The organism is Actinacidiphila acididurans, assembly GCF_016918855.1.
Taxonomy (GTDB): Bacteria; Actinomycetota; Actinomycetes; order Streptomycetales; family Streptomycetaceae; genus Actinacidiphila; species Actinacidiphila acididurans.
In genome coordinates this window covers 1-115,343 of the sequence record NZ_JADKYB010000016.1, presented here as the reverse complement: position 1 = coordinate 115,343, position 115,343 = coordinate 1, and the positions used below count along the sequence as shown (strand labels likewise).

Genomic DNA, 115,343 nt, shown 5'->3' with positions numbered 1-115,343 from the left:
GAGCCGTCGTTGTACTGCACGGTCGTGGAGGTGCCCTTGACCCGGTTCTGCAGCGCGGTCAGCGGCGAGACCGTGCCCGAACTGGTCGCGGTGGCACTGCCGCCGCCCACGCTGCGCACCCCGGCGCCGCCGTCCGGCCCGAGCAGCGCGATCGAGTGCGTGCTCGCCGTGGACAGCGGCAGGATCCCGCTGTTCTTCAGCAGCACACTGCCCTGCTCGGCGACCTGACGGGCCGTCGTCTGGTGCGCCGCGGAGGTCACCACGGCCCCCGTGCTGCCCGTCTTCTGCTTGTCGAACAGGCCGAAGGCGAACATCTGGGTGAGCACCCGGCTGACCATCGTGTTCAGCGTGGCCTGGCTGACCGTGCCGTTGGCCAGCGCCTGCTGGAGGAAGTCGGCGTAGAAGTAGCCGCCCGGCATCTCGATCGTCATGCCGTTGTTGGCCGAGTCCACCGTGGAGTGCGCCCCGCCCCAGTCACTGGTGACGAAGCCGCCGAAGCCCGCCTGCTGGTAGAGCGCGTTGTTCAGCAGATACGCGTTCTGGCACGCGTACACCCCGTTGACGGTGCTGTAGGCACACATCACCGACGCCGAGGCGCCCTTGCTCACCGACGCCTGGAACGCCGGCAGGTAGATCTCCTGGAGCGTGCGGTTGTCGACGATCGCGTTGTCCGCAGGGCCGTTGCGGTTGGTCTCCTGGTTGTAGACCGCCACATGCTTGGCCTGCGCCATCACGCCCTGGCTCTGGATGCCCTTGATGTCGGCGGTGGCCATCTGCGCGGACAGGTACGGGTCCTCGCTGTAGGTCTCGAAGGCCCGGCCCCACCGCGGGTCGCGCACGATGTTCATCGTCGGGCCCAGCGCCACGTCGGCGCCCTTCCCGGCGAACTCCGCGCCCGCGACCGCCCCGTACTGCTGCTGCAGCCCGGTGTCCCAGGTGGCCGCCGACGACACCGCCGACGGGACCTGCGTGACCCCGCCGAGGCCGTCGCCGACCCCGCTCGGACCGTCCTGGAAGCCCATGGCCGGGATGCACAGCGACGGGATCGCCGACATGTCGCCGATGTACGGCGAGGACGCGCCGTTGCCGTGCAGCATCTGGATCTTCTGCGCCTGCGTCATCTGCGCCATGAGCTGCGCGACCCGGTCGGAGATCGGCGCCGTCGAACCCACCCACGGGCAGTTGCCGTTGCCGCCGCCCGGCGGGGTGGTGGTGCCGCCCGGGGTGAGCACCGTGAACTCCCACAGCGAATAGCCGTAGGCCGTGGCGCGCGCGGTGCCGTACATCCGCACGTAGCGGCCGGTCGCCGTGAAGTTGTGGGTCTCCTCGCCGCCGGCGCCGGTGGTGGTGGAGTACACGGTGGTCCAGTTGGTGCCGTCCGGCGAGACCTGGATCTGGTACGCCGTGGCGTACGCCGCCTCCCAGTCCAGCGTCACCCCGCAGACCGACTGCGAGGAGCCGAGGTCGACCTGGACCCACTGCGGGTCGCTGAAGGCGCTGGACCAGCGGGTGCCCAGGTTGCCGTCGAAGGCAGCCGACGCCGGGGTGCCCGCGTTCTCCGTCGAGGAGGCGGTGGCCGGCTTGTTCAGCGCCGCCGTCGTGGTGCCGCAGGGCACCGCGCCGCCGGATCCGCCGAACACCTGGAACTCCCAGAGCGAGTAGCCCCATTGGGTGGCGCGGGCGGTGCCGTACATCCGCACGTACCGGCCGGTGCCGGTGACGTTCAGGTTCTGTGTGCCGCCGGTGCCGGTCGTGGTCGAGTAGACCGTGGTCCAGGTGGCGGCGTTGTCGGAGACCTGGATCTGGAAGGCGCTGGCGTAGGCCGTCTCCCAGTTCAGCGTCACCGAGCTGATGCTCTGCGAGGAGCCGAGGTCGACCTGGAGCCACTGCGGGTCGGCTGCCGCGGACGACCAGCGGGTGCCGGTGTTGCCGTCCACCGCCGCGGAGGCGGGAGTGCCGGCGTTCTCGGTGGACGACGCGGTGGCCGGCTTGCCCTGGGAGAGCAGGACCGGGTCGGCGTGCGCGGTGTGCGGCACCGCGAGCGCGAGCGCCGCGACCAGCAGGAAGCCGATCGCGGCCGGCAGACCGCGGCGCAGCATGCTGCGCCGGGGACTGCGGAGCGTAGCGGACATGGGCTACTGCCTCTCTGATGTGTGGGGGAGAGAGGAACACGGGGCCCGGGCCGCTTCGATCGCGGCCCGGGCCCCGGGGTTTTCACTGCAGCACGTGCACGTAGTCGATCACCATGCGCTGCGGGAAGACGGTGGAGGCGTCCGGCGCTCCGGGCCAGTCACCGCCCACCGCGTTGTTGAGGATCATGTAGAACGGGTGGTCGTACACCCACGGGCCGCGGGTCTGCTCCACCGTCGAACGGTCGGCGGTGAAGAAGTTGTGGCCGTCCACCGAGAACGTCATGTGGCTGGAGTCCCAGTCCACCGCGTAGGTGTGGAAGTCCGAGGCGAAGTCCGACCCGGCGACGGTGTACGGCTGCCCGTAGCCGTTCCCGCCGTTGTACGCGGGGGCGTGCAGGGTGGAGTACACCGAGTCCGGCACCTTGCCGACGTGCTCCATGATGTCGATCTCACCGCAATTGGGCCACGGCGTCCCGGACTTGAAGTTCGCGCCCAGCAGCCAGAACGCCGGCCACAGGCCCTGCGTGCCGCTGACCTTGATGCGCGCCTCCACATGCCCGTAGGTGAACGTGAAGTGGTCGGAGGTGTTGATCCGGCCCGAGGTGTAGCTGCCGTCCGCCTCCTTGCGCGCCTCGATCACCAGGTTGCCGTTGCCGTCCAGATGCGTGTTGTCGCCGTTGGTGTACGTCTCCAGCTCGCCGTTCTGGCCCCGGCCCGGGTCCTGCGACCACTTGGTGGGGTCCGGCTCGGCGCCGGCCGCGCCGTTGAAGTCGTCGCTCCACACCAGGTGTTCGGGATTGCCCGGGTTCGGCGGCAGGGCGGGCGGCGGGGTCGGGTTGCCGCCGGTGCCGTACACGTCGAAGGTCCACAGCGAGTAGCCGTAGCCGTTGCTGCGCGCGGTGCCGTACATCCGCACGTACCGGCCCGTGCCGTCCACCGTCAGCGTCTCCTTGAAGCCCTTGCCGGTGGTGGTGGAGTAGATCGGGGTCCAGTTGGTGCCGTCGGCGGAGGTCTGGATCTGGTACGCGGTCGCGTACGCCGGGTCCCACTGCAGCACGACCTTGGTGATGTGCGCGGTCGCGCCCAGATCCACCGCGATCCAGCCCGGGTCCACCCAGCCGTTGACGTCACTGGTCGCCCAGCGGCTCGCCGGGTCCTCGTCGAACGCCTTGGCCGGGGTGCAGGCCGGGCAGTTGCCGTCGTCCTGGTACGTCGAGGCGGTCGCGGGCTTGTTGTACGACAGCAGGACCGCGCCGTCGGTCGGCGGCGGGGTGGTGCCGCCCGTGGTGCCGCCGGTGGTCCCGGTGCCGCCGCCGCTGGTGAAGACCTGGAACTCCCACAGCGAGTAGCCGTACTGCGTGGCGCGCTGCGTGCCGTACATCCGGATGTAGCGGCCGGTGCCGCTCAGCGTGATCAGCTCGGTCGCGCCGGGGCCGTTGGCGGTGGAGTAGACCGTCGACCAGTTGGTGCCGTCGGCCGAGGTCTGGATCTGGTACGCCTTGGCGTAGGCGGTCTCCCAGGACAGCTGCACCCCGCAGACGTTCTGCGAGGAGCCGAGGTCGACCTGGAGCCACTGCGGGTCGGCTGCGGCGGACGACCAGCGGGTGGTGGTGCTGCCGTCGACCGCGGCCGACGCGGGGGTGCCGGCGTTCTCCGTCGAGGACGCGGTCGCCGTCTTGTTCAGGGCCGCGTTGGTGGTCGAGCAGCCGGCGCCGCCGGTGCCCGCGGTGCCGTACACCTGGAACTCGTAGAGCGACACGCCCCATTGGGTGGCCCGGGCGGTGGCGTAGATCCGGACATAGCGCCCGGAACCGTTTACGGTCAGGTTCTCGGTGCCGCCGGCGCCGGTGGTGGTGGAGTAGACCGTGGACCAGGTGGTGCCGTCGGCCGAGGTCTGGATCTGGTACGCCTTCGCGTACGCCGACTCCCAGTTGATGGTGACGGAGCTGATGGTGGCCGTCGCGCCGAGGTCGACCGACAGCCACTGCGGGTCGCTGAAGGCGCTGGACCAGCGGGTGGTGGTGTCGCCGTCCACGGCCGCCGAGGCGGGGGTGCCGGCGTTCTCCGTCGAGGACGCGGTCGCGGTCTTGCCCTGCGAGAGCAGGGAACCCGCGGCCCGGGCGGAGTTCTGGGTGATCGCGAGGGCGAAGGTGGCCACGAGTGCGGCCACGAACGCGAAGACGATGGAGCGGGGAAATCTGCTGAGGGCGAATCGTGGGGGGCTGCCAGTCACAGCGTCTCCTGAGGGTCGCTGAGCGTGAGAGCGCTCTCTGGTTGCTGTGATGATTACGGCGTTGTTGCCGACACGTCAATGTAGTGAACGAGATTCGCACCACTGATTCACCGGCCGCCCGCCGCGCTGTCGGCACTCGAAGGCGAACCGAAGTCCTTGTCCCGGTATGCCGGTTGTGCGAATTCCTGTTGTGTGCAAGAGCTTGACGCGGGGTGCGGGCAGTAAAGGCGACGGGGGTGGGAGAGCGCTCTCCCGCGCTCTCCCACCCCCGTCCTCCGACGTCGGGTCAGCAGGCGAGCACCGGGCCCGCCCAGTCCGCGTGGTCGTAGGTGTTGCCGTCCCCGCCGTCGGTCACCACCAGCGTCAGCTCCATGGCGCCGGTCAGATCCGCCGTCAGGTGCCGGGCGGAGTCGTTGTTCGTGACCACCCCGCTGTCGGCGGCCAGGGTGCTGTCCCGGTAGACCTGGAAGTCCACCGAACCGCCGGCCGTGGACTCGTCGTCCACCCCCACGTCCGTGGTCAGCGTCCGGCAGTTGCCGGCCAGGTAGTAGGTGATCCGGCTGACCGCGTGCACGCCCAGGCCCTTGGCGTAGGTGACGCCGCCGATGGTGAGGGTGTGTCCGTTGCCCGCGGCCTGCTCGCCGTTGCTGCGGTCGTGCTCGACCGGGCCCCAGCCGCTGACCGCCGACTCCCAGGCGACGTCGCTCAGCGCGTGCGTGCCGGCCGTCGGACCGCTGCCGCAGGCCACCGTGGCACCGGCCCAGTCGGCGTGGTCGTAGTTGATGCCGTCGCCCGCGTCGGTGACCACCAGCCGCAGGGTGCCGCCGCCGGTGAGGCCCGCGGTCAGCCGGGCGGGCGGGTCGTTGCCGGTCCGGGTGCCGCTGTCGGCCACCAGCGTGCCGTCCCGGTAGACCTGGAAGTCCACCGAGCCGTTCGCGCCGACCTCGTCGTCCACCCCGACGTCCGCCGAGAATCGGGTGCACAGCCCGCCGGTGTGGAAGGAGATGTCGCTGGCCGCGTGCACGCCCAGGCCCTTGGCGTAGGTGACGCCGCCGATGGTGAGGGTGTGTCCGTCGCCGGCGGCCTGCTCGCCGTTGCTGTGGTCCCGCTCGACCGGGCCCCAGCCGCTGACCGCCGAGGTCCACGGCAGGTCGCTCAGGGCGTTCACCCCGGTCGGCGGCGGCACCGGCGTGCCCGGGGTGACCCGCAGCATGACCGTGCCGTGCGCCGGGACCGAAGCACTGATCGAGCCGGTGGTGGTCGAGGTCGCCTTGGACCACAGGTCCTTGACCGCGTACGAGGACGCGCCGCCGATGCCGAGGGCCGACACGGTGGTGGAGACGGTCTGGGCGCCGGTGTTCTCGTTGGTGAGGGTGACCGCCCGGCCGCCGTCGGCCAGCGGCTTGGACATCACCACCAGGCCGCCGGAGTTCGACACCACGGTGCCCTGCTTGCCCAGCGCGTCCTGGTCGACCGCGATCACGTCGGTGTTGCCCAGGATCGCCAGCGTGGCGGCCGAGGCGGTGCGCACGTCGGTGCCGATCAGCAGCGGCGCGGCCATCTCCGACCAGAGGCTGAAGTGGGTGCGGTACTCGGTGTCGGTCATGCCGCCGTTGCCGACCTCCAGCATGTCCGGGTCGTTCCAGGCGCCCGGTCCGGCGTACGCCGCCAGTGGCTGGTTCTGGTGGGCGATGCCGATCATGCTCGACCAGGAGTCGCCGATGTCACCGGTGGTCCGCCAGGAGTTCCCGACCCCGCCGGCCCACTCCCACGGGCTCTGCTGGCCCCACTCGCACAGGGAGTAGAGGATGGGCCGGCCGGTGGCCTTCAGCGCGTTGCCCATGGCGGTGTAGCGGTTGACGAAATCCTGCCGGCTGCCGTCGCTGTTGTTGTTGCAGTTGTCGTACTTGAGGTAGTCCACGCCCCAGTCGGCGAAGGTCTGGGCGTCGGTGGTCTCGTGGCCGAGGCTGCCCGGGTAGCCGGCGCAGGTGGCGGTGCCGGCGTCCTCGTAGATGCCCAGTTTCAGGCCGCGGGCGTGCACGTAGTCGGCGGTGCCCTTGATGCCGTCGGGGAACTTCGCCGGGTCGGGGACCAGCCGGCCGGACGCGTCGCGCGAGTGCGTCATCCAGCAGTCGTCGATGTTGACGTAGGTGTACCCGGCCGCCTTCAGGCCGGAGCTGACGAAGGCGTCGGCGGTCTGCTCGATGAGCTGTTCGCTGACGTTGCAGCCGAAGGCGTTCCAGTCGTTGAAGCCCATCTGCGGGGCGAGGGCCAGTCCGTTGTCGACGGCCGCGGCGGCCGGGGCGGCGGCGAACTGGGCGAGGGTGGCGCCGGCGGTGAGCACGGCGGCCCCGGCCAGGCCCGCGGCGACCGTGGCCAGCGCGGCGCCGCCGGCGGCCAGGCGTTGTGCGAGGGTGTGGGATCGGTTTCGGGGTCTGTGCGGCTTCAGCAGCATGTGCGGCTCCGGAGGGGGGATGTGGCGCACAATCCAACGGGGTCGAACGAAAGTCCCCGTATCACACCGCCCATGCGTGGACATGTCAATGCCGTCTGTGGTGTGAACCGGTCATCCCGAAAGGCGCGCCGCACCCGGTTCCGGCGGAGATCCACTTCTACCCTGAGCGGTGAGAACGCCGAGAACGGGAAAGGGCAGGGGATGCCCGACGTACCAGAGCCCGTCGTCAAGCTGGTCCGGTGGAGCACCGAGCCGGCCGCCGTCCAGATCCTCCGGTCCACCGCCGCCGCGGTGCTCGCCTACGCCGCTGCCCGCGGGCTGCTGCCGCAGCCGGCCCCGCTCACCGCCCCGCTGACGGCGCTGCTCGTGGTCCAGGTCACCCTCTACGCCACACTCACCACCGGCATTCAACGGGTGAACGCGGTCGTCATCGGCGTGGTCATCGCCACCGTCTTCAGTTCCCTGGTGGGCCTGCGCTGGTGGAGCCTCGGGATGATCATCCTCACCGGTCTGCTGGTGGGGCGGTTGGTGCGGGTCGGCGAGTTCGTGATCGAGGTGGCCATTTCGGCCATGCTGGTGCTCGGCGTGACCCGGGTGGCCAGCACCGCCTGGGATCGGATCTGGGAGACGCTGATCGGGGCGGCGGTCGGGCTGCTGTTCAACCTGCTGTTCGCCCCGCCGGTGTGGGTGCAGTCGGCCGGCGGGTCCATCGAGCATCTGGCCCGCCGGATGGGCGGGCTGGTCCGGGACATCGGCGGCGAGCTGGGCGGGCACCTGCCGGTCGAGCGGGCCGCCGCCCGGCTGCACGAGGCCCGCCGGATGGACCACGCGATCGTGGAGGTCGACGCCTCGCTGCGGCAGGCCGAGGACAGCCTGCGGTGGAACCCCCGGGTCCGCGAGGGAGCGCTTTCCCGGATCGTGCTGCGCACCGGCCTGGACACCCTGGAGATCTGCGCGGTGGTGGTCCGGGTGCTCTTCCGCACCCTGACCGACCTGGCCAAGCAGCGCACCGAGGAGGAGCTCTTCCCGGAGGAGCTGTTCCCCGCCGACGTGGCCGCCGAGCTGGAGGAACTGTTCGGGCACGTGGCCCACGCGATCGAGAACTTCGCGGTGCTGATCACCACACAGGTGGCCGCCAACGCGGAGAGCGCCGAGGAACGGCTCGGGAAAGCGCTCACCGAAAGCCGCCGCTGCCGGGACCGGGCGGCGGATCTGCTGCTGGCCGGCGTCCAGCGGCACCCCCGCCAGTGGCAGCTGCACGGCTCCCTGCTCGCCGAGGTGGACCGGATCCTGGACGAGCTGGCCGTCGAGAAGCGCTCCGAGCGCCTGGTGGAGGAGCTGGACCGCTACTCCAGCGAGATGAGCGAGCGCTACCCGCGGCTCGAACTGCTCCGCCGCCGGCTGTCCGCCCGCGGCGTGTACCGGCGCGGCGGCGAGGCCCCGGTCCGCGACGCCTTCCGCTGAGCCCCGGCGCCGGACCCTCCCGCCGGTCCTTTCCGCCGGGCCCGTCCGCCGGGCCCCGCGGACCGTCACACCTTTCGTCACAGGCATAGACGGCGCTGTAGCGCGTCTGTAACACTCTGCCAACACGTACGCAAATTATGAGCAGAAGAACGATGGAACCGCGTGGCAAGGCTGCAACTTAGCGGTTCCATCCCTGCATGTTTCGGATTATCGAGTAGCTCGTCTCCTGAACCTCAGACCCCACGACACAGAGGGACGCCAATGAGACCGAAGCGCTCCATCCCGCGCCTGGTAGCGGGGGTGACCGCGGCCGGGCTGCTGCTCCTGGGCGGCCAGGCCCTGCCCGCCGCGGCCGCGGGGGGATCGAAGCCGGCGGCCGGCCCGTCGGCGGCCAGCGCCAGCAGCACCGACGGCAGCAACAGCGCCACCCGCCTGGGCGACGGCGACCGCAACACGTACTGGCAGAGCAGGACCGGGTCGCTGCCCCAGTGGGCGCAGCTCGACCTCGGCCGCACCGACCGGATCGACCAGGTGCAGTTGAAGGTGCCGGCCTCCTGGAAGGCCCGCACCGAGACCCTGGCGATCCAGGCCAGTTCCGACGGCACCGGCTTCAGCACGGTGGTGAGCTCGAAGGCGTACACCTTCAAGCCCGACGCCGGCAACACCGTGACGATCTCCTTCCCGGCGACCCTGGCCCGCTTCGTGCGCGCCGAGGTGACGGGGAACACCGCCACCAAGGCCGCCCAGCTCTCCGAGATGACGGTGCGCCAGGCCGCCGCCTCCACCGTCAACCTCGCCGCGGGCAAGCCCACCGCCGAGTCCGGCCACGCCGACGTCTACGGCTCGGGCAACGCGGTCGACGGCAACGCCAGCACGTACTGGGAGAGCACCAACAACGCCTTCCCGCAGTGGCTGCGGGTCGACCTCGGCAGCGCCGTCGCGGTCAACCAGGTGGTGCTCAAGCTGCCGCCGTCCACCGCGTGGGCCGCCCGCACCGAGACCCTGTCCGTGCAGGGCAGCAGCGACGGGAGCACCTTCAGCGACCTGGTCGCCTCGGCCGGCTACAACTTCGACCCGGCCACCGGCAACACGGTGACCATCAACTTCAACCAGGCCACCACCCGCTACGTGCGGCTGAACTTCACCGGCAACACCGGCTGGCCGGCCGGCCAGATCTCGGAGTTCGAGGTGTACGGGCCGACCAGCGGTGACACCACCGCGCCCAGCGCGCCCAGCAGCCTGGCGTACACCCAGCCGGCCTCCGGCCAGATCAAGCTGACCTGGAACGCCGCCACCGACAACGTGGGCGTCACCGGTTACGACATCTACGCCAACGGCACCCTGCGCACCTCGGTGGCCGGCAACGTGCTGACCTACACCGACAGCCAGCCGGACACCGCGACCGTGACGTACTACGTCAAGGCCAAGGACGCGGCCGGCAACCAGTCCCCGGCCAGCAACAGCGTCACCCGTACCGGCTCCTCCGGCGACACGCAGCCGCCGTCCGCGCCGAGCGGACTGGCGTACACCCAGCCGGCCTCCGGCCAGATCAAGCTGACCTGGAACGCTGCCAGCGACAACGTGGGCGTCACCGGCTACGAGGTGTTCGCCAACAACAACCTGGTCACCACCACCGCGGGCAACGTGCTGACGTACACCGACAGCCAGCCCGACAGCGCCACGGTGAGCTACTTCGTCCGCGCCAAGGACGCGGCCGGCAACGAGTCGGGCAACAGCAACACCGTGACCCGCAACGGCACCACCCCGACCGGCACCAACCAGGCGCTGGGCAAGCCGATCTCGGCCACCTCCACGGTGCAGAACTTCGTGGCCGCCAACGCCGACGACGGCGACGTGACCACGTACTGGGAGGGCTCCGGCACCAGCTCGCTGACCGTCCAGCTCGGCTCCAACGTGGACACCAGCGCGGTCGTGGTCAAGCTCAACCCGGACCCGATCTGGAGCGCGCGCACCCAGACCATCGAGGTCCAGGGCCGCGAGCAGAGCGCCAGCGGCTTCACCCAGCTCGTCGCGCCCAAGAGCTACTCCTTCGACCCGAACACCGGCAACAGCGTGTCCATCCCGGTGAGCGCGCGGGTCGCCGACGTGCGGCTGGTCTTCTCCGCCAACTCCGGCGCCGGCGGCGGCCAGGCCGCCGAGCTCCAGGTGATCGGCGTGCCCGGCCCGAACCCGGACCTGACGGTCAGTGCCCTGACCGCGACGCCCGCCGCTCCCGTCGAGACCGACGCGATCACGCTCAACGCCACGGTGAAGAACATCGGCACCAACGCCTCCGGCGCCACCGACGTCAACTTCTACCTGGGCAACACCAAGGTCGGCACCGGCTCGGTCGGCGCGCTGGCGGCAGGTGCCAGCACCACCGTGTCGGCGAACATCGGCACCCGCAGCGCGGGCAGCTACCAGCTCACCGCCAAGGTCGACGAGTCCAACGCGGTGGTCGAGCAGAACGAGACCAACAACTCCTACACCAGCCCGAGCGCGCTGGTGGTCAAGCCGGTCGACAGCTCCGACCTGGTCGCCTCGCCGGTCGCCTGGACGCCGGGCAACCCGTCGGCGAACCAGAACGTCAACTTCTCGGTCGCGATCAAGAACCAGGGCACCATCGCCTCGGCGAGCGGCTCCCACGGCGTGACCCTGACCATCGCCGACGCCACCTCCGGCGCCGTGGTCAAGACGCTCACCGGCACCTACAGCGGCACCATCGCCGCCGGGGCCACCACCGCCCCGGTCAGCCTGGGCAGCTGGACCGCCGTCAACGGCAAGTACACCGTGAAGACCGTGATCGCGGTGGACAGCAACGAACTGTCGATCAAGCAGGGCAACAACACCACCACCCAGTCGCTGTTCGTCGGCCGCGGCGCCAACATGCCGTACGACACCTACGAGGCCGAGGACGGGGTGCTCGGCGGCGGTGCGACGGTGCTCGGGCCCAACCGCACCATCGGCGACCCCGCCGGTGAGGCCTCCGGCCGCAAGGCCGTGCACCTGGCCAACAACGGCGACAAGGTCACCTTCACCACCCGGGCCAGCACCAACACCCTGGTGACCCGGTTCAACATCCCGGACGGACCGGACACGACGCTCGACGTGTACGTGGACGGCACCTTCCTCAAGGCGATCCCGCTCACGGCCAAGTACGCCTGGCTGTACGGGGACGAGGCCAGCCCGGGCAACTCGGCGGGTTCCGGCAGCCCGCGGCACATCTACGACGAGGCCAACCTGCTGCTCGGGACCACCGTCCCGGCCGGCCACACCATCACCCTGCAGAAGGACGCGGCCAACTCCGCGGCCTACTACAACATCGACTTCATCAACCTGGAGCAGGCCACCGCGGTGGCCAACCCCGACCCGACCAAGTACGTCGTGCCGGCCGGCTTCACCCAGCAGGACGTGCAGAACGCGCTGGACACCGCGCGGCAGGACACCACCAAGCTCGGCGTCTACCTGCCGGCCGGTGACTACCAGACGTCCAACAAGTTCACCGTCTACCTGCGGCCGATCAAGGTGATCGGCGCCGGCCCGTGGTTCACCCGGTTCTTCACCCCGCAGGGCCAGGAGAACACCGACGGCGGCTTCAGCGTGCAGAGCACCGCCAGCGGCTCGACCTTCACCGGGTTCGGCTTCTTCGGCAACTACACCAGCCGCATCGACGGCCCGGGCAAGGTCTTCGACCTCAACGGCGTGACCAACCTGACCGTCGACAACCTGTGGATCGAGCACACCATCTGCGGTGTGTGGGCCACCAACGTCGACAACTCCAGCTTCACCAACCTGCGGATCCGGGACACCTTCGCCGACGGCATCAACCTGACCAACGGCAGCGTCGGCAACCAGATCAGCAACGACGAGACCCGGACCACCGGCGACGACAGCTTCGCGCTGTTCCCGGCGACCGACAACCACAACGAGCAGGAGACCGGCAACACCTTCCAGAACCTGACCTCGCTGCTGACCTGGCGCGCGGCGGGCCTGGCGGTCTACGGCGGTGGCGGCAACACCTTCAGCAACCTGTACATCGCCGACACCCTGACGTACCCGGGCATCACTGTGGGCAGCCTTCAGTTCGGCTCGATCCCGGCGCTCGGCTTCGAGTCCAGCCCGGGGACCACGTTCGACAACATCTCGCTGGCCCGGGACGGCGGCCACTTCTGGGGCGGGCAGACCTTCCCGGCCCTGTGGCTGTACTCGGCCGAGTACAAGTTCCAGGGCATCCGGATCAGCAACCTGGACATCACCGACCCGACCTACTCCGGAATCATGTTCCAGACCAAGTGGAACGGCAGCACCTCGCTGAACCCGATCACGGACACGATCCTGACCAACGTCAGCGTCAGCGGCGCCCAGAAGAGCGGTGACACCTACGACGCCAAGTCCGGGTTCGGCCTGTGGGCCAATCCGCAGCCCGAGTCGGGCCAGGGCCCGGCGGTGGGCTCGGTGACCTTCAACGGCCTGCACGAGAGCAACAACGCGGTGGACATCCAGAACACCACGACCACCTTCACCATCACCGTCAACAACTAGCCGGGCAACGTCACAAGGGTGTGCCCGCGTTCGGGTTCCGAACGCGGGCACACCCTGCTGTCCCTGCGGCCCCCGATCGGGCGGCTTTGTATTCAGTTGGTGAACGCGGGGGATTGACGGGGCATTGGTCTAGTCCTACTGTCGCGGGGCGCCCCCACGTCATGCCGGTGTCCCTCGTTCACTCATCTGAACGGCGGTTCCGGCTGTCCGCTACGGAAGGCCAACAACCCCCATGAAAAGACCGCGTCTTCGCCTCAAGGCGCTCGGCGCCCTGGCCGCCACCCCCGCTATGGCCGCCGGCCTGCTGCTGGCGACCGGCGGCCAGGCCCACGCGGCCGCCAACGCCGGCCCGGGTTTCCCCGCCCAGTACTCGGCCCCCTACGCCGAGACCTGGAACTCGCCCTCCACCCTGGCCAGCGCCCGCAGCGCCACCGGCCAGAAGTACTTCACCCTCGCCTTCGTCATCGACGGCGGCGGCTGCAACGCGACGTTCAACGGCGACACCTCCGTCACCGACGCCGGCTGGACCTCGGCGATCAACAGCCTGCGGGCCGCGGGCGGCGACGTCATCGCCTCCTTCGGCGGCGCGTCCGGCACCGAGGTGGGCATCTCCTGCTCGTCGGTGTCGGCGCTGGAGACGCAGTACAAGAAGGTCATCGACGGGCTGAACCTGACCCGGCTGGACTTCGACATCGAGGGCAGCGCGCTCGACAACACCGCGGCCAACGACCGCCGCAACCAGGCGCTGGCCGACCTTCAGCAGCAGTACGCGGCGGCGGGCAAGCGGCTCGACGTGGACTACACCCTGCCGGTCGACACCACCGGCCTGCTGTCCAACTCGCTCAACCTGCTGAACAACGCCAAGAGCCACGGCGTGAACGTCAACCTCGTCAACATCATGACGATGGACTACGGGCCGTCGATGGACATGGGCCAGGCCGCCATCAGCGCCGCCAACGCCCTGCACAGTCAGCTCGGCCAGATCTGGAACACCAAGTCCTCCGCCCAGCTGTGGGCCATGGAGGGCAACACGCCGATGATCGGCGTCAACGACTCCAGCAACGAGGTGTTCTCCACCTCCAACGCCCAGACGCTGGAGAGCTTCGCCAAGTCCAACGGCATCCAGGAACTGGCCTTCTGGGCCCTGGGCCGGGACAAGGCCTGCGCCACCAACGGCGGTTCGGCGCAGAGCGGGTGCAGCGGCGTGTCCCAGTCGCCGTACCAGTTCAGCAGCATCTTCAACCAGATCACCGGCGGCGGCAGCACGCCGCCTCCGCCGAGTGGCGCCACCGGCCCGATCCACTCCGGTTACGCCAACAAGTGCGTGGACGTGGCCGCCGCGAGCAGCGCCAACGGCACCGCGGTCCAGCTCTACGACTGCAACGGCACCAACGCGCAGAACTGGACGGTGGCTTCCAACGGCACCCTCCAGGCGCTGGGCAAGTGCATGGACGTCACGGCCGCCGGCACCGCCAACGGCACCCAGGTGCAGCTCTACGACTGCAACGGCACCGCCGCCCAGGTCTGGCAGAAGGGCAGCGGCAACACCCTGGTGAACCCCGCCTCCGGCCGGTGCCTGGACGCCACCGGGCCGAGTTCGGCCAACGGCACCCGGCTGCAGATCTGGGACTGCTTCGGCGGCACCAACCAGCAGTGGACGCTGCCGTCCTGACCGGATGACATCGCCCTGACGGCGTACCGACCCTGTTCTGCCGGTCCCGGGCGGAGGAGATGGCTCCCGCCCGGGACCGGCCCCGCTCCGGGGCCGCGGCTCGGCTCGCGTACCCCTCGAAGCTCAGGCGACGGGCGCGGGAGTGTGGGTTCCGGCGGCGCCCCGGGCGAGCGCCTGTTGGGCCCGGGCGAGCCTGCGGACGGCCTCGGTGAGCCGGCCCGGCGGGAGGGTGTAGGGCAGCCGGATGTGGCGTTCGAAGGCTCCGCCGATCCCGAAGCGTGGCCCGGCCGCGACGGCCACTCCGTAATCCGGCGCGATCGCCGCCAGCCGGGAGCTGACGGGCTCGGGGAACATCGCCCAGAGCGCCACGCCGCCGGCCGGCCGCGGTGCCCGGACGTCGGGCAGGTACTCGGTGAGCGCCTGCCCCAGTGCGTGACGTTGCGACCGCAACTGCTCGAGCGTGTCGGGCCCTGGTGACCGGCGCTCGTTCAGGAGGACGGCTGCGGCGAGCTGTTCGACGACGGGGGTGCCGAGGTCCGTCGCGGGCCGGGCCTGGGCGAGGCGCTCCAGGAGCGCGGGCACGGCACGGATCCACCCGATGCGCAGGCCGCCCCAGATGCTCTTGGAGACCGAGCCGACGCTGACGGCGGTCGGCATGTGTACGGCGAAGGGTTCCGGCGCCGCACCGTCCAGCGCCAGATCGGCCATGGTCTCGTCGACGATCGTGGGACACGCCGGCCTGAGCCGCCGGCGCACGTCCGTGGACATGCACAACCCGGTCGGGTTGTGGAAGTCGGGTATCAGGTAGGCCAGTTGTGCGGCCCGCCCCGCCGTGTGGAGTTGCCCGACGTCCCAGCCGGACGCCCCGACGGCGACGGGGAGCAGCCGCGCGCGGGCCTGCGTGAAGGTCCTGATCGCGTGCGGGTAGGTGGGATGGTCGATCACGACCTTGTCGCCCGGTGACAGGAGTGTTCGGGCCAGAAGGCCGAGCGCGTGCTGTGCGCCGTTGGTGATCATGACGTGGTCGGCCGCGGTGGGCAGCCCCCTGCGGCCGTACCGGTCGGCGACCGCTTCGCGCAGTTCGGAGATGCCGTACCGGTCGTATCCGTGCCGTTCGAAGTGGCGCGGCAACTGTTCGAGAGCGGCCGCGAAAGCGGCGTGCAGGATTTCGACGGGTGCCGGGGGCGCGGCGAACGACAGGTCGATCGTCGCCGGGTCCGTACCGGCGGGGCGCTCGGCCGGCGTGTCCCGGGGGAGCCGCACGGTCGCCCTGGCCCGCTCCCTCGTGGCGAGGTACCCGTGCTCGACCAGAGTGCGGTACGCGGCGCCGACGGTGGTTCTGCTGGTGCCGAGCGCGGTGGCCAGGTCTCGTTCGCTCGGCAGCGTCGCCCCGAGGGACAGCCGCCCGTCCAGGACCAGCAGCCGCAGCCGGTCGGACAGGCGCTGATGCGCCGGCCCGGGCCCCTCCTGCCAGGTCCCCAGCATGCGGGCCACCGTGGGCGAACTGATCTTCACCCGACCAGCTTAAGCGATCTGGCCATGGAATCGGGGTCCAGAGGGCCCGGAGGCTTGCGCCATGACTCCTCCGGCTTCCACGGCCCGCCGGTCCGCCCCGGCCCGTCGCGACCGCCCTGTGACGGTGCGGACCAACGCCCTCGCCCAGCTGCGGGCGGGCCGCACCGCGCGTCGCGTCCCCCAGCTCCTGGTCGGCCTGGCGGGGTACGGCGCCGCCGTCATGGTGCTCGTCCGGTCCGGTCTCGGCACGGCCAGTTGGAGCGTGCTCACCGACGGCACGGCGAAGACCCTCGGCATCTCGTTCGGCTGGGCCACCGACCTGATCTCGGTCCTGGTGCTGCTGGCCTGGATACCCCTGCGTGAACCGCCGGGGCTAGGCACGCTCCTCAACGTCGCGATCATCGGCTTCGCCGCGGACGCCACCGGGTCCGTACTCCCCGACCCCCGTGGCGCATTCGCCGAGACCGGTTACCTCCTCGTCGGCCTCCTCGCGCTGGCCTTCTTCGACGCGCTCTACCTCGGCGCACAGTTCGGATCGGGTCCGCGCGACGGCATCATGACCGGGCTCGTCCGGCTCACCCGCCTGCCCCTGGCGGCAGTGCGGACCGGATTGGACGTCACCGTCGCCGGCGTCGGCTGGATGCTCGGCGGAAGCCTCGGAGTGGGGACCGTGCTCGTCGCGCTGTGCATGGGGCCTCTGGTCGGCTTCCTGCTGCCGCTCCTGACCGTTCGTCTCCCGTCTTACAACGTTGGACAAAACCGCGCCACGGGCTTGACGTAGACCCTGTGTGAGTGGCGAAATCTGTTGGTTACATCGTTGTAGATCTCACCAGCGGAGGATCCGTTGTGACCATACGCAGAGCCGGCAGAGCGGTCGCGATCGTCGCCGCGTTCGTCGCCGTGGCCGGTACGGCCGGGACGACGGCCGCGGCCGGAGCGAGCGAGCCGGCCACACAGGCCGGGCAGTCCCCCGGGGCCGCGGCCGCCGCCGTCGACCCGTGGACGCTGACCAGCACCGCCTACACGGCCCAGGACATCACCAGGACGCCCTTCGTCGGCAACGGCTACCTCGCCCAGCGGTTGCCCGCCGTCGGCCAGGGCTATCAGGGCGATCTGGGCCCGGCCGGCTACCAGTTGGACCAGCGGCCCAAGCAGCGGCTGACCACGTCGATGGTCGCGGGCGTCTACAACAGGGGCCTGACCCCGTCCGTACCGGGCATGGAGTACATGGTCTCGCTGCCCACGTGGACCACGATGGCCCTCGGCGTGGACGGCCACACCCTGGACTCGGCCGTGCCCCAGACCCGGATCGGCGGCTACCAGCAGCGGTTGGACCTCGCACACGGCTCCGTCACCACGTCGATGACCTGGACGCCCGAGGACGGCAGGGCCACCGACGTCCGCGTCGAGGTGCTCGCCAACCGCGCGCAGGAGCACCTCGCGCAGGTCCGGCTCACCGTCACTCCGCGGTGGACGGGCGATCTGGCGCTGTCCGCGCTGCTCGACGGCCGCAGCGCCCAGGGCGTGGACGCCACCGCTCGCAGCGTCACCACCCCCACTGACACCGCCACCGTCCAGCTGAGCACGCCGGGCGACGACACCCGCGTGGTGGAGACGCAGCACCTCGTGGCCGGCCCGGGAACCACGGTGTCGGCCCGCACCGCGGCGCAGCCCTCCGACAACTCCGCCACCACCGGCGAGAACTGGACGATGCCCGTCACCGCGGGCACCACGTACACAGTGACCAAGTACGTCGGCATCGCGACCTCGAACGACCCGGACGACCCGGTCCGCACCGCGGCCCGCACCGTCGAGGACGCCGCCGGCCAGGGCTGGCCGAAGCTGACCGCCCGGCACGAGGCGGCGTGGGCCGACCTGTGGCAGCCGAACATCGAGGCCGGCGGTGACGCCGAGTTGCAGGCCGACGTCAACATGTCGTACTACACGCTGTACTCCAGCCTGCGCGCCGGCACGTCGTGGAGCATCCCGCCCGCCGGCCTGACCAGCCTGGACTACAACGGCGACATCTTCTGGGACGCCGACACCTGGATGTTCCCCTCGCTGCTCGCCTTCCACCCCGAACTCGCCCGGTCCGTCGTGATGTTCCGCTCGCTCACCCGCGACCGGGCCGAGGCGAACGCGAAGGCCAACGGCTACGACGGCGGGATCTGGGCCTGGGACAACGGGCCCGGGGGCGTCTGCGGCGACCTCGGCCACCCCATGTGCGTCACCTTCGAGGACCACCTGGAGAGCGACATCGCGCTCGCCCAGTGGCAGTACTACCAGGCCACCGGGGACACCAAGTGGCTGAAGGACTACGGCTATCCGGTCCTGAAGGACGTCGCCGCGTTCTGGGCCGGCCGTGTGACGCAGGGGCCCGACGGCCAGTACCACATCGACGGCGTCACCGGCCCCGACGAGTACCACGAGCACGTCAACGACAACGCCACCACCAACGCCGGCGCCGTTCTCGCCCTGAAGAACGCCGCCGCCGCGGCCGCCGTGGTGCACGAGAGCCCGGACCCGGCCTGGACGCGGATCGCAAGCCGCATCGCCGTGCCCACCGACGCCGACGGCAGCCACCCCGAGTACGCCGGCTACACCGACCAGACCGCCAAGCAGGCCGACACGGTCATGCTCAGTTACCCGCTGGGCTATGTCACCGACCCGTCGTCGGCCGCCGCCGACCTCGACCGCTACATGCCCGTCACCGACGTCAACGGACCGGCCATGACCAACTCGGTCGAGTCGGTGGTCGCCGCGCGGGTCCAGCAGCCCGGCTGCCTGGACGACACGCTGTTCGAGAACTCCTACCGGCCCTACCTGAAGGGCCCCTTCCGCCAGTTCGCGGAGACCCAGGGCGACGTGCCGCTCCAAGGCGGCGGCTACGGCCCCGCGTTCACCTTCGCCACCGGAGCGGGCGGGTTCCTGCAGACCTTCCTCTACGGGTTCGGCGGTCTGCGGTGGGACACCGCCGGCCTGACGCTGGCGCCCACGCTGCCGCCGCAGCTCGCCTCGGGCCTCACCCTGGCCGGGGTCCAGTACCACGGCAGCAGGCTGAGCGTGCACATCGGTGAGCGGACCACCACGGTGACCCTCGACTCCGGCGGGCCGGTCGACCTCAGCACGCCGGACGGGGCCAGGACGCTCACCCGCGCCCGCCCGGTGACGCTCACCACGGCCCGCCCCGACCTGGACCCCACCGACGACCTCGCCCGCTGCGGGACGGCCTCCGCCGACTCCGCGCAACCCGCCACGTACGCCGCGGGCGCCGTGGACGGCAACGACACCACCACCTGGACCGCCGCCGGCACCTCCTCGTCCCTCCAGGTGGCGCTGGCCGGCCCCGGCGCGATCGACCACCTGCACGTGCGGTGGGGCACCACCCGCCCCGACGCGTACACCGTCGCTGTCCAGGACGGCTCCGGCGAATGGCGCCAGGTGGCCCAGGGCGCCGTCCCGCCGCTGGGCGATCTCGTGGCGCGCTGGACCCGTACCGACGCCACCGGGGTGCGCCTTTCGTTCAGTGGCGTCGTCCCCGCGTCGGTCGCCTCGCTCTCGGTGCCCCGCGCGCAGGCCGCCGACCTCAGCGGCGCGCTGACGGCCGAGGGGACCTCGCCCGGCACACCGGCCACGGTGCACCTGGCCCTCACGTCCGTCGGCGGCGCCGACGCGCAGCACGTGGTGAGCAGTCTGCGGGCGCCCGCCGGCTGGCAGGTCAGCGCCGACCCGGCGCCCGTCACGATCGCCCAGGACGGCCACGCCGACCTGCAATGGACGGTCACCCCGCCGGCGGACCAGGCGACCACGGCCGCCCGGCTCACCGCCACCGTCGGCTGGGACGGCACCACCGGACGCGACACGGCGACGGCCACCGCCGTCCTCCCGGTCGTCACGCCGGCGCCGCTCGGCTCGACGATCGAGGCGGAAGCCGGCGCACTCAGCGGCGGCGCCCAAGTGGCGAGCGACCACGGCGGTTATACCGGCAGTGGTTTCGTCGCCGGCCTGTACACCGGGGCCTGCGACACGGTCGCGGTGCACGTCCCGAGCGCAGGCGGCCGCACCGTCACCATCCGCTACGCCAACTCCCTGGGCGGACAGCGCCCGCCGCTGCAGAACGTCACCCGCACGATCACCCTCGCCGCCGGGGGCGTCCCACAGCAGGTGCCACTGCCCGTCACGGGCAGTTGGGACACCTGGTCGACCGTCACCGTCCCGGTGAACCTGCCGGCCGGGGACGACCCGATCAGCCTGACGGTGGGCCCGGCCGACTCCGGCAGCGTCAACATCGACAGCCTGACCGTCACCTGACCGACCGCGCACCGGGGCACCCCGCCGAGGCGACCGGCTGACGGCCGTCCGGCAGGGTGCCCCGGTGGTGTCGGGCCCTACGGGCAGAATGCGGAGGGTCAGGCCGCCGTCGGGCAGCGGGCCCGCGCGCGGCACCCGTATCCCTCGTAAGGGGACTGGATGAACCACGTGGATCTGCTCACCGACGCCCTCGGCCGGGTCAAGGAGAACGTGCACGAAGTCGTCGAGGGGCTCACCCCGGACGAACTCGGCGAGCGGCTCGACCCGGGCGGCAACTCGATCGCCTGGCTGATCTGGCACCTGACCCGGGTCCAGGACGACCACGTCGCCGACGTGGCCGACCGCGAACAGGTCTGGACGTCCGACGGCTGGTACGAGCGGTTCGGCCTGCCCTTCCGGCCGGCCGCCCTGGGCTTCGGCGACAGCCCCGAGCGGGTGGCCAAGGTGCGGGTCGAGGACCCGGCCCTGCTCACCGGCTACTACGACGCCGTGCACGCGGCCAGTCTCGACTACTTCGCCGGCCTGTCCGCCGCGGACCTGGACCGGATCGTCGACAAGCGCTGGGACCCGCCGGTCACCCTCGGCGTGCGGCTGATCAGCGTGATCGACGACGACGCCCAGCACGTCGGGCAGGCCGCCTTCGTGCGCGGCGTGCTGCTGCGCCGTCGCTGATGATAGAGTTACTTAACCTAAGTTAATTAACTCTGCGCGTGGGGTGTGAGCGGCCTGATGGCGACCGAAGACGATGTGACGACACGAATACAGCGGCGACCCCCACGGATCGCCGCCGACCACCCGAACTACAAATGGGTGGCGCTGTCCAACACCACGCTCGGCATGCTCATCGCCACGATCAACTCCTCGATCGTGCTGATCTCGCTCCCCGCGATCTTCAACGGCATCCACCTCGACCCGCTCCAGCCGGGCAACGTCAGCTACCTGCTGTGGATGCTGATGGGCTACATGCTGGTCACCGCGGTCCTGGTGGTCACGCTCGGCCGGCTCGGCGACATCTTCGGCCGGGTCAGGATCTACAACGCGGGCTTCCTGATCTTCACCGTCACCTCGGTGATCCTCTCCGTCGACCCGATGCACGGCGGGGGCGGCGCGCTCTGGCTGATCGGCTGGCGCGTCGCCCAGGCCGTGGGCGGCTCCATGCTCATGGCCAACTCCGCGGCGATCATCACCGACGCCTTCCCGGCCAAGCAGCGCGGCATGGCGCTCGGCGTGAACATGGTCGCCGGCATCGCCGGCTCCTTCATCGGCCTGGTGCTCGGCGGCCTGCTCGCCGAGTGGAACTGGCGCTCCATCTTCTGGGTCAACGTGCCCATCGGCCTGATCGGCACCGTGTGGGCGTACCGCTCGCTGCACGACACCGGCGTGCGCCGCCCGGCCGCCATGGACTGGTGGGGCAACATCACCTTCGCCGTCGGCCTGACCGCCCTGCTGGCCGGCATCACCTACGGCATCCAGCCCTACGGCGGCCACACCATGGGCTGGACCAACCCCTGGGTGCTGGCCGGCCTGATCGGCGGCACCGCCATGCTGGTGACCTTCTGCGTGGTGGAGTCCAAGGTCGCCGAGCCCATGTTCCCGCTCAAGCTGTTCCGCAACGCGGCCTTCGCCGGCGGCAACGCGGCCACCCTGCTCGGCTCGGTCGCCCGCGGCGGCCTGCAGTTCATGCTGATCATCTGGCTGCAGGGCATCTGGCTGCCGCTGCACGGCTACGACTACGCCAACACCCCGCTGTGGGCCGGCATCTACCTGCTGCCGCTGACCATCGGCTTCCTGGCCGCCGGACCCATCGCCGGCTACCTGTCCGACCGGTACGGCGCCCGGCTGTTCGCCGCCGCCGGCTTTGTCGTGATGGCCGCCTCCTTCGGCGGCCTGCTGCTGCTCCCCACGAACTTCAGCTACTGGGTCTTCGCCCTGGTGGTCTTCCTCAACGGGCTCGGCGGCGGCCTGTTCGCCGCCCCCAACACCTCGATCATCATGGCGAGCGTGCCCGCCGAGTCCCGCGGCGCCGCCTCCGGCATGCGCGCCACCTTCCAGAACGCCGGCATGGTGCTGTCCATCGGCATCTTCTTCTCCCTGATGGTGGCCGGGCTGGCCGGCTCGCTGCCGCACACCCTCAGCTCCGGCCTGACCGCGCAGGGCGTGCCCGCGGCCAACGCCCACCAGGTGGCGAGCCTGCCGCCGGTCGGCACCCTGTTCGCCGCCTTCCTCGGCTACAACCCGATCCAGCAGCTCCTCGGCCCCGACCTGCTGCACAAGCTCTCCCCGGCGCACGTGCACACCCTCACCGGCCGGGAGTTCTTCCCGCACCTGATCTCCGGGCCGTTCCACGACGGGCTGGTCGTGGTGTTCTCCCTGGCGATCGTGATGTCCTTGGTCGCGGCGGCCGCGTCCTTGATCCGCAGCCGCCGCGACAGCCGTGTCGACAGCATCGAGAGCTGAGCACCGAGGACCTGGAGGCGCCCCCGCCATGACCGAACTCGACGGGCGCGGGGCGCCCCCGGCCGCCGCTCCCGCCCCCGGGCGGGACACCACCGCGGACCCGGGCCACTCCGCCGGCGCACCCTCGCCGGCCGCCGTGAGCCGGCTGCGGCTGATCGTCGCCCGCCTGTACCGCCAGCTCGCCCAGGCCTCCGGCAGCGACCTGGACCTCACCTACGCGCAGCTGTCCGCGCTGGCCAGGACCCAGGAGCACGGGCCGCTGCGGATCGGCGAACTCGCCGCGTACGAGCAGGTCGCCGCGCCCTCGCTGACCCGTACGGTGACGCCGCTGGCCGCCGCCGGCCTCATCCGCAAGCAGCCCGACCCCTCCGACGGCCGGTCCTCGCTGGTCAGCGTCACCGAAGAGGGCACGCGGCTGCTGGAGCGGATCCGCCGCCAGCGCAGCGAACTCCTGGCCCGCCGGATGTCCCGGCTGACCCCCGAACAGAGCGACACCCTGCTCGCGGCGCTGCCCGTACTCGAACTCCTGCTCACCGAGCAGGGGCCGGAGCCGGACGCGGGCGCGGGCGCGGAGCCGGACACGCGTACGGAGCCGGGCCCCGATCCGGCCGCCGGGTCGTAGCAGCCGCCGGACCGTCTGCCCGGCCCCCGCAGGCCGCGGCGCCGGGAGCGCGGACGCCGGACCCGGGTTTCGGGTCCGGTCCCGAACCCGCATTTCAAGCCCGGGCCTCGGGCCCGGATTCGACCGGAGCCGGAGCCGGAGCCGGAGCCGGAGCCGGAGCCGGGGCCCGATCCGGACTCGGGCGCCGGACCGGGGCCGTGCCCGGAACTCAGGCCCGCGCCTCGCCCGCCCCTGCCTCGTCCGCCGCGGCCTTGTCGTGGTCGGCGCCCGGCTCCAGCGGCGGGGCGTTGAAGCCGCAGTGGGAGTGGCACTGCGGCTGCGGGGCCGGCGCCTTGCCCTCCTCCTCGCGCAGCGCCTGCGGCGGCACCAGCGCGAAGGCAAGGACCGAGGCCAGGGCGCACAGCCCCGCGCAGATGTACATCGACTTGCCGAACGCGCTGTTCACCGCGTGCGGCGAGCGGTACGCCTGGTTCGACAGGCCGACGGCCAGCGGCAGCGCGGCCACGATCAGGAGCTGGGCCACCCGGGCCGCCGCGTTGTTCACGCCGCTCGCGATCCCCGCGTGGTCCACGTCCACCGAGGCCAGCACGGTCGCGGTCAGCGGCGCCACGAACAGGGCCATGCCCAGGCCCTGCACCGTCACCGCGGGCAGCACGTCCTGCAGATAGGACGAGGAGCCCGGGCCGAGCCGGGTCAGCAGCAGCAACCCGGTCGCGGTCAGCAACGGCCCCACCGTCAGCGGCAGCCGCGGCCCGATCCGCTGCGCCAGCGCCCCGGCGGGCGCCGACAGCAGCAGCATCAGCACCGTCACCGGCAGCGTGGCCAGCCCCGAGCGCAGGGCGCTGTAGCCGGCCGCGATCTGCAGCTGCACCGGCAGGACGAAGAAGACCCCGCCGATCGCCGCGTACAGGCATACGGTCACCACGTTCATCGACGTGAACAGCCGGGAGGAGAAGATCGTCAGCGGCAGCATCGGATGCGGCCGGCTGCGTTCGGTGCGCAGGAAGGCCGCCCCGCACGCCAATCCGGCCACCGCGGTCGCGATCACCGTCACCCAGTTCGGATGCCCTGACGCGGCGATCAGCGCGTAGGTGATTCCGGCCAGGCACAGCGCGGCCAGTGCCGCTCCCCGTACGTCGAAACTCCCGGTGGCGGTGCGGTCCCGGCTCTCCGGCACCCGCCGCACCGCGATGGCCACCACGATCGCGGCGACGGGCAGGTTGACCAGGAAGATCCACCGCCAGCCTGGGCCGTCCACCAGAAAGCCGCCCAGGAACGGGCCGACCGCGCCGGCCACTCCGCCCAGGCCCGACCAGGCGCCCACCGCCTTGGCCCGGTCCTCGGGCCGATAGGTGGACTGCACCAGCGCCAGCGAGCCCGGGGTCAGCAGCGCACCGCCCACTCCCTGCAGCGCGCGGGAGGCGATCAGCATCGCGCCGTTCTGGGCGATCCCGCACAGCGCGGAGGCCGCGGCGAACCAGATCACGCCGATGACGAACACCTTGCGCCGCCCGTAGCGGTCGCCGAGCCCGCCGCCGAGCAGGATCAGTCCGGCCAGCGTCAGCAGGTAGCCGTTGACCGTCCACTGGAGAGCGGCCAGCGATACTCCGAGGTCCGTGCCGATCCGCGGCAGCGCGATGTTGACCACCGTGCCGTCCAGCAGCGCCATGCCCGAGCCCAGCACCGAGCAGGCCAGCACCCACCGGCCGGTGCGCGACGACAGTCGCACTCCTTCGGACGCGGGCGACCCGGCCGTCATCGTCATCGCACGACGCCTCTCCGGTGGCGGCGGTCACCGCCGTCCGGTGCCCGCCGAGCGTCTCCCACCCTAGCGGCACTTTCCGGCCCGATGCGCAGTCAACGGCCAGGCCGGACCGTCATTCGGGCCGGTGACCCGGCCGCGGCGCACCGATCGCGCCACGGCGGGTGCCGGTGCGCGCGGCCGCGACCCGGCACGTGACAATGGGCGGCGTACGCGTGGATCACCGGCCCCCGGGCAGATGCCCCACGGGCCCGCCCGCAGGCCCCGCCGCAGGGGCCGCACCGCAGGACGCAGCGAAGGAGACGCGGATGCCGCACGAGCGCGCCGGAACCCCCGCCCGGCCCGAGGACCTGGTGGACGTCCCCCGCCTGGTCACCGCCTATTACGCGCTCCACCCCGACCCCGGCCTGCCGGACCAGCAGGTCGCCTTCGGCACCTCCGGTCACCGCGGCTCCTCGCTGGCCACCGCCTTCAACGAGGACCACATCGCCGCCACCAGCCAGGCCATCTGCGACTACCGGGCCCGGGAAGGCACCGACGGCCCGCTCTTCCTCGGCGCCGACACCCACGCCCTGTCCGAGCCGGCCCGGGTCACCGCGCTGGAGGTGTTCGCCGCCAACGGCGTCACCGTCCTCATCGACCAGGGCGACGGCTGGACCCCCACCCCGGCCGTCTCGCACGCGATCCTCACCCACAACCGCGGCCGCGCCGGCGCCCTGGCCGACGGCGTGGTCGTCACCCCGTCGCACAACCCGCCCACCGACGGCGGGTTCAAGTACAACCCGCCCAGCGGCGGCCCGGCCGGCTCCGAGGCCACCAGCTGGATCCAGGACCGGGCCAATACGATCATCCGGGACGGCCTGAAGGACGTGCGCCGCATCCCGTACACCAAGGCGCTGGCCGCCGGGACCACCGGGCGCTACGACTTCCTCGGCACCTACGTGGACGACCTGCCCGCCGTGCTGGACCTGGACGCGATCCGCTCCGCGGGCGTGCGCATCGGCGCGGACCCGCTGGGCGGCGCCTCCCTGGCGTACTGGGGCCGGATCGCCGAGACCCACCGGCTGGACCTGACCGTGGTCAACCCGCAGGCCGACCCCACCTGGCGGTTCATGACGCTGGACTGGGACGGGAAGATCCGGATGGACTGCTCCTCGCCCTACGCGATGGCCTCGCTGATCGCGCGCAAGGACGAGTACACGATCGCCACCGGCAACGACGCCGACTCCGACCGGCACGGCATCGTCACCCCCGACGGCGGCCTGATGAACCCCAACCACTACCTGGCGGTGGCGATCTCGTACCTGATCGAGCACCGCGAGCAGTGGGGGCCGCAGCTCGCGGTGGGCAAGACCCTGGTGTCCTCCTCGATGATCGACAAGGTGGTCGCCGGGCTCGGCCGGCCGCTGACCGAAGTGCCGGTCGGCTTCAAGTGGTTCGTCGACGGGCTGATCGGCGGCACCCTCGCGTTCGGCGGCGAGGAGTCGGCCGGCGCGTCCTTCCTGCGCCGCGACGGCAGCGTGTGGACCACCGACAAGGACGGCATCCTGCTCGCGCTGCTCGCCTCCGAGATCACCGCCGTGACCGGCCGCACCCCCTCCGAGCACTACGCGGACCTGACAGCGGCGCACGGCGCGCCGGCGTACGCCCGGATCGACGCGCCCGCCGACCGTGAGCAGAAGGCCGTACTCGCCCGACTCTCGCCCGCGCAGGTGCCGGCCGAGGAACTGGCCGGGGAGCAGGTCACCGAAGTGCTCACCCAGGCGCCGGGCAACGGCGCCTCGATCGGCGGGATCAAGGTGAGCACCGAGAACGCCTGGTTCGCCGCCCGCCCCTCCGGCACCGAGGACGTCTACAAGATCTACGCCGAGTCCTTCCTCGGCGCGGAGCATCTCACCCGGGTCCAGGAGGAGGCCAAGGCGATTGTGGGGGAGGCGCTCAAGGGGTGACCCGGGCGGACTCGGTGCGAGCCGGGTTCGGTGCGGCCTTCGGGCCGGTGAACCTCGCGGTACGGTTCACCGGCCCGAAGGGGTTGTTGCTGTCGTGTCCGGACCACCGGCCGGTTTCTCGCCCCCACGCGGCGCCGGCCGCATGTCAGCCGCGGCCCCGCGCCCCATTTGGGCACCCGGGCGAACTCTGCGGGGATGACCGCCTACGCCAACTGGGCCGATTGGAGGCCCGCGTAGGCGCCGCCGTGGCGGAGCAACTCCGCGTGGGAGCCGATTTCCGCGATCCGGCCGTCGTCCAGTACGACGATGCGGTCGGCGCCGCGGATGGTGGACAGCCGGTGGGCGACGACGAACACGGTGCGGCCCCGGACCAGGCGGGTCAGGGCCTGCTGCACCAGTGCCTCGGAGCGGGAGTCCAGTGCCGAGGTGGCCTCGTCCAGGATCAGCACCCGCGGGTCGCGGATCAGGGCGCGGGCGATGGCCAGGCGCTGCTTCTGGCCGCCGGACAGCCGGGCGCCGCGCTCGCCGACCACGGTGTCCAGGCCGGCGGGCAGCCGGTCGATGAATTCGAGTGCGTTGGCGTCGCGCAGGGCGGCCCGGACCCGCTCCTCGGGGACGTCCGTCATGCCGTAGGTGACGTTCTCCCGGATGCTGCCCTCGAACAGGATCGACTCCTGCGGCACCACCGACAGCCAACTGCGGTAGTCGCGCAGGTCGAGTGTCTCCATGTCGACACCGTCCAGCAGGATGCGCCCCCGGGTCGGCCGCAGGAAGCCGATCACCAGGTTCAGCACCGTGGACTTGCCGGCGCCCGAGCCGCCGACCAGGGCGATGGTCTCGCCCGGCCGTACGTCCAGGGTGAAGTCGGTCAGCGACGGCCGGTCGGCCTCGGGGTAGGTGTGGCCGACGCCGACGAACTGGAACCGGCCGGTGACGCCCTCGACCCGCGCCTTGCCGTCGTTCTCCTCCAGGTCGGGTGCCTGGAGCACCTCGCCGATGGAGCGGACCGACTCAAGTCCCTTGCCGATCTGCGGGGTGAGGGTGAGCAGGGTGGTGACCGAGGTGGTCAGGCTGGAGAAGTAAGCGCTGAGCATCACCACGGAGCCCGGGGTGACGTTCAGCCAGCCGTAGTACGCCACCAGCGCCGAGCCGGCCAGGCAGGCCACGCCGATCGCGTTGAGCAGGATCCAGGCGATCGAACCGAACCAGCCGTTGAGCCGGTCCAGCCGCAGCCCGGCGTGCAGCACCTCGCCCAGGGTGCGGTCCACCCGGTGCAGCGCGGTGTTCTCCAGGCCGTGGGCCCGGGTGATCGGGATCAGCGCGGTCATCTCGGTGACCCGCGAGGACAGTTGCTCAACCTGCTGGCGGAACAACTCGTTGCGGTCCCGCAGTCGCTTGCGCAGCCGGACCACCAGTACGGCGGAGGCGGGCACGATGACCAGGAAAACCGGCAGGAACGCCGGTGCCTGGATGCCGATGACCACCAGGCCGCCGGTGAGGGTGGCGACCGCGGCCAGGCCGTTGTCCGCGGTCTGCTGGGCGGCGGTCTCGATGCTCTCGACGTCCCGGATCACCTTGGCCTGCAGGACGCCCGCGCTGACCCGGGAGTGGTAGCCGATCGACAACTGCTGCATCCGGTGGCACAGCGCGCTGCGCAGCCGGGTCCCGGTGCGGCGGATCGAGCCCTGCATGTTGCGGACGTACGCCAGGTGCAGCGGCAGGTTGAGCAGCAGGATCACCAGGAGCACCGCGGAGTTCCACCACAGCACCGATATCGGCTTGTGCTGGACGACGACGTCCACGATGTTCGCCGTGATCAGAGGGAGCAGCCACACCGGGGTGTGTTTGCCGAAGAACGCGAGCACTGCCAGTGCCACGCGTCCGCGGTCGGGATGGAAGAGGTAGCGGAGGGTACGGACGGGATGCTCGCCACGGTAGCGGTGGCTGAGCGTGCCTTGCGGCAGCGCCATTGCGAGGCTCCTCGAAAGGTTGTGTGCGCACGTCAACTTTAGAGCCGGGCGCAACCCCGCAGGCAGGACTACCGGTCGGTCCCGGGTTGGCCGACCGGTGTCGGCCGGTCCGTCCCGGCCGGTCAGCGGCCGTCCGGCGAGCCCTCCCGCATGGCCGGTACGGCAGGTCCCCGGCGGCCGACCCGGCGCAGCAGCACCGCACCGCCCAGCAGCAGGGCCGCGCTGCCGGCGACGGCCCAGCCCAGGCCCTCGGCGCCGGTCTGCGCCAGGATGGGGTCGTCCGTCCGGTCCCCGGTCTGCGGCCCGTTGGACGGCACGGCGGGCGGCTCGTTCGGCGGGGCCGGAACGGGACGGTGCGCGGGCGGTTGCACGACCGGGGCCGGGCCCGGGTTGCCGACGCCGGTGTTCGACGAGGTGTTGCCGACGGCCGGATTGCCGATGCCCACCACGTCGACCGAGTTGCCCGAGATGTTGACCGGCAGGTCGATCGGGAGCTGCACCTCGTTGCCGGAGACGGCGCCCGGGGAGCCGCTGGTGTGTCCGTCCGCCCGGGCGCCGCTGCCCTGCCGGCCGCCCGCAGCCGAACCGGCGGCGTGCGCCGAGGAGTTGGTGCACGCGTTGCCCGCGGCGGGGTTGAGCAGACCGACCACGTCGACGGTGTTCCCGCACAGATTGATCGGCAGATGCACCGGCACCTGCACCGAGTTGCCCGACACCACCCCGGGGGAGTCCGCGGTGTCACCGCCCGCCGACGCGTCCGCCGAGGCGAATCCCGCCGGGGCCAGCACGCCGCCGGCGACCAGCGCGGTCACCAGCCCCCTGCGGGCCGCTCTGTTCACACCTCTGGTCATACGATCCTGCCTTCCAGGGCCGGCCGACTTCACGGACACCGTGTCCGCACCGAGCACAACGCCCCGGAGCCCCCTTCCGAGCAGCCCCACCCGCGGATTCATCCCATAGGGTGAGCGTCCGCCGCCCCCCGCTGTACCACCCCCGGCCGCCCGCAACCGTCCCCTCGGGCGGGCCCCGGTGAACCATGTGCACAGGTGGGGCCGGACATGCGGCGGCGGCGACGTCCCCGTGCCGGACGTCGCCGCCGTCGTCTTTCGTTCGCCGGTCAGGCCGCGGTGCCTGCCGGTGTGCCGGCCTCGCCGAAGGCGAAGCGTGCGATGTGCTCCCGCGCGGCGGCCAGGGCGGGGCCGATCTCCCTGGTGCCGGTGGAAACACACAGCGTGTACACCGTGTCCTGCAACTGCTGCCGGAGCTGCGAATCCACTCCGTTGCCGCTGTCGGGACCCGACGTGGGCCGTTCGTCGACCCGGGTGCGGAGCGCCTCGTAGCGCTCCACCAGGTTCCGCAGCACGGTCGGGTGGGCCATCAGCATCGCGCACTCCTCGGGGTTGGCGAAGTCGAGCGGCGTGTGCCCGCTTCAAGCCAACTCATGCCCGGTACACGAAGGATGACGCTGTGGCGCTCGTCACGCCGGTCAGCCGGGGATCACATCACAGTGCTTGACCAGGGAAATCGCGGTGTGCGCGGTGCTCGCGTCATTGCCGTACAGCACCCCGTCGTCGGCCCCGGTGGCGCTGAAGGTGACCACCGAGTCGCCCCACGAGTGCAGCGTCTCGGTGATCTGCGGCGTGCTGCTCGCCGAGATCGAGAAGCCGATGTCGTCGGCCCGCGTGGCGGCGAAGTCGGAGCGGTCGCTGAACTCCATCGGCACGTGGTCGGCGGCGAATCGCGGCGGGACCAGGGTGAGCACGCCGCCCACCAGCCTGATCGTCTGCGGGTAGTACGTGACGCTGTACGCCTGAGCGTATCCGGCGACGCCGGCGCCGCCGTCCACCCCGTTGAGCCAGGTGACCGCCAGGCTCAGCCGCGGCTGGGTGCCGGCCGCGCACGTGGTGGTGCCCGACGCCAGGAACGCCATCCGGTCGTTGAGATAACCGGCGGCCGTGGTGATCGACGCGGTGCCCGCCGTACCCGTGCCGCCGGCCGGTCCCGCGTGCGAGGCGGCCTGCGCGCTCGCCGCGACCACCGCGGTGAGCACGGCCGCCCCCGCCAGCGCCCCGCCCCGCAGCGCCGCCGACCGTCCGGCCCGGGACACACCGGGCCGCGATGTACGAAGTCTCATGAGCTCCTCCTTCGGCGTCGGACCCGTCGGCACCGGCCGTCCGGTGCCGCACCCGACCCGGATCCGACCCGAGCAGCGTGGCCGCCGGGTCTGGACGGGCTCTGGAGGGTGTCTGTACGGCCCCGTGGCGCCTTGCCGCGTCCGCCTTCGTGCCGCGCGCCGGCACCGGCGTGAAAGCCCCGAAGCCCCGCCGGGAAGCCCCACTGGAAAGCCCCGCCGCCGGTCCCGAAACGCCTCAGATCCCGGCCAGCCGGCGGCGGATGTCGGCCGCCGTGGGCGCGTCGAGGTCCTCGGCGATGGCCAGGGCCCGGCGCCAGCAGTCGGCGGCGGCGTCGCGGCGGCCGGCCCGCAGGTGGACCGAGCCGAGGCAGTCGAGGGTCTCGGCCTCGCCGGAACGGTCGCCGCAGCCGCGGCGGCACTCCAGCGCCTCCCCGCCGTGCGCCAGGGCCTGGTCGAGTGCGCCCATGGCGAGGTGGGCGCGGGCCAGGCCGTCCAGCACGCTGCCTTCGAGCCGCCGCTCGCCCCACTTGCGGAACATCGCCAGCGCCTGCTCCTGCGCGGCCACGCTCTGCTGGAGCAGCCCCGCGTCCCGGTACAGCTCGCCCAGGTTGGCCAGCACGATGCCCTCGCCGGCCTGGTCACCGGCCGCCCGGGAGATCTCCAGCGCCTGCTCCTGGCACTCGATGCACTCCGCCAGCCGCCCCATCCGGCGGAAGGTGTTGCCGAGGTTGGTCAGCACGCCCGCCTCGCCGCTGCGGAACCCGGTCTCCCGCATCAGCGCCAGCGCGGACCGGTAGTGGCCGACCGCCTCGTCGTACCGGCGCAGGAAGTGCTCCGCGACGCCGAGGCCGACCAGCAGCCGTGCCTCGGCCAGCTTGTCGCCGAGCAACCGGGCGCTGGGCAGCCCCAGTTCGTGGGTGGTGATCCATTCCGCCCAGTGCCCGCGCGACTCGAAGAACCCCCACAGGCAGCGCGCGAGCTGCCAGGCGTGCCGGTGCCGGCCGGCCCGCGCCGCCGCGGCGATCAGCGGGGCGAAGGCACCGCGCTCCTCGTCCAGCCAGGCCAGTGCCGCCGCCCGGTCGGCGAACCGTTCGCGCGGCGCGTCCGCCGGCACCTGCGCCCGGTCCAGCCGCTGCGGCCGCAGCACCTCCTCGGCGCCGTCCACCGTGGCCAGGTAGAAGTCCAGCAGCCGGGCCAGTGCCGCCTGCCGCCCCTGCTCGTCCTCGGTCCGGGCGCACTCGCGTGCCGCGTACACCGCCAGCAGGTCGTGCAGCCGGTACCGGCCCGGGCGCGGCTCCTCCAGCAACTGCACGTCCACCAGGTCCTGGAGCAGCGTGTCGGCCCGCCGCTGGTCGACCCCGGCCAGCGCCGCGGCGGCCGGCAGCCCGATCCGCGGCCCCGGGAACAGGCCGAGCAGCCGGAACATCTGCCGCCGCGGCCCGTCCAGTGACCGGTACGACAGCGAGAACGCCACCGCGACGCTGCGGTCCTGCGCGGTCAGCTCGTCCAGCCGGCGGTCCTCACCGGCCAGCCGGTCCCGCAGATGCGCCACGCTCCAGGCCCGGCGGTGCCGCAGCCGCGCCGCCGCGATCTGCACCGCCAGCGGCAGCAGCCCGCAGGCCCGGACCACCTCGCCGGCCGCGTCCCGCTCCGCCGCCACCCGACCGTCCCCGGCGACCGCCGCCAGCAGCGCGACCGCGTCCCCGTACGGCAGCACGTCCAGGCTCAGCGACTCGCCCGCGTCCAGGCCGGACAGCCGCCGCCGGGAGGTGATCAGCACCAGGGAGGACGGCGAGCCGGGCAGCAACGGCCGTACCTGGCCCGCGTCCACCGCGTCGTCCAGCACCAGCAGGGCCCGGCGGCCGGCCAGTTGGGCCCGCCACAGCCCCGCCCGGTCGTCGGCCGCGGCCGGGATGCGATCGCCGGGCACGCCCACCGCGAGCAGCAGCTTCTCCAGCGCGGCGGCGGCCGGCACCGGCGCCCGGCCCTGGGCGTGCCCGTGCAGATCGAGATGCAGGCGTACGTCGGGGTAGCGGGGCGCCAGCAGCCCGGCGGCGTGCACCGCGAGCGTGGTCTTGCCCACCCCCGCCATGCCGTCGATCGCGCACACCCCGCTGCCGGCCGCGGCCAGCACCCGCGCCACCTCGCGCCCGCGGCCCACGAAGTGGTCGGTGTCCCGCGGCAGGTTGACCCGGGCGGCTGCCGCGTCCGGCTGCCGCGGCCGGTCCGCCAGCAGCGCCGGGTCGGCCACCACGATCCGCTGCCGCAGCCCGGCCAGCAGCGGCCCCGGGTCCAGACCCAGCGCCTCCACCGCGGCGGCGCGCGCCCGGTCGTACGCCGCCAGCGCCTCGGACTGCCGGCCGTCCCGGTACAGCGCGGTCATCAACTGCGCCCAGGGGCGCTCGCGCAGCGGCTGCCCATCGGTCAGCGGCCGGGCCGCCGCGATGGCGTCGCCGTACCGGCCGCGGGCCAGCAGCACGTCGATCCGGTCCTCGGCCACCGCGATCCGCTGCTCGCCGAGCCAGGACCGCTGCGACTGCGCGAAGGGGCCGGGCACCCCGCCCAGCGCGGTGCCGTCGAAGAGCGCCAGCGCCCGGTCCAGCAACTGTTCGGCCGCCTCGGCGCGGCCGGCCCGCCACGCCCGCCGGCCCTCGTCCCGCAGTTTCTCGAAGCGGGCCAGGTCGCTGGCCTCGGCGGGCAGCGTCAGCCGGTAGCCCGACGGGTGGGAGAGCAGATGGCGGCCGGGGGAGCGGCGGGTGCGGCCCGGCTCCAGCGCCCGCCGCAGCCCGGCCACGTACGTGTGCACCCCGCCTTCGGGGTTGCCGGGCAGGTCCTCGCCCCAGACGGCGTCGATGAGTTCGGTGGTGCCGACGACCTGGTCGTGGCGAACCGCTAGCACCGTGAACAACGCCCGTTGCAGCGGCGGCCCGAGCGGCACCTCGCGCAGGTCCAGTTGCGCCCGTACCGGCCCGAGCAGCCGTACGGCAAGGCCCGGTCTTCCGTCGTCCCCCTGCTCCGTGCCGTGCGTCACGGAACCACCCCCGTCCTCCCGCCCGCGCCCCCCAGCGCCGGCCGTGCCTGTTCCGACGCGCCCCTTTCGCGACCGGTGCGCGACCGGCGCGGCCCCCGCTCGGCGGTGCGGGTCGCCGGTGCCGCGGCTGCGACCGGGGTCGCCGGACCGCATCCAGACGCCGTCCAGAGCGCGTTGCCAGAATGCCCGCGACATGCGGCTTCTGGGAAGTCTGGAGTGATCAGGGTGGGAAATCTTAGGTTTCGGTGGCGCCGGACGGGGCGGCGCGCGCCGGGCACGGGCCGTGGCGCCGGGCGGGCCGCCGCGGTCGTCGCCGCCGTCGCGCTCGCGGCGGTCTCGCTGGGCACCGGCCCGGCCGGGCACGCGGCCTCGGGTCCGGCCGGCCCGTACGTGTACTACGTCGGCGACGACGGCGGCCTGTGGAGCTACTGGCAGCAGACGGACGGCAGTTGGACCACAGCGGCGGTCCAGGGCGGGTCCGGCGTCGCCCCGGCCGACGCGCCGCTGGCCGCGTCGGGCTATCCCGCCGGTCCGCCGACCGCGTGGACGGTCGGCTCGGACGGCGCGCTGCTGGAGGACTGCCCGGCGACCGGCAAGCCCGTCGCGGTCACCAAGCCGGGCTTCGCGCAGCCCGGTTCGTACCTGACGGCGACCGTGGTGGCAGGGCAGCCGTTCGTGACGCTCCCTCAACTGCCGCTCCCGGCACCGGCGTCGGGCACCTCCCCGACCACCCCGCTGTCCGTGCAGCAGGTCCTGGAGATCCCGCACCCCTGCGGGCCGCCCAACGTGAAGGTCGCCGACGTCTTCGCCTCCTACGCCGGCGGTCACCTCGCCTCCACCGGTCTCGCGGACGGCGGCGAGGCGCTGTTCTCCGTCGACACCAGCGGTTCGGTACGGGTCCGGTGGCGCGCCCCGCAGACCGGCCAGGTCACCGAGAAGCAGCTCACCGCGGCGGGCACCGCCACTCCCGGCGGCGGCATCGCGGTGCTCGACACGGAGAACGCCGGCACGCCGGCCGGGGTGGTCACCCTCTTCTTCACCGGCCATGACGGCAAGGCGTACGTGGCGCACCCGGCCGAGGGCGGCGGGCTCGCCGACACCCCGCAGCCGAACAAGACCGGGCCGGCCACCGTGCCGGACGGCGCCGAACTCGCCGCGGCGCCCGCCAAGTCCGCGCTCCGGCTGAGCTGGGTGGCCGCCGACGGCTCGGTGACGGTGGCCACGCTGTCCGCCGCCGGGGTGTGGCAGCGCACCGACGCCGTCAGCGACCCTGGGGTGACCGCCCCCGGATCCCTGGCGGGCATCACCCACCTGACCACCGGTGACGACGTCGACATCTGCCCCAGCTACCCGAAGTTCCCGATCCGCCGGGTCGGCCCGAACCCGCCGGACCCGGCTCCTTTGTCGTGGCAGGACGCGGGCCCCGCCCTGGCCTCACCCGGCACGGAAATGTCCTTCGCTCTCTGAGGACCGTGCTTCTCGGGACACCGTGCCCACGGGGGAGGGCCCGCCCGGACCGCTTCGGCCCGGGCGGGCCCTGTGGCGCTCAGCCTTGAGCCACGGGCGCGGACGCCGCCCGGGCGAGGGTGTCCGCCACGGTCCGGCAGGCGAGCCGGACCGTGGACCGCAGTTCGGCGTCCGAGGCGCCGGCCCGGCTCGGTACGGCCGGCGACTGGTTGACGGCGACGACGAAGACGGCGAGTCCGTCCAGGGTTCGGGCGTCGGCGCGGGAGTCCGCCAGCGCCGCGCGCACCCGTCGGCGCTGCGCGTCGAGCAGGCCGCGCACCCGCGCGCCGTTCTCCTCGTTCAGTGTCGGCGACTGCGCCGCGGACTGGGCGATGAGGCACCCCGCGGGGACCGACGGGTCGGCGATACGGCCCGGGATGACGTCGCGGGTCGCCGTCAGCGGCGAAGGGCCGTGAGGAAGGCTCCGAGAGCGGTCGCGACGGCCTCGGGGGCCTCCACGGGCAGCAGGTGGCCGGCGCCGGGGACGGTCGTCAGGGTCGCTTGCGGGATGTACGGCAGGAGGTGGTCGCGCAGGACGTGCGGCGGCTCCACCCTGTCGTGCTCCGCGGCCAGCACCGCCACCGGGACCTCGATGTCCCGTACGGCGGGTGTGATGTCCTGGGCGATCCCGTGCAGGGGCCACTCGTGCCGGGCTCCGGCGTCGGCGGCGAGGCTGTCGCGCACCGCGGTGGCCCGTACCGCCTCCGGCAGCGGTGTCGCGGTCAGGACATGGTCGAGGGCGTGCCGCACCGACTCGGGCGAGTCGTAGGCGTGCGACAGGCCCTGCCGGTATGCGGCGGTCACCGTGGCGGGCGGCCGCGGCGGCGCCGGCGCGACCAGCACCAGGCCGGCCAGTCCGGCCGGCCGGCGGGCCGCGAGGAGCTGGCTCGCCTTGCCGCCCATGGAGTGGCCGACCAGGACGAACGGCCCCGGCGCGCACGCCTCGGCCACGCGGCTGAGATCGTCGGCGAGCCGGTCGAGGTGATACGGCCCGGGCAGCGCCCGCGAGGTGCCCCAGCCGCGCTGGTCGAAGCGGACCGTGGCCTGCCCGGGCGGCAGGTGGCCGAGCACGCCGTTCCAGGTGTCGGCGGAGCCGCCCCAGTAGTGGGCGAACACCAGCGCCGGTCCGGTGCCGCCCGCTGTCCGAACGTCCAGGGACCCGCCCGCCACGGGTACCGCCGTTGTGATTTCCGTCATCGTCGCGCCTTTCTGCCGGCCGCGGAAAGCGGCTCCCGCCGCCCGGTCGCAGCCCGGAACCGGTAATCTGGCCTGCCAGCCAGGCCCGGCTCCGACGCTAGGCACGGGGGCGCCCGCCCCTTGCCGGAAAGGAACACGCTTCTTGTGGAAAACGGACACAGCGCCGTACGACAGCTGCGCTACCTGCCCGCCGTCGGATCGGCGTACGGCGTGGAGGTCCTCAGCTTCGCCGCGCTGCGTTCGATGGACCCCCAGCGCCGCCGCGTACAGCCGCAACGCCCCGACTTCCACGTGTTCGCGCTGGTCGGCTCCGGAACCGGCAGCCACGAGGCGGACTTCCACCACTACCGGCTGGCGGAAGGCAGCGCGGTGTGGATCCGGCCCGGCACGGTGCACCGCTGGAGCGACATCGACGCCTGCGACGGCCCGCTGATCCTCTTCCGCCCCGAATTCCGGCCCGGCTTCCTGAGCGGCTTCACCGCGGCAGAGGCCGGCACACCGGCGGGCTGGCAACTGGACCCGCAGCGCCTGTCCCTCGCCCTGCTCGCGGCCGATCATCTCGGCCGCGAGCACAGTGCGGCGGCGCACACCCCGCGCCTGGCGTCGCCCGCGCTGCTCTCCCACCTGCTGGCGGCACTGATCCTGCGCGCACTCCCCGACACCCCGGCCGCCACCGGCGCGACACCATCCGCCGGCGCGCACACCGATGTGTTCCGCGCCTATCGCGCGACCGTCGAGGAGCACTTCACCGACTGGCACCACGTGGCCGACTACGCGGGGGCACTGGGCTACGACGTGCGCACCCTCACCAGGGCCACCCGTGCCGCCACCGGCACCGGCGCCAAGGAATTCCTCGACCAGCGCATCCTGCTGGAGGCCAGGCGACTGCTCGCCCACACCGACCTGCCGGTCGGCACCTGCGCCCGGCGCCTCGGCTTCCGGGACGCCGGCAACTTCACCACGTTCTTCCGCCGCCAGGCCGGGATGCCCCCCGCCACCTGGCGCGCCTCGTACGGACCGGCCGGCCCGGGCGCCGGCTGACCGCCTCGGGGACCTGCGTACAGCTGTACGCGCGCAGCGCGGCCGTCAGGCCAGCTCGTCCCGCACGACGGAGAGCGCGACATCGCGGTGCGCCTCGTGTTCCTCCAGACGAGCGACGAGCGAGGCGCGTACGTCGTGGTAGGTGTCGGATCCGAGGGGCAGACGCAGCGGCGTCGCCCCGGTGTCGACGAGGTCGATCATCGCGTCGGCGATCCGGCCCGGATCGTTGGGCAGGACGAAGGATCCGTCGGCGATGGCGCGCCGCACCTCGCCGGCCGGAGTGCTGTCGTACTCCGGCATCGCCGGGGCCGTGTCGAGGGCGCCGCCGAATCCGGTGGGTGTCGCGCCGGGTTCGACGATGGTCAGGCCGATGCCGAACGGGGCGATCTCGCGGGCCACCGTCTCGCAGAAGCCCTCGATTCCCCACTTCGAGGCGTGGTAGTAGCCGAAGTTCGGATAGGTGGTCTGGCCGCCGGCGGTGGAGACCTGCAGGATGCGGCCGTGTCCCTGGGCGCGCAGATGCGGCAGCGCGGCGCGGATGACATCGATCGAGCCGAGCAGGTTGGTGTCGACCACGCGCCGGATCTGCTCGTCCGTGGCCTCCTCGAGGGCGGCGAAGACGCCGTAGCCGGCGTTGTTGACGATCACGTCGATCGTGCCGAGCGCGGTGAAGGCGTCGTCGACGACCTCGCGCACCTGCCGGGTGTCGGTGACGTCGAGCCGGGCGACCCGGAGGCGGTCGCCGTACTCGGCGCACAGGTCGTCCAGCGCCTCGGTCCGCCGCAGCGTCGCCGCGACGCGGTCACCGCGCGCCAGCAGACGCTCGGTGAGCAGCCGGCCGAAGCCGGAAGAGGTGCCGGTGATGAACCACGTGGTGGCCATGATGTTCCTTTCGTCTGGCTCGGTTCCCGAGGCTACGAGTTGAAGTCGACTTCAAGTCAAGCGCGTACGGTGGTGGGCATGACGGACGTGAACGCCGAGGTGGCGACCCTGAGCATCGGCGAGGTCAGCGCGCTGACCGGCCTGGCCACGCACACGCTGCGGTTCTACGAGAAGGAGGGACTGCTGCCCCCGGTGCGGCGCGACGCGGCCGGGCGGCGGGTGTTCACCGACGGGGACGTGGAGTGGCTGCGGGTGTGCGGCAAGCTGCGCAGCTCGGGCATGCCGCTGCCCGAGATCCAGCACTACGCCCAGCTCGTGCGGGAGGGCGCCGGCAACGAGGCCGAGCGCTTCGAGATCCTGCGCAAGCACGAGGAGCGAGTGCAGCGGCAGGTCGGCGATCTGCAGGAGGCCCTGGACATCATCCACAACAAGGTCGAGCTCTACGCCCGGCGGCTGGCCGCCGGCACGGCCGATGCCCTGTGGCGCAACGGCCCCGAATGCGAGAGCTGAGCGCCCCCTGATCAGGTCAACCGGTCAGGTCAACCGGTCAGGTGTGTCGGTCAGGCCGGCCGGTCAGCTCAGTCGCGCCTTGGCCGTGGACTGCGTCCGCAGGGTGCGGTCGGCCAGGGTGAGGGCGGTGAGCACGAGGCTGATGCCGATCATGATCCAGGCGATGAGGTGGACGCCGTGGTCGGTCACGTGGCTGTGGAAGACCATGCCGGTGATGGCCGAGGAGGCGATGGAGCCGACGTAGCCGAAGGTCCGCAGCAGGCCCGACGCGGTTCCGAGTTGCTCGGCGGGTGCGTGGGTGTAGAGGGCGGTCTGGTAGCCGGCGCCGGCGAAGCCCATCGAGGCGCCGAAGACGACGGTCAGGACGACCACCAGCCCGATCCAGGAACCGGAGTCGAGCAGGAGCACCCCGGCCGATCCGATCAGGCAGGCCAGCGCCGCGGCGATGACGGGGCCGCGGACCAGGTTGCGGCGCGAGACCGGGGCGATGACGATGCCGCCCACCAGCGTCATCGGAAGCAGCAGCAGACCCGAGGCCGACTCGCTGAAGCCCCGGACGGCCTCGATCCACTGGGTGATGCCGTACAGCACCACGTACTGGCAGAGCATGACCAGGCCGAATCGCACGTAGACGGCGGTCAGCGCGGGCCGGGCGGCCAGCAGGCGTACGTCGAGGAACGGGCTCGCGGCGCGCAGCTCCCACAGGATGTCGGCGACCCAGAGCACAACCGAGACCGCCAGGATCCACCAGTGCGCGGTGGGCAGTTCGAACAGGAAGATCAGCAGGGCCAGCATGGCGGCGGCGAAGCCGGCGATGCCGACCGCGTCGAGGCGGACGGCGATCTCGCGCGCACGGAGGCGCTCCAGGGGCCCGTCGGGCTCGACCCAGGCCAGTGTCGCGGCGAGCGCTATGACGGCGACGGGGAGGTTGATGAAGAACACGGCCCGCCAGCCGAGGCCGCCGACCACCAGCCCGCCGACCGGCAGGCCCAGCGAGGCGGTCGCGGTGCCGGCGATCTGCAGCCCGCCGAGTACGCCGCCGGGCGGTTGCTTCATGCCCGCCTCGCGGGCCCGCTTGCGGATGAGCAGCATCGCGGTCGGATAGGCGCAGGACGTGCCCAGCCCGATGAGCACCCGGCTGACCAGCAGCGTGAGCAGGTTCTGGGCCAGACCGCCGACCAAGCCGCCCGCGGCCACGGCGAGGATGCCGGTGACGAAGACTCTGCGCGGGCCGAAGACCTCGGCCGCTTTGCCGGCGGTGGGCTGCGCGACCGCGCTGGCCAGGTACAGGGCGGTCACCAGGGTCGCGGTCTGCCCGATGGGGATGCCGACGCCGTGGGCGATCGGGACCAGCGCGGTCGCGATCAGCGAACTGTTGATGGGGTTGAGGGCCGAGCCGAGGAACAACGGGGTCGTGAACCGCCACGAGAACGGACGGTCGATTACCGTCTCGGCCTGCGCAGGCTCCGAAACGCGGGATGACATGCGTGATCTCCTTGAGCCGGCCAATTCATTCAGGCTTACCTGAACAGTTTACATGTCCAGTTTCACTGAATCATGTGCCGGTCAAGCGGGGGACGCGGTTCGGACATGGCTGTGACCGGGAGCGCCTGAGCAACACGGCGCTCCCGGTCACGGCGACCGGATGACGGGTCCTGGTCGGTTCCTAGTCGATGCCGCGCAGGATGTGGGTCTCGGAGGGGTCGTCCTCGTAGCCGGCCAGGCGGATCGGGGCGCATCTGGACCAGACGTCCAGGGGGCGGGCCTCGTCGAGGAGGGCGATGCTGTCGATGACCACGTTGTCGTCGACGACCTCAGCGGCCGGGGCCTCATCGAGCAGGGGAACGCTCTCGATGACGGCGTCGGCGGCCGGGGTTTCGTCGATGAGGGGTTCTGATGACACCGCGCACTCCTAGGCGTCGCGTGGGCCGGGTACGCCGGCGGGGCGTCGAGCCGTACGTCGCCGGCGCCCGGCGGATGATGGGATCGGCGGGCGATACGGACGCGGTGGCGCCATGCGGTCTCCCCGCAGGTCCGTAGGGACGGGGGAGGGCCGGAAACCGGGCCGAGGTGGCGACTGGTTCCGGGACGGGCGCCACGGCACGGTACCTGCCGGAGAGCCTGGTCGTCACACACAGCGTATGCCGGACTGCCCGCAGCCACCACCCGTTATCGAAAGCGCCTGCGCCGAACGGGGCAGCGCCCCCGCCCGCACCCCCGTGGATCAGGGTTGTTACGGTTCTGCGTGCTCAACAGCGAAGAGGGACAGCGGGATCACGGGGACCGGCGCGATCGCCGGGACGAGCCGGACCGGGCGGGCCGGACGGGCCGGTCGAGCGGCGGGGACGGCATCGGCGGTACCGGGCACGGAAGCGCGCCGGCGACCGCCCGCGTACCGGCCCAGGACGCGGGCCCTCCCGTACCGGGCGTGCCCACCGCGGGTGTTGAGGCCGTCCCCGGTGCCGATGCGTCCGCCCCGGACAGCCCCGAAGACCCCGACGTCCCGCCCGCCGCCCCCGTACGGCGCCGCTCGCGCCTGCTCGCCGACATCAGCCCGCTGCGCGACCACCCCGACTTCCGGCGGCTGTGGTCCGGCAACACCGTCTCGTACGTCGGCCAGCAGATGACGGCCATGGCGGTCGCGCTACAGGTCTACGACATCACCGGGTCCAGCTTCTACGTGGGCCTGGTCGGCGTCTGCTCGCTGGTGCCGCTGATCGCCTTCGGGCTGTACGGCGGGGCGGTCGCCGACACGCACGACCGGCGCCGCCTCGGCCTGGTCACCGCGATCGGCCTGCTGCTGCTCTCCGCCGCGCTGGCCGCGGTGTCGCTGGCCCACATACGCGCGGTCGCGCCGCTGTACGCGATCGTCGCCCTGCAAGCGGTGTGCTTCGCCATCAACGAGCCCGCCCGCGCCTCGATGATCCCGCGCCTGCTCCCCTCCGACGCGCTGCCCGCCGCCAACGCGCTGGCCTCGCTGGCCAGCGGGGTCGGGCAGATGGCCGGCCCCATGCTCGGCGGTGTCGTCGTCGGCTTCTGGGGCTACCAGGCCGCCTACCTGGTGGACGTGGCCGCCTTCACCGCCTCCCTCTACGCGATGTGGCGGCTGCCCGCCATGCTCCCGGGCGACGGCGAGGAGAGCGCCGACGCGGCGGCCCCGGCCCGGCGCCGTCCCTCCGTCATGGCCGGCCTGCGCTACCTGGGCGCGCGACCCAACCTGCGGACCACCTTCGTCTCCGACATGGCAGCCATGGTGCTGGCCCAGCCGCGGGTCCTCTTCCCCGCGATCGCCGGTCTCTGGTACGGCGGCGACACCCGTACGGTCGGCCTGCTCGCCGCCGCTCCCGCCGCCGGGGCCCTGCTCGGCAGCGTCTTCTCCGGCTGGCTCGGCCGGGTGTACCGCCAGGGCCTGGCCGTGCTCATCGCCATCGCCTCCTGGGGCGCGGCGATCGCCGTCTTCGGCCTCACCCGCGACCTCTGGCTGGGCCTTGTCTTCCTCGCCCTCGCCGGCTGCGCGGACACCGTCTCCATGGTCTTCCGCAACACCATGCTCCAGGCCGCCGCCCCCGACGACATGCGCGGCCGCCTCCAGGGCGTCTTCCTCGTGGTGGTCGTCGGCGGTCCCCGCCTCGGCGACTTCCTCGCCGGCTCCGTCTCCGACGCCTTCTCCCCGGCCGTCGCCATCGTCGGCGGCGGCCTCGCCTGCATCGTCGCCATCACTGTGATCGGCGTGCTTCAGCGCAGCTTCGTGCGTTATGACGCGCGGGATCCCATTGCCTGAGCCTTTGTACGGGGGGCCGTTGCCGTCCGGCCGGGGTGGTGCGGTTGTCGCCGGATCTTCCCGCCGTCGTGGTTGTTCGCGCTGGGGGTACCTCCCAGGCGGAGCTCTGGGGGACCTCGCGCCCCTGCGGGGCACCGGCTGTTCCCGGCCCGCGGCCGGATGCGGTCAGCTGGCCACGGAGGCGCGCCTGGCGGGCAGGGGCGGCAGGCCCAGGGTGGTGAGGAGGAGGGGGACGAGGTCGTCCGTGTGGGGGGCGTGGGTGTGGAGGACGGTGGCTATGGGGGTGGGGTCGGGGGCCGGGGTGAGGCCGGCGGCGCGGGACCAGGCGAGGGCGGCGCGGGCGTCGTCGGGGACGCCGGCGTGGAGGGCGGCGCGTTTGCGGGCGACGGCGGCGGTGAAGGCGGGGCTGCCGAGCCAGAGGGCCGGGTCGCGGATGTCGTCGGGGACTTCGGTGAGCTGGACGGCGGCCAGGTCGGGGTTGAGCCAGGCCTCCCACCAGCAGCCGGCCGGGGCGAGCCCGCGGACCAGGGCGTAACCCTCCTCGTGGAGCGATATCACGCACGCCGGGCCCCGGGTGAAGGCCACCAGGTCGCGCAGCAGGGACGGCGGGTCGGCGGCCGCGTCGGGCCGCCGGCACCGCAGCATCTGCCAGCCGCTGGACACGTCGTCCCCGCCCATCACCGTCCAGCCCGCCCGGGTGAAGACCGGGGTCCTGCGCAGCGGCACCCCGCCGCGCCCCACCACCATCTCGTCACCGGCCATCGTGGCCGCCTCCTTCCGACTGAGCCGTATCCTGCCCAGCACATTAGGGGCACCCACTGACAATCCCCCTGACCTGCGTATTCGCCCGTATTCAGGACCGGGCAGGGCCAGGGCCCACGTCCTGCCGGCCGCGCCCTACCGCCCGGCGGCCCCGGCCACGTACACCCACAGCCCGTCCTCACGGACGAACGCGCTGTTCTCCCGCTGCTCGCCCGCCCGGCCGTGCAGCCGGAACCGTGCCCGGAAGTCGACCGTGCCGGTCCGGTGGAAGGCGGTGCCGTCCTCCGTGGCCAGCACGTCCAGGCCGGTCCAGCGCAGGCCCTCGGTGAAGTCCACGGACGGCGGCCGGGTCGAGCGGGCCCAGGTGCGCAGCAGATAGGCCGCGTCCTGCGCCACGAAGGCGCTGTAGCGCGACCGCATCAGCCGCTCGGCGGTGGGCGCCGCGTCCCGGCCGGCGTGGAAGAGCCCGCAGCACTCGCCGTAGGCCGCGGGCAGCCCGCACGGACACGGCGCGGACGGGGACAGCGGTGCGGGTGTGGCGGTGGCACGTCGGGGCATGCGCGAATTGTCGCAGCCGATGGGCGTGTCCCTTGCGTCCGGCCCGCGACACCGGCCCGGGCGCGGCCGCCGGGCCCGCCCGCGGAGCCACCCGGGCGAACGGGCGGCAGCCATTCGCGGCACGTCTGGTTTTGTCCGCCGGTCGGCGGAAAAACGCTCACCATGGTGCAAATCGGGTACACGATGATGACCGAACAGGCCGGCCCGCGCGAACTCGTGGAGCATGTCGTGGCCGCCGAACGGATCGGCTTCGACTTCTCCGTGACCTCCGACCACTACTTCCCGTGGCTGGAGTCGCAAGGGCACTCGTCGTACGCGTGGAGCGTGCTGGGCGCGGCCGCGCAGGCCACCAGCCGTATCCCGCTGATGACGTACGTGACGTGCCCGACCACCCGTTACCACCCGGCGGTCGTCGCGCAGAAGGCCGCCACCGTGCAACTGCTGTCCGAGGGCCGCTTCCGGCTCGGCCTCGGCTCGGGGGAGAACCTCAACGAGCACGTCGTCGGCGGCGGTTGGCCGGCGGCCTCGGTACGGCTGGACAAGCTGGAGGAGGCCGTCGGCATCATCAGGTCGCTGCTGTCCGGCCTCGAGGTCACCCACCACGGACGCCACTTCGAGGTGACCGGGGCCCGGCTGTGGGACCTGCCGCAGACCCCGCCGCCGATCGGGGTGGCCGTCTCCGGCGACCGGTCCTGCTCGATCGCCGGCCGGCTCGCCGACCTGGTGATCGCCGTCGAGCCCGAGCCCTCGCTGCTGGCCGCCTTCGACCGCTACGGTGGTGCGGGCAAGCCCAGGGTCGGCCAGCTCCCGGTCTGCTACGACACCGACCGCGACGCGGCCGTCGCGCGGGCGCACGATCAATTCCGCTGGTTCGGCGGCGGCTGGAAGGTCAACTCCGAACTGCCCGGGCCGGCCGGCTTCGCGGGCGCCACCCGGTTCGTGACACCGCAGGACGTCGCCGCGTCCATCCCCTGCGGGGACGACGTGGACGAATTTGTCACGGCGGTACGGAAGTACGCCGACGCCGGATTCGACGAGATCGCCCTGGTCCAGGTCGGCGGCGACCACCAGACACCGTTCCTGGACTGGTCCGAGAAGGCCCTGCTGCCCGCACTCCGCGAAGCGCTGTGACCGCCGGGGTCCCGCCTCGCGGCGTCACGCCCCTCGCCCCGGCCGAAGGGAAGGAATCACCGTGACCGACCAACTCGCCGCCCCCGCCGAACAGGTGGCGGTCACCATCGACAGCTGCTGCAAGGAGGACGCGCAGGCGGTCCTCGCGGCGCTCCAGGCCAGCTTCGCGTCCGACCGCGCGCGGGGCGACACCCCGGCCGACGCGCCGAACGGCCGGCCCATCGTGTGGGCCGCGACCTTCGACGTCTCGCGCACCCTCGGCTCACCGGCCCCGGCCCGCCTCACCGAACCGGTCGGCATCACCGCCCAGGGCGGCTACCACGCGGTGGACCGGCTGCGCGAGGGCCTGTCCGGCGCCTTCGCCGTCCGCGTCGTCGGCACGGCCTCCGGCGACCAGGAGGAAGAGGTCAGGTTCCGCCTGGAGAACCGCTGACGGCGGCTTTACGGGAGGGGGGTTGCCCTGAGCCCGGGCCCGAGCCCGAGCCCGGCCGGGCGGGGTCCCGGCAGCACCTCCGCCGGGCCCGCGCCGGGCCCTCAGACCCCCACCGACTCCCGCACGTCGCGCGCCGCGTCCTTGTCCAGTGCCACCCTGACCAGCGCGGCGGCCAGGTGGGCCGGCGCGGTGCCCGGCGCGAGCCGGACGAGCGCGCGGGGGTCGTCGGGCAGGCCCACGGCGCGGGCCCCCTGGAGGGCCTTCGCGTCGAGGTAGGGGGCGGTCTCCGGCCAGACCTCCTGGGCCTCGCGCAGGAAGATGTCCGCGCCCGCCGGGCCGATGCCGGGGAAGCGGCGCAGCTCCCGCTTCAGCCCGGCCACGTCCCCCTCCTCCCGTTCCCGCAAGCGACGCAGGTCCCCTCCGTACTCCTCGGACACCAGCCGGGCGGCCTCGCCGAGCTGGGTCGCGGTCCGCTCGTCGTAGCGCCGGTAGCCGCCGCGGCCGAGCGCGTCCACCCGCTGCTGCCAGTCCGCGTCCGCCATGTGCCGGGCGTCGCGCAGGCCGGCGGCGTTCAGCTCCCGCGCCGCCGCGACCGCGATGTCCGCCTTGATCCGGGCGCTGAGCAGATGGGCGAGGACCAGCAGCCGGTACAGCGGCTGCGGCGTGTCCTTGACGGTGATGCCGGCCTGCTGCGCGTACGTGCGTCCGTAGCGGTCCAGCAGTGTCCGTACGATGTCGCGTTGCGTGGCCATTGCGGGTCACCTCCTGCCGGGTTCGCGGCCCTTCGGGTACCCGGCGGCGGGCCGCACGATGCGTACGCGGCCGGCCTTGCGTCCCCGGACCGGTCAGCCCCCGCCGTGCGCGGCGCGGACCGCGGCCACCGTGTCGGCGTCCTGCGGGAACTTGTCCGGGCGGTAGCGGATCACCCGGGCGAAGCGCAGGGTCAGGCCCGCCGGGTAGCGCGGGGAGGTCTGCACCCCGTCGTAGGCGATCTCGACGACGAGTTCGGGGCGGACCGTGACGGTGAAGCCGTCGTCGGAGACCGCCAGTTCGCGCAGCCGCTCGGTCTGCCAGTCCAGCAGGGCGTCGGTCAGGCCCTTGAAGGTCTTGCCGAGCATTACGAAGGAGCCGTCCTCCGCGCGGGCGCCCAGGTGGAGGTTGGACAGCTTGCCGGTGCGCCGGCCGTGCCCCCATTCGGCGGCCAGCACCACCAGGTCGAGGGTGTGCACGGGCTTGACCTTCAGCCAGGAGGCGCCGCGCCGGCCGGCCGCGTACGGGCTGTCGGCCGCCTTGACCACCACCCCCTCGTGGCCCCGGTCCAGGGTGACGGTCCAGAAGTCCTCCGCCGCCCGTACCTGCGCCGGGTCCGCGGGGTCGGTCACCACCGCGCGGCGCACCCGCAGTTCGGGCGGGACCAGCGACTCCAGGGCCTCGTGCCGCCGGTCGTAGCTCTCGTCGAGCAGGTCGTGGCCGTCCACCGCGATCACGTCGAAGAAGACCGCGTTCACCGGCAGCGCGCGGGCCGCGGCGGCCACGTCCACCCGGGAGCCGACCCGGCCGGCGGTCTCCTGGAAGGGCCGCGGCCGGCCCGCCGCGTCGAAGGCGAGCACCTCGCCGTCCAGGACGAACTCCCGCGCGGGCAGCGACTCGGTCACCGCAACGATCTCCGGCAGCCGGGCGGTGACGTCGTCCAGGGTGCGGGTCCAGATCCGTACGCCCCGCGCGTCGCGGTGGATCTGCACCCGGATGCCGTCGAGCTTCTCCTCGACCGCGCTCGGGCCCAGCTTGGCGACCGCCTCCGCGACGGACTTCGCGCTGGAGGCCAGCATCGGCAGCAGCGGCCGGCCGACGGTCAGCGCGAACTCGCCGAGCGCGTCGGGCCCGCCGGCCAGCAGTGCCCGGGCGACCGGCTCCAGGGCGCCGGCCAGCATCACCGCGCGCCGGACATGGGCGGGCTGCGCGCCGGTGGCCGCGGCCAGCCCCTCCACCGCCGCGGCGTCCAGGGCGCCCTGCCGCACCTCGCCGGTGAGCAGGCCCAGCAGGTAGTGCTGCTCGTCCGCGGTGGCCCGTCCGAACAGGTCCTGGAGCAGTGCCCGGCGGCCGGCCTGCGATCCGGTGCCGGACACCTCCGCGACGGCGGTCAGCGCCGCGTCCACCTCGCGCACGGTCAGCGCCGGCACGGCCGCGGGCTCGGCCCGGTCGCGCAGCGCCGCCCAGCCGACGCCGAGCCGGCCCTGTGGCAGCCGGCCCGCCAGGTACGCGATCGCGATCAGTACGTCGTCGGGCTCGGTGGCCCGGAAGAAGTCGGCGAGCAGCACGGTTTTGCGGGACCGCGCGGAGGTCCGCGCGACCTCGCGGGAGACCCGGGCGACGTCGGCGAAGAGCATGTCCCCATCCTGCTGCTGGCCCCGGTGGAATGCGCGCGGGCTGTCGGATCGCTGTCGAGTATTCGAATGACTGTACGAGTGTGGGTTATGGTGGCAACCATGCACCACCTTCAGGCGTCCCTGTTCGCCACCGGCGGCCCCGGCCTCGGTGACCTGGCCGCCGTCCGTCGCACCGAACTCGGCCGCGGCGCCTGGATCGACCTCCTGCCCGGCTGGCTGACCGGCGCCGACGACCTCTTCCAGGAGCTGGTCTCCGGTGTCCCGTGGCACGAGGAGCGCCGCCGGATGTACGACAACGTGGTCGTCGTACCCCGCCTCCTGTCGTACTACGGCGAGGGCGAGGACCTGCCGCACCCGTTGCTCACCCGGGCCCGGGAACTGCTCACCGCGCACTACGGGAGCGAACTGGGCGAGCCTTTCGTGACCGCCGGGCTGTGCTGGTACCGCGACGGGCGGGACAGCGTGGCCTGGCACGGCGACCGCATCGGACGCGGCGAGGCGCAGGACACCATGGTCGCGATCGTCTCCCTGGGCGAGCCCCGCCCGCTGCTGCTGCGCCCGCGCGGCGGCGGCCCCACCGCCGTGCGCCGCCCCCTCGGCCACGGCGACCTCGTCGTGATGGGCGGCTCCTGCCAGCGCACCTGGGACCACGCGATCCCCAAGACCCGCACCCCGGTCGGCGGCCGGATCAGCGTCCAGTTCCGCCCGCGCGGCGTGAACTGACCGCCGCACGGGGCTGGCCGCAGGACGGGGTCCGCCCCCGTCAGTGCCACTTCACCCGCGCCGGTTCGCGGTCGGCGTCCGTGCCCGACGCGGCCGGCGGCCGGCCCTCGCCCGCGCCGAAGATGTCGATCAGGGCCACCACCAGGCCGAGGGCGGCGAGCCCGGTGGCGGTCAGCAGGGCGAGCTGGAAGGCGCCGGACCAGTCCGGGCGGCCGTGGGCACCCCGGGCGAGTTGGGAGAAGAACACCGAGCCGACCGCCGCGATGCCGGCCGCCGAGCCGATCCGCTGGGCGGTCTGGAGCACCCCGCCCGCGCTGCCGGCGCGGGCGACCGGCACCTGGCTCAGGGTCAGCGTCTGGTTCGGCGCGATCACCAGCCCGCTGCCGAGACCGGCGAACAGCAGCGGGCCGGCCGTGGCGAAGCCGACCGTACGTCCGGTGTCCAGGTGTGCGGCGAGCGCGGTGCCCAGCAGCCCGGCCACCACCATGCCCAGGCCCACCGCGACCAGCGGCCGGCCGTACCGGTTCACGATCCGGCCGCCGATGGTGGCCGCCACCGTGGACCCGAGCGCGAAGGGCATGATCGACACGCCGGCCTCCAGCGCCGAGTACCCCAGCCCGTTCTGCAGGTAGAGGGTCAGGATGAAGAAGATCGCGGTGAAGCCGGCGAAGTACACCAGCGACAGCAGCACGCCCAGGCCGTAGGACTGCATCCGGAACAGCGTCAGGTCCACCACCGGGGTGCCGCGCAGCGCGTACCGCCGCTCCCAGCCGGTGAAGGCCGCCAGCAGCGCCAGCGCGGCCGGGATCAGCAGCCACTTCTCGCCCCCGTGCCACTGCTGCTCCTGCACGAACGGCAGCAGCAGCACCGCCGTGCCCGAGCCGAGCAGCAGCACGCCCACCGGGTCCAGGTCGCTGCGCCCGCGCTCGCCGTGACCGGCCGGGGGCGCCGGCAGCAGCCGGTGCGCCAGCGGCAGCGCGGCCAGGCCGATCGGCAGATTGACGTAGAACACCCAGCGCCAGCCCTCGTGCGGGCCGAACGCCTGGATCAGCACCCCGCCCAGCAGCGGCCCGACCGCGGTGGACACGCCGATGGTCGAGCCGAGGATGCCGAACGCCCGGCCGCGCTCGGCGCCGCGGAACATCTGCTGGATGAACCCGGACACCTGCGGCACCAGGATTCCCCCGGCCAGGCCCTGCAGCAGGCGGGCCACCACCAGCCACGTCTCGTTCTGCGCCGCCCCGGCCAGCGCGCTGGTCGCCGTGAACAGCGCCAGGCCCGTCATGAACACCGCGCGCCGGCTGCGGACGTCACCGGTCCGCCCGGCCGGCACCAGCACCAGGCCGAACGTCAGCGCGTACCCGGACAGCACCCACTGCAGGCCGCTCTGCGAGGCGTGCAGGCCGGCCTTGATCGAGGGCAGCGCCACATTGACGATGCTGATGTCCAGCAGCGTCATGAAGCTCGCCGTCAGGCACACCGCGAGCGCGGGCCAGCGCCGGTCCGGGCCGTCGGCGCCGGCGGTCGGTGGTGCGGGGGCCTGTGCGTCGCCCACGGCTCCTCATTCCTGGCCTTGTCGGCTTCCTGGTTTTCCTGGTCTCTCGTACCGCTCTTGCGGCCGTGCCCGCGCTCCCGTTCCCCGCGGCCGGTCACCGGCCGCCGCTGCCCGGGGCCGTACGCCGCGGGCCGTAAGAGGGGCGGGAACGGACCGGGTTCGAACGGGTTTTTCCGGCGGTACGGGTCTCCCTGCCCGGACCGGGGGTCTGTCATGCGATGGTCGTCGGCCATCCGGGGTAGGCGACGGCCATGACGAGCATGGCCGCCACTCTTGGCGTCGAGGAGGAGTACCTGCTGCTCGACCGCGGTACCGCGCTGCCCTCGCCGAGCGCGGGTCTGGTGCAGTCGGCGGCCGACCTGGAGCCGGTGCTCACCCGCGGCGAGGTCACCAGCGAACTCCTCCAGGCACAGATCGAGATCGCCACTCCGGTGTGCACCGGGCTGGACGAGGTCACCGCCCACCTGGCGCGGCTGCGCCAGGCACTTGCCGCCGCGGCCCTGCGCACCGGCTGCCGGCTCGCCGCGACCGGCGGCGCCCCGCTGTCCACCGGCCACGCGGTGCCGGTCACCCAGAAGCAGCGCTACCGCGAGATGCACGCGGACGCGGCCCGGCTGGTGGACGAGCAGCTGATCTGCGGCATGCACATCCATGTGGCGGTACCGGACCGGTCGGCCGGCGCCGCGGCGCTGGGGCGGATACGGCCCTGGTTGCCGCTGCTGGTCGCGCTCGGCGCCAATTCGCCGTTCTGGGACGGCCGCGACACCGGGTTCGCGAGCTGGCGCACGGTCGTCTTCGGCCGCTGGCCGGTCAGCGGCTCGCCGCCGTTCGTCTCCGGCGGCGCGCAGTACGAGCGCCGGGTCGCCGCGCTGCTGGCCACCGGGGTCATCCCGGACCGCAAGCAGATCTACTGGCACGCCCGGCTGTCCGAGGGCTATCCCACGCTGGAGGTGCGCGCGCCCGACGTGCAGGTCGACGTGGACAGCGCGGTCACCCTGGCCGGGCTGACCCGCGCCATGGTGGCCACCGCGCTGCGCGAGGCCCGGCACGGAGTGCGCCCGCTCGACCCGCCCGGCAGCATCCTCTACGCCTCCGGCTGGCACGCGGCCCGGCACGGCCTGACCGACGACTTGGTCGACCCCCGGCACGGCACCCCGGACGCCGCCGCGGACGTGGTGGCCGCCCTGCTGGACCACGTCCGTCCCGCGCTCAACTGCTTCGGCGACACCGACCGGGTGACCGCCGGCGTCGAACGGCTGATCACCCGCGGCACCGGCGCCGCCCGCCAGCGCGCCGCCCTGGCCACGGGCGGCCTGGACGCCCTGCTCGACCTGATCGCCCCGGCGCGCGAGCCGGCCGGCGGATCGGCCCGTGGATCGGCCCGTGAGCCGGCGCCCCGCCCGGCGGACGACACCCGCCCCGGCCTCGCGCCGCAGACGGGCGCCGCACCGCAGAACGGCTCGGGTACGGCACGGCCGGTGGCCCCGGAATTCGGCGCCCTCCCGGAGCCCGGCGCCCTGCGCCCCGGCCGCGCGGCACACCGTCCGGACCCGGCTCACACGCTTCCCGGGCCCGGCGGCGCAGGATGAGCCGAGCGGGACAGCCGGGCGCACAAGCGCAGAAGCGCGGGGAAGGGCGTACGAAGCGGCGTACGGAACGAGGCACGGCGGAAGGAACGGTACGACCATGGCGGACGACGAGCGGGGCACCGGTTCCGGCCCGGGCATCGACTCCTGGGGCCGCCACGAGACCCCCGAGGAACGGGCCGACCGCCGGTGGAGCGACCTGCTCCAGGAGCTGCGGGTCGCCCAGACCGGCGTGCAGATCCTCTTCGGCTTCCTGCTGACGGTGGTCTTCCAGCAGCGCTTCACCCAGCTCTCGGCCACCGACCGGGACATCTACACGGTCACGGTGCTGCTCGGCGCGGCCACCACCGGCGCGCTGGTCGGCCCGGCCGCGATGCACCGGCTGCTCACCGGCCACCGGCTCAAGCCGGAGACGGTGGTGGTGGCCTCCCGGCTGACCGTGTTCGGGCTGATGCTGCTGCTGTGCACGATGGCGTCCTCCCTGCTGCTGGTGCTGCGCCTGGTGGTGCGGGACAGCACGGCCGGGTGGCTGGTCGGCGTCATGGTGGTGTGGTTCGCGCTGTGCTGGATCGTGCTGCCGCTGTGGACCCGGCACCGCAGCGCGTCGCGCGCACGCTGAGCGCATGATGGAGGCGTGGGCACGAGCGGAATGCCCGTTTCCGCCACGGTCGCTCGGGTAGGCGGCGCACCGGAGGGGCGGAAGCCGAACTTCCGCCCGTCGACCGCGAGCGAGAGGACGTGAGGGTCCGTGCGAACCGCATTCCTGGTGGCGCCCGAGGGTGTCGAGCAGATCGAACTGACCTCCCCCTGGCAGGCACTGTCGCAGACCGGCGAGACCCCGCAACTGGTCTCCACCAAGCCCGGCCGTATCCAGGCCTTCGACCATCTGGACAAGGCCGACACCTTCCCGGTGGACACCACCGCCGACCAGGTCACGGCGGACGACTTCGACCTGCTGGTGCTGCCCGGCGGCGTGGCCAACCCCGACTTCCTGCGGCTGAGCCGGGCCGCCGTCGGCTTCGTCAAGGGCTTCTTCGACGCCGGCAAGCCGGTGGCCGCGATCTGCCACGCGCCCTGGACGCTGATCGAGGCCGACGTGGTGCGCGGCCGCACCCTGACCTCGTGGCCCAGCCTGCAGACCGACATCCGCAACGCCGGCGGGACCTGGGTGGACCAGCAGGTCTCGGTCGACCGCAACGGGCCCAACACGCTGATCACCAGCCGCAAGCCCGCCGACCTGCCCGCCTTCGACGAGGCGGTGCTGCGTGAAGTGGGTGCCATGACATGACCCGACCGAGCGGCCCGGCCGACGGCATGGGCGACGACGTCTACCAGCCCGACGGGAGCGAGATCCAGGAGGACACCGGACCCCTCGAGCCGGAGGACACCCTGGTCGACCGGGGCCTGGAAGAGGTCCTGGACGAGGGCTACTCGCCGCCGGACCGGCCGCTCGTCGTCGAGGACACCGGCACCACCGCGCGCGAGCAGCACACCGGCGAGTCGCTGGAACGGCGGCTGGCCAGGGAACTGCCGGACCAGCCCGGATGGGCCGGTGACGGGATCGGCGACGTCTCGGACACCGACGGCGAGCCGATCGACCAGGAAGTCGGCGACCGGCGCTCGGGCCGGCTCGTCGGACCCGACGAGGGCGCCCACGCGCGGCACGACGGCGTGACGGGCGAGGACGTCGGGATCGACGGCGGCGCCGCGAGCGCGGAGGAGGCCGCCGTGCATGTCGTACCGGACGAAGGAGAGGGGCTGCCATGAGCGGAACGAGGGAGCCGGGAACGGGCAGCCAGTCGCCGCCGGACCCGGCGCGGGCACACGCCGGGCGGCTGCAGCACGTCTTCCACCGCCCCGGCCACAAGGCCCCCGACCGGGCCGGCGGTCCCCCCGAGGGGCTGGCCGCGAGCCTGGTCACCTCCGGCGGACTGCTGCTGGCCATGGTGGAGGACGTACGGATGCGCGAGGCCAACCGGCCGGAGGACCTGCGGCTGCTGGCCGACGCCCTCGCCCGGCACAACGCGGCGAAGGAGGCCACCGTCCTGAAGGTGCTGGACCGGCACCACGCGGCGCAGACCGTGGTGACCCGCGACCGACAGGAGGGCACCTTGCTCCAGGGCATCCTGGACCGCGCCCTGATCGGCCGGCACCCCTCCGACACCCACACCCTCACCGTGGACGGCGCGCTCGCCCAGATGTACCAGTACCTCTTCCACGAGCGGCGCGACCTCGTCCCGGCTCTCCAGCGGACGATCCCGGCGGAGGAGAGCGAGTCGCTGGCCGCGGCTTTCGAGGCCATCGACAACGAGTGAGGCCGGCTGCCGGCCACGTCGCCGGGTCCCCGAGGCCGGCAGCTCGGCGGCTCGGCGGGGGCCCTCCGGGAGGGCCGTCGGCGGCGGGCGCATACTGGACCGATCGGTGATGTGCCCCGGCGTCCCTGCGGGGACGCGGCGGGCGGCGGACCGGGGAACACGAGAGGGGACACGGAGTGGAGGCCGCGGAAGGGCAGTGCGCGGATGCGCACCCGACAACGCCTGACACACGCCTCCCCGAAACCGTTCCGCACGACCGGGCTTTCGCCCACCCCGCGCTCTTCTACCGCGGCGAGGCCGAATACCTGGACGCCACGCTCGGCTTCGTCCGGGACGGCCTGGCCGCCGGTGAGCCGGTCGCCGTGGCGGTGCCCACGCCGCGGCTGGCGCTGCTGCGCGACGCGCTGGGCGAGCAGGGGCGGGAGGTCCACTTCACCGACATGTCGCAGGCCGGGCGCAACCCCGGCCGGATCATCCCCGGGGTGCTGCGCGCCTTCTACGACGCGCACCGCCCCGGGCCGGTGCGGATCATCGGCGAGCCGGTCTGGCCCGGCCGCACCGCGCTGGAGTACCCGGCCTGCGTCCAGCACGAGGCGCTGATCAACGCGGCCTTCGCCGGCCGGGCGGCCACCATCCTGTGTCCGTACGACGCCGAGGGCCTGGCCCCGCCGGCGCTGGCCGACGCGCGGGCCACCCACCCGGTGGTCATCGAGGGCGGCCGGGAGCAGGTCAGCCCCGGCTACGCCCCCGAGCGGGCGGTGGCCGCGCACAACACCCCGCTGCCCGAGCCCGGGCACGCCGCCGCCTTCGCCTTCGACACCGGGCGGCTGCGTGCCGCCCGGCAGTTCGCGGTGAAGGTCGCGGCCGGCCTCGGACTGGCCGGCGCGCGGCTGGACGACCTGGCGCTCGCGGCGGCCGAGCTGACCACCAACAGCGTGCGGCACGGCGGCGGCTCCGGCGAGATCCGGGTGTGGGCCGCGGACGGCGAGGTGGTGTGCGAGGTGCGGGACGCCGGCCTGATCGAGGACCCGCTGGCCGGCCGGCACGTCCCGGTGCCGGGGCGCCCCGGCGGCCGTGGCCTGCTCATGGTCCACCGCCTCGCCGACCTGGTGCGCGTCCACACCGGCCCGGCCGGCACCGTGATCCGCTGCCACCTCGCACCGGCCGACGCAACCTGACGGCGCTGCGTCCTGACGCACCGGCCCTGACGCCCCGCGCCCTGAGGGCCGATGGCTCCCGGCCCTGACGCCCGGAGCCCCGAGGGCCGACCGATCGCTGACGGCTGACGGGCCCGTGGTCCACGCTCCACGGCGCCCCAGCTCACGGCCGAGGGCTGTGACGGCCGGGACGGGCCCGGTGGCCCCTCGTTCGGGTGGCCGGCTGCCCGTGCCCGCGTCTTCGTCCACGCCTGACGCCCAGGGCCAGGGCTGTGACGGCCCGGACGGGCCCGGTGGCCCCTCGTTCGGGTGGCCGGCTGCCCGTGCCCGCGTCTTCGTCCACGCCTGACGCCCAGGGCCAGGGCTGTGACGGCCCGGACGGGCCCGGCGGCCCCCGTCCGGTGGCCGACTGCCCGTGCCCGCGTCTTCGTCCACGCCCCACGGCCCCAGGGCCAGGGCTGTGACGGCTCGGACGGGCCCGGCGGCCCCCGTCCGGTGGCCGACTGCGCGCGCCCGCGCCTTCGTCCACGCCTACGCCCCACGGCCCAGGGCCGTAAATGCCCGGGTGGCCGGCCCACTGCGCACGCTCGCCCCTCCGTTCAGGTCTTGAACGTGCAACACACTCTTGACGGCCCCGGAGCCGGGCTGGCTTCATGTGTCGTGGGAGCGCTCCCAAGCTCGCCCGCGGCCCCATCCCCCCACACGACGGTGAAGGGACCATCCCCGTGACACGCCTCCTCACCCGCACCCGACTTCGTCTGCCACGGCTGCGGCCGCGCGCGGCCGCGGCGGCCCTGGCCGCCGCCGCGGCCCTGCTGCTGCCGGTCGCCGGGCTCCAGCCCGCCCACGCCGCCGATGTCAGGACCTGCGACCCGCAGGGCACCATCGCGGCCGGCGACTACACCATCCAGGCCAACGAGTGGAACTCCACGGCCCAGCAGTGCCTGACGTACTCCGGCGGCACCGCGTGGTCCGTGGACACCGCCAACTTCGGCCTGGGCACCAGCGGCGCGCCGGCCACGTATCCGTCGATCTTCAAGGGCTGCCACTGGGGCAACTGCACCCCCAACAGCGGCCTGCCCATCCAGGTCTCCAAGCTGGGCAGCGCGGTCAGCTCCTGGAGCACCGTGCAGCCCGCCTCCGGGGCGTACGACGTCGCGTACGACCTGTGGATCAACTCCACGCCCACCACGAAGGGCCAGCCCGACGGCACCGAGATCATGATCTGGCTCAACTCGCGCGGCGGCGTGCAGCCGTTCGGCGGGAAGACCGGCACCTCCTCGGCGGCCGGGCACTCCTGGGACGTGTGGACCGGCCAGCAGACCTCCTGGAAGATCATCTCCTACGTCCTCCAGGGCGGCGGCACCTCGTTCAACAACCTCGACGTCAAGGCGCTGATCGACGACGCGGTCAGCCGCGGCTCGGTCAACTCCGCGCACTACCTGATCGACGCCGAGGCCGGCTTCGAGATCTGGCAGGGCGGTCAGGGCCTGGCCACCAGTTCGTTCTCCTTCAGCGCGAGCACCGGCAGCACCGGCGGCGGCGACACCCAGGCGCCCACCGCGCCCGGCACGCCGACCGTCACCGGCACCACCGCGAGCTCGGTCTCGCTGAGCTGGCCGGCCGCCACCGACAACGTCGGCGTCACCGGTTACGACGTCTACCGCGGCGGCACCCTGGCCGGGTCCACGGCCGGCACCTCGTTCACCGACTCCGGGCTGAGCGCCTCGACGGCGTACACCTACACCGTCAAGGCACGCGACGCGGCCGGCAACGTCTCGGCGGCCTCGGCGGCGGTCACGGCCACCACCGGCTCCGGCCCCGGCAACGGGGGCGGCAACGGCTGCACCGCCACGTACAGCAACACCAACGACTGGGGCAACGGCTTCACCGCCGACGTCACGGTCACCAACACCGGTACGGCCGCCACCCACGGCTGGAAGGTCACCTGGACGTACGGCGGCAACCAGCACGTCACCAACTCCTGGAACGCCAACGTCACCCAGTCCGGCGCGTCGGTGACGGCCTCGAGCCTGGACTGGAACGGGGCACTGGCGCCCTCGGCGGCCACCCACTTCGGCTTCCAGGGCACCTACAGCGGCAGCAACGGCACCCCCACCCTGAGCTGCACCGCAAGCTGAGTTCCGGCACGCCCCGACCCGCGGGCGGCCGCGGCGCCCTACAGACCGGCCAGATCCGGCAGCAGGGCCGCCGCGGCCGTCACGTCGGGTGTCAGTGGGCGGTCCTCGACGTCGTCCGGCAGGTCGGCGCCCAGGACCGCGAACGCCGGGGCGGCCGGCCACGGGCCCGGCAGCGCGCGCACCGCCCGCACCGCGGCCGTCAGCTCGCACGCCAGCACCAGCCGGTAGGAGTCGACCGCGCGCTGTGCCTGCCGTACCGCCTGCGAGGCGAAACTCGCCGCCTCCTCCAGGCCCCGGGAGAGTACGGCGTGCCCGGCCGAGGCGGGGTCGGCGCTGGCCCGCAGCTCCGCCAGCGCCGAATTGGCGCTGTACTCCAGGATCATCATCCCGGAACTGGCCGCCGGGCCCCCGGCCAGGAACGGCCGCAGCCCGGTGATGTCCGGGTCGCCCAGGTGCGCGATGCGCGCCGCCGACAGCCGCCCGGTCTGCAGCAGCGCCAGGCACAGGTGGTCCAGGGCCAGGCCCAGCGGGGCGGCGAAGAACCCGCCGTGGTGGTAGACCGCCGGCTGCCCGTTCGGGCCGTCCTCGCTGATCAGCGGATTCTCCGAGGGGCAGTTGACCTCCACCGCCACGATCCGGCGCAGTGCCTCGACCGCCTCCAGCGCCGGGCCGTGCACCTGCGGGAAGGCCCGGAAGCCGTACGGGTCCTGGATCCGCCGGCCCGCGGACTGCGGCCGGTCCGGCACCCCGAGCAGCCGGCGCACCTCGGCCGCCGCGCGCAGCGACCCCGGGTAGGGCCGCAGCGCGTGCACCGGGGCCGCGTACGCCTCCAGCGAGCCGGAGACCGCGGCCAGCGACAGGGCCGCGACCACGTGCGCGGCGCGCAGCAGGACGTCGATGTCGTGGCAGACCAGGGCGGCCTGGCCGAGGGTGAGGGCGTTGCTGCTCATCAGGGCCAGCCCGTCGCCCGGCTCCAGCGCCACCGGCGGCGGCACCACGCCGGGCGCGGACCCCTCGCCGTACAGCCACGGGTGCTCGCCGATCAGGGTCAGCCCGGTCTCGGCCAGCGCGGTCAGGTCACCGGTACCCACCGCGCCGAATTCGTGCACCGCCGGGTGCACGCCCAACCGCAGCGCAGCCACCAGCGCCTCGACGATCACCGGCTGGGCGCCGGAGCCGCCGGCCAGCAACTGGTTGGCGCGCACCGCGAGCATGGCCCGCGCCTGCCGGGCCGGCAGCATCGCGCCGATCCCGCCGGCGTGGCTGCGCAGCAGCCGCAGGTCCTGGCCGGCCCGGTCCTCATCGCTGACGAACACCATCCGGTTGGCGCCGACCCCGGTGTCCCGCCCGTAGATCCGCCCGGTGGCCGCGAGCCGCCGTGCGGTGTGCCAGGAACGCTCGGCGCGGGCCAGCGCCGCGGGCAGCACCCGCGGCCGCGCCTCCCGGTCGGCCAGCCGGGCCACCGCACCCGGGTCCAGGCCGGAGCCGTCCAGCACCACGACGGCCCCCTCCGCGGGGGAGGTGGCCGTCGTGCCGCGCTGCGGCGGGACTCCGGTGGCGTCCATGGTCCTGGTGGATGCCTGTCGTGCGGTGCGGCCGGCCGGGCGGGGGCGTCAGCCCAGGCCGACCGAGGACAGCCAGGACTTGGCGACCGCCAGCGGGTCCTTGTTGTCGCTCTGCACCTGGGTGTCCATGTTCAGCAGCGCGGTCGTGTCGAGCTTGGCGGACACCGCGTTGAGCGCGTCTATGCCGGGGCGCGACAGGCCCGACTTGTAGACCACCGGCACCACGTTCTCGAAGCCGAACAGGTTCTTCGGGTCCTGCAGGACCACGAACTTCTCCTTGGAGATGGTCGGGTCCGTGGTGAAGATGTCGGCCGCCTGCACGTTGTTGTTCTTCAGCGCCGCCTCGGTGAGCGGGCCGCCGGCGTCCAGCGCCTTGAACGACTTCGGCGTCAGGCTGTAGACGGACTTCAGGCCCACCAGGCCCTGCTGCCGGGTCTGGAACTCCGGCGAGGCGCCGATCACGATGTCCGAGCCGTGCGCGGCCAGGTCGGCGATGGTGGAGTTCGCGGTCAGACCGTACTTCTGGGCGGTGCTCGCGTTGACCGTCAGCGAGTCCTTGTCCTGCGCCGGCGCGGGATTGAGCAAGGTCAGCTTCGGGTCGAGCTTGGCGCTGATCGCCTGGTCGGTGGCGTCCATGGTGGTCGGCGTGGCCTTGGCGTCCAGGTAGGCCAGCAGGGCGCCGTTGTACTCGGGCAGTACGGTCACCGAGCCGTTCTTCAGCAGACCGTAGGTGGTCTCGCGGCTGCCGATGTTCGGCTTGTAGGTGACCTTGACGCCCTTGGCCTTCAGCGCCTCACCGTAGATGTCGGCGATGAGAATGCTCTCGGCGAAGTTGTTCGAGCCGACGACGACAGTGTTGCCGCTCGGCTTGGAACCGGCCAGCGGGTCCTTGTTCTTGTCGGAGGAGGACGAGGAACAGCCCGCCAGCAGGGGCGCCGTGACGGCGGCAACGGCCGCCACGGCGGCCAGACGAAGGTGCATCGGGCTGGACCAGGTGCTCTTCACGGGAGAAGTCACGGTTACCGCTTCCGGGCTCGCAGGATTGACTGGATGATCGGACGGTTTCGCGGTGTGCGTCTTTGCAGCGCGCGTCAATTAAGAGATCCAATCCAGCCGGTTCCGTACCCGTCAAGAACGTTCTGGTCACCGATTGGCATCGATGCCGCGCCGCGGTGCACCGGGCATGGACGGCAGGGGATTTGCCACACATGTTTGATGAGGGGGTCGTTGCCGGTTACCAAGAGGCGGTAGTCTCCGACCCGTTGGCCCGGTGATCGGCAGACGGCGAGGCTTCTTTTCCGCTTTCCCGTACGTTCCGTCCGGAACCGGCCGGAATCGGATGCGGCGCCGCCCCGATGCGTCGGCGCCGTCGTCCAACGACAACCGACCGGTCCCCGGCCCGTGGTCGCCCCCCCACGCGACCACCGGGACGGCGTGCCTGGTATCCAAGGGTCATCACGCAGGAGGGCTTGGGGTGTCCGTGGACGAGGTGGACGGGCCGGCGCGGCCGCGCCCGGTGCCGCCCGGACGGGGTGGCGAGCAGGCGTTCGCCGACCGGTGGCCGTTCCGTCGCAAGCTGAACGTGCTGGTGGGCGTACCCCTGGTAGTGGTCGGCCTGCTGCTGGCCTATGTCATCAGCGGACTGGTCGGCCAGGCCAGGACGGCCGGCTCCGCGGCCCGCCTGGTCCGCGACAGCCGGCAGGTCGCCGAACTGGTGGACCGCGTGCAGACCGAGCACCAGCAGGCGCTGCTGCTGTCCGTGCACTACGAGGCGGCCACCGACGGGCGGCGCCCGTCCCTGGCCCCCTACCTGGCGGCCCGGCAGGCGGTCGACACCCAGGTGGACAAGGTGCGCGACACCTTCGGCTCGCGGCTGCCGGACGCCGAGGCGCAGATCCTCAAGGAGATCAACGGCTGGGGCAGCCTGCGGTCCACCGTGGAGCAGAGCTACCTGCCGGCCGACAACATCGACCCGGCGTACATCTCCGCGGTCGACGGCCTGATCGACGGCCTGGACCTGGTCCGTACCATGGGTGACACCCGCACCGCCACCCTGCTGGACTCGCTGCTGCGCGCCGAGGCAGCGCACAGCTCCTTCGAGACCGCGGTGTTCTCCGCCCAGACCGGTGACGCGAACGCGCTGATCGAGTTCGTCAACGCGGTCGGCGACGACCGCCTCTACACCGACCAGGCGGCCCGCTTCGGCCGGTTCGCCACCGAGGCGCAGAGCGAGGAACTGGCCGGCATCGAGCAGACCCCGGTGTGGAACTCCCTGGCGCTGCAGTACGCCGGACTCCAGATCGACCCCAGCGCCCTCGGCTCCGGCACGCCCCACCAGGTGCAGATGGAGCTCGACAAGGCGCTGCGCTCCTACCCGGACTACCAGACGCAGGCCCAGCACCGGCTGAAGCTCACCGGTGACCTGATCGACCAGATCGCCACCCGCGCCGACAATGCCTCCAACCGTGCCTGGTGGCGGGCCGCGCTGCTGCTCGCCGTCGCCGTCCTGGCGTTCATCGGCTGGCTGGCGCTGTCGGTGGCGGTACGCCGCTCCGTGGTGCGCCCGGTGCACGTGCTGACCGGCGCCGCCACCGAGGTCGCCGACGTCGCCGGCCAGGAACTGGCCCGGGTCGCCGACGACGACGCGGACGACGCCGGCCCGCTGCGGCTGCGCAACGTGCCCGTGTCGGCCCGCGACGAGATCGGCGATCTGGCCCAGGCGTTCAACCGGGTGCAGAGCACCGCCGCCGCCCTGCTGGAACGCCAGGTGCTCAGCCGCCGCAACGTGGCGGAGATGTTCGGCAACGTCGGCCGCCGGATCAGCAACCTCACCGCCCGGCAGCTCGCCCTGATCGACGCCGTCGAGCACGAGGAGACCGACCCCGACCGGCTCGACCGCCTCTACCGCATCGACCACCTCGCGGTGCGCCTGCAGCGCAACGCCGACAGCCTGATGCTGCTGGCCGGCATCCGCGAGACCGGCCTGGACGGCGGTCCCACCGCGCTCAGCAACGTGGTGCGCGCCGCGCTCGGCCAGATCGAGGGCTACCAGCGGGTCTCGCTGCGCGCCGACGGCGACGTGACGGTGGCCCCGGACATCATCGCCGACCTGACGCTGATGCTCGCCGAGCTGCTGGAGAACGCGGTCGCCTTCTCCCCGGCCCGCAGCCCCGTCGAGGTCACGCTCCGCACCGGCCCGGACGGCGCGTTGATCGAGATCCGCGACCACGGCCTGGGCATGAGCGCCGAACGGCTCGCCGAGGAGAACGCCCGGCTGATCCGCCGCGAACGCCTGGACCTGGTGCCCACCAAGGTGCTCGGCCTGTTCGTGGTCGGCAGCCTGGCCCGCCGGTGGGGCGTGCGGGTCACCCTCAGCCGCACCACCGGCGGCGGCGTCACCGCCCGGGTGACGATCCCCTCGGCGCTGCTGCTGCTCATGAGCCCCTTCGCCGAGGCCGGCTCGGCGTACGACAACTTCGGCCCCGGCACGCGCAACGCCGACACCCGGGCCGCGCTGGTCACCGCCCCGCCCGCCGGCGCCGACCCGGACCGCGACCCCGGCACACCGGCGGAGCTGCCCGCCCTGCCCCGCAGGAACACCGCCCCGGCCACCGCCGGCCAGGACGGGCAGGACCCCGCGCAGGAGCGGCCCGAGGGCGAGGACGGCGGCGAGGACGGCACGCAGGAGCACCGGCGCCCCGAGAGTGGCGCCCTGCCCCAGCGCGTCCCGCAGCGGCAGCGCCCGGACACTCCCGAGCCGCCCGCCGGCGCCGCGCCCGCGGCGCCGCACAGGGCGGAACCGGAGCCCCTGCCGCCGCACCGGACGTCCGCCCGGGATACCGCGGCCAGTACGCCGCACCCGGCGCAGGCCGGGCCGGACGGCGACGGGCCGCGCCCGCTGCGGCGGCGGGTGCGCGGCGCGACCCTGCACACCACCGTGGGCGAGGGCGCCGCGCGCGAAGGCCGCGAGGCACCCCGGACCGTCGACGCAGAGGCGGTCAGGTCCGAGCTCGACGAGTTCGAAGCAGCCGTGGAACGCGCGCACCGCGACAGTGCCGCCGACTCGGCCGACGGCACCACACAGCACGAAGCAGGGCTTCCGGAAGGAGCGCAGCAGTGACAACGCCGACAGGGAACCCCAAGGCCGAGCAGTCCGCCGGTGACCTGCGGGCCGCCGCAGCGGACTTCACCTGGCTGCTGAGCCGGTTCGCCACCGAGACGGCCGGCGTGGTCGACGCCATCGCCGTGTCCTCCGACGGACTGCTCATCGCCGTCTCCCAACTGCGGGACAGCTCCGACTCCGAGCGGCTGGCCGCGATCGTCTCCGGCATGACCAGCCTCGCCGCGGGCGTCGCCGGCAACTACGGCCTCGGCGGGCTGAACAAGGTGATCATCGACCTGGAGGAGGGCCACGTCCTGATCTCCGCGATCGGCAGCGGCGCCGTCCTGGGCGTGGTCACCTCCAAGGAGGCCAAGCTCGGCAACATCGCCTACGAGATGACCCTGTTCGCCAACCGGGCCGGATCCGCGCTCAGCCCGCAGCTCGTGCTCGAACTGAAGAACAACATCGGTTCCGCACCGGCCGGCTGACCGGGCCGAGGCAGCGGAACCCGGGGAAGAAGGAGCACTCATGACGGCCGGTGACGGCCCAGTCGGTGAGGACGCCCTGCCGGACCGGTCGTCGGCGGAACCAGTGGGACGCGCCCCCGCGGTGCGTCCCTTCCTGGTCACCGCGGGCCGCGTGGCGGGCACCGGCACCGGCCCGCCCATGCCGCTGGAGACCCAGGTGGTGGCGACCGCGCCGGGCATCGAGAAACTGGACCGGCTCACCTTCGAGCGCCGCGACATCGTCGCGCTCTGCCGGCAGCCGCAGTCGCTGGCCGAGGTCGCCGCCCGCCTGCGGCTGCACCTGAACGTGGTCCGCGTCCTGGCCCAGGACCTGGAGTCCACCGGCGACCTGGCGGTCTACGTGCCCAGACCCGAGGCCGCTCACGACCTTTCCGTACTGCGCAGGGTCATCGACGGCCTGCGCGCCATCCCCGACTCCCGGGAGACGACTCCATGACACCGACGACCACCGCGGCCAGGGACCGCGACCCGCAGGCTCCGGACAGCCGGCCACCGCTGCCGGTCAAGCTGGTCATCGCGGGCGGGTTCGGGGTGGGCAAGACCACGACCGTCGGCTCCATCTCCGAGATCTCCCCGCTCACCACCGAGGCCGCCATCACTGAGGTGGCCGCGGGCGTGGACGACCTCACCCACACCCCGCGCAAGACCACCACCACGGTCGCCATGGACTTCGGCTGCATCACCATCGACCCCACCTTGAAGCTCTACCTGTTCGGCACCCCCGGCCAGGAGCGGTTCGGCTTCATGTGGGACGACATCGTCGAGGGCGCGATCGGCGGCCTGGTCATCGTCGACACCCGGCGGCTGGACGACTGCTACGCCGCCGTGGACTACTTCGAGCACAAGCGGATCCCGTTCGTGGTCGCCGCCAACGCCTTCGACGGGCGGATCGAGCACGACCTGACCGAGGTGCGCTGGGCGCTGGACATCGCCGACCAGGTGCCGCTGATCACCTTCGACGCCCGCGAGCGGGGCTCCGTACGCGACGCGCTGCTGTCCGTGCTCGAACTGGCCCTGCGCCGCGCCGAAAGCTGAGCACGGCCGCCGTAACGACCGAGCGGCGCGCACCCGGTTCTTCCACCCGGGTGCGCGCCGCTCGGTCGTGGTGCGGGCTCGTGCCGTCGGCGGCGGATCAGCGGCCGCGCCGCACGCCGGGGGAGACCACCAGCCGCTCGACCAGCCAGAACAGCGCGATCATCGCCAGCGCCAGGCCCGCGATCAGCGTCGCGCCGCCCACCACGATCTCGTAATTGCGCTGGTAGAGGCCGTCGATGACGTAGCGGCCGAGGCCGCCGAGACTCACGTACGCGGCGATGGCCGCCGTGGAGACCACCTGGATCGCCGCCGACCGCAGGCCGCTGAGGATCAGCGGCAGCGCGACCGGCAGTTCGACCTGGAACAGCACCGCCGCCGGGCCCATGCCCATGCCGCGCGCCGCGTCCACCGGCGAGGGATCGACCGTGCGCACCGCCTCGTAGGTGGTCACCAGGATCGGCGGCACCGCGAGGGCCACCAGCGGGATCATCACCGGGGTCAGCCCGATGCCCAGCCAGAAGAACATCAGCACCAGCAGGCCGAAGCTGGGCAGTGCGCGGGCGGCGGTGGCGATCAGCGCCAGCGCGTTGCCGCCGCGCCCGGTGTGGCCGGTGATCAGCCCGACGGGCAGCGCGATCCCGGCGGCGATGCCCAGCGCCATGAAGGAGTACTGCAGGTGCTCCATGATCCGGGTCGGAATGCCGTCGTAGCCGTGCCAGTGGCTGCCGTCGCTGAAGAAGGCGTTGATGAAGTGGAAGATGCTCACCGGGCCGCCTCCTCCAGGGGCCGCGCCTCTTCGGGCGCCGGGCCGGTCACCGCGTCCACCGAGGCCCGCCGGGCCGAGCGCGAGCCGCGCGGCAGCCACGGCGTCAGCAGCATCCGTATCCCGATCAGCAGTGCGTCGATGACGATCGCCAGCACCGCGGTGGTCACCACCGACGTCACCGCCAGGTTGGAGCGGTGGAAGACGTGCGCGTCGCTGAGCAGGTTGCCCAGCGCCCCCTCGTTGCCGATCAGCGAACCGACGCTGACCAGGCTGATGCTGGAGACGGTCGCCACCCGAAGCCCGGCGAAGATCGCCGGCACCGCGATCGGCAGTTCCACCCGCAGATACCGCTGCATCGAGGTGAAGCCCATCGCCTCGGCCGCGGCCAGCGTCTCCTGGGGCACCGACCGCACCCCGTCCACGATCGCCGGCACCAGCACCACCAGGCTGTAGACCGTCAGCGGGATCATCACCGTGGTCTCGGTGGCGCCGGTGTAGTCGATGAGGAAGACGAAGAAGGCGATCGACGGGATCGCGTACAGCACGGTGGTCACCCACAGCACCGGCGGGTACAGCCAGCGGAACCGCACGCACAGCTGGGCGATCGGCAGCGACAGCGCCAGGCCGCCCGCCACCGGGATCAGCGCCTCCTTCAAGTGCTCGCCGATCAGGCCCAGATAGGTGTGCTGGAGGTCGCTGGGAATGTCGAAGAAGCCCGCGCCGCCGCTCACCGCGCCGTCCTCCGCGCTCCGGTGGCGCCCGGTCCGCCCGGCGCGCCGGCCGCGGCCTTCCGGTCCGCCGAGCCCTTGCGTTCGGCGTGCGCGTCACGGATGGCACCGGCGATGGTCTCCTGCGAGGCGACGCCGACCACCCGGCCGTCGCCGTCCACCGCGACCGCCCAGCCGGTGGGGGAGAGCACCGCGCAGTCCAGCGCGTCCCGCAGCGAGTCCCGGCCGAACTCGAACGGCCGCCCGTGCGACAGCAACTGCGCCGCGTCCAGCCCTTCGCCGCCCACCGCGTCCTTGGCCCGCGCCCAGCCCAGCGGCCTGCCGTCGGCGTCCGTGACCAGCAGATACGGTACGTCGTCGGTGGCGCGCTCGGCGATCTGCGCGGCGGAGGCGTCCACCGCCACCACCGGGTCGGTGGTCAGCTCCAGCCCCGCCGAGGTGAAGAACGACAGCCGCCGCACCCCGCGGCCGGCGCCGAGGAAGTCCTCCACGAACTCGTCGGCCGGCGCGGACAGCAACTCGTCCGGCGGCGCGAACTGGGCCAGCTTGCCGCCGGTGCGCATCACCGCGACCATGTCGCCGAGCCGGATCGCCTCGTCGATGTCGTGGGTGACGAAGACGATCGTCTTGCCCAGCTCCTCCTGAATGCGCAGCAACTCGGCCTGCAGGGTCTTGCGGACGATCGGGTCGACCGCGGAGAACGGCTCGTCCATCAGCAGCACCGGCGGATCCGCGGCCAGCGCCCGGGCCACGCCGACGCGCTGCTGCTGGCCGCCGGAGAGCTGGTACGGATACCGCTTGGCCAGCCCCGCGTCCAGGCCCACCCGCTCCATCAGGTCCATCGCCCGGGTACGGGCGCGGCCCCGGTCCCAGCCGAGCATGCGCGGCACGGTGGCGATGTTGTCGACGATGGTCCGGTGCTGGAACAGCCCCGCGTTCTGGATGACGTAGCCCATGGACCGGCGCAGCGTGTTGACCGGCTGCCGGGTGATGTCGGCCCCGTCGAGCAGGATCCTGCCCTCGCTGAGCTCCACCATTCGATTGATCATGCGCAAGGTGGTGGTCTTGCCGCAGCCGGAGGGCCCGACGAGCACGGTGACCGAGCCGTCGGGTATCTCCAGCGACAGCCGGTCGACCGCCACCGTCCCATCGGGATACCGCTTGGTAACCGACTCTATTCGTATCAAGGCCCGGATCCCCTTACGGACGTGGCGTGAATCGGCCTGCGCGGCGCGAGCCCGCAGGCCGTTGCGGGGAGAGTTTAGACCGCCAATGTTGCGCCCTGTTACCGGCCGCGGCCCCCGGCGCGCCGGATTGCCGGGGCCCGTACGGTGCGAACGCTCGCGCACCGTACGGGCCTTGGCCGTCCGTGCGACCCCGGGACTGGCGGGATCAGGCCGCCGGAATGGTGCCGAATGTGCCGAACGTGCCGTTGTGGTGCACCAGGGGTGCCTGCGTGCCGTCACCGCCGGCCGCCAGGACGCGGCCCACCACCAGGAAGTGGTCGCCGATGTCGGCCACATGGACGGTCCGGGCGGTCAGCCACGCCGCCACGCCCTCGATGACCGGAACCCCGCCGTCCCGCGGCGCCCACGGCACCCCGGCGAACCGGTCCACCCCACTGCGCGCGAACGCCTTGGCCAGCTCCGCCTGTTGCGCGCCCAGCAGGTGAACTGCGAACACCGGCGCCTCCCGCACCGCCGCCGCGGTCGAGGCGGCCGACCCCAGGTAGAAGGAGACCAGGGCCGGTTCCAGCGAGGCGGAGGTGAACGAGGTCGCGGTGAACCCGGCCGGCCCCGGCACGGTCACCACCGCCACCGAGGCGGCCTGCCGCCGCAGCGTCGCCCTGAGCAGGTCCGCGGGGTACGGCGGCTCGCCGCCGGCCGGGCCGGGCGCCGCGTCGAGCGAAGAGGTCACGGTCATGACGTGCGGGTCCTTCCGGGTCGTACGGGTGGGAAGCTCGCGCTGCCGCGCCGCCGCGCTCACGGCACCGGGGTGCCCTCGACGTCCAGCACCGGCCCGGCCCCGCCGCCGCGGAGCCGTTCCAGCCACTGCACGACGAGCGCGGCCACACTGCGGTGCTGGAGGTCGTTGAACGCGTCGTGCCGGCCGTCGGCGACCACGGCCAGCGTCCCCGCGGCGAACGCCCCGGCCACCGCCCGGCCCACCGCGACCGGCGCCACCGGATCGGCGCCCCCGTGCACCACCAGCACCGGCAGCCCGCCGAGCCCCGCCACCGCCTCACCGGCCGCGACCGGCAACCCCTCGGGCACCGGACCGGCAAGGGCGCCGGGCACGAACAACGGGTCGGCGCTCAACCGCCCGCGGTGGGCAGGGCAGCTCGTGCGGGCGTCGAGCTCGTCGGTCCAGGGGGTGGTTGCGGCGGCGTCGGGGCTGTTCGTGGAGCCGGTGAACGGTGCGTCGCCGCTTTGGGCGGTCCGGCTGCTGTACGTGTCTGCGTTCGCGACCGGGCCGGCGGTGGCGGTGCTGTCGGGGCTGTTCGTGGGGTCGGTGAACGGCGCGTCGCCATGGGCCGTACGGCTGCCGTCCGCGCTCGCCGACGGGTCGGCTGAGTCCGTGCTGCCGGGGCCGGGCACGGCCGGGACCCCTGCCAGCAGCAGGGCGGCCGGGCGGGTGGTGGTGCGGGCGGCGGCTGTGAGGGCGAGCAGGGCGCCGGTGTCGGAGCCGGCCAGGACGAGGGGGGCGGTGGCGGTGATGGCGAGTGCGTCGACGCGGGCCGCGATGTCGGCGGGGGAGGCGTCGGAGGTGGTGGACAGGACGTGCACCGCGTAGGCGTCCGCGGCGAGGCGCCGGCCGAACCGTTCGTAGACGCCGGGGTGCTCGCCGCGGCCCGGGAGCAGCACGATCGTGCCGCGCGTGGTCGGGCCCGACGGGGGCGGCCAGTGGACCGCGTCCGCGGGGGCGGGCCGCGGCACGCGGGGGTGCACCGGGTCGCCGGTGGCGAGGACCGTGCCGGCCGGGCGGCTCATCGGGCCGCCGCCACGGCGGCGCGGGCGGCGGCGTCCCGGTGGGCGACCTCCGCCCGCACCAGGGGGATGAGGTCGCGGCCGTAGTCCACCGCGTCGTCCAGCGGGTCGTAGCCGCGGATCAGCAGGGTGGTCACGCCGATGTCCACGTAGTCCAGCAATGCCTGCGCCACCGTCTCGGGGGAGCCGACCAGGGCCGTGGAGTTGCCCGCCGCGCCGGTCGCCTTCGCGGTCGCCGTCCACAGCGCCCGGTCGTGCACATCCGCCCTGGCCGCCGCGGCCAGCAGCCGCTGGGAGCCGGTGTTCTGCGGCCGCGCGTCCGGGCCGACCGGAACCGGCGAACGCCTGCTGCCGACGAAGGAGCCCGCCGCGCCCCGGGAGGAGATGGTGTCCAGGATGCGGTGCGCGCGCTCCCACGCCTCCTCGTCGGTGCGGCCCAGCACCGGCCGGAAGGAGACGCTGATCCGCGGCGGCTCGGTCCGCCCGGCGGCCTGCGCGGCGGCGCGCACCGACGCGATCTGCTCGGCGGTCTCCTTCAGCGGCTCGCCCCACAGCGCGAACACGTCCGCGTGCTTGCCGCCGACCCGGTACGCCGCCGGCGACGACCCCCCGAAGTACAGCGGGATGCGCGGCGCGGCGGCCGGCCGTACTTCAGCCAGGAAGTCCTCGAACTTGTAGAAGCGGCCCTCGTGGGAGAGCGCTTCCCCGCCGGTCCAGGCCGCCTTGAGAATGTCCAGGTACTCGTCGGTGCGCGCGTACCGGTCGTCCTTGCCCAGGTAGTCGCCGTCCCTGCGCTGCTCGGCGTCGTGACCGCCGGTGATGATGTGCACGGCGGTCCGGCCGCCGGAGAAGCTGTCCAGGGTCGCGAAGGTGCGCGCGGCCAGCGTGGGCGCGACGAACCCGGGCCGGTGCGCGACCAGCAGCCCCAGCCGTTCGGTGTGCGCGGCCACGTACGCGGCGACCTGCGTGCCGTCCGGGCTGCCGGAACCGTAGCCGATCAGGATCCGGTCGAAGCCGGCCTCCTCGTGCGCGCGGGCGAACCGCAGGGTGTAGTCGGGGTCGACGACCGGCCCGGCCGGCGGCCGGATCTCCGAGACGTCGCGGGTCCCGATCATGCCGATGAATTCGACGGGCATGGGAGCGTTGGCCTTTCGTGAGGAACGGGAGGAGCGGGAGAGAGGTGTGGGGACGGGGGCCGCGGAATCGGTTCTGCGGGCGGTTGCGGGTGGCTGTCGCGAGTGGCCGAGGGGCCGGTCGGGCGCGGGCGGCGGTCGTACGGGGACGGGGTACGCGGTGGCCGACCGGCGGACCGCGGTCCGGGGACGACGTGGGTCCGGCGGCCGGGCGTCACAGACCGAGAGCGGCGCGGCCGGCGGCCGCCAGCACCGAGTCGTCCTGCGGGGTGTGCACTCGGGCACACAGGACGTCCCGCAGGTGCCGTTGCAGCGGATTGGCCCGGGTCAGGCCGTTGTTGCCGACGAGGGCGACGGCCTCCTCCACCGCGCGGATCGCGGCCCGGGTGCCCAGCACCTTGGCGCCGCCCGCCTCGGCCGCGGCTGCGGTGTCGCCCGCGTCCACGGCGGCGGCCAGCGCCGCCACCAGGCGTTCGGCGCCCGCCAGCCGCACCTCGATCCCGCCGACCGCGCTCTGGAGACGCGGCAGTGTGGCCAGCGGGGCACCGAGCGCGCTGGGCACCCGTTCGTGCAGGAAACCGGTCAGCCAGCGCTGCGCGGCCCGCGCCACGCCCAGATACAGGGCGGTCAGGCCGAGCGCGTTCCAGGCGCCGGTCACCGCGTCCCGGCCGCCACCGGCCCCGGGGGCGTGCGGGGCGAGCCCGGCGACCTGCCCGGCCGGCACGCGTACGGCGTCCAGCAGCACGTCGTCACTGCGGCTGGCGCGCAGGCCCAGGTGGTCCCAGGTGGGGCGGATCTCCACGCCGGGCGAGCCGCCGCGGACCAGGAACGACCCGACCCGCACCGGGTCCTCGTCGGTCCGCGCCCACACCGCCATCCACGCCAGCGCCACCGCGCCGGTGGAGAAGATCTTGTGCCCGGTCAGCTCCCAGTCGCCGTCCGCGCGCCGCCGTGCCGTGGTGGCCGGCAGCCCGCCGCGCACCGGACTGCCCAGATCCGGCTCCACCCGCAGCGCGTTGACCAGCGCCGGTCCCCGCGCCGACGCCGCCAGCAGCTCCCGGTACGGGGCCCGCGGCCAGGTGGCCTCCCGGGCCTGCGCCGCGTGCGTGAACAGCGTCATCGCCGTGACCAGCGCCACCGCCGGGTCGCCGCCGCCCAGCGCGGCCAGAATGCGTACCGCGTCCGCCAGCCCGCCGCCCGGCCCGCCGAACGCCCGCCCCACGCTCGCGGTCAGCAGCCCCGCCCGGTGCACGGCCGCCACCCCTTCGTACGGGAACGAGCCGTCCGCGTCGTGCCCCGCCGCCCTCGCGGCCAGCTCCTCGGCGACCTCCGGCAACCGGTCCCAGTCGGGCTCGGGCAGCACGGGTGCCCGGTCGGCCGCCGCGTCTTCTGGCACGTCGTCGGGTACGTCAGCGGGCGCGGTGCGAAGGCGCGGCTCGGTGGTCATGGTGTGCTCTCCCTGTCGTGCGGGGGTTCGTGTCGTGGGGGCGTGGCGGACGGCGGCGTGCCGCCGCCGCGCGGCTCGGGACCGGGACCTGGAGCGGCGCCGGAACCGAGGCCGGAGCCGGAATTAGGCCCGGAGCCGGGGCGCGGGTCCGGGACGAAGCGGGGCGGCTCCCGTACGGTCACCGGCGGCGGCTCGCCGCCGGACCACCGCTCGATCTCCACCAGCGCGTGCTGGCCCGTGCAGCCCTGGGACAGCCGGGAGCTGGGCACGTCCGCGGTCAGGACATTGGGATTGCCGTGCGCGCACAGCGGCGGCTCGTGCCCGGGCACCGGATCGAACCAGGCACCCGTGGGCAGCCGCACCACCCCCCGGGCGATGCGGTCGGTCAGCACCGCCCCGGCCAGGCACGCCCCGCGGTCGTTGAAGATCCGCACCAGGTCCCCGGGGCTGATGGAGCGCTCTCCCGCGTCCTCGGGATGCATCTGCACCGCCTCCCGGCCGGCCACCTTCGCCGCCAGGCTGAGCGCGCCGGTGTCGAGCTGACTGTGCAGCCGGGTCGCCGGCTGATTGGCGATCAGCAGCAGCGGATGGCGCGCGGCGGCGGGGGCGCCCGGCCATTCCTCGGGCTCCAGCCACGCCGGGTGGCCCGGGCAGTCCGGCAGGTCCATGGCCGCGATCCGCGCGCTGGCCAGCTCGATCCGGCCGCTGGGCGTGGCCAGGGGAGCGCTCTGCGGGTCGGCCCGGAAGGCGGCGAACAGCGTGCGCTCGGCCGGCCGGCCGGGCAGCTCCCACTCGCCGGCGGCCCAGAACTCCTCGAACGGGGGCGGCTCACCGGCCCCGGAGGCGGCCGACTCCCGTGCCCAGGTGCCGTACAGGTGCTCCAGCCACTGCCGGGTGTCCCGGCCCTCGGTGAACTCCTGGCCGAATCCCAGGCGTTCGGCCAGCCCGGCCAGGATCGCGTGGTCGTCGCGCGCCTGGCCGTACGGGTCCGCCGCCCGGTGCATGGCGATCAGGTGGGTGTCCCGGCGCCCGGCGCCGATGTCCTCGCGCTCCAGGGCGGTCGTCGCCGGCAGCACCAGGTCGGCGTGGCGGGCGGTCGCCGTCCAGTGCGTCTCGTGCACCAGAACCGTGTCGGGCCGGCCGAAGGCCCGCCGCAGCCGCCCCAGGTCCTGGTGGTGGTGGAACGGGTTGCCGCCGGCCCAGTGCACCAGCCGGATGTCCGGGTACGTGCGCCGCGTGCCGTCGTAGTCGTAGCTCTCGCCCGGGTGCAGCAGCAGGTCGGCGATCCGCGCGCAGGGGATGAACTCGGTGACCGGGTTGCGGCCCTGCGGCAGATGGGGCAGCCGGGTCTGCGGGCCGGTGTCGCCGACGTCGCCCATCGAGCCGTAGCCGTGCCCGAAGCCGCCGCCGGGCAGCCCGATCTGGCCCAGCAGCGCGGCCAGCGCCAGGCCCGCCCACACCGGCTGCTCGCCGTGCCGGGCGCGCTGCAGCGACCAGGTGACGGTGACCAGGGTGCGGTGCGCGGCGGCCCGTCGCGCCAGGTCCCGGATCGCCTCGGCCGGCAGCCCGGTCAGGTCCGCCGCCCACCGCGCGTCCTTGGGCACGCCGTCCGCCTCGCCGCGCAGATAGCGCAGCAGGACGTCGGTCCCGGTGCAGTACCGGTCGGTGAACTCCCGGTCGTACAGGCCCTCCTGGACCAGGGTATGGGCCAGGCCCAGCATCAGAGCGGTGTCCGTGGCGGGCCGGATCGGGTACCAGCGCGCCGGCTGCCCGTCCGGCAGGTCGTCCCGCAGCGGGCTGATCAGCGCCACCTGCGCACCGGCAGCGGCCAGCGCGGCGAGGTGCCCCGGGGTGCCGTGCCGCGTCACGCCGCCCGGCGTGACGTACACGTTCTTCTCCGGGATCCCCCCGAAGGCCAGCACCAGTTCGGTGTGCCGGGTGATCACCGGCCACGAGGTGGCGGAGCGCAGCACGCTGTCGGCGTCACCCACCAGATACGGCAGCAGCACCAGCGAGGTGCCCAGGCTGTAGGAGTTGCGCGAACCCGTGAAACCGCCGAAAGCCGAGAGGAACCGGTGCAGTTGGCTCTGCGCGTGGTGGAAACGGCCCGCGCTGGCCCAGCCGTAGGAGCCGCCGAAGACCGCCTGGTTGCCGTGGCGGTCCCGGACCCGGGCCAGTTCGGCCGCGGCCAGGTCCAGCGCCTCGTCCCAGTCCAACTCCACGAACGGCTCGGACCCGCGCCGCCCGGTCGGGCCCGGGCCGCGCTCGAGCCAGCCCAGGCGGGCGGCAGGCCTTCGGATCCGGGTGGGGTGGCGCTGCGCGCCCGGCACCCCGGCCAGCAGTGGCGAGGGCGCCGGGTCGGCCGGGTGGGGCACGGCCAGCACCGAGCCGTCCGCGCCGCGCCGCACCCCGAACGCCCCCCAGTGCGAGGTGGTCGGGACCGGGCGGCCGGCTGTCCGGGTCATACCGCCGCCGCCCCCGCGAGCGCGGCTCCGTCCGCCTGCTCGCGCACCAGCTTCACCAGGGAGCCGTAGTCGCGGGCGTCGGCCAGCGGACGGAAACCGCGGATCAGCAGCGTGCTCACGCCCAGCGCCACGTAGTCCAGCAGCGACTCGGCGACCTGCTCGTAACTGCCCACCAGCGCCGTGGAGTTGCCCGCCGCGCCGGTCTCCTTGGCGATCGCGGTCCACAGCCGCTTGTCGTGCACGTCACCGCGCGCGGCGTAGTCCAGCAGCCGGCGTGAGCCCTCCTGGGCACTGTGGTCGAGGTTGAACGCCTTGCGCAGTTCGCCGGCCCGCTCCTTGGTCAGCCGCAGCACGTCCTGCGCGCGGCGCCACGCCTCGGCCTCGGTTTCCGCCGGAATCGGCCGCAGGCTGACGCTGAACCGCGGGTCCCGGCCGTACGGCCGCGCCGCCGCCCGGACCCGGTCGATCCGCTCGGCGATGCCGGCCAGCGGCTCGCCCCAGAAGGCGTACACGTCGGCGTGCCGGCCGCCGACCCGCACCGCGTCGGCCGAGGCGCCGCCGAAGTACACCGGGATCGGCACCCGGGGCCGCACCGACGACCAGCCGCCGCGCACGGTGTAGAACTCGCCCTCGAAGTCGAAGGGTTCGGCCGACTCCCACTCCCTGCGGACCACCTGGAGGAACTCGTCGGTGCGGCGGTAGCGGGTCGGCTTGTCGCTGAGGTCGCCGTCCCTGGCCTGGTCGGCGTCGTCCCCGCCGGTGATCACGTGCAGGGCGACCCGGCCGGGGTGGAAGGCGTCCAGCGTGGCGAACTTCCGCGCGGTCAGCGTCGGGGCGACGAAGCCGGGCCGGTGCGCCAGCAGCACCCCGAGCCGGGTGGTGCGGCTGAGCACCTGGTCGGCGACCGTGAAGCCGTCCGGGCTGGCCGAGGAATGTGCGACCAGCACCCGGTCGAAGCCGGACTCCTCATGGGCGCGGGCCAGTTCGGCCAGGTACGCCGGATCGACCGCGGGCCCGGCCGCGGTGCCGGTCTCGCTGAACTCCTGGGTGGCGGCGATGCCGATGAACTCGACGGTCACGGGGCTCTCCGGGGGTGTTGGGGACATGGGGGTGCAGGGGCTGGGCGGTACGCGGTCAGGTGCGGGCCGGTGCGCCGGCCGGGCGCAGGGCGTGGTGGCAGGCGGCGCTCCGGCCGCCGGGGTACGGTGCCGCGTCCGGCCCGGTACGGCAGGCGTCGTCCGCGAACGGACAACGGTGTGCGAAGACGCAGGCGCCGGGGTCCGCCGACCAGGCCGGCGGCTCGGGCGGCGCGGCGAGGTCCGGCAGGGCGGGGAGAGCGCTCTCCCCGTTGTCGCGGACGCGGTCGATGCGCGGGGCCGAGGCGGTGAGCAGGGCCGTGTACGGGTGCAGCGGGCGGCCCAGCACTTCGGCGGTGGGGCCCTGTTCGACCAGGCGGCCGCGGTAGAGGACCGCGATGCGGTCGGCGACGCCGGCCAGCGAGCTCAGGTCGTGCGAGATCACCACGATGGCGACGCCCAGGTCGCGGCGCAGTTCGTCGAGCAGCCGCAGCACGTGGTTGCGGTTGGACGCGTCCAGGGCGCTCACCGGTTCGTCGGCCAGCAGCAGCGCCGGTCGGGTGACGATCGCCCGGGCCAGCGCGACCCGCTGCCGCTGCCCGCCGGACAGCGCCCCGGGAATGCGCTCTCCCAGAGCTTCCGGGTCCAGTCCGGCCCGCCGCAGCGCCTCGGCGACCCGGGCCCGGCGCTCCGGCCGGGGCGTACCGGCCACCGCCAGCGGCTCACCGACCAGTTCGGTCACCGTCAGGTCCGGGTCGAGCGAGCGCAACGGGTCCTGGAACATGTACTGCACCCGCCCGGACCTGCGGTGCGCCCGCAACTCCCGGCCGCGCAGGGCGCTCACGTCCACCCCGCCGACCCCGATCCGCCCCCCGCTCACCGGCGCCGCCCCCACCACGGCCCGCGCGAGCGTCGTCTTGCCCGAGCCGGTCTCCCCGATCACCCCGACGATTTCCCCGGCTCCGACCTCCAGGTCCACCCCCCTGAGCACGTCGCCACCCCCGCCGCGCCGCCCGCGCCGGCCGTACGACACCCCCAGGGACGCGATGTGCAGCACGGTCGTGTGCGTGCGCTCGGTCGCTGAGTCCGCTGGAGCCGCATGCGTATCGCCGGGCGCGGCGCCGCTGTCGTCCCGCGCCTGGTCCGGGGTGGCGCCGACTGCTTCGGGTTGCTCGAAGTGCTGAGCCTGCCGGGGGAGTTCGGCCTGCTCTGTTGGGCCGACTGCGTCCTTCCCCGTGCCCCGGGGCGCGGTGTCGCCGTTGTCCCGCACGTCGTCCCGTGCGGCACCGACGGGCTCAGGCTGTTCGAAGTGCCGGTCCTTCCCCGGGGGTTCGGTCTGTTCGGTTCGTTCCGCCGCCGCCGTGCGCGTATCGCCGGGCGCGGCGCCGCTGTCGTCCCGCGCCTGGTTCCGTGCGGCACCGGTGGGCTCGGGCCGCTCGAAGTGCCGTTCCGTTCGTTCCGCCGTGTCCGCTGCGGCCGCGTCCGTATCGCCGGACCCGGCGCCGCTGTCGTCAAGTGCCTCGTCCTGTACAGCACCTACGTGCTCGGGCTGCTCGAAGTGCCGGGCTTCTCCCGGGAGTTCGGCCGCTTCCGTTCGTTCCGACTGCTCGGCGTCCTTCGGGCGGCGCGCGGGGTCCAGGGCCCCGGTCGTGGGTGCGGTCATGCCGGTACCTCCTTCGGTGTGCGCGCGTCGGCCCGGGCCTCGCCCCGCGGATCGATCCGTACGTCGGCCAGTGCCGGGGCGAGTTCGGCGGCCCGGAGGCAGCGGACCCGGCGGGCGCCGTCGGCCGCGTCGTCGGCGGCATCACCTGGCGCCCGCACCACTGCCGTCAGGGGGACCTCCTGCGTACGGCAGCGGTCCTGCGCGAAGGCGCAGCGGTCGGCGAAGCGGCAGCCGGGCGGGGTGGCGCCGGTTTCCGGGGGGCGGCCGGGGATGACGGACAGGTCGCGGCGGTGCCAGTCGCCGGCGGAGGCGACCCGGAGGAGGGCGGCGGTGTAGGGGTGGGCGGGGCGGCGGACGACCTCGGCGGTCGGGCCGTCCTCGACGATCTGGCCGGCGTAGAAGACCAGGACGCGGTCGGTGACCTCGGCGACGACCGCGAGGTCGTGGGTGACCAGGAGCAGCGCGAGCGCCCGTTCCCGGCGCAACCGGGCCAGCAGGGCCAGCACTTCGGCCTGGACGACCGTGTCCAGGGCGGTGGTCGCCTCGTCGGCCACGAGCAGTTGGGGGTCGCAGGCGACCGCGATGGCGATCAGGACCCGCTGGAGCATGCCGCCGGACAGCTCGTGCGGGTAGCGGTGGTAGACCTCGGCCGGCCGGTGCAGCCCGACCGAGCCGAACAGTTCCACCGCCCGGGCCCGGGCCTGCGCGCGGCCGAGCCCGAGCCGCACCCGCAGCGGTTCGGCGAGCTGCCGGCCCACCGTGAGCGCCGGGTTGAGATACGAGGCCGGGTCCTGGAAGACCGCTGCGAGCCGTACGCCCCGCAGCCGCTCCCACTCCCGCCGGCCGAGCCCGGTCAGTTCGGTGCCGGCCAGCCGCGCGCTGCCCGCCGACACCGCGCACCCGGGCGGCAGCACCCCGAGCAGCGACCGGCAGGTGAGCGTTTTCCCGCTGCCCGACTCGCCGACGACCCCGACCGCCTCCCCGGCCCGCACGGTGAAGGACACGTCCCGCACCGCCTCGGCGCGGCCCGCCCCCACGGTGATGCGCAGTCCCTCGACGCTCAGCACCGGCTCGCCCGCGCCGGGCGCGGTCCCGGCGACGCCTTCCGTGACGCCTGCCGAGGCGCTTTCCCACGCGCCCTCCGGCGCGCTCTCACGCTGCGACGGCCTCATCGCTCCTCCTCTCCCGCGGCTGCGGCACCGCGGCGGTTCCGGCGGCCTCGCGGGTACGGCGCCACGGCCGGCGCCCGGTGGCCCGCGTCGGGGCACCGGCGGCGCCGCTGTCGCGTATCGCGTCGGCCAGCAGGTTCAGCGCACCGACCGTGATCATGATCAGCACGCCCGGCAGCACCGGCGCCCAGGGCTGCTGGGCGAGATAGCCGAGGTCGGCGGCGAGCATTCCGCCCCAGGTGGGGGCCGGCGGCTGGACGCCGACGCCGAGGAAGGTCAGCGAGGCGACCGTCAGCAGCGCGGTGGCCAGGGCGTGCGCGGTGGTGACGGCGATCGTCGGCAGCACCTTCGCCGCGATGTGGGTCCGCAGGATCCGCCCGCGCGAGGCGCCCATCAGCTCGGCGGCCTCGACGTACTGCGCCTGCCGCAAACCGACCGCGGCGGCCCGCGAGACCCGGAAGAACAGCGGGGCCAGCAGCACCCCGAGTGCGAGCATCGCCTGGTTCAGGCCGTTGCCGAACACCCCGACCGCCGCGATGGCGAAGAGCGTGAACGGCAGCGTCATCAGCGCGTCCACCACCCGCAGCGCGGCCCATTCGAAGGCCCGGCCCAGCCACAGCGAGGCCAGCCCCGGCACCACCCCGAGCACCATGGCCGCGCCCACCGACTCCACGGCGCCCAGCACCGAGCGCCCGGTACCGGCCAGCAGCCGGCTGAGCACGTCCCGGCCCAGGTAGTCGGTGCCCAGCAGGTGAGCGCCGGACGGGCCCTGGAGCACCCGCGTGGTGTCCTGGGCCAGCGGGTCCTGCGGCGCGATCAGGCCGCCGAAGACCGCCAGCACGGCGACCACGGCGAGGACCGCCAGGGCGGCGCGGGCCGCGGGCAGCGTCAGGGTACGGCGCAACGTCCTCATGCCGCACCCGCCCCGGCCGCCCCCGCGCTCCCGCCGGCACCCGCACCCGTACCCGGGCCGGAACCGACGCCCTCGCCCACGACGCCCGCCACACCTGAGACGCCCGCGCCATCCGAGAGCCCCGCGCCGCCCCGCCCCGCCCGCCCGAGGGCCGAACGCCGCCGGGCCGCCGGATCGAGGGCGAGCAGCCCGGCGTTCACCGCGATGTTGGCGATCAGCACCACCCCCACGGTGACCAGCAGCGTGCCCTGGATAACCGGCACGTCGTGCTGCTGGGCGGCCTGGAGCGAGAGCTGCGCGATGCCGGGCAGGTTGAAGATGCGCTCGGTGACCACCGCGCCGCCGATCAGCATGGGCACGCTCATGCCGAGCACGGTCAGCGCGGGCCCCGCGGCGTTGCGCAGCACATGGCCGAACAGCACCCGCCGGGCGGACAGTCCGCGCATCGCGGCGCCGGTGACGTAGTTCGCCCGCAACTCGCCCACCAGCGAGGCCCGCAACTGCCGCGCGACGTTCGCCGCCGCGTCCAGGCCGAGCGCGCAGGCTGGCAGCGCCGCGTACCGCAGCCACTGCGCCGGGTCCTGCCCCAGCGGGACCCAGCCGCCCGACGGCAGCCAGCCCAGTTTCACCGAGACCACCGCGATCAGGCCGATGGCCACCACGAAGGCGGGCAGCGTACCGACCACCGAGCACAGCGCGGTCACCGTACGGTCCCAGCGCCCGCCGTTGTTCCAGGCGGCGGTGATACCGCCGAACGCGCCGAGCACCACCGCGAACAGCAGCGCGAGCCCCGCGATCGACAAGTCGACCGGCAGCGCGTGGAAAACGCTCTCCGACACCGGCAGGGTGGTGAACCAGGACCGGCCCAGGTCCCCGGTCAGCGCGTGGCCCAGCCAGCTCACGTACTGCACCACCAGCGGCCGGTCCAGCCCGAAGGCGTGGTTCAGCCGGGCGATGTCGGCCGGGGTCGCGGTCTCGCCGAGCACCGCCGCGGCCGGGTTGGCGTTCGACAGCGCGCCGAGCCCGAAGGTGAGCAGCGAGGAGAGCAGGAAGACGGTGCCGGCCGTGGCCAGCGCGCGACCGAGCGGCAGGGGCGCGCGGGCGGTGCGGCGCAGCAGGGACGGGCGCGCGCGGCCGGTCGGCGCCGTCGCGGAGAGCGCGCTCACGCCACGGTCACCCCCTCGAACCGCTGCACCACGGTGGTCTCCGGCAGCGGCGAGACGCCCTTGGCGCGGGCCAGGATCCGCGGCACGGTGTAGAGGAAGACGTTGGGCATCGTGCGGACCGCGGTCGCGGTGGCCGCCTGGAGCACCGTCGGGTAGTCGGGGGAGTCCAGCGGGGTGCGGGTCACCTTGTCCAGCGCGGCGGTGAGTTCGGGCGGCGTGGCGCGGCCCGGGTTCATCAGCCCCTGCTGCCCGAAGAGCACCTGGAACGCCTGCACCGCCGAGTCGCGGCCGGCGAACTGGTCCACCGCCACCTGCCGGCTGTGCTGGATGTAGATGATCTGGGTGAACTGCGCCTGCGGGATGACCTCGATCTTCGCGTTGATCCCGACCTGCTTGAGCTGCGCCTGTATTTGCTCGGGCACACCGGCCGCGGCCGACGTCGTCAGCGTGATGTCCAGCCCGCCGGCGTGCCCGGCCTGGGCCAGCAGCGCCTTCGCCTTGGCCGGGTCGTACGCGAACAGGCCGTCGCTGCCCGGGTCGTAGCCCGCGTAGCCCTTGGGGAAGGGCTGGTACGTCACCTCGCCGTGGCCGAACGCCTCGGTCTTCAGCAACGCCTCGCGGTCGATCGCGAACTTCAGCGCCTGCACCACGCGCGGATCGGTGAAGGGCGCCCGGGCGCTGTCGACGTCCAGGGTGGCGACCACCATCGACGGGATGACCTGCACCTCCAGGCCCGCCGCCTGGGCCGCGGCGACCTGACTGCCCGGGATCTGCGCCACGTTGTACTGGCCCGACTGCAGCGCGGCCACCACCGTGGAGGCGTCCGGCAGCGGATACAGCTCGAAGCCGCCGAGCTTGACGGACGCCGCGTCCCAGTAGCCGGGGTTGCGGCGCAGCACCGCCTTCTCGTTCTGCGTGTACGAGGTCAGCGTGAACGGCCCGGCGCCGGCCGGCCGCGCGGCCAGGGACGCGGCGTTCGCGCCGAACTCCGCCGGGTTGACGATCATCCCGGTCTTGCCCGCCAGCAGGTTGGGGATCTGGTAGTCCGGGTGGGTCAGGTCGATGACGACGGTGTTCGCGGCGGGCGCGGAGATCGCCTTCACGGAGGTGAGCTGGGGCGCCACCAGCGACTTGGGGTCGGTGCGGCCGCGGTCCAGGCTCTTCTTGACGGCGGCGGCGTCCAGCGCGGTGCCGTCGGAGAAGGTCAGGTTCGGCCGGAGGGTGAAGGTGACGCGGGTGCCGGCGCTGTCGTACGTCCACCCGCTCGCCAGGGCCGGCACTGCCGCCCCGTGCGGGTCCAGCTTGGTCAGCCCGGCGTAGACGAGGGAGAGTGCGTGCACGTCCCAGCCGGCCGAGGAGAACACCGGGTCCCAGGAGGTGGGCAGCGCCCAGCCCCACTTCAGCACGCCGGCGCCGGCACTGTGCCCGCCCGGGGCGGCCGTACTGCTGCCGCCGCACGCGGCCAGTGCCATCGCGGCACCGGCCCCGAGGCCGAGTCCGAGGAGCTTGCGTCTGCCCAGCAGGGCGGGGGCGGAACCGGGGTTCAAGGCACGGTTCATGACGGTATGTCACCTTCTCTGGGGTGTGCCGCACGGCCCTCCGGCGGGCGGGGGCGGCGGGCATCGCGGACATGCGGCGGACGAGCGGCGTTCGGGGGGCCGGCGTACGGCAGACGCGCCGTGGTCGTACGGGAACGGGCCCGGCGGCGACGACGGCGCGGGCGGACACGGGTGCACGGGCGCGTACGCAAGCGCGCGCGGTCGGCTGCGGCGGCGGAGCCGGACCGGCGGGCGGCCGTGACGGGTTACGGGATACGGGTTACGGAAGGGCCCGGGGAGGGGCGGCACGGTCGGGTACGTGCGCGGGCCGGTCGCCGGGGGCCGGCGGACACGGGCGCGAAGGCGGACCGGGCGCGGGTACCTCGCGTACGGGCCTCCGACCAGAGGCGTCAGGAACCAGGTCGTCCGGTTCGTCAGGAACCGGCTCGTCGGGATCCGGCTGGTCCGGGTCGCATCGCCCGGTCCCCACCCGCCGGTCCGCGCCGGATCAGCCGGGCTCGCGGGCCCCGGCGGGGCGGCCGTACCGCATCATGCGCCCCTGCGGGCCGGCGTGCGGCAAGGGGGCGGATCGGTGACCGGTCGGGCGCCGTGCGGCCGCGAGCGTACGGTCAGCGACAGAGAGCGCTGCTGGTACGCAGGAAGTCCACGTAGCGGCACACCACACCGGGGTGCGTCGTCAGCATGTGCTCATCCTGACGGGCGCCGTGAGCCGCTGTCAATGGACACCAAAAGGTGTCTCATTCGCCGGGACGGTCGTATGCGCGGCGTCACCGCTGGTCAACGCGATGCGCGTGACGTCGCCGGCCAGGGGGAGACGGCCGCCTCGGCCGGGTGCAGCCACAGCGGGCCGTTGCCGGTGGCGAGCGCGACCGCGTCGGCGGGCACCGGCCGGCCGGGCGCCAGCAGCCGCCACTCGGGGTCCGTCATCGTGCCGTGCAGCGCCAACAGCTCCTCGCCGGCGGGGAGTTCGCCGACCGCGCCGGCGAGGGCCGGCCCGGGTGCGACAGCCGCCACCGCATCGAGGTACTCCCGCGGCGGCCGCCGGCCCGGCACCACCCGCCGCCCGGCCGGCCCGGTCAGCACCAGCGTGGGCAGCGCGTACCGCAGCTGTCCGTCATGGGTCTCCTTCGCCGTCCCCGGGTGCGGGCCCGGCCAGTCGGGGGCCAGCGCCTCCGGCAGCGGGTCGCGCGTCTCGCGGTGGTCGGCGCGTACGGCCTCGCGTACGGCGGGCGAGGCGGCGTCGGCGGCCAGCCGTACCGGGTCCAGGCCGGGCACGCCCCGGGCGGCGGCCAGCGCGAGCTCCATGGTGTCGGCCGGCTCGCCCGCCACGAACATGCTCTCCCGCAGCCGCCGCAGCACCCGGGCCGCGACCGCGTCGCCCTGCTGCTCGGCGGCCTTGGCGACCAGGGAGGCGGGCCAGCTGGAGGCCCCGACCCGGGCCAGGCGCGCCGCGTACGGGGCGCCGGTATGGCCGCTCACCTCGCGGACGAACCCCGCGTACCAGGCCGTCTCGGCGGCCGGATCGGGCGCCGGCTCCTCGCCCTCGTCGAACAGGATCCCGTACACCCGCCGCCAGCCCACCCGGTCGCCCAGCAGCCCCCGCAGCCACCGGAAGACCGGCTCGGCGCCCCAGGCCCACGGGCACAGCGGGTCGGTGTACTCGGTGACGGTGAGCCGCCCGGCGCGGGACGACTCCCCGGAGGGCCGCGCCGTGCTCACGCCGCCCCCGCGAGGCTGTCCTTGCCGGACGGGTCGTCCTCGCCCGCCTCCGCGGTCCGCGGGGCCGGGGTGCCGGCGAGGAGGGCGGCGATGGTCACCCGGCGGAGTATCTCGGCGGCGCCTGCCTCGATGGAGCGCCATATGCCGGGCAGGCCGGCGGCCGGCGCCGGGTAGGCGAGGCCGGCCAGCGGCTCGCCGCGCAGCGTGAACACCTCGCCGTCCACCGCGCGCACCACGTCCAGCAGGGTGATCTCCGCGGCCGGGCGGGTCAGCCAGTAGCCGCCCTCGCAGCCGCGCTGGCTGCGCACCAGTCCCGCCCGGCGCAGCTCGCCCACCACGGACTTCAGGAAACGGAACGGGATCTGCTGCGAGGACGCGATGGCCTCGCAGGTCAGCGGGCTGCTGGAGTCACGGGCCAGTTCGACCAGGGCCCGGGCGGCGTAGTCCGCCTTCGCGGAGATATGCATGTTCGTCATTATTGCCCGTCAGGTGCGCACGCCGGGCCCTCGTGAGCAGGCGCGATCCGGCCGGTGCGGGCGTTGTCGCAGGTGAGCGGTAATGGACACCTCTTGACATCCTTTTACCGGCAGCTCTAGCGTCGCTGTCCATGAGCGAGCAGCCGACGACCGCCGGCGAGGGCTTCCACCCGCACTTGCCGGACACGTCGCCCGAATCGGACGGTCCCGGCGGGTCCCGCGCGTCCCTGCGCACCCGCCTGCACCACATCCGCGCCGACGCCCTCGACGGCGACACCGCCCAGACCGGCGGCATGCGCCGGTTCGCCGCCGTCAGCGGCCGCACGGTCGGCTCCGAGCGGCTGTGGATGGGGCAGACCCACGTCGCCCCGGCCACCGCTTCCTCCGACCATCACCACGGCGAGTCCGAGACCGCGATCTACGTGGTGTCCGGCCGGCCGGAGTTCGTCTTCGTCGACGACTCCGGGCCCGAGCCGGAGGAGATCCGCCTGGTCACCGGCCCCGGCGACTACATCTTCGTGCCGCCCTTCGTCCCGCACCGCGAGGAGAATCCGGACCCCGCCCAGGAGGCCGTGGTGGTGATCGCGCGCAGCACCCAGGAGGCGATCGTCGTCAACCTGCCGGGGCTGTACGCGCTGCGGCCCGAGTGAGCTCACCGGGTGTCTTCGGTACGGGATCGGCCGCGGCCCCGCGCGGGTGACGCGGGGACGCGGCCGGCCGAAGAGTTCTCCCGTCAGTCGTTGATCAGGTCGAACTCCTCCCAGGGGCCGATCGCCGTACGGTTGGCGATCAGGGAAGCGGCCCCCGCGTTCTCGGCCGTCACGTACTGGCCGTTGGAGTGGGCGCGCAGCGTGACCGCGCCGTCCGGGTCGTGGATCAGGTCGAAGGTCTCCGCCGTCCCGACCGAGCTGCTGCTCGCGATCAGCGAGCCCGCCCCGTTGTCCGGCGTGGTGACGTACTTGCTGTCGGCGTGCGAGCGCAGCGCGACCTGCCCGCCGCCCAGGTCGACCAGGTCGAAGGTCTCCCAGGGGCCGATCGCGGTGCGGTTGGCGATCAGCGCCGCCGCGCCGGCGTTCTCGGCGCACACGTACTGGCTGTTGGCGTGCGCCCGCAGGCTGATCGGCGTGCCCTGCCCGGGGTCGGTGCCGCCGCCGGAGCCGATGGTGGCCCGGCCGGTCAGCCGGATGTCCCGCGAGGAGGCGCCCACGGAGACGGTGTTGCTGCCCGAGGCGTTGGTCCAGCCGTTGTTCCAGTACTGGAAGCTGCGGGCGTTCAGTGTGATCGTCACGTGCTGGGTCGCCCCGGCGGCCAGGCTCACCCGCTGGAAGCCGCGCAGGTTCTTCGGCGGCTCACCGGTGGCGGCCGGCTGTCCGACGTAGACCTGGGCGACCTCGGTGCCGGCCCGCGAGCCGGTGTTCTTCACGTCGAAGCCGACCGTGACATTCCCGGCGGCGTCCGGGGCGCTCACGGTCAGCCCGGAGTAGGCGAAGGTGGTGTACGACAGGCCGTACCCGAACGGGTAGAGCGGCGTCTTGTTCTGGCTGTCGTACCACCGGTAGCCGACGTCGATGCCCTCGCTGTACTGCACCTGGTTGTTCTGGCCGGGCCACTGCGCGGTGGTGTGCGCGGGCACGTCCGCCAGCGACGCCGGGAAGGTGACGGGCAGCTTGCCGGAGAAGTTCACGTCGCCGTAGAGCAGCGCGGCGATCGCGGTGCCGTCCTCCTGGCCGGGATACCAGTTCTCCACGATGCCGCGCACCGCGTTCGCCCACGGCATGGTCACCGCGGAGCCGGAGTTGATCACCACGATGGTGTTCGGGTTGGCCGCGGCCACGTCCGTCACCAGCTGGTTCTGGTCGCTGCTCAGGTCGATGTCGCTCAGGTCCGCGCCCTCGCCCTCGGACTTGTTCACGAACACGATCGCGGTGTCGGCGCCCCGGGCCGCGGTCACCGCCTGCCCGTGCAGGTCCTGGTCGGGGATCTGCCAGCCCAGCGACAGCTCGCTGCCGCCGCCGTCCTGGAAGTAGTCCACCTCGATGCTCACCGGCCGGCCCGCGGTCAGCGACACCGTGCCGGTCTTGGTGGTCGGCGGCTGGTCGGCCCAGTTGGAGATGATCTGCTGGCCGTTGACGAACAGTCGGCTGCCGTCGTCACTGCGCAGCGAGAAGGTGTACGAGCCGGTGGTCGGCGGGGTCAGGGCGCCGGTCCACTTCGCCGACCAACTGGTTGCCGGCACACCGGCCTTGGGCGAGGCGCCGCCCCACTGGAAGCTGACAGTCGGGTCCACCCCGGAGGCGATCGGGGAGCCGCCCAGCGACGTGCCGTTGTAGAACTGCCCGTACAGGCCGTTGCCGCCGCCCTGGGACGGGGTCAGGTACGGGCTGTCCACCACCTCGCCGCCGGGGGAGGAGTAGCCCTGCGCGTAGGTGACGCTCGCGCCCGTGCCGGCCCGGGCGGCCAGCCCCTGGAACGGCGTCACGATCGAGGCGGCGGCCACATGCGCGCTGCCGCCGCCCGCGGTCAGGGCGTTGGGCCCGGCGTCGTCGCCGATCACCGCGATCTTCTTGTCGGCGGAGCCGAGCGGCAGCGCGTTGCCGGAGTTCTTCAGCAGGACGCTGCCCTCCTCGGCGACCTGCCGCGCGGTGGCCTTGTGCGCGTCGGTGCTCACCGGGGTGGTGATGGTGCCGGTCTGGGTGGTGTCGAACAGCCCGGCGGCGAACATCGCGGTCAGGATGCGCCGCACATGGCCGTCCAGCACGGCCTGCGGGACCTGACCGCTGCTGACGGCGTCGGTCAGCGCGGTGCCGTAGAAGTCCGAGCCGTTCATCTCCTGGTCCAGCCCGTTGTTCGCCGAGGCCACGGTGGAGTGGGTGCCGCCCCAGTCGGAGGTGACGAAGCCGGTGAAGCCCAGGTCGCCCTCCAGCACCTGCTGGAGCAGTTGGGAGCTCTCGCAGGCGTAGGTGCCGCCGACGGAGGAGTAGGAGCACATCACCGACAGCGCCTGGCCCTGCTCGACCGCGGCCTCGAAGGCCGGCAGGTAGATCTCCCGCTGGGTCCGGTCGGACATCACCACGTTGTCCTGCACGGTGTTGCGGTACGTTTCCTGGTTGTAGTCGGCGAAGTGCTTGACCTGGGCGATCGGGCCCTGGCTCTGGATGCCCTGGATGTCGGCCGCGCCCAGCTCGCCGGCCAGGTACGGGTCCTCGCTCAGCGACTCGAAGGACCGGCCCCAGCGCGGGTCGCGGTCGATGTTGACGGTCGGGCCGAGCACCACGTTGGCGCCCTTGTTCCACGCCTCGTTGCCGATCACCTGGCCGTAGCCCTTGGCCAGGTCGCGGTCCCAGGAGGCGGCCGCGGACACCGGGGCCGGCAGCTGGGTCACCCCGCCCGCGCCGTCGGCGACACCCGCCGGACCGTCCTGCAGCCGCAGTTGCGGGATGCCCAGGCGGGCATTGGCGTCCACGCAGGCGCCCCAGGAGCACTGGGCGCCACCGTGCATCATCGTGATCTTCTCAGCGGTGGTCATCTGCGCCAGCAGCGCGTCGGCCCGCTGGGCCGGGGTGTCCGCGGCGTCGAGCCATGGCCGCGCCGGTGCCGCGGCGGCCGGGGTCGCGGGCAGCGCGCCCGTGCCGAGCGCGGTGAGCGCCGCCACCGCGACGGCCACCACGCCCGACAGCAGGGGGCGTCGTTTCGGTGCCACTTGCCACTCCGTTCGGGTTCTGGCCGGACGGCGAGGGCGACGGCCGGCCTTGGGGGGATGGAGCCCTGGAAGTGTCTGCAACAAGCGATGCGGTACCGAGAATTGTGCTCAAGTTGCGCAGAGGTCAAGGCATATTGCAGATCCCGGCCGGTGATATTGCGTGAAGCTGTCCGTGCCCTGACGCGACAGCCCAGGACCGGCCGCCGATTACGTACGATCCCGGACGCGCGGCGGTCCCGCGCGGGGCCGGCCGGAAAACGGCGGGGCCGCCGCCCGGCAAGCGGACGGCGGCCCCTTCACGTGGGTCGTTCAGCAGGGTCCTTCAGCGGGCCCTTCAGCGCCGTACGGCGATTTACGGGTACGAGGTCACCGTCGACGGGACGGTCGAGGTGCCGGACGTGCCCGGTCCGGTGTTGTTGATCACGTGCGCGTATTGGCCCATGCCGCCGAGCGACACCACCAACGCGTCGTGGAACTTCACCCCGGCCGTGGTGGGCGACTCGAAGCCGTGGTCCATCACGATGGTCGGGTCGGTGGTGAAGTTGCAGTAGCTGCCCACACCCCACGCCTCGTGGGTGGTGACGTTGTCGTCCACCTTGTAGGCCGCGAACCCGCGGGTACTGCCGTTCTGGATGGCCGCCTGGTTCGGGGCGTCGTAGGCGATCTCGTTCTGGAAGAAGATCGTCTTGCCGTTCTGCCCGGACCACTCCACGTCGTACTTCTTGAAGTGCTCCACGAACAGGCCGGTCGCCAGCACGTTGTTGCCGTTGACCCGCAGGCCGTAGTCGGACGGGTTGGAGTTCCAGCCCACTCCGGCACCGTGGTCGGCGCGCCACAGCCACGTGTGGTCGATGATCACGTCATTGCTGTTGATCTCGAACGCGGTGGCCGCCTGGCCCGCGCCCGCGCCGCCGATCCGGGCGAACACGTCCTGGATCGTGGTGGGGTTGGCCGCGTGGCTCGCGGTCGAACCCGGGGCGCCGACCTGGAGCAGCTGCGGCGAGTTGCCGGTGCCGGCGTCGATCAGGAAGCCGGCCAGCCGCACGCCGTCCACGTCGGAGACCTTCATCGCGTCCACGCCGTTGTCCGGCACGATCGTGGCGTAACCCAGGCCGAGCACCACGGTGTTGGCGCGGGTGACGTTGATCGGCTGGTCCACGTGGTAGATGCCCGGCGTGAACAGCAGGTTGAGGCCCTGGGCGAGCGCGGCGTTGATGGTCGCCGCCGACACGCCCGGCTTGGCCACGTAGAACTGGTTCAGCGGGATCGAGGAGCCCGGGGTGTTGGGCCAGGAGACACCGCTGACGTTGGTGCGCAGCGACGGCACGAACACCTGGTAGTTGCCGCTGCTGTCCAGGTACATGTACGGCTTCTCGCGCGACTCCGGCGTGGTGTTCAGCGTGGTGTACACCGGGTTCGGGAAGCCCTGTGCCGGGGCGCCCTGGACGCCGGAGAACACCATGTTCCACACGCCGTTGGTCCAGCCGCCGACGGAGCTGTCGCGGGTGTACCACTGCTGCTGCGAGTACGGGCCGACGGTGCCGTCGATCTTGCTGTCGGCGATGTAGCCGCCGCTGGCCCAGCCGTAACCGTTGGGCGCCAGGTTCAGGCCGCCCTTGACGTGGATCCGGCGGAACGGTGCGGCCTGGGCGACCGCCCAGCGGTCGGTGCCGTTGGACGGGGTGATGGCCAGGTTCTCCACCGAACGCCAGAAGTTCTGGGTGGCGTTGCCGTTGAACCAGCCGGCGTCCACGGTGATGTCACCGTTGATCTGGACGTCGTCGGGGTTCTTGCCCAGGCCCGAGACCGAGGTGTAGAAGCCGACCTGGTCGTTGAGGCCGTTGTAGGTGCCCGGCTTGAAGAAGACCTGGTACCGGCCGGTGCCGAACTGCGCCGACTCCTGCTGGCTGAAGATCTGGTCCAGCTTCGCCTGGATGTTCGGCGTGCTCGGGTCGAAGGTGATCACGTTCGGCCCGAGGTCGCCGCCGCCCTGGATCGGGCCGGTGCCGCCGCCGGTGCTGCCGTCCGAGCCGTAGACCTGGAACTCCCACAGGGAGTAGCCGTATCCGGTGGTGCGCGCCGTGCCGTACATCCGGACATAACGCCCGGAACCGTTTACGGCGAGGTTCTGCACACCGCCGGTGCCGGTGGTGGTGGAGTAGACGGTGGTCCAGTTCGTGGCGTCGTTGGACGTCTGGATCTGGAACGCCTTGCCGGCCGCCGTCTCCCAGTTGAGGGTGACGGAGGTGATGGTGTCGGTGGCGCCGAGGTCGACCTGCAGCCACTGCGGGTCGCTGAAGGCGCTCGACCACCGGGTGCCGGTGTTGCCGTCCACGGCGGCGGACGCCGGGGTGCCGGCGTTCTCGGTGGAGGAGGCCGTGGCGGTCTTGCCCTGCGACAGCAGGGTGTCGGCCGCGTGCGCCGAGTGCGACGGCACGAACAGCAGCAGGGAGGCGACCAGCGCCGTGATGACCGCCGCGGCGGTCCTTCGCCGGTCGAGGGGCAGCGCTGATCTCTGCTGCGCCGGACCGGTGGGGGGAGCGAGCATGGGCGAACTCTCCTGATTCCACAGGTGGGGGGTGGAGTAAGCAATGCGCGCCGGGGCAGCGCTCTCCCCAAGCGCGAGAGAGCGCTCTCCCGATGCACACGGTGATGTTTCTCCCTGTGTTACATGCATGTCAAGAGTTGTGCACAGGGAGGGTTCGCCAATACCCGTGCCGCTGCTGGAAGGTGATATGCCTTCAGATCGTGAACGCAACCGATGTGCTTGCCGCGTGCACGCGTTCACTGCGCGCATTCACCGGACGTTCACCGTACGGCGGCATGCACTGTGTACGCGGTGAGGAAGAAGGCGTCGGGGCGGCTGCGGATCGTGTGCGGCGAGTCGTCGTCCAGCAGGGCGTCCAGCGTGCGCAGATCGTCCTCGGCCAGGTCGTCGGCCATCATCTCCCGGGTCCGCGACAGGCGGGCGTGCAGCTGATCCCGCGCGGCCGGCCCCAGCGGCGCGGGCAGGTCGGTGAGGAAGGTGCGTGATCCCACGGGGGTGAGCCCGGCGCGGCGCAGCAGCTCGGGCCAGTCCTCGACCACGGTCGCCGCGTACGGCAGTTCGGCCCGCATCGCGGTGAACCACTCCGCGTTCACCGCGTCGAGCCGCGTGGCGAGCCCGGGCCGGCCCAGGCCGATGTCGCGGGGCAGGAAGCGCAGCGGCAGTCCGTCCTCCGCGATCGCCAGCAGCCCGCCCTCGCGCAGCGCCCGGGCCAGGCGGTTCAGCGCGTCCTGCTGGTCGCCCAGGTGGTGCACGGCGCGGCTGGACCAGATCAGGTCGGCCTGTCCCAGCGCGCCGAAGTCCTCCGGCAGGTCCGCGGCCACAGTGGTGAAGCGGTCCGGGCCCAGGCCCGCCGCGGCGGCCCGCTCCAGGGCCCGTTCCAGCAGCGGGGCCGAGCCGTCCACCGCGACCACCTGGGCCCCGGGGAACTCCTGCGCGAACACACCGGCCGCCACGCCCGGGCCGCTGCCCACGTCCAGCACCCGCCGTACGCCCGCGCCCTCGCCGGCGGTCAGGCCGCGCAGCCACCGCGCGGTCCCGGTGAGCTCGGGGAGCGTGAGCTCGCCCTCCCGCTCCAGGTGGGCCGCCATCGCGGCCCAGTCGATGTCCTCGCCGCCGTGGCTGTGGCCGTGACTGTGGTGGTGACCGCCGTGGCCACCATGATTCCCCTGACCGTGACCGCCGTGCCCGGAGGCCGCTGCCGGTGCCTGTCGTTCGCTCGTCATGGCCCGACCCTGCGCGGCGCCACCCCGTGATGGCAAATCCTGTTGCCGTTTCGGCGAACGCGATCCCCCGTCCGGCCCACCGCCGGCGCGGGCCCGTACTTCCGGCGCGTCCCCGTACACGCCGAAGGCCCCCGTACACGCCGAAGGGCCGCCCCGGCCTGTGCCGGAGCGGCCCCTCGTCAGTGCTCAGTCGTGCAGGTGGTGCTCAGTTGTGATCGGCGCCGCGATCAGGCGGTGGTGAGCGGGGTGCGGCGGTGCTTGCGGGCGTAGTAGAGCGCGCCCGCGCCGACGACCAGCGCGCCACCGGTGATGCCGAGCGGCAGGGCCGGCGAGGAACTGCCGGTCTCCGCGAGCTGGGTGGTCGGGGCGTTGCCCGAGCCGCCGGCGGTGCCGGCCGCGGCGTTGGTGTCGTGGTGGCCGTTGCCGCCACCGGTGCCGCCGTTGCCCACACCGGAGAAGCCGATCGGCCGGACCGACTTGACCGAGCCGTTGGTGTTCAGCAGGACCTGCTTGTTGTTCGGGTGCTTGAAGTCGAAGGCGCCCAGCAGCGAGCCCGAGGTGGCGTCGAAGGACGCGTCACCGATGCGGCCGGTCTTCCAGTTGTCCTCGATGAACTGGGTGATCGACGCCTGCTCGGTGCGGGTGTGGTCGACCGAGTTCACCTTGCTGTAGGGGGAGATGACCAGCAGCGGCTGCCGGGTGCCCGGGCCGCAGCGGTCCGCGTAGCCACCCGCGGCGGCCGGACCGGCCTGGCAGGCCGGGCTGTCGACGGCCTTGCCGTTGGAGCCGAGGGAGGTGTTCTTCGAGCCGTTCTGCGGCGCGGCGAACGCGTGGTCGTACCAGCCGTCCGAGTCGTCGTACGCGATGACGACCGCGGTGTCCTTCCAGTCCGGGGAGGACTGGAGCGCGTTGATCTCCTTGACGAGGAAGTTCTGCTCGTCGGTCGGGTCGGAGTAACCGGCGTGGCCGTCCTGGTACTCCGCGGCCTTCAGGAAGCTGACGGCCGGCAGGTTGCCCGCCTTCAGCGCGGAGTCGAAGTCGGTCAGGTCGTAGTTGTGGTTGGCCTGACCGTTGTGACCGATCTCCGCCACGTTCTTCGGCGGCAGGTGGTGCGGGTTCGCCGTGGACTTGTAGTACTGGAACGGCGAGTGGTGCGGGCTGTAGTCCTCGGACGCGGCGCCACCGATGTTGGTGTGGGTGACGGTGCGGCAGGAGGCGTAGTCACCGGCCTTGCCGTCCCACGCGGTGCCCGGGCGGAAGCCGCCCTGGAACCAGCCCCAGCTCACGTTCTTGGCGTTGAGCAGGTCACCGATGTTCTTGCCCTGCATGGACGCCAGCGCGTTGGTGCCGGTGTGGTCGCTGTCCGAGCAGTCGTCGTACGCCGGGTCGGGGTCGTTGATGACCGTGCCGACACCCTTGGCGTCCGGCGAGACCACCGTGTACGCGTCGGGGGTGGCGGTCTGCGTCGGGTTCTCCGAGCCGGTCTTCGGGTCGACCGAGATGACGCCGTGCGTCTGGCCCGAGATCAGGTTGAGCGCGCCCGGGGTGGACGGCCCGTAGGTGTTGCTCCAGGAGTTGTCGCTCATGGAGTAGTGCTGGGCGTAGTTCCACAGACCCGTGACGGTGTTGCCGTCGTAGTAGTCCATCACCAGGCCGGGCTCGCCGAACAGGCCGCCGGAGCAGGTGCTGGTCTCGGTGTTCTGCACGTACGCGTCGGCCTTGCCGCCGTTGCCCGCGTACTGCTCGGCACCGTAGTTGTGGTTCTGGTCGCAGGTCAGGGCCTTGTCCGGGCCGAGACGCTTGGGCGCGTACTGGTTCGGGTTCTTCGTCAGCAGACCCGCGTGCGCCACCGTGTCGATGTCCTTCGGCGTCTTCTTGGACGCCGTGAACTTGGTGCCGTCGGTGTTCGCCGCCACCGGGTAGGTGCCGAAGTAGTGGTCGAAGGAGACGTTCTCCTGGAAGATGACCACGACGTGCTTGATCGGGGTCGTCGTCGCGTCGCCGCCGTGGTGGGCGGAGTCGGCCTGGGCGACCTGCGCGGTCCCGCCCATCAGGGCAAGAGCCGCGGCTCCGGCGAACGCCCCCCAGCGTGCGGGCCGCATACGCTTGCCCGCCCCTCTCTTCTTGCCCGAACCGCGTGTGGTGCTCATGCTCTCAGCCTCCGCTAAGTGGCTCTTTACCGTGCCTTGTGGCTCATTCATGCACGTTGACGGACGAGATCGTCATGGTGGTCCACGACATGCCAACGGCCCGATGATGACGTTGACGTGAACAGCGGGTCAGCATTTCCAGAGGAATCCTTGACTCGCCTTTTACTCTTCCGGGAAGGACGGCCTGACGGGTTCACGCCAGCAACGCGCGCCCCAGCCAGTCATTGCGGTCCCGCACGCCGGGCAGCGCGAAGAAGTAGCCGCCGCCGAACGGGGTGATGTAGTCGACCAGCGGCTCACCGGCGAGCCGCTTCTGCACGGCCTCGAACTGCCGGACGACGTCCTGCTGGTAGCAGGTGAAGATCAGCCCCATGTCGAGGTTGCCGTCGCTGTCCGTGCCGAGGTCGTAGTTGTAGCCCCGGCGCAGGATCCGCGAGCCCTCGCTCTGCGTGGTGCGCGGGTTGGCCATCCGTATGTGGCTGTCCAGGGGGATCACGTCACCGGTCGGGTCCTGCGCGAACTTGGGCGCGTCGAACTCCCCGGAGCCGTCCAGCGGCGCTCCGGTGGCCTTGCTGCGGCCGAACATCCGCTCCTGCTCGGTCACCGACACCCGGTCCCAGAACTCCACCAGCATCCGGATCACCCGCACCACCTGGTACGAGCCGCCCTGCGCCCACTGCGGCTCGCCGCCGCCGGTGACCCACAGCAACTTGTCCGCGACCGCCGGGTCGGTGACCTCCGGGTTGGAGATGCCGTCCTTGAAGCCCAGGTGGTTGCGCTGGGTGCCGCTGGGCCGCGGCGGGCTGGTGAAGCCGTCGATCCGCCAGCGCACCTGCATCCCGCCGCGGGTGTGCCGGGCGATGTCACGGACCGCGTGCAGCACGGTGTCCGTGTGCGCCGCGCTCACCTGCACGCTCAGGTCCCCGTGGCACCACGCCGGGTCCAGGTCGTCGTCCGGGAAGGTGGGCATGGGCGACAGCCGCAGCGGCTTGCGGTCCGCCAGCCCGAACCGGCCGTCGAACAGCGAGGAGCCGACCCCGACGGTGACGGTCAGCCCGTCGCCGGGCACCTGCGGGCCCAGGGTGCCGCTGTCCGAGGGCGGCGCGGTGATGCCCAGGGCCGCGGGAGTGCCGCCGGTGGTCAGGAACCGGGCCCGGTCGGTCACCGAGCGCAGCAGTTCGGTCAGTTCCCGCCGGTCGGCGGCCGTCACGTCGTAGGACAGGAAGGCCGTGCACTTCTGCGCCGGCTGGACGATGCCGGCCTGGTGCACGCCGTGGAAGTCCGCGGGGGGCGCGGCGGGTTCCTTCGGCGTGGGCGTCGCCGCCTGCGCGGTGCCGGTCAGTGCCGCCGCGGCGGCCCCCGCGCCGGTCACGGCGCCGACCGTGCCGACGCCGAGCGCCGCACCGCGCAGGAAGCCGCGCCGCCTCAGGGCGCCGGCCGGCTCGGGCGTGGTGTCGGTCATGCCGTCCTCCGTACGTCGAAGAGCGTCGCCACCGGGGCGAGTTGTTCCAGCAGGCCGCCGATGTCGGAGTTGATCCGCTCGCGCCGGTCCTGGCCGAGCGCGCTCAGCGGCGTCCAGGTGCCGTTGTGGTTCTGGGCGTCCAGGTCGTTCTGGGTACGGGTCAGCGCCGCGTCCAGCGCCGGCAGGTCGGGGTCGCGGGTGGCCAGCAGCGCGTGCAACTGGTCCAGGACCTCCCGGGTGCCGTCGAGATTGGCGCGCGCGGTGGCCAGGTTGGTGCCGCTGCCGTAGTCCGTGCGACCGGTCAGCTCGAACTGCTCGGTGTTCTCCATGATCTCGTGCGCCCGCAGGCCCAGGTCCGCGGGGTCCATCCGGGCCTGCGACCAACTGGTGCGCAGCGCCCGCGCGTCGGAGTCCAGCGTCGCGGCCGAGCCCTTCAGCGAGGCGGCCGACTGGCCGTGCCACAGGCCGTACTCGATCCGGTGGAAGCCGGTGAAGCCGGGGTCCTTGACCCCGTCCGGGGTCCGGGCCGCGGTGCCGTTGATCTTCCCGTCCGCGTCCCCGAACGTGCCGTAGGCCGCGCCCATCCGCTCGTACACCAGGTGCGCGCTCAGCCAGTCGCGGCGCGCGGCGGTCAGGTCGCCGCCGTCGATGTCCGCCTTGAGCCGGCCGGTGCCGGTCACCAGGTCGTTCATCCGCTCGCCGATCCACTTCTGGTACGACAGCGTCGGCGGGATCAGGTCGTGCTGGTTGACCGGGGCCGCGGCCGGACCCTGCGGCACGTTGCCCGGCACGACCACCGACGGCCCGGTCACCGCGTCGGTGTCCTCCGCCACGCACTTGAAGGCGTACGTGCCGCTGCCCAGGTCCACCACCATCGGCCGGGTGGTGCCCGGCGCCAGGCCGTCCAGCTCGCCGAAGAGCCTGCCGCTCCTCGGGTCGATCAGATACACCTCGGACGGGTTCTCCCCGGTGTTGCGCAGGTCGAACGACTGCGTCCCGGTGCGCGGGCCGGTCCAGCCCTGCCCGCACCCGCTGGTGGAGACCTCCACCGCGGTGTGCCACAGGCCGTCGGCGGCCCGGCCCGGGGTGGGCGTCGCGTCCGCGGCGGGCTTGCCGCCGCCCGAGCCGCCGCCCGCGGCCAGTACGGCGGCGGTGACCGCTCCGGCGACGACGACCGCGGCGACGGCGGCCTGCCAGGCGCGGGCCCGGGGCCGGTGCCTGGCGGCGTCGGTGCGGGGCTCAGCGGCGGGGTCGCCCGGCGATATGTCCGCGGCCGTGTCGCCGGCGCCGTCCGTGCTGCCGTCCACGGTGCCGTCCGCGGCGGTGCCCCGGGCGGTGCCGCCCGCCGCCGTGCCGTCCTCGCCGGCCGGTGGCGGCGGCGCCTTCGGGGCGGGGTGGTCCGGCGGGGCGGAAGCGGGTTCGGCGGACACGGCCGGACCTCCGATGTCGTGCGTGGATCGTGGGTGCGACTCACTCTAAGCACCCGCCGCCGCGGCCTTCGGGCCACGGGTGGGCCAGGAGTCCATATTTCCCCCTCAGTTCACCTGCCCGACACCGCATGCCCGGAAGGAGGATTCCTGCGCCTTCCGTCCCGGAGGTCCGCTCCGGGAATTTCGCCCGCCACCGGCCGGCCCCGGCACCCGCATTGACGTGGCGCGCTCATCCTCCGTACGCTCCTTGACAAAGGACGGCAGAGGGAAGCTGGTGGGAATCCAGCACGGTCGCGCCACTGTGATCGGGTCCGCATCTCGCGGAGTCGCAGTCAGATACCTCGCCGTCACGACGCTCCACTGACCGCGGGACGCTCGATCCCCGAAGGAGACCACTGTGAGCAGCAGCTCCGTGCCCGGCGCCGCACCCACCTCCACCACGACGCCCGTCGTCATGCCCGTCACCAAGGCCCTGGCGTGGCTGGTGGGCACCGCGATCGTGGCCCTGGCCGTCTACTACTTCATCGGGGTCGACCAGGGCGCCTACTCCGTGTTCGGCAAGGACATGCACGTCCACGAGTTCGTGCACGACGCCCGCCACTTCCTCGGCTTCCCCTGCCACTGATCCGCCTCCGAGCCACCGATCCGGGCGCGGGCCCGCGAGCCCGCGTACCCGGATCGCCCGTCACCACCGGCTGCACCGGAGAGCGGACAACCGACATGGAAAAGCGCATCATCCTGCGCGGCGTGCTGGCCGGCGCCGTCGCGGGCCTGCTCGCGTTCCTCTTCGCACGGATCTTCGCCGAGCCCCAGATCGACAAGGCCATCGCCTACGAGAACGGCCGTGACGCCGCGCAGGCGGTACTCGACAAGGCGGCCGGCCTGCCCGCCGAGGCGGCCGACCCCGACCTGTTCAGCCGTACCGTCCAGGCCGATGTCGGGATGGGTGTCGGCCTGATCGCCTTCGGCGCGGCCATGGGGGCGGTGTTCGCCGTCGTCTACGCCGTGTGCCTGGGCCGGGTGGGCCGGCTGCGGCCCCGCACCCTGGCCGTGCTCGTCGCCCTCGGCGGCTTCCTCGGCGTCTTCTTCGTGCCGTTCCTGAAGTACCCGGCCAACCCGCCGGCGATCGGCCACGCCGAGACCATCCGCACCCGCGGCAACCTCTATCTGCTGATGGTGGTCGCCTCCGTGGTGCTGCTGGTGCTCAGCGTGTGGCTGGGCCGGCGGCTGGCCGGGCGGTTCGGCAACTGGAACGCCACCTTGCTGGCCGCCGCGTCCTACGTCGTCGCGATCGGCGTGGTGATGGCGCTGCTGCCGTCGCTGGGCGACCTGGCCGTCAACGTCCAGAGTTACGGGCACCACCCGTCCGAGACGCCACTGCCGCTGACCGACCCGCACGGCAGGATCGTCTACCCGGGCTTCCCGGCGGACGTGCTGTTCTCCTTCCGCCTGGCCTCCGTGGCCGCGCAGGCGCTGCTCTGGGGCGCCATCGGCCTGCTCTTCGGGCCGCTGGCCGAACGCCTGCTGGCCGGCCGGGCCGGTCCGGCGGCAGCGCCCGTCCCCGCCCCGGCGCCCGTACGCCCGTGACGGCGGCGGACGTGCGGGCCGTGGCCCTGCGCACACTCGCGGCGGGCGGCCCGTACTTCACCTGCGAGGCGCACGAAACGCAAGCCCGGCCGCACCCCGGTGACGGGGACTGGCGGCCGCTGGACGAGCTGATCCGCGACCCGCACGCGCTGCCGGCGCGGGTCGCGGACGTACGCGGCCACCTCGCCGCGGCGGCCGGACGCCCGCCCGGCGAGGTCGACGTACGCGCCGCCGCCTCGGTCGCCCACCTGGGGCTGGTCGCCCGGACGATCTCCCCGCTGATCGCGCTGGCCGCCCTCCATCCGGCGCCGTATGTACCGTCGTTGGGGGAGATGCGGTGGCAGCCGCGGCCGGGCGGCGCCTTTCCGCTGTCACTGCCCGCCGCGGCTTTCACGCCCACCGGCGCGTCCCCGACCGTTACCGCGGCCCTGATCGTCGACCGGCTGGCCGCCCCATGGGTGGCGCGGGTCGCGGAGCTGTCGGTGTCCCGCCGCACCCTGTGGGGGAACGTCGCCTCCGCCGTCAACGGAGCGGGCGTCGCCCTCGGCGCGGCGCTGCCCGGGCAGCGCGACCGGATCGCCGCGACCGTCTCCGCCCTGCTGGACCTGCCCGCCCTGCGCGGCAGCCACGAACCCGGCGCGTATGGACGGGACTTCCGCCGCCGCAGCTGCTGCCTCATCTACCGCGCGGCCCCCGGACCGGTGAACCCCGCCGCCCTGTGCGGCGACTGCGTCCTGGGCCGCCGCTGACGGCAAGGGGCGGCCCGCGGCGTGCCTACGGGCCGTACGCGGGCCGGCCGGTCAGCAGTCGTTGCAGCAGGAAACCCACCGCCAGGGTGAGCGCGCCGGCCACGGCGTCGGCGACGAAGTGGTTGGCCGTGGCCAGGATGACCGTGAAGGTCACCACCGGGTAGCAGATCCCCAGCACCCGCACCCAGGTGCGGCGGGCAAGGGCCGCCAGGGTCAGCCCGCTCCACGCGGACCACACGATGTGCACCGACGGCATCGCCGCGTACTGGTTGGACACCGACGCGACCTGGCCGGAGTCCCACGAGCCCCAGGTGTGGTGGGCCACCACCGTGTCCACGAAGCCCTGGCCGGCCAGGAACCGCGGCGGCGCGAGCGCGAAGAAGGTGAAGCCGGCCAGGGCCAGCACGGTCGCGGCGTACAGGGCGGTCCGCGCGGCCCGGTAGTGCTCGGGGCGGCGCACGTACAGCCACACCAGGACGCCCAGGGTCACCACGAAGTGCAAGGTCGCGTAGTAGTAGTTCATTCCGACGATCAGCCAGGTGACCTTGTTCGCCGCGTGGTTGACGGCCAGTTCCGGGTCCAGATGCAGCCACCGCTCGGCCCGCCAGATGTCCGCCGCCCGGTGCAGGGCGGCCGTCCGGTGCTCGGGCACCAGATTCCTGGTCCGGCTGTAGGCGAAGTACAGCGCCGCCGAGAAGGCCAGCTCCACCCACAGGCGCGGCCGGCCGGTCGGCCGCAGCCGGGCCGGCAGCAGGGCACGCCTCCGGGGCCCGGGCGGGGGCGCGAGGGGCAGGGCGGCATCGGTGACCGCGGACCTCATCCCGGCCTCCCGTCGGCTCTCGTGTCGGGTTGCTCCCGGCCGGCGGCCCGGAGCGTGCGCACGAGATTACATCGGACACCGAAGCTTTCCGCGGGCGGGGTCTCCGGGGGATCGCCGACGGCTGATCGCCGCCCGGGCGGCATCGGAAAGAGGCCGGTCAGGCGGGGCCGGTCAGGCCGGCCCGGAAGGGCGGGACGGGGGCGCCGGGGCCGTTACCCTCGTCGCATGCAGCCGCACTCCGAGACCGCCGCGCCCGCGAGCGGGCAGGACGCACCGGACGCCCGCGCCCTCACCGACGCCGTGACGCGGCTGCGCCGAGCCCTGCGCGCCTCCATCCGCAGCGAATACCCCTGGGAACAACTCCCGATGGCGCAGGTGGAACTGCTCCAGGTGCTCGGCGAGCACTCCCCGGCCCGGATCGGCGACCTGGCCGCCCGCCAGCGCCTGGCCGCCAGCACCGTCAGCGGCCTGATCGGGCAGATGATCGCCTCGGGCCTGGTGGCCCGCGAAATCGACCCCGCCGACCGCCGCGCCTCCGTCGTCACCCTCACCGACGCCGGCCACGAACAGCTGACCGCCTGGACCCGGGCCCACGAGCGGCGGATGGACGCCGCCCTGTCCTCGCTCAGCCCGGCCGACCGCGCCGCCGTCCGGGCCGCGCTCCCCGCGCTCTTCCACCTCGCCGAACACCTCGACCCGAGCGGCGACTGAGCCCGTACGGCGCCCGGCCGGGGGAATTCGTCAGCCCCGACGCACCGTCAGGTACGTCCACGTCCCCCACGCGCCGGTGGTACGGGCGCCCTGCGCGGGCGGCGCGTAGTGGCCCACCACGCGGTAGCGGCCGTCGGGCGCGAAGTGCTTCAGTGGCACGAGCCAGGAGAACTGGCCGTCCCCGTACACGGGCAGGCATCGCGACTGCGCGTCGCGGTGCCACGCGCCGCCGTACCAGTGCTCGATGTACAGCGTGGAGCACCCGGTGGACTGGCCACCGGGGATCTTCAGGTTGACGCCCATGTCGACCTCATGGGTGAAGAAGACCTGATACGTGGTCGACCCGATCCGGGTGGTCCCCACCGGGTGGTCCAGCCTGGTCTGTACCGTCGGCACCACGCCGACCGTGCGGGAGACCGTACGCGGGGCGTAGCGGTAGTCGCCGCCGAAGGACGCGGAGAAGGTCGTGTCGGCCGCGGCCTTGGTGTAAGCCACGAGGTTGCCGTGGGCGTCGGTGCCGGCGCTGCGCAGCACCGTCCGGTGGCCCCCGGCGGGCTGCGCGTACAGCGTCACCGTACGGGAGTTGTAGGTGGTCCCCAGGTGCGCGGTGACCTTGACCGTCCCGCCGTAGTGGTACGAGCCCGCGTCCGTGGTCACGCTCAGCGCCGGGACCGCCCGGGAGACCTGCACGGTCGACGACGCGGAGACCGGCAGGTACGCCGAGCCGCCGTCATAGGTGAAGCGGTAGGTGTTGGTGCCGCCGACCGGCGGGCTGTCCTGGAAGGCGAATCCCCCGTCCGCGGCGACGGGCAGACTGCCGATGCTCGAGCCGGACGGGTGCGCCGGGTCGGTCCGCACCACGGTGACCCGGCCGGTGGGCACGTGCGCATGCGGCCAGGTCAGGGTGCCCTTCACGGTGAGCGGCACGGCACGGCCCGCCGTCGCCGGTGCGGACAGCGTCATGCGCGGCGCGTACCGGCCCACATGTTCGTCGAAGGTACGGTCCAGCGGCGCCAAGTGCCCGGAGCCGGAGTAGATCACGCGGAAACTCACCCCGCCGGTCGGCGGGGCCGTACCGGTGATGCGGAAGCTGCCGTAGTCGTTGCCGAAGTCGGGCCGCACCGCCACCGCGTCGGTGACCGGCACTCCGTCCGGATCGGCGTCGTCGTAGCGGACGAACCGCACGTCGCCGGGCAGCGGGCTGCCGAAGGGGTCGGGGTCCAGCGTGGCGTCGAGGGCGACGGTGAAGGTGTAGGGCTCGCCCGGGGCGGGCCCGGACCACGAGGCGCCGGCGGACACGTAGGCGGTCTCCGGGTCGGACACCACCATCAGTGCCGGGGAGCCGCCGGACGCGTCGGTGACCGCGCCGTAGACGCGGCTGTTGTCCGGCGCCCAGGCCAGGCCGTGCGGGGCCACTCGCAGGGTGCCGGGCATCGGGATGTAGGGCAGTTCGTGCTCGGTGTAGAAGCCTTCCCGGCCCATCGGGAAGGTATCGATCTCGCTGTCGCGGCAGGAACAGCCGGCCAGGCTGCCGTCCGGGGCGACCGCGAGCGCCGGGCCGCCCAGCCCCGAGCCGATGTACTGGTCCGTCGTCAGATCGGTGAGGCGCAGCCCGAACGCGTACGGGTGGCTCCACGAGGTCACCAGCAGGTCCTGCCCGTCCGCGGTCAGGGCGATGTCGGTCAGGTCCGGCACGGGCAGTGTCCCGGCGCCGAGCCGCTGCGGTGTCCCGCCGGTGATCCGGTACGTCACCACGTCCGCGGACGGCCCGTCCTGCACGGCCGCGGCGAGTGCGTCCGAGGACGTCGGTGTCGTGGTCAGGACCGGCGGGCCGGCCCAGGTGCCGCCGTCCAGACCGAGCGTCACGGTCCCGGCCGCGTCCACCGAGCCGAGGCCGCCCGCTCCGGTCGTGCCGTATCCGAACCAGAGCGAACCGCCGGCGATCGCGAGGGAGTCCGGGCGGGTGCCCGCGCCGGTCGCGTAACGGGCCGTCTGCGTCAGGGTCGCCGTGCTGATCGCGGCGATCGCGTCCTGGTCCGGCAGCGCCGCGTACAGCGTGGTGCCGTCCGCGGACAGCGCGAGACCGGTCGCGCCCGTCACACCGTCGACGGCCGTGGCACCCTGCCCGTCGAGCCCGGTGACGACGAGCGGGTCGCCGGCGCCGCCGCTGACGAACACGTGCCCGTGGCCGTCCACCACCAGGTGCGAGAAGTGGGCGAGCGGCAAGGGGATCGGGCCCGCCGGATAGACGTAGGGGGTGCTCGGAAGGGAGCCGGCGGCCGGCGCGGCACCGGCCGTGCCGGCCACGGTCAGCCCCGTCACGACGGCCACGGCGGCGGCCAGTCTCAGGCGCTTGAGCTTCACGAAAGTCCCCCTGGATGTGTCCCGCACGATCCCCCGCGCGAACGGTAACGCATCGGTGGGGCGGCCTCGTTGGGGGCCGGTGCGGTGCTCCCGCCAGGGCCTGGGCCGCTGCTTCTACGGGGTCGGCGGCCCGGTGTGGTCGTCCACCGGAGCGCGAGGTATCCTGAACGCATCGTTCAGTTATTGGCATGCGTACGGGAGGGTCCGGGTGACGAACGGGGACGCGGCGGGCGGCGAAGAGGAAGGGCCGCGGCGGGGGCGGCCGCGCAGCGAGGCGCGGCGGGCGGCGATCCTCGAGGCGGCCGGCGACCTGATGCTCGAAGGCGGGCTGAAGGCGGCCACGGTCGAGGCGATCGCGGCGCGGGCCGGAGTGGGCAAGGCCACCGTCTACAAGTGGTGGCCGTCGCGGGGCGCGGTGGCCCTGGAGGGCTTCATGGTGCGGGCCGCCGATTCCTGGTCGCTCCCCGAGCACACCTCGGCCCCCGAGGCGCTGCGGATCCTGGCCGTCGCGGCCGTACGGCTGTTCACGCGGTCGCCGTCCGGCCAGCTCATGCGGGCCCTGACCGCCGACGCGCAGTCCCAGCCGGAACTGAGCCGGGCGCTGCGCGAGCAGTGGCTCGGCCCCCGGCGGGCGGTGGCCGCGGAGCTGATCCGGCAGGGCATGAGCCGCGGCGAACTGCGCGCCGACCTCGATGTCGAGATCACCCTCGACCTGATCTTCGCGCCCGTCTACTACCGCCTGCTCTACGGGCACGCGGAGCTGACCGAGGACTTCGCCGAGCGCATGGTCGACCAGGTGCTGGCCGGCGCCGCGCCGCCCGCCTGACCGTCCACCCATCCCATCATCCAGAACGCACCGTTCAGTTTTTGGAAAGAGGCATCACCAGTGACGGCAGACGGAGCCTGCGTGCGCGAGGAGCCGCACGAGCGGATACCCGGCGAACCCGCGGCGGCGCGGCCCGCGGCGGGACAGCCCGGTGCGGGAGAACCCGCCACACGTGAAGCCGGGGCACTCCCGCCGACCGGGACCCCCGGGCGGACACCGGACCGCACACCCGACCGGCCCGGCACCGACGCCCCCGCTCCGTCCACCTCGGACGACAGGACCGACACCGGTGCCTCAGCCTCCTCCGTACGGGACGCCCGGCCCGGCATCGGCGCTTCGGCTCCGTCCGTACGGGACGCCCGGCCCGGCGCCTCTGCCCCCTCCGTACGGGACGCCCGAGCCGGCATCGGCGCTTCGGCTCCGTCCTCGCGGGACGACCGGACCCGCACCCACGGCCCCGCTCCGTCCGTATCGGACGGCAGGACCGACACCGGTGCCTCAGCCTCCTCCGGACGGAACACCCGGCCCGGCACCGGCGCTTCGGCTCCGTCCGTACGGGACGCCCGGCCCGGCGCCTCTGCCCCCTCCGTACGGGACGCCCGAGCGGGCACCGGCGCCTCCGTTACGTCCGCGCGGGACGGCCGGACCCGCACCCACGCCCCCGCTCCGTCCGTATCGGACGGCAGGACCGACACCGGTGCCTCAGCCTCCTCCGGACGGAACACCCGGCCCGGCACCGGCGCCTCCGCTCCGTCCGCGCGGGACAGCCGGACCGGCACCCGTGCCGCCGCCCCGTCCGTACCGGACGACCGCAACGGCACCCGCGCCTCCGCCCCGCCCCCGCCGGACGCCCGCCCCGCCCCGCGGACCTCGCGCTGGACCGTCCCCGTGCTCGCCTTCGCGTGCGGGGCGAGCGTGGCCAACCTGTACTACGCGCAGCCGCTGCTCGGGCCGATCGGCCGTGCCTTCGGCGTCGGACCGGGCAGCGGCACCCTCGTCGTCACGCTGACCCAGATCGGGTACGCGCTCGGGCTGGCCTTCCTCACGCCGCTCGGCGACCTGCTGGAGAACCGGCGGCTGGTCACCCGTACGCTGCTGGTCACCGCGGCGACGCTCGCGCTGGCCGCCCTGGCGCCCGACTTCGGGGTCTTCCTGGCGGCGAGCGCGCTCATCGGCATCACCTCGGTGGTCGCCCAAATTCTCGTTCCGCTGGCCGCGCATCTGGCCGCGCCCGAGGCACGCGGCAGGATGGTCGGCCAGGTCACCAGCGGTTTGCTGCTGGGCATCATGCTGGCCCGTTCGGTGGCCGGCTTCGTCGCCGCCGCCTGGGGCTGGCGCGCCATCTACGCCGTCTCCGCGCTGGTCATGCTGCTGGTCGCCGCCGTCCTGCGCATGCTGCTGCCCCGGCACGTGCCCGGCCACTCGGCCCGCTACGGCTCACTGCTCGCGTCGGTGTGGCGGATCGGCCGCGCCGAACCGGTGCTGCGCCGCCGCGCGCTGTCCCAGGCCCTGATGTTCGGCGCCTTCACCGCCTATTGGACGGCCATTGCCTACCAGCTGACCGGGCGGCACCACTTCGGGCAGACCGGCATCGCCGTCTTCGCGCTGGTCGGAGCGGCCGGCGCCGCCGCGGCCCCGGTCGCAGGCCGGCTCGGCGACCGCGGTCACGGCCCGGCGCTGCGGGCCGTCGCGCTCGGCCTCGGCCTCGCCTCCGCCGCGCTGGCCGGCTTCGGCTCCGCCCACGTGGTGCTGCTCGCGCTGAGCGGCATCCTGCTCGACTTCGCCGTCCAGGGCCACCAGGTGCTGAGCCTGCGCGACATCTACGGCCTGCGCCCTGACGCCCGGGCCCGGGTCAACTCGCTCTACATGACCAGCGTCTTCCTCGGCGGCGCGGTCTCGTCGGCGGTCACCGGCGCGGTCTCCGCCGCCTACGGCTGGTCGGGCGTGATGGCCTTCGCCGCCGCCATGGTCGCGGCCGCGGCCCTCGTCCGGCTGTGGGAGCGGCTGCGCGGCTGACCGCGGTACGACGGAACGTACGCAGGGACCGCAGGACACCCGCGGTGGCCCGTAACCCGGTCGCCGCGGGCCGCGGCCGTCGGCCATCCTGACGTTCGTCATACGAACGGAGGTGTCATGGCCCCGCGTCACATCCTGCTGTCCGGCATCGTCGGCTCCACTGCGTACGGGCTGGCCCGAGAAGGGTCGGACGTGGACCGCCTCGGCCTGTTCGCCGCGCCCACCGAGCAGTTGCACGGCCTGCACGCCCCGAAGGAATCCCACGTCACCCACCAGCCCGACAGCACCCTGCACGAGGCCGCGAAGTGGTGCCGGCTGGCGCTGGCCGGCAACCCCACGGTCATGGAACTGGTCTGGCTGCCCGACGAGCTGTACGAGACCCGCACCCCGCTCGGCGACGAACTCATCGATCTGCGCGGCGCGTTCGCCTCGGCGACCCGGGTCCGCGCCGCCTATCTCGGGTACGCCGTCCAGCAGTTCACCCGCCTGGCCGGCCGCGGTGACGGGCCGGCCACGTCCGACGACGTCCACCGGCGCGTCGCCAAGCACGCCCGCCACCTGATGCGGCTGTGCCACCAGGGCTACGGCCTCTACACCACCGGCACGTTGCGCGTCCGCGTCGAGGACCCCGACGCCTACCACGCCTTCGGCGAGGAGGTCGCCGCCGACCCCGCCGCGGCCCGCCCGCTGCTCGACCACTTCACTGCCGCCTTCGCCACCGCCCGCAGCCCCCTGCCCGACCACCCGGACGAGGCTCCTGTCGAGGCGTGGCTGCACCGGGTCCGCCGGCACCACTACCGCGCGGACGCCGCCGCCTGACGCCCGGCGAAAACGAGGTGCCCCGGCCCGGGCCCGCTCCGTACGCTCCCGCCATGGACCGTACGGGGGCCGGACATCTGCTCAATGTCGTGGACGTGGAGGCGACCTGCCGGCCCGGCTCCCCGCCGGCCGGCGCCGTCAGCGAGATCATCGAGATCGGGCTGACCGTGGTGGACCTCGCCGCGCGGCGGCGCCTGGCCCGGCGCCGCGTCCTGGTCCGGCCCGTCCGCTCCACCGTCAGCGCCTTCTGCACGGAACTCACCGGCCTGACCCGGGCCGAGGTCGACCGCGGCGTCACCTTCGCCGAGGCGTGCCGGCTCCTTGCCGCCGAGCACCGGGCCGGCGCCCGGCCGTGGGCGAGCTGGGGCGACTACGACCGCCACCAGTTCACCCGGCAGTGTTCGGCGAGCGGGACGCCGTACCCCTTCGGCCGGGACCACACCAACGCCAAGGCGGTCTTCACCGACTCCTACGCGCTGCCCAAGCGCCCGGGGATGGCGCAGGCCCTGCGTACGGTCGGCCTTCCGCTCGAAGGACGCCACCACCGCGGCGAGGACGACGCCTGGAACATCGCCGCCCTCGTTCTCCACCTGGCCGAACGCGGCGCCTGGCCGGACAATTCGCCGGGGTGAGCGGCTTCGGCGAAGATCACGGTACGCTGCCGCGCCATGGGGAGAGCGAGGGGCGTCCTGGTGGCCGCGGGAATCGTGGCCGTGGCGGGCGCGGTGGCCGGGGCGGTGGCCCTGACCGGGGGTGGCGGAAAGAGCGGATCCGGTACGGACGCAACCCGGCTGCGCGCGGACATCGCCCGTAAGCTCCCGGCCGGGGGGACCGACACGGTGGACGTCTCCGGCGGCAAGGTCACCATCGACCTGGTGCACCGGGGCGGCATCCCGGAGCTGATCCGCGCCATGCGGGCCGACCCCGTCGTCGACCTGGACCGCCCCGAGACGCTGACCCTGCTCCCGGCCGACCGGCAGAACACGGAGTACGTGTTCGCGCTCTCCGACACCCAGGGCCACGGCACCCTGCTGCGCGCCGCCGCGGGCAAGGGCCACCACTCCGGCCACCCGGACCTCCGGTTCGCCGGCCGCAGCTTCCTCAGCGCCGAACTCGACCGGCTTCCGCACACCCCGCCGACCCCGCTGGTGATCGGCCCGGCCCCGGCGAACTGAAGCGGGCCCGCGTACGGCGCCTCGTACGGACCCCGGATTGTCGGTCCCCACGGCCAGGGTGCCGGCCATGGATTCGCTGATCGCCGCCATACGCGCGCACGACGAGGCCGCCCGGTTCCTCGCCTGACCGGGGGACTTCGACCTCGACCGGGACGAGCACGGCGAGGAGGTCCACCTGGCGTCGGGCGACGCGCTGGAGCCGTTCGCGGGTGACGGGGCCGCAGGCACGTACTTCTTCCGCGGGGACGGCGGCGAGGAACGGCCGGTGCTGTACGCGGACTCCGAGGGCGGCGCGGCGCTGGTGGCCCTCGGCCTGCCGGAACTGCTGCGACTGCTGCTGGTCGCGCCCTGGTGGCGGGACTGCCCCGGCTTCACCGCGCGGGAGAGTGCGGAAGCCGGCGCCGAATACCGCGCGGACCTGCCCGACCTGACGGCTCGCCGGGACCGCGCGGCGGCCGCACTGGGCCTGGACCTTCCCTCCGAGGCGGCGGCCCTCGCCCGCCTGCACGAGGTGGCCACCGGCCCGGGCCGGGACGTCGTCCTCGTCCACATCCCGGAAGGCACCGCGTACGAGCGGCTGATCGACGCCTGCCCCGTACGGATGCTCGTCCTCCGCGGACGACTCGTACGGTTCAGGCGGGCTCCGAGGCCGGCGGTGGGGTGACCGGGACGCGGGCGACGACGTGCCCGGTCTCGTCCTCGACGAGGAGCGCGGTGATCGCCCGTCGCGGCATCGCGGTGACGATCCGGGCGCGGACCGCCCGGTCGGGGGGTGCCTGGACGCTGCCGCCGGGGAGACGGTGGCCGGAGGCGTCGGCGGTCATCAGGCGGTAGGTACGGCCCGGGTGCAGCCCGGTGAGCAGCACGGGCACCTCCGTGCCCCAGGTGTGCGGCACCATGCGTCCCTCCCGGGTGACGGCGACCGCGGCGGGAGCCGGTGCCGGCCGGGCGCCGGTGGTCACGGGGACGAGGACCGCCGCCGCGGCGGCCAGCGCCACCGCGGCTCCCACGGTGACGCGCCGGCGCCGGGTGCGGGCCCGCCGGGCTCGGGCGACACCGGTACGCACTTGGTGCGCGAGTCCGGGCGGGGGAGCGACCGGCACCGGCTCGGAGGGCGTGAACCCGGCGGCCGGGGGCACCGGCACGGCGCGGCGCAGGGTCCGTACGACATCGGTGAGCTCCGCGGCCTCACGGGCGCAGTCGGCGCAGTCGGCAAGGTGCCGGGAGGCGGCCGACGGCAACGGGGTGCCCAGCAGCAGGCATTCGGCCAGCACCGGCCGGACGTCGCGGCAGGGGCTGTTCACGGGGCCAGCCATCCGTTCTCCTCCAGGACCAGTCTCAGGGTGCGCATCCCGTAGTAGAGCCGGCTGCGCATGGTCGAGGCCGGGATGCCCAGTTCCCGGCCCAGCTCGGCGCAGGTCCGGCCGCCGAAGTGGACGCCTGTCACGGCCTGGCGGTGCTCCGGACTCAACCGCTCCAGCGCCGCCTCCAGTTGGATGCGCTCCAGCAGCCGGTCCATGGGGTCCGGCTCCGGCTCGCCGTCGGCCGGGTCCTCGCCGTCCGGGCCGTCCCGGTGCACCGTGCGGCGGGCCGCGCGCTGCCGCAGGGCGTCGGCCACGGCATTGCGCGCGATGGCGAACAGCCAGGTGCGCAGGCTCGCCCTGGCCGGGTCGAAGGACTGCCAGGCCCGGACGAAGACCTCCTGCACCACGTCCTCGGCGAGCTGACGGTCGCCCAGCGCCTTGAGGACGAAGCCGAACAGCTCCCCGCCGTACCGGTCCCAGGCGTCCTGGACGTCGTCCTCGTCCCGCAGGGACCACGGCTCCCGCTGCCCGGACGGCGCCGGCCGCCGGCGCACCCGCCACGGTGAACTAGCCACGGCGCCTCCCGCGCGCCGACCGCTCGCACCACTGCGCCATGTCGCTCCTCGGCCTCCGGCCATCCCCTGCGGGCTTTCGCAGGGGTATACGGCCGAGATCGCGTCGGTGTTGAAGGCACCCGGCGAAAGGCCGCCGTCACCACGCACTCCGGGCCGTGCGCCGGCCGACGACGGTACGGGTCGGCCGGGCGCGCGACGCCGGCCGGGCCGCGACGGGACCGCGTTCTTTTTCCGCGCCGCGTATCAACACTCGACGCGGCACGGACGTATGCCTCTGCGAATCAGCGCCTCGGACGGCAGACCGGAACGGCGCCCGCCCCACAGGCCAGCGCCGCGGCACCCCACGCCCTTCTCCGGCCCCTTTGAGGCCGCGGACCCGCGAAATGCGCGGGGAGAAAAAGGAATTCGGGACAAGGAGCCATGGATCAGAGGAATCGGATGACCGACACACCCGCACACCGCCGTCGCCCCGGCCGGCGCGTCGGCGGTGCCCTCGTGGCATCGCTGGGCGCCGCCGCCCTCGGGGTCGCCCTGACCCTTCAGACGGCGTCCGCCGCGCCCGCTGCCCGGACCGCCGGGACCGCCTCGACCGCCCCGAGCACGCAGGCCGCGCAGGCCGGACAGGAAGCCGATGCGGCGCCCGGCGTCGCGGCCGGCCCGCCGCCCTCGACGGCGAAGGTGCCTCTGTCCGGGCGCGACCGGGTGTACACGGCGGACCAGACGTCGAACACGGTCAGCGTGATCGACCCGGCCACCGACAAAGTGCTGGGCACCATCGCCCTGGGCACGCAGCGGCTGTCCAACGAGCTCAACCCGCAGTACGTGGGCGACATCGACGTGCACGGCCTGGCCTACGCGCCCGGCCGCCGGCGCCTGGCGGTGGTCAGCATCGCCAGCAACACCGTCGACATCATCGACACGGCCACCGACCAGGTGCTGAGCCACACCGACGTCGGCCGCTCCGCGCACGAGGGCTGGTTCACGAAGGACGGCCGCCAGTTCTGGGTCGCCGACCGGGGACGCGACACCGTGACCGTCGTGGACGCGGTGCACGGCGGCGTGATCACGAACCTGCACGTCGGGGCGGGCCCGTCCAAGGTCGTCATGAGCCCGGACGGCAAGTGGGCGTACATCAACCACACCAGCCTGCCGGAGATCACCGTGGTGAACGTGGCCACCCGCAAGGTCGTCGGTCACATCACCGGCCTCGCCGACTCCTTCGCCTCGGACCTGGCCATCTCGCCCGACGGCAGGCAGCTGTGGGTGCCCCACAAGCACGTCGGCAAGGTCACCGTGGTGGACCTGGCGCACGACAGGGTGCAGGCCGTGCTCGACACCGGCCCGGACACCAACCACCCCAACTTCGCGGTGCTGCCCACCGGTTCGTACGCGTACATCACGGTCGGCGGGCTGAACGAGACCAAGGTGTACCGCCTCACCGGTACCGGTACTCCGCAGCTGACGGCCACGGTCCACGACACCGGCAACGCCCCGCACGGCCTGTGGCCCAGCGGCGACTGGAGCCGCATGTACGTCGGCATGGAGAAGTCCGACAGCGTGGACGTGATCGACACCGCCACCAACGAGGTCGTCGACACCCTTGCCGTCGGCCAGGAGCCGCAGGCTCTGGTCTACGTCCCCGACGCCGTGCCCGCAGGCACCACGGACGCCACGACCCCGGGCCTGGGCACCCAGGGGCTGCACCAGCAGGGCCACAACGTGCCCACGACACTCCCCGACGGCACCCCGGGCGACATCACGGACCCGGTCCTCGGCAAGCACCTGGAGGCCACGATCCGGCCCGTCGTGGGGCTCGACATGATCGACCTCCAGGCGCGGAACCTGAAGCCCACCACCACCTACCGGGCGCTGAGCGTCGCTCCCGACGGTGCCCGGACCCCGGTCGTCACCTTCACCACCGACTCAGCCGGCAACGCCCCCCAAGTGCTGGCCTTCTCCTCATTCACCGGCCGCAGCATCGCCCTCGAGGAAACCACCACCCCGGGCGCGCAACCGACGGTGACCGCGGCCGACATGTCCGACTGCTGTTGCTGCTGAGAAGACGGTGGCCGAAATCCACCCCCTTCCGGCCCGGTGAAAGCTCGCGGATTCAGAGCGTGTTCACCGGGCACCTACCGATCCCGGGCGGGCCGACTGGGCATCATGGTCGGCATGACCGACCCGTACGAGGACACCGGCGCGGATGCCGACCAGGCCCGTAGTGACGACGAGCGCGACGCAGGATGGGACGAGGAGGACTCCTACGATCAGACCCGGTGACCCGGCCCGCCGGCCGGCCTCCCGACCCGGCCCGTGAGGGCCCCGCGACCGGCCGGGCGGTGCATCCGCCGCCCGGCCGGTCGGCGTACCCGCAAGGCTGCCCGCAGCGGCCGCCCCGGGAAAGACCGCGGGTCCGGTTTTCCGTTCAACACCCGTGGAATGCACGGTAATTGATCGATTCCCGCAGGTCCGTGAATTCCGCCCGGACCGGGTTGTCATGATTGGTGACGGATTTCGGGAGCGCTCCGCCGATCGGGTGATGCCCGGACGAGGGTATTGCACCGTCATTGGGCTCGATGGGTTACTGAAGTCGTCCGATCCGGTGGGCCCGCCCATCCTCTCCGGGGGGAGCGGGATTTCACCGGTCGTGATACGGCGGTGCTCTGTGTCCACGCTTTTCCGGGGGGAGTGAGCAGCCGATCGTTTCCGTGTCCGCGGCCGCTGACACGGGAGCCGCACGGCGGGCCCTCGATTGCAGGGGGAGCGTCAATGTCCGCTGTCCGCATCATCCGCTCGGTTCTCGTGGCAAGTGCCGCTTTCGCCGGGCTTGTCGCCGTGCCGGCTCAGGCACACGGCCAGATTCCCGTGGCATGCAGTGAGGACGCCCTGGTCAAGGCGGTCACCGCGGCGAACGCCGTCGGTGGCGACACCCTGGCCCTGGCTCCGTTCTGCACCTACACGCTGACCAGCGCCCATGGCAGCGCGTCCGACGGGCCGGTCGGTCTGCCGCCCGTCACCACCCCGATCACCCTGCTGGGGATGGGGGTCACCATCGAGCGAAGCCCCTCGGCCCCGGCCTTCCGGCTGGTGGAGGTCGACGGCCCGGCCGATGTGCCGGCCACCGACGGCCAGCTCACCGCCACCTCCATCACCTTCCGCGGCGGAAAAGCCATGTCGCCCTATCCCGGGGGCGGGATCGCCAATCGCGGTGGGGGAGTGTTCCTCACCTCTTCCACGGTCACCGGGAACACCGCTGTCGCCGGCGGCGGAATCTACAACGACAACGGCGGCGTGCAATTGATCGCCAGCAGTGTCACCGCGAACTCCGCCAGCGTTTCCGGCGGCGGAATCTACAACAACTCCGGGCCGGTGAATGTGCTGACCAGTGTCGTCAGCGGCAACACCCCCGACAATTGCGCCCCCGCCGGGTCGGTCCAGGGCTGCACCGGCTGACCCGTGGCACCGGCACCGGCCGCACCGCCCGACCGGCCTGCGCGCCGCGGGCGGATCGACGGGCCGCCCGGATTTCCCGCGGGCCCGTGCCCCTCGGCACGGCCGCGCAGACCACTGCACACGCCACTACTCGCACCATCACCACCTTTTCACCGAAGGAGCAGTCATGCCCATTTCCCCGAACCAGGGATCCACCGGCGGCGGCCAGACCGTCACCATCACCGGCACCAACCTCGGCGGCGCCACCGCCGTGCACTTCGGTACGAAACTGGCCACCATCACGGCCAACACCGCCACGTCCGTCACCGTGACCTCCCCGTCCGGCGCCGGCGTGGTCGGGGTGACCGTGACCACCCCCGGCGGCACCAGCAATCCGCTGTCGTTCTACTACGTGGGCGCTCCGTTCAAGTCCACTCTGAGCCCGGCCACCGGGGTCACCGCCGGCGGTGACACGGTGACCATCACCGGTACCGGCCTGTCCACGGCCACCTCCGTGGCCTTCGGTGCCAACTCGGCCACGCCGACCGTCGTCAACGACGGCACGATCACCGTCACCGTCCCCGCGGGCGCGGCGGCCGGACCGGTGGGCGTGTCCGTCACCACCGCCGGCGGCACCAACAACGGCCTGACCTACACCTATGTGGACGCACCCACCATCGCCACGGTCAGCCCGACCTCCGGCCCGACCTCCGGCGGCACCGCGGTGACCATCACCGGCACCGGCTTCACCACCGCTCAGTCGGTGACCTTCGGCGGCGTGGCCGCGCCGTTCTCCGTCATCAGCGACACGACCATCACCGCCACCACCCCGCCCGGAGCCGCGGGCGCGGTGGACGTGGTGGTCACCACCACGGGTGGCAGCGCCACGGCCGTCGGCGGCTTCACCTACGCGGCGGGCCCCGGCATCTGATCGGCCGCCAGTAGGCACGCCACGGGTGTGCTTTCGCACCCTCACGGCCCGGTTCCGGGCCCGGATGTCCCCCTGGCCCGGAACCGACTCTCAACCTCCTCGGGACCTCGGTCCACCGCGACGCGCGGTGGACCGGGGTCCCCCCGTCGAATCAAGGTGGACATGAACGCTTCCGCTCCGTTCTCACCCGCGTCCGAGGGCCAGTCGTGGCCCGGACCCGCCGTCCTCGCCGTCCCCGCCGTCCAGTCGGTGTCCCCGGTCACCGGCCCGACCGGCACCCAAGTCACCATCAACGGCTCCGGTTTCACGGGCGCGACCGCCGTCCGCTTCGGCTCCGCCCAGGCGACGTCCTTCACCGTGCTCTCCAACACCCAGATCACCGCGGTGGCTCCGCCCGGCACCGGCTCCGTCCAGGTCACCGTGACCTCGCCCGGCGGAACCAGTTCACAATTCGTGGTCTTCTCCTACACAGCCTCCCCGGCCCCCGTCCTCAGCGCCGTCAACCCCTCCTCCGGGCCGTCCTCCGGCGGCACCTCGGTGACGTTGACCGGCAGCGGCTTCACCGGCGCGACGGCGGTGCGTTTCGGTGGGGTGGCCGCCTCGAATGTGGTGGTGGTGTCGGATTCGGTGATCACGGCGACGGCTCCGGCCGGTTCGGGCACGGTGCAGGTCACCGTGACCACGCCCGCCGGTACGAGCAACGGCGTGCCGTACACGTACCTCTCCGTTCCGGTGCTCACCAGTGTGAGTCCGTCGTCGGGGCCGCCGTCGGGTGGTACGTCGGTGACGTTGACGGGCAGTGGTTTCACGGGTGCGACGTCGGTTCACTTCGGGGTGGCGACGGCCACGAATGTGGTGGTGGTGTCGGATTCGGTGATCACGGCGACGGCTCCGGCGGGTACGGGTACGGTGTCGGTCACCGTGACCACCCCCGGCGGCACCAGCAACGCGGTGTCCTACACGTACGTCTCGGTTCCGGTGCTGACCAGTGTGAGTCCGTCGTCGGGGCCGCCGTCGGGTGGTACGTCGGTGACGTTGACGGGCAGTGGTTTCACGGGTGCGACGTCGGTTCACTTCGGGGTGGCGACGGCCACGAATGTGGTGGTGGTGT

89 protein-coding genes, 2 pseudogenes and 1 riboswitch (1 of these 92 running past the window's edge) are annotated in these 115,343 nt (G+C 73.2%); of the genes and pseudogenes, 42 read left to right on the top strand and 49 right to left on the bottom strand.

The features are described 5' to 3' along the window. The 4 genes and pseudogenes from ITX44_RS27205 to ITX44_RS27195 all read right to left on the bottom strand — a co-directional run. A protein-coding gene (locus tag ITX44_RS27205) for a glycoside hydrolase family 3 C-terminal domain-containing protein (RefSeq protein ID WP_205360042.1) crosses the window boundary here: on the bottom strand, positions 1–2,132 show its 5' portion. The gene continues 1,108 nt to the left of window position 1, outside the view; the window shows 2,132 of its 3,240 coding nt (coding positions 1–2,132); the start codon lies at positions 2,130–2,132; the stop codon falls past the left edge of the window. A gap of 82 nt (positions 2,133–2,214) precedes the next feature. After that, positions 2,215–4,302: a discoidin domain-containing protein gene (locus ITX44_RS27200; RefSeq protein WP_205360126.1), complete on the bottom strand. Its 2,088-nt coding sequence runs from the start codon at positions 4,300–4,302 to the stop codon at positions 2,215–2,217. Positions 4,303–4,651: 349 nt separating this feature from the next. Next, a pseudogene (locus ITX44_RS43105) lies at positions 4,652–5,071 on the bottom strand (NPCBM/NEW2 domain-containing protein); the annotation flags it as partial. A 33-nt stretch (positions 5,072–5,104) separates the two neighbouring features. After that, positions 5,105–6,820 (bottom strand): annotated as a pseudogene (locus ITX44_RS27195) (NPCBM/NEW2 domain-containing protein); the annotation flags it as partial. A gap of 201 nt (positions 6,821–7,021) precedes the next feature. Here ITX44_RS27195 and ITX44_RS27190 point away from each other — a divergent pair. The 3 genes from ITX44_RS27190 (at position 7,022) to ITX44_RS27180 (ending at position 14,498) form a co-directional block, all read left to right on the top strand. Continuing rightward, positions 7,022–8,284 (top strand): FUSC family protein, encoded by a 1,263-nt coding sequence (locus tag ITX44_RS27190; RefSeq protein ID WP_205360040.1) that lies wholly within the window; start codon positions 7,022–7,024, stop codon positions 8,282–8,284. A 261-nt stretch (positions 8,285–8,545) separates the two neighbouring features. After that, positions 8,546–12,826 carry a discoidin domain-containing protein gene (locus ITX44_RS27185; RefSeq protein WP_205360039.1) on the top strand — a complete coding sequence of 1,427 codons (4,281 nt, stop codon included), beginning with the start codon at positions 8,546–8,548 and terminating at the stop codon, positions 12,824–12,826. 232 nt (positions 12,827–13,058) lie between these two features. Further along, complete coding sequence (locus tag ITX44_RS27180) at positions 13,059–14,498, top strand: chitinase (RefSeq protein ID WP_205360038.1); 1,440 nt, start codon at positions 13,059–13,061, stop codon at positions 14,496–14,498. Positions 14,499–14,621: 123 nt separating this feature from the next. Here the strand turns inward: ITX44_RS27180 and yczR are convergent, their stop codons facing one another. Then, positions 14,622–16,013, bottom strand: coding sequence for a MocR-like transcription factor YczR (gene yczR / locus ITX44_RS27175; protein ID WP_205360037.1), 1,392 nt, complete (start codon positions 16,011–16,013; stop codon positions 14,622–14,624). A gap of 124 nt (positions 16,014–16,137) precedes the next feature. Between yczR and yczE the strand changes: the two genes are divergently transcribed. From yczE to ITX44_RS27150, 5 genes are all read left to right on the top strand, one after another. Beyond that, the gene (gene yczE / locus ITX44_RS27170; protein WP_205360036.1) at positions 16,138–16,794 is read left to right on the top strand and encodes a membrane protein YczE; all 657 of its coding nucleotides are present in this window, start codon (positions 16,138–16,140) and stop codon (positions 16,792–16,794) included. A gap of 65 nt (positions 16,795–16,859) precedes the next feature. Continuing rightward, positions 16,860–20,324, top strand: a complete 3,465-nt coding sequence (locus ITX44_RS27165) for a carbohydrate-binding protein (RefSeq protein WP_205360035.1) — start codon at positions 16,860–16,862, stop codon at positions 20,322–20,324. Between the two features lie 159 nt (positions 20,325–20,483). Next, on the top strand, positions 20,484–20,996 hold the full coding sequence (locus ITX44_RS27160; RefSeq protein WP_205360034.1) for a mycothiol transferase: 513 nt from the start codon (positions 20,484–20,486) through the stop codon (positions 20,994–20,996). A 57-nt stretch (positions 20,997–21,053) separates the two neighbouring features. Then, positions 21,054–22,781, top strand: coding sequence for an MFS transporter (locus ITX44_RS27155; protein WP_205360033.1), 1,728 nt, complete (start codon positions 21,054–21,056; stop codon positions 22,779–22,781). 28 nt (positions 22,782–22,809) lie between these two features. Then, complete coding sequence (locus tag ITX44_RS27150) at positions 22,810–23,403, top strand: MarR family winged helix-turn-helix transcriptional regulator (protein ID WP_205360032.1); 594 nt, start codon at positions 22,810–22,812, stop codon at positions 23,401–23,403. Positions 23,404–23,611: 208 nt separating this feature from the next. Here the strand turns inward: ITX44_RS27150 and ITX44_RS27145 are convergent, their stop codons facing one another. Continuing rightward, complete coding sequence (locus tag ITX44_RS27145; RefSeq protein ID WP_205360125.1) at positions 23,612–25,162, bottom strand: MFS transporter; 1,551 nt, start codon at positions 25,160–25,162, stop codon at positions 23,612–23,614. Between the two features lie 311 nt (positions 25,163–25,473). Between ITX44_RS27145 and pgm the strand changes: the two genes are divergently transcribed. Next, complete coding sequence (pgm, locus tag ITX44_RS27140; RefSeq protein ID WP_205360031.1) at positions 25,474–27,114, top strand: phosphoglucomutase (alpha-D-glucose-1,6-bisphosphate-dependent); 1,641 nt, start codon at positions 25,474–25,476, stop codon at positions 27,112–27,114. 203 nt (positions 27,115–27,317) lie between these two features. On the opposite strand, the gene ITX44_RS27135 is transcribed toward pgm, so the two are convergent. The 5 genes from ITX44_RS27135 to ITX44_RS27115 form a co-directional block, all read right to left on the bottom strand. After that, positions 27,318–29,084, bottom strand: a complete 1,767-nt coding sequence (locus ITX44_RS27135; RefSeq protein ID WP_205360030.1) for an ABC transporter ATP-binding protein — start codon at positions 29,082–29,084, stop codon at positions 27,318–27,320. Positions 29,085–29,206: 122 nt separating this feature from the next. Continuing rightward, positions 29,207–29,935 (bottom strand): chaplin, encoded by a 729-nt coding sequence (locus tag ITX44_RS27130; protein WP_205360029.1) that lies wholly within the window; start codon positions 29,933–29,935, stop codon positions 29,207–29,209. Between the two features lie 266 nt (positions 29,936–30,201). Continuing rightward, complete coding sequence (locus tag ITX44_RS27125; RefSeq protein WP_205360028.1) at positions 30,202–30,468, bottom strand: DUF5133 domain-containing protein; 267 nt, start codon at positions 30,466–30,468, stop codon at positions 30,202–30,204. A 102-nt stretch (positions 30,469–30,570) separates the two neighbouring features. Then, complete coding sequence (locus ITX44_RS27120) at positions 30,571–31,218, bottom strand: hypothetical protein (RefSeq protein WP_205360027.1); 648 nt, start codon at positions 31,216–31,218, stop codon at positions 30,571–30,573. A gap of 235 nt (positions 31,219–31,453) precedes the next feature. Beyond that, positions 31,454–34,249: an AfsR/SARP family transcriptional regulator gene (locus ITX44_RS27115; RefSeq protein WP_205360026.1), complete on the bottom strand. Its 2,796-nt coding sequence runs from the start codon at positions 34,247–34,249 to the stop codon at positions 31,454–31,456. Positions 34,250–34,474: 225 nt separating this feature from the next. On the opposite strand from ITX44_RS27115, the gene ITX44_RS27110 reads away from it, so the two are divergent. After that, complete coding sequence (locus tag ITX44_RS27110) at positions 34,475–35,716, top strand: hypothetical protein (RefSeq protein WP_205360025.1); 1,242 nt, start codon at positions 34,475–34,477, stop codon at positions 35,714–35,716. Between the two features lie 79 nt (positions 35,717–35,795). Here ITX44_RS27110 and ITX44_RS27105 read toward each other — a convergent pair whose 3' ends face one another. Further along, positions 35,796–36,035 carry a hypothetical protein gene (locus ITX44_RS27105; RefSeq protein WP_236061747.1) on the bottom strand — a complete coding sequence of 80 codons (240 nt, stop codon included), beginning with the start codon at positions 36,033–36,035 and terminating at the stop codon, positions 35,796–35,798. Positions 36,036–36,151: 116 nt separating this feature from the next. Then, entirely contained in the window at positions 36,152–36,952 is an 801-nt protein-coding gene (locus ITX44_RS27100; protein WP_205360024.1) for an alpha/beta fold hydrolase, read from the bottom strand. Between the two features lie 144 nt (positions 36,953–37,096). On the opposite strand from ITX44_RS27100, the gene ITX44_RS27095 reads away from it, so the two are divergent. After that, complete coding sequence (locus ITX44_RS27095) at positions 37,097–37,993, top strand: helix-turn-helix transcriptional regulator (RefSeq protein ID WP_205360023.1); 897 nt, start codon at positions 37,097–37,099, stop codon at positions 37,991–37,993. A gap of 45 nt (positions 37,994–38,038) precedes the next feature. On the opposite strand, the gene ITX44_RS27090 is transcribed toward ITX44_RS27095, so the two are convergent. Next, positions 38,039–38,875: an SDR family oxidoreductase gene (locus ITX44_RS27090; protein WP_205360022.1), complete on the bottom strand. Its 837-nt coding sequence runs from the start codon at positions 38,873–38,875 to the stop codon at positions 38,039–38,041. Positions 38,876–38,953: 78 nt separating this feature from the next. On the opposite strand from ITX44_RS27090, the gene ITX44_RS27085 reads away from it, so the two are divergent. After that, positions 38,954–39,385: a MerR family transcriptional regulator gene (locus ITX44_RS27085; RefSeq protein ID WP_205360021.1), complete on the top strand. Its 432-nt coding sequence runs from the start codon at positions 38,954–38,956 to the stop codon at positions 39,383–39,385. Positions 39,386–39,448: 63 nt separating this feature from the next. On the opposite strand, the gene ITX44_RS27080 is transcribed toward ITX44_RS27085, so the two are convergent. Next, entirely contained in the window at positions 39,449–40,870 is a 1,422-nt protein-coding gene (locus ITX44_RS27080; RefSeq protein ID WP_205360020.1) for an MFS transporter, read from the bottom strand. 181 nt (positions 40,871–41,051) lie between these two features. Continuing rightward, on the bottom strand, positions 41,052–41,288 hold the full coding sequence (locus ITX44_RS27075; protein WP_205360132.1) for a hypothetical protein: 237 nt from the start codon (positions 41,286–41,288) through the stop codon (positions 41,052–41,054). A 633-nt stretch (positions 41,289–41,921) separates the two neighbouring features. Here ITX44_RS27075 and ITX44_RS27070 point away from each other — a divergent pair. Further along, the gene (locus ITX44_RS27070; RefSeq protein WP_236061781.1) at positions 41,922–43,166 is read left to right on the top strand and encodes an MFS transporter; all 1,245 of its coding nucleotides are present in this window, start codon (positions 41,922–41,924) and stop codon (positions 43,164–43,166) included. Between the two features lie 165 nt (positions 43,167–43,331). Here the strand turns inward: ITX44_RS27070 and ITX44_RS27065 are convergent, their stop codons facing one another. Together ITX44_RS27065 and ITX44_RS27060 are read right to left on the bottom strand one after the other, a co-directional pair. Further along, positions 43,332–43,928: a hypothetical protein gene (locus ITX44_RS27065; protein WP_205360018.1), complete on the bottom strand. Its 597-nt coding sequence runs from the start codon at positions 43,926–43,928 to the stop codon at positions 43,332–43,334. Positions 43,929–44,063: 135 nt separating this feature from the next. Then, positions 44,064–44,486: a YchJ family protein gene (locus tag ITX44_RS27060; protein WP_205360017.1), complete on the bottom strand. Its 423-nt coding sequence runs from the start codon at positions 44,484–44,486 to the stop codon at positions 44,064–44,066. A gap of 162 nt (positions 44,487–44,648) precedes the next feature. Between ITX44_RS27060 and ITX44_RS27055 the strand changes: the two genes are divergently transcribed. Then, a complete protein-coding gene (locus ITX44_RS27055) occupies positions 44,649–45,617 on the top strand; it encodes an LLM class F420-dependent oxidoreductase (RefSeq protein ID WP_205360016.1) in 969 nt (322 codons plus the stop codon). A 61-nt stretch (positions 45,618–45,678) separates the two neighbouring features. Beyond that, positions 45,679–46,050 (top strand): hypothetical protein, encoded by a 372-nt coding sequence (locus ITX44_RS27050; RefSeq protein ID WP_307795507.1) that lies wholly within the window; start codon positions 45,679–45,681, stop codon positions 46,048–46,050. Positions 46,051–46,151: 101 nt separating this feature from the next. On the opposite strand, the gene ITX44_RS27045 is transcribed toward ITX44_RS27050, so the two are convergent. Continuing rightward, positions 46,152–46,802 carry an HhH-GDP family DNA glycosylase gene (locus ITX44_RS27045; RefSeq protein WP_205360015.1) on the bottom strand — a complete coding sequence of 217 codons (651 nt, stop codon included), beginning with the start codon at positions 46,800–46,802 and terminating at the stop codon, positions 46,152–46,154. 93 nt (positions 46,803–46,895) lie between these two features. Then, positions 46,896–48,437: an ATP-dependent DNA ligase gene (locus ITX44_RS27040; protein ID WP_205360014.1), complete on the bottom strand. Its 1,542-nt coding sequence runs from the start codon at positions 48,435–48,437 to the stop codon at positions 46,896–46,898. 99 nt (positions 48,438–48,536) lie between these two features. On the opposite strand from ITX44_RS27040, the gene ITX44_RS27035 reads away from it, so the two are divergent. Further along, complete coding sequence (locus ITX44_RS27035; protein ID WP_205360013.1) at positions 48,537–49,160, top strand: alpha-ketoglutarate-dependent dioxygenase AlkB; 624 nt, start codon at positions 48,537–48,539, stop codon at positions 49,158–49,160. A gap of 40 nt (positions 49,161–49,200) precedes the next feature. Here ITX44_RS27035 and ITX44_RS27030 read toward each other — a convergent pair whose 3' ends face one another. Beyond that, positions 49,201–50,715 (bottom strand): MFS transporter, encoded by a 1,515-nt coding sequence (locus ITX44_RS27030; RefSeq protein ID WP_307795506.1) that lies wholly within the window; start codon positions 50,713–50,715, stop codon positions 49,201–49,203. A gap of 251 nt (positions 50,716–50,966) precedes the next feature. Here ITX44_RS27030 and ITX44_RS27025 point away from each other — a divergent pair, with 251 nt between their 5' ends. The 7 genes from ITX44_RS27025 (at position 50,967) to ITX44_RS42320 (ending at position 57,914) form a co-directional block, all read left to right on the top strand. Beyond that, a complete protein-coding gene (locus tag ITX44_RS27025; RefSeq protein WP_307795505.1) occupies positions 50,967–52,304 on the top strand; it encodes a carboxylate-amine ligase in 1,338 nt (445 codons plus the stop codon). A gap of 97 nt (positions 52,305–52,401) precedes the next feature. Continuing rightward, positions 52,402–52,920, top strand: coding sequence for a DUF6328 family protein (locus tag ITX44_RS27020; protein ID WP_205360012.1), 519 nt, complete (start codon positions 52,402–52,404; stop codon positions 52,918–52,920). A 129-nt stretch (positions 52,921–53,049) separates the two neighbouring features. Beyond that, complete coding sequence (locus tag ITX44_RS27015; protein WP_205360011.1) at positions 53,050–53,589, top strand: type 1 glutamine amidotransferase domain-containing protein; 540 nt, start codon at positions 53,050–53,052, stop codon at positions 53,587–53,589. Further along, positions 53,586–54,068 carry a DUF5709 domain-containing protein gene (locus tag ITX44_RS27010; protein ID WP_205360010.1) on the top strand — a complete coding sequence of 161 codons (483 nt, stop codon included), beginning with the start codon at positions 53,586–53,588 and terminating at the stop codon, positions 54,066–54,068. Before ITX44_RS27015 ends, ITX44_RS27010 begins: the two co-directional genes overlap by 4 nt. Then, the gene (locus tag ITX44_RS27005; RefSeq protein WP_205360009.1) at positions 54,065–54,616 is read left to right on the top strand and encodes a hypothetical protein; all 552 of its coding nucleotides are present in this window, start codon (positions 54,065–54,067) and stop codon (positions 54,614–54,616) included. Before ITX44_RS27010 ends, ITX44_RS27005 begins: the two co-directional genes overlap by 4 nt. Before the next feature lie 176 nt (positions 54,617–54,792). Beyond that, the gene (locus ITX44_RS27000; RefSeq protein WP_205360008.1) at positions 54,793–55,794 is read left to right on the top strand and encodes an anti-sigma factor RsbA family regulatory protein; all 1,002 of its coding nucleotides are present in this window, start codon (positions 54,793–54,795) and stop codon (positions 55,792–55,794) included. Between the two features lie 704 nt (positions 55,795–56,498). Further along, positions 56,499–57,914 carry a GH12 family glycosyl hydrolase domain-containing protein gene (locus tag ITX44_RS42320; RefSeq protein ID WP_307795504.1) on the top strand — a complete coding sequence of 472 codons (1,416 nt, stop codon included), beginning with the start codon at positions 56,499–56,501 and terminating at the stop codon, positions 57,912–57,914. Between the two features lie 38 nt (positions 57,915–57,952). Here the strand turns inward: ITX44_RS42320 and ITX44_RS26990 are convergent, their stop codons facing one another. Together ITX44_RS26990 and ITX44_RS26985 are read right to left on the bottom strand one after the other, a co-directional pair. Continuing rightward, positions 57,953–59,479 (bottom strand): aromatic amino acid ammonia-lyase, encoded by a 1,527-nt coding sequence (locus ITX44_RS26990; protein WP_205360007.1) that lies wholly within the window; start codon positions 59,477–59,479, stop codon positions 57,953–57,955. Between the two features lie 48 nt (positions 59,480–59,527). Further along, on the bottom strand, positions 59,528–60,496 hold the full coding sequence (locus tag ITX44_RS26985) for an ABC transporter substrate-binding protein (RefSeq protein ID WP_372441003.1): 969 nt from the start codon (positions 60,494–60,496) through the stop codon (positions 59,528–59,530). A 457-nt stretch (positions 60,497–60,953) separates the two neighbouring features. Here ITX44_RS26985 and ITX44_RS26980 point away from each other — a divergent pair, with 457 nt between their 5' ends. Genes ITX44_RS26980 through ITX44_RS26965 form a run of 4 tightly spaced genes read left to right on the top strand, consistent with a single transcriptional unit; the run spans position 60,954 to position 65,143 of the window. Next, entirely contained in the window at positions 60,954–63,599 is a 2,646-nt protein-coding gene (locus ITX44_RS26980; RefSeq protein ID WP_205360006.1) for a sensor histidine kinase, read from the top strand. Further along, a complete protein-coding gene (locus ITX44_RS26975) occupies positions 63,596–64,069 on the top strand; it encodes a roadblock/LC7 domain-containing protein (protein ID WP_205360005.1) in 474 nt (157 codons plus the stop codon). Before ITX44_RS26980 ends, ITX44_RS26975 begins: the two co-directional genes overlap by 4 nt. Positions 64,070–64,109: 40 nt before the next feature. Continuing rightward, entirely contained in the window at positions 64,110–64,544 is a 435-nt protein-coding gene (locus ITX44_RS26970; RefSeq protein WP_205360004.1) for a DUF742 domain-containing protein, read from the top strand. Beyond that, positions 64,541–65,143: a GTP-binding protein gene (locus ITX44_RS26965; RefSeq protein ID WP_205360003.1), complete on the top strand. Its 603-nt coding sequence runs from the start codon at positions 64,541–64,543 to the stop codon at positions 65,141–65,143. The genes ITX44_RS26970 and ITX44_RS26965 overlap by 4 nt, the downstream gene beginning before the upstream one ends. A 97-nt stretch (positions 65,144–65,240) precedes the next feature. Here the strand turns inward: ITX44_RS26965 and ITX44_RS26960 are convergent, their stop codons facing one another. The 16 genes from ITX44_RS26960 to ITX44_RS26885 all read right to left on the bottom strand — a co-directional run bounded on the left by ITX44_RS26960 (position 65,241) and on the right by ITX44_RS26885 (position 84,401). Further along, on the bottom strand, positions 65,241–65,909 hold the full coding sequence (locus tag ITX44_RS26960) for an ABC transporter permease (RefSeq protein WP_205360002.1): 669 nt from the start codon (positions 65,907–65,909) through the stop codon (positions 65,241–65,243). Further along, positions 65,906–66,640, bottom strand: coding sequence for an ABC transporter permease (locus ITX44_RS26955; RefSeq protein ID WP_205360001.1), 735 nt, complete (start codon positions 66,638–66,640; stop codon positions 65,906–65,908). Before ITX44_RS26955 ends, ITX44_RS26960 begins: the two co-directional genes overlap by 4 nt. Continuing rightward, complete coding sequence (locus tag ITX44_RS26950; protein WP_205360000.1) at positions 66,637–67,824, bottom strand: ABC transporter ATP-binding protein; 1,188 nt, start codon at positions 67,822–67,824, stop codon at positions 66,637–66,639. Before ITX44_RS26950 ends, ITX44_RS26955 begins: the two co-directional genes overlap by 4 nt. Before the next feature lie 205 nt (positions 67,825–68,029). Further along, complete coding sequence (locus ITX44_RS26945) at positions 68,030–68,560, bottom strand: flavin reductase family protein (RefSeq protein WP_205359999.1); 531 nt, start codon at positions 68,558–68,560, stop codon at positions 68,030–68,032. A gap of 59 nt (positions 68,561–68,619) precedes the next feature. Next, positions 68,620–69,627: an alpha/beta hydrolase gene (locus ITX44_RS26940; RefSeq protein ID WP_205359998.1), complete on the bottom strand. Its 1,008-nt coding sequence runs from the start codon at positions 69,625–69,627 to the stop codon at positions 68,620–68,622. Then, a complete protein-coding gene (locus tag ITX44_RS26935) occupies positions 69,624–70,760 on the bottom strand; it encodes an LLM class flavin-dependent oxidoreductase (protein WP_205359997.1) in 1,137 nt (378 codons plus the stop codon). Before ITX44_RS26935 ends, ITX44_RS26940 begins: the two co-directional genes overlap by 4 nt. Positions 70,761–70,971: 211 nt before the next feature. Then, complete coding sequence (locus tag ITX44_RS26930; protein WP_205359996.1) at positions 70,972–72,204, bottom strand: acyl-CoA dehydrogenase family protein; 1,233 nt, start codon at positions 72,202–72,204, stop codon at positions 70,972–70,974. Continuing rightward, complete coding sequence (locus ITX44_RS26925) at positions 72,201–74,669, bottom strand: molybdopterin-dependent oxidoreductase (protein WP_205359995.1); 2,469 nt, start codon at positions 74,667–74,669, stop codon at positions 72,201–72,203. The genes ITX44_RS26930 and ITX44_RS26925 overlap by 4 nt, the downstream gene beginning before the upstream one ends. Further along, positions 74,666–75,748, bottom strand: coding sequence for an LLM class flavin-dependent oxidoreductase (locus ITX44_RS26920; RefSeq protein ID WP_205359994.1), 1,083 nt, complete (start codon positions 75,746–75,748; stop codon positions 74,666–74,668). The genes ITX44_RS26925 and ITX44_RS26920 overlap by 4 nt, the downstream gene beginning before the upstream one ends. Positions 75,749–75,803: 55 nt before the next feature. Then, positions 75,804–77,408 (bottom strand): ABC transporter ATP-binding protein, encoded by a 1,605-nt coding sequence (locus ITX44_RS26915; RefSeq protein WP_205359993.1) that lies wholly within the window; start codon positions 77,406–77,408, stop codon positions 75,804–75,806. Beyond that, entirely contained in the window at positions 77,405–78,580 is a 1,176-nt protein-coding gene (locus tag ITX44_RS26910) for an ABC transporter ATP-binding protein (RefSeq protein WP_205359992.1), read from the bottom strand. The genes ITX44_RS26915 and ITX44_RS26910 overlap by 4 nt, the downstream gene beginning before the upstream one ends. Beyond that, on the bottom strand, positions 78,561–79,490 hold the full coding sequence (locus ITX44_RS26905) for an ABC transporter permease (protein WP_205359991.1): 930 nt from the start codon (positions 79,488–79,490) through the stop codon (positions 78,561–78,563). The genes ITX44_RS26910 and ITX44_RS26905 overlap by 20 nt, the downstream gene beginning before the upstream one ends. Next, positions 79,487–80,656, bottom strand: a complete 1,170-nt coding sequence (locus tag ITX44_RS26900; RefSeq protein WP_205359990.1) for an ABC transporter permease — start codon at positions 80,654–80,656, stop codon at positions 79,487–79,489. The genes ITX44_RS26905 and ITX44_RS26900 overlap by 4 nt, the downstream gene beginning before the upstream one ends. Further along, positions 80,653–82,215 (bottom strand): ABC transporter substrate-binding protein, encoded by a 1,563-nt coding sequence (locus tag ITX44_RS26895; RefSeq protein ID WP_205359989.1) that lies wholly within the window; start codon positions 82,213–82,215, stop codon positions 80,653–80,655. Before ITX44_RS26895 ends, ITX44_RS26900 begins: the two co-directional genes overlap by 4 nt. Positions 82,216–82,992: 777 nt before the next feature. Next, a complete protein-coding gene (locus tag ITX44_RS26890) occupies positions 82,993–83,934 on the bottom strand; it encodes a DsbA family oxidoreductase (protein ID WP_205359988.1) in 942 nt (313 codons plus the stop codon). Then, a complete protein-coding gene (locus ITX44_RS26885) occupies positions 83,931–84,401 on the bottom strand; it encodes an RrF2 family transcriptional regulator (RefSeq protein ID WP_205359987.1) in 471 nt (156 codons plus the stop codon). Before ITX44_RS26885 ends, ITX44_RS26890 begins: the two co-directional genes overlap by 4 nt. A 140-nt stretch (positions 84,402–84,541) precedes the next feature. Between ITX44_RS26885 and ITX44_RS26880 the strand changes: the two genes are divergently transcribed. After that, positions 84,542–85,060, top strand: a complete 519-nt coding sequence (locus ITX44_RS26880) for a cupin domain-containing protein (RefSeq protein ID WP_205359986.1) — start codon at positions 84,542–84,544, stop codon at positions 85,058–85,060. An 83-nt stretch (positions 85,061–85,143) separates the two neighbouring features. Here the strand turns inward: ITX44_RS26880 and ITX44_RS26875 are convergent, their stop codons facing one another. The 6 genes from ITX44_RS26875 to ITX44_RS26850 all read right to left on the bottom strand — a co-directional run bounded on the left by ITX44_RS26875 (position 85,144) and on the right by ITX44_RS26850 (position 96,923). Further along, the gene (locus tag ITX44_RS26875; RefSeq protein WP_205359985.1) at positions 85,144–88,110 is read right to left on the bottom strand and encodes a glycoside hydrolase family 3 C-terminal domain-containing protein; all 2,967 of its coding nucleotides are present in this window, start codon (positions 88,108–88,110) and stop codon (positions 85,144–85,146) included. 352 nt (positions 88,111–88,462) lie between these two features. Beyond that, the gene (locus tag ITX44_RS26870; protein ID WP_205359984.1) at positions 88,463–90,658 is read right to left on the bottom strand and encodes a discoidin domain-containing protein; all 2,196 of its coding nucleotides are present in this window, start codon (positions 90,656–90,658) and stop codon (positions 88,463–88,465) included. 260 nt (positions 90,659–90,918) lie between these two features. Then, a complete protein-coding gene (locus ITX44_RS26865; RefSeq protein ID WP_205359983.1) occupies positions 90,919–91,881 on the bottom strand; it encodes a class I SAM-dependent methyltransferase in 963 nt (320 codons plus the stop codon). 227 nt (positions 91,882–92,108) lie between these two features. Next, positions 92,109–93,983 (bottom strand): alkaline phosphatase family protein, encoded by a 1,875-nt coding sequence (locus tag ITX44_RS26860; protein WP_205360119.1) that lies wholly within the window; start codon positions 93,981–93,983, stop codon positions 92,109–92,111. Positions 93,984–94,224: 241 nt separating this feature from the next. Continuing rightward, positions 94,225–95,493, bottom strand: a complete 1,269-nt coding sequence (gene efeB / locus ITX44_RS26855) for an iron uptake transporter deferrochelatase/peroxidase subunit (protein ID WP_205359982.1) — start codon at positions 95,491–95,493, stop codon at positions 94,225–94,227. Next, the gene (locus ITX44_RS26850) at positions 95,490–96,923 is read right to left on the bottom strand and encodes an EfeM/EfeO family lipoprotein (RefSeq protein WP_372441002.1); all 1,434 of its coding nucleotides are present in this window, start codon (positions 96,921–96,923) and stop codon (positions 95,490–95,492) included. The genes efeB and ITX44_RS26850 overlap by 4 nt, the downstream gene beginning before the upstream one ends. 226 nt (positions 96,924–97,149) lie before the next feature. After that, a riboswitch (cobalamin riboswitch) is annotated at positions 97,150–97,335 on the top strand. On the opposite strand from ITX44_RS26850, the gene ITX44_RS26845 reads away from it, so the two are divergent. The 3 genes from ITX44_RS26845 (at position 97,321) to ITX44_RS26835 (ending at position 99,259) form a co-directional block, all read left to right on the top strand. Continuing rightward, a complete protein-coding gene (locus ITX44_RS26845; protein WP_443609513.1) occupies positions 97,321–97,548 on the top strand; it encodes a CbtB domain-containing protein in 228 nt (75 codons plus the stop codon). It overlaps the preceding riboswitch by 15 nt. Before the next feature lie 95 nt (positions 97,549–97,643). After that, on the top strand, positions 97,644–98,510 hold the full coding sequence (locus ITX44_RS26840; protein ID WP_205359981.1) for a CbtA family protein: 867 nt from the start codon (positions 97,644–97,646) through the stop codon (positions 98,508–98,510). Continuing rightward, positions 98,507–99,259: a (2Fe-2S)-binding protein gene (locus ITX44_RS26835; protein WP_307795503.1), complete on the top strand. Its 753-nt coding sequence runs from the start codon at positions 98,507–98,509 to the stop codon at positions 99,257–99,259. Before ITX44_RS26840 ends, ITX44_RS26835 begins: the two co-directional genes overlap by 4 nt. Positions 99,260–99,284: 25 nt before the next feature. Here ITX44_RS26835 and ITX44_RS26830 read toward each other — a convergent pair whose 3' ends face one another. Beyond that, a complete protein-coding gene (locus tag ITX44_RS26830; RefSeq protein ID WP_205359980.1) occupies positions 99,285–100,079 on the bottom strand; it encodes a phosphatase PAP2 family protein in 795 nt (264 codons plus the stop codon). A gap of 225 nt (positions 100,080–100,304) precedes the next feature. On the opposite strand from ITX44_RS26830, the gene ITX44_RS26825 reads away from it, so the two are divergent. Beyond that, on the top strand, positions 100,305–100,790 hold the full coding sequence (locus tag ITX44_RS26825) for a MarR family winged helix-turn-helix transcriptional regulator (RefSeq protein WP_205359979.1): 486 nt from the start codon (positions 100,305–100,307) through the stop codon (positions 100,788–100,790). Between the two features lie 30 nt (positions 100,791–100,820). Here the strand turns inward: ITX44_RS26825 and ITX44_RS26820 are convergent, their stop codons facing one another. After that, the gene (locus ITX44_RS26820) at positions 100,821–103,154 is read right to left on the bottom strand and encodes a hypothetical protein (protein ID WP_205359978.1); all 2,334 of its coding nucleotides are present in this window, start codon (positions 103,152–103,154) and stop codon (positions 100,821–100,823) included. Between the two features lie 208 nt (positions 103,155–103,362). Here ITX44_RS26820 and ITX44_RS42315 point away from each other — a divergent pair, with 208 nt between their 5' ends. The 6 genes from ITX44_RS42315 to ITX44_RS41515 all read left to right on the top strand — a co-directional run bounded on the left by ITX44_RS42315 (position 103,363) and on the right by ITX44_RS41515 (position 108,654). Next, positions 103,363–103,980: a TetR/AcrR family transcriptional regulator gene (locus tag ITX44_RS42315; protein WP_205359977.1), complete on the top strand. Its 618-nt coding sequence runs from the start codon at positions 103,363–103,365 to the stop codon at positions 103,978–103,980. Positions 103,981–104,040: 60 nt separating this feature from the next. Further along, positions 104,041–105,996 (top strand): MFS transporter, encoded by a 1,956-nt coding sequence (locus ITX44_RS42780; RefSeq protein WP_205359976.1) that lies wholly within the window; start codon positions 104,041–104,043, stop codon positions 105,994–105,996. A gap of 117 nt (positions 105,997–106,113) precedes the next feature. Next, positions 106,114–106,815 carry a nucleotidyltransferase domain-containing protein gene (locus tag ITX44_RS26805; RefSeq protein WP_205359975.1) on the top strand — a complete coding sequence of 234 codons (702 nt, stop codon included), beginning with the start codon at positions 106,114–106,116 and terminating at the stop codon, positions 106,813–106,815. A 53-nt stretch (positions 106,816–106,868) separates the two neighbouring features. Further along, entirely contained in the window at positions 106,869–107,447 is a 579-nt protein-coding gene (locus ITX44_RS26800; RefSeq protein WP_205359974.1) for a 3'-5' exonuclease, read from the top strand. A 36-nt stretch (positions 107,448–107,483) separates the two neighbouring features. Then, positions 107,484–107,990 carry a hypothetical protein gene (locus ITX44_RS26795; protein ID WP_205359973.1) on the top strand — a complete coding sequence of 169 codons (507 nt, stop codon included), beginning with the start codon at positions 107,484–107,486 and terminating at the stop codon, positions 107,988–107,990. A 265-nt stretch (positions 107,991–108,255) separates the two neighbouring features. Beyond that, the gene (locus ITX44_RS41515) at positions 108,256–108,654 is read left to right on the top strand and encodes a hypothetical protein (protein WP_236061740.1); all 399 of its coding nucleotides are present in this window, start codon (positions 108,256–108,258) and stop codon (positions 108,652–108,654) included. On the opposite strand, the gene ITX44_RS26785 is transcribed toward ITX44_RS41515, so the two are convergent. Both ITX44_RS26785 and ITX44_RS26780 read right to left on the bottom strand, forming a co-directional pair. Next, positions 108,623–109,306 (bottom strand): hypothetical protein, encoded by a 684-nt coding sequence (locus tag ITX44_RS26785; RefSeq protein ID WP_205359972.1) that lies wholly within the window; start codon positions 109,304–109,306, stop codon positions 108,623–108,625. The two genes, ITX44_RS41515 and ITX44_RS26785, sit on opposite strands and share 32 nt — an antisense overlap. Then, complete coding sequence (locus ITX44_RS26780) at positions 109,291–109,869, bottom strand: sigma-70 family RNA polymerase sigma factor (RefSeq protein ID WP_307795502.1); 579 nt, start codon at positions 109,867–109,869, stop codon at positions 109,291–109,293. Before ITX44_RS26780 ends, ITX44_RS26785 begins: the two co-directional genes overlap by 16 nt. Positions 109,870–110,307: 438 nt before the next feature. Between ITX44_RS26780 and ITX44_RS26775 the strand changes: the two genes are divergently transcribed. The 4 genes from ITX44_RS26775 to ITX44_RS26760 all read left to right on the top strand — a co-directional run. Further along, positions 110,308–111,927 carry a YncE family protein gene (locus tag ITX44_RS26775; protein WP_205359971.1) on the top strand — a complete coding sequence of 540 codons (1,620 nt, stop codon included), beginning with the start codon at positions 110,308–110,310 and terminating at the stop codon, positions 111,925–111,927. A 711-nt stretch (positions 111,928–112,638) separates the two neighbouring features. After that, entirely contained in the window at positions 112,639–113,322 is a 684-nt protein-coding gene (locus tag ITX44_RS26770) for a hypothetical protein (RefSeq protein WP_236061738.1), read from the top strand. Positions 113,323–113,488: 166 nt separating this feature from the next. Continuing rightward, a complete protein-coding gene (locus ITX44_RS26765; protein ID WP_205359970.1) occupies positions 113,489–114,232 on the top strand; it encodes an IPT/TIG domain-containing protein in 744 nt (247 codons plus the stop codon). A 162-nt stretch (positions 114,233–114,394) separates the two neighbouring features. Further along, positions 114,395–115,343: IPT/TIG domain-containing protein (locus ITX44_RS26760; protein ID WP_205359969.1), on the top strand; the 949-nt coding region annotated here is incomplete at its 3' end.

Coding starts and splice junctions, on each gene's coding strand:
- ITX44_RS27190 (WP_205360040.1), top strand. CDS start 7,022: ATGCCCGACGTACCAGAGCCCGTCGTCAAGCTGGTCCGGTGGAGCACC.
- ITX44_RS26905 (WP_205359991.1), bottom strand. CDS start 79,490: ATGAGGACGTTGCGCCGTACCCTGACGCTGCCCGCGGCCCGCGCCGCC.
- ITX44_RS27025 (WP_307795505.1), top strand. CDS start 50,967: ATGACGAGCATGGCCGCCACTCTTGGCGTCGAGGAGGAGTACCTGCTG.
- ITX44_RS26785 (WP_205359972.1), bottom strand. CDS start 109,306: ATGGCTGGCCCCGTGAACAGCCCCTGCCGCGACGTCCGGCCGGTGCTG.
- ITX44_RS26870 (WP_205359984.1), bottom strand. CDS start 90,658: ATGCTCGCTCCCCCCACCGGTCCGGCGCAGCAGAGATCAGCGCTGCCC.
- ITX44_RS26765 (WP_205359970.1), top strand. CDS start 113,489: ATGCCCATTTCCCCGAACCAGGGATCCACCGGCGGCGGCCAGACCGTC.
- ITX44_RS27135 (WP_205360030.1), bottom strand. CDS start 29,084: ATGGCGCTGCCGCAAGGCACGCTCAGCCACCGCTACCGTGGCGAGCAT.
- pgm (WP_205360031.1), top strand. CDS start 25,474: ATGCCGCACGAGCGCGCCGGAACCCCCGCCCGGCCCGAGGACCTGGTG.
- ITX44_RS27045 (WP_205360015.1), bottom strand. CDS start 46,802: ATGGCCACGCAACGCGACATCGTACGGACACTGCTGGACCGCTACGGA.
- ITX44_RS27145 (WP_205360125.1), bottom strand. CDS start 25,162: ATGACGGCCGGGTCGCCCGCGTCCGAAGGAGTGCGACTGTCGTCGCGC.
- ITX44_RS27085 (WP_205360021.1), top strand. CDS start 38,954: ATGACGGACGTGAACGCCGAGGTGGCGACCCTGAGCATCGGCGAGGTC.
- ITX44_RS27060 (WP_205360017.1), bottom strand. CDS start 44,486: ATGCCCCGACGTGCCACCGCCACACCCGCACCGCTGTCCCCGTCCGCG.
- ITX44_RS26970 (WP_205360004.1), top strand. CDS start 64,110: ATGACGGCCGGTGACGGCCCAGTCGGTGAGGACGCCCTGCCGGACCGG.
- ITX44_RS27125 (WP_205360028.1), bottom strand. CDS start 30,468: ATGCTGATGGCCCACCCGACCGTGCTGCGGAACCTGGTGGAGCGCTAC.
- ITX44_RS27020 (WP_205360012.1), top strand. CDS start 52,402: ATGGCGGACGACGAGCGGGGCACCGGTTCCGGCCCGGGCATCGACTCC.
- ITX44_RS26865 (WP_205359983.1), bottom strand. CDS start 91,881: ATGACGAGCGAACGACAGGCACCGGCAGCGGCCTCCGGGCACGGCGGT.
- ITX44_RS27080 (WP_205360020.1), bottom strand. CDS start 40,870: ATGTCATCCCGCGTTTCGGAGCCTGCGCAGGCCGAGACGGTAATCGAC.
- ITX44_RS26990 (WP_205360007.1), bottom strand. CDS start 59,479: ATGGACGCCACCGGAGTCCCGCCGCAGCGCGGCACGACGGCCACCTCC.
- ITX44_RS26775 (WP_205359971.1), top strand. CDS start 110,308: ATGACCGACACACCCGCACACCGCCGTCGCCCCGGCCGGCGCGTCGGC.
- ITX44_RS26830 (WP_205359980.1), bottom strand. CDS start 100,079: ATGAGGTCCGCGGTCACCGATGCCGCCCTGCCCCTCGCGCCCCCGCCC.
- ITX44_RS26915 (WP_205359993.1), bottom strand. CDS start 77,408: ATGACCGCACCCACGACCGGGGCCCTGGACCCCGCGCGCCGCCCGAAG.
- ITX44_RS27185 (WP_205360039.1), top strand. CDS start 8,546: ATGAGACCGAAGCGCTCCATCCCGCGCCTGGTAGCGGGGGTGACCGCG.
- ITX44_RS27120 (WP_205360027.1), bottom strand. CDS start 31,218: ATGAGACTTCGTACATCGCGGCCCGGTGTGTCCCGGGCCGGACGGTCG.
- ITX44_RS27040 (WP_205360014.1), bottom strand. CDS start 48,437: ATGCTCTTCGCCGACGTCGCCCGGGTCTCCCGCGAGGTCGCGCGGACC.
- ITX44_RS26805 (WP_205359975.1), top strand. CDS start 106,114: ATGGCCCCGCGTCACATCCTGCTGTCCGGCATCGTCGGCTCCACTGCG.
- ITX44_RS26795 (WP_205359973.1), top strand. CDS start 107,484: ATGGGGAGAGCGAGGGGCGTCCTGGTGGCCGCGGGAATCGTGGCCGTG.
- ITX44_RS26925 (WP_205359995.1), bottom strand. CDS start 74,669: ATGACCCGGACAGCCGGCCGCCCGGTCCCGACCACCTCGCACTGGGGG.
- ITX44_RS26860 (WP_205360119.1), bottom strand. CDS start 93,983: ATGCGGCCCGCACGCTGGGGGGCGTTCGCCGGAGCCGCGGCTCTTGCC.
- ITX44_RS27090 (WP_205360022.1), bottom strand. CDS start 38,875: ATGGCCACCACGTGGTTCATCACCGGCACCTCTTCCGGCTTCGGCCGG.
- ITX44_RS26825 (WP_205359979.1), top strand. CDS start 100,305: ATGCAGCCGCACTCCGAGACCGCCGCGCCCGCGAGCGGGCAGGACGCA.
- ITX44_RS27180 (WP_205360038.1), top strand. CDS start 13,059: ATGAAAAGACCGCGTCTTCGCCTCAAGGCGCTCGGCGCCCTGGCCGCC.
- ITX44_RS26770 (WP_236061738.1), top strand. CDS start 112,639: ATGTCCGCTGTCCGCATCATCCGCTCGGTTCTCGTGGCAAGTGCCGCT.
- ITX44_RS26965 (WP_205360003.1), top strand. CDS start 64,541: ATGACACCGACGACCACCGCGGCCAGGGACCGCGACCCGCAGGCTCCG.
- ITX44_RS27155 (WP_205360033.1), top strand. CDS start 21,054: ATGGCGACCGAAGACGATGTGACGACACGAATACAGCGGCGACCCCCA.
- ITX44_RS27055 (WP_205360016.1), top strand. CDS start 44,649: ATGGTGCAAATCGGGTACACGATGATGACCGAACAGGCCGGCCCGCGC.
- ITX44_RS26930 (WP_205359996.1), bottom strand. CDS start 72,204: ATGACCACCGAGCCGCGCCTTCGCACCGCGCCCGCTGACGTACCCGAC.
- ITX44_RS27005 (WP_205360009.1), top strand. CDS start 54,065: ATGAGCGGAACGAGGGAGCCGGGAACGGGCAGCCAGTCGCCGCCGGAC.
- ITX44_RS26880 (WP_205359986.1), top strand. CDS start 84,542: ATGAGCGAGCAGCCGACGACCGCCGGCGAGGGCTTCCACCCGCACTTG.
- ITX44_RS27010 (WP_205360010.1), top strand. CDS start 53,586: ATGACCCGACCGAGCGGCCCGGCCGACGGCATGGGCGACGACGTCTAC.
- ITX44_RS27035 (WP_205360013.1), top strand. CDS start 48,537: ATGCACCACCTTCAGGCGTCCCTGTTCGCCACCGGCGGCCCCGGCCTC.
- ITX44_RS27130 (WP_205360029.1), bottom strand. CDS start 29,935: ATGACCAGAGGTGTGAACAGAGCGGCCCGCAGGGGGCTGGTGACCGCG.
- ITX44_RS27150 (WP_205360032.1), top strand. CDS start 22,810: ATGACCGAACTCGACGGGCGCGGGGCGCCCCCGGCCGCCGCTCCCGCC.
- ITX44_RS26935 (WP_205359997.1), bottom strand. CDS start 70,760: ATGCCCGTCGAATTCATCGGCATGATCGGGACCCGCGACGTCTCGGAG.
- ITX44_RS26885 (WP_205359987.1), bottom strand. CDS start 84,401: ATGCATATCTCCGCGAAGGCGGACTACGCCGCCCGGGCCCTGGTCGAA.
- efeB (WP_205359982.1), bottom strand. CDS start 95,493: ATGACCGACACCACGCCCGAGCCGGCCGGCGCCCTGAGGCGGCGCGGC.
- ITX44_RS26895 (WP_205359989.1), bottom strand. CDS start 82,215: ATGAACCGTGCCTTGAACCCCGGTTCCGCCCCCGCCCTGCTGGGCAGA.
- ITX44_RS26940 (WP_205359998.1), bottom strand. CDS start 69,627: ATGAGCCGCCCGGCCGGCACGGTCCTCGCCACCGGCGACCCGGTGCAC.
- ITX44_RS27100 (WP_205360024.1), bottom strand. CDS start 36,952: ATGACGGAAATCACAACGGCGGTACCCGTGGCGGGCGGGTCCCTGGAC.
- ITX44_RS26840 (WP_205359981.1), top strand. CDS start 97,644: ATGGAAAAGCGCATCATCCTGCGCGGCGTGCTGGCCGGCGCCGTCGCG.
- ITX44_RS26800 (WP_205359974.1), top strand. CDS start 106,869: ATGGACCGTACGGGGGCCGGACATCTGCTCAATGTCGTGGACGTGGAG.
- ITX44_RS26910 (WP_205359992.1), bottom strand. CDS start 78,580: ATGAGGCCGTCGCAGCGTGAGAGCGCGCCGGAGGGCGCGTGGGAAAGC.
- ITX44_RS27065 (WP_205360018.1), bottom strand. CDS start 43,928: ATGGCCGGTGACGAGATGGTGGTGGGGCGCGGCGGGGTGCCGCTGCGC.
- ITX44_RS27160 (WP_205360034.1), top strand. CDS start 20,484: ATGAACCACGTGGATCTGCTCACCGACGCCCTCGGCCGGGTCAAGGAG.
- ITX44_RS26945 (WP_205359999.1), bottom strand. CDS start 68,560: ATGACCGTGACCTCTTCGCTCGACGCGGCGCCCGGCCCGGCCGGCGGC.